77 protein-coding genes and 1 other RNA gene are annotated in these 85,140 nt (G+C 36.4%); 43 read left to right on the top strand and 35 right to left on the bottom strand.

Translation table 11 applies throughout. The annotated features are described in order from the left end of the window. Window positions 1–908: 908 nt before the first annotated feature. Window positions 909–1,910: a hypothetical protein gene (locus LDK52_RS07475; protein WP_277585324.1), complete on the bottom strand. Its 1,002-nt coding sequence runs from the start codon at window positions 1,908–1,910 to the stop codon at window positions 909–911. Window positions 1,911–2,023: 113 nt separating this feature from the next. Here LDK52_RS07475 and LDK52_RS07470 point away from each other — a divergent pair, with 113 nt between their 5' ends. Continuing rightward, window positions 2,024–2,677, top strand: a complete 654-nt coding sequence (locus tag LDK52_RS07470) for an SIMPL domain-containing protein (protein WP_277585323.1) — start codon at window positions 2,024–2,026, stop codon at window positions 2,675–2,677. A 62-nt stretch (window positions 2,678–2,739) separates the two neighbouring features. On the opposite strand, the gene LDK52_RS07465 is transcribed toward LDK52_RS07470, so the two are convergent. From LDK52_RS07465 to LDK52_RS07455, 3 genes are all read right to left on the bottom strand, one after another. Then, window positions 2,740–3,918, bottom strand: a complete 1,179-nt coding sequence (locus LDK52_RS07465; protein WP_277585322.1) for an iron-containing alcohol dehydrogenase — start codon at window positions 3,916–3,918, stop codon at window positions 2,740–2,742. Window positions 3,919–3,934: 16 nt separating this feature from the next. Then, window positions 3,935–5,356, bottom strand: a complete 1,422-nt coding sequence (locus LDK52_RS07460) for an aldehyde dehydrogenase family protein (protein ID WP_277585321.1) — start codon at window positions 5,354–5,356, stop codon at window positions 3,935–3,937. A 135-nt stretch (window positions 5,357–5,491) separates the two neighbouring features. Then, entirely contained in the window at window positions 5,492–6,484 is a 993-nt protein-coding gene (locus LDK52_RS07455) for a LacI family DNA-binding transcriptional regulator (RefSeq protein WP_277585320.1), read from the bottom strand. 289 nt (window positions 6,485–6,773) lie between these two features. On the opposite strand from LDK52_RS07455, the gene LDK52_RS07450 reads away from it, so the two are divergent. From LDK52_RS07450 to LDK52_RS07410, 9 genes are read left to right on the top strand one after another with little or no spacing between them, the layout of a single operon-like run. Beyond that, a complete protein-coding gene (locus LDK52_RS07450; protein ID WP_277585319.1) occupies window positions 6,774–7,550 on the top strand; it encodes an enoyl-CoA hydratase/isomerase family protein in 777 nt (258 codons plus the stop codon). Window positions 7,551–7,591: 41 nt separating this feature from the next. Continuing rightward, the gene (locus LDK52_RS07445) at window positions 7,592–8,890 is read left to right on the top strand and encodes a GntP family permease (protein WP_277585318.1); all 1,299 of its coding nucleotides are present in this window, start codon (window positions 7,592–7,594) and stop codon (window positions 8,888–8,890) included. Between the two features lie 37 nt (window positions 8,891–8,927). Further along, entirely contained in the window at window positions 8,928–10,103 is a 1,176-nt protein-coding gene (locus LDK52_RS07440) for an acetyl-CoA C-acetyltransferase (protein ID WP_277585317.1), read from the top strand. Between the two features lie 21 nt (window positions 10,104–10,124). Then, window positions 10,125–10,973, top strand: a complete 849-nt coding sequence (locus tag LDK52_RS07435) for a 3-hydroxyacyl-CoA dehydrogenase family protein (protein ID WP_277585316.1) — start codon at window positions 10,125–10,127, stop codon at window positions 10,971–10,973. After that, a complete protein-coding gene (locus tag LDK52_RS07430) occupies window positions 10,960–11,358 on the top strand; it encodes a hotdog family protein (protein ID WP_277585315.1) in 399 nt (132 codons plus the stop codon). The genes LDK52_RS07435 and LDK52_RS07430 overlap by 14 nt, the downstream gene beginning before the upstream one ends. Continuing rightward, window positions 11,355–11,735 carry a hotdog family protein gene (locus LDK52_RS07425; protein ID WP_277585314.1) on the top strand — a complete coding sequence of 127 codons (381 nt, stop codon included), beginning with the start codon at window positions 11,355–11,357 and terminating at the stop codon, window positions 11,733–11,735. The genes LDK52_RS07430 and LDK52_RS07425 overlap by 4 nt, the downstream gene beginning before the upstream one ends. A gap of 18 nt (window positions 11,736–11,753) precedes the next feature. Continuing rightward, on the top strand, window positions 11,754–12,164 hold the full coding sequence (locus LDK52_RS07420) for an acyl-CoA thioesterase (RefSeq protein WP_277585313.1): 411 nt from the start codon (window positions 11,754–11,756) through the stop codon (window positions 12,162–12,164). Further along, window positions 12,154–12,933, top strand: a complete 780-nt coding sequence (locus tag LDK52_RS07415) for an enoyl-CoA hydratase/isomerase family protein (RefSeq protein WP_277585312.1) — start codon at window positions 12,154–12,156, stop codon at window positions 12,931–12,933. The genes LDK52_RS07420 and LDK52_RS07415 overlap by 11 nt, the downstream gene beginning before the upstream one ends. A 10-nt stretch (window positions 12,934–12,943) precedes the next feature. After that, window positions 12,944–14,548 carry a class I adenylate-forming enzyme family protein gene (locus tag LDK52_RS07410; RefSeq protein WP_277585331.1) on the top strand — a complete coding sequence of 535 codons (1,605 nt, stop codon included), beginning with the start codon at window positions 12,944–12,946 and terminating at the stop codon, window positions 14,546–14,548. A 99-nt stretch (window positions 14,549–14,647) separates the two neighbouring features. Here LDK52_RS07410 and LDK52_RS07405 read toward each other — a convergent pair whose 3' ends face one another. The 4 genes from LDK52_RS07405 to LDK52_RS07390 form a co-directional block, all read right to left on the bottom strand. Continuing rightward, window positions 14,648–15,217 carry a PepSY domain-containing protein gene (locus LDK52_RS07405; protein ID WP_277585311.1) on the bottom strand — a complete coding sequence of 190 codons (570 nt, stop codon included), beginning with the start codon at window positions 15,215–15,217 and terminating at the stop codon, window positions 14,648–14,650. 356 nt (window positions 15,218–15,573) lie between these two features. Further along, window positions 15,574–16,290 (bottom strand): PepSY domain-containing protein, encoded by a 717-nt coding sequence (locus tag LDK52_RS07400; protein ID WP_277585310.1) that lies wholly within the window; start codon window positions 16,288–16,290, stop codon window positions 15,574–15,576. 74 nt (window positions 16,291–16,364) lie between these two features. Continuing rightward, entirely contained in the window at window positions 16,365–17,714 is a 1,350-nt protein-coding gene (locus tag LDK52_RS07395) for a sensor histidine kinase (protein ID WP_277585309.1), read from the bottom strand. Beyond that, complete coding sequence (locus tag LDK52_RS07390; protein WP_277585308.1) at window positions 17,711–18,418, bottom strand: response regulator transcription factor; 708 nt, start codon at window positions 18,416–18,418, stop codon at window positions 17,711–17,713. Before LDK52_RS07390 ends, LDK52_RS07395 begins: the two co-directional genes overlap by 4 nt. Before the next feature lie 280 nt (window positions 18,419–18,698). On the opposite strand from LDK52_RS07390, the gene LDK52_RS07385 reads away from it, so the two are divergent. Beyond that, a complete protein-coding gene (locus LDK52_RS07385; protein WP_277585307.1) occupies window positions 18,699–19,910 on the top strand; it encodes a NupC/NupG family nucleoside CNT transporter in 1,212 nt (403 codons plus the stop codon). 127 nt (window positions 19,911–20,037) lie between these two features. Here the strand turns inward: LDK52_RS07385 and LDK52_RS07380 are convergent, their stop codons facing one another. The 12 genes from LDK52_RS07380 to LDK52_RS07325 all read right to left on the bottom strand — a co-directional run bounded on the left by LDK52_RS07380 (window position 20,038) and on the right by LDK52_RS07325 (window position 31,678). Continuing rightward, window positions 20,038–20,616: a TerD family protein gene (locus LDK52_RS07380; protein ID WP_277585306.1), complete on the bottom strand. Its 579-nt coding sequence runs from the start codon at window positions 20,614–20,616 to the stop codon at window positions 20,038–20,040. A 28-nt stretch (window positions 20,617–20,644) separates the two neighbouring features. Beyond that, on the bottom strand, window positions 20,645–21,721 hold the full coding sequence (locus LDK52_RS07375) for a toxic anion resistance protein (RefSeq protein WP_277585305.1): 1,077 nt from the start codon (window positions 21,719–21,721) through the stop codon (window positions 20,645–20,647). A 17-nt stretch (window positions 21,722–21,738) separates the two neighbouring features. Continuing rightward, a complete protein-coding gene (locus LDK52_RS07370) occupies window positions 21,739–23,352 on the bottom strand; it encodes a YceG family protein (RefSeq protein WP_277585304.1) in 1,614 nt (537 codons plus the stop codon). Window positions 23,353–23,377: 25 nt separating this feature from the next. After that, complete coding sequence (locus LDK52_RS07365) at window positions 23,378–24,184, bottom strand: HAD family hydrolase (RefSeq protein WP_277585303.1); 807 nt, start codon at window positions 24,182–24,184, stop codon at window positions 23,378–23,380. Then, complete coding sequence (locus tag LDK52_RS07360) at window positions 24,181–25,296, bottom strand: cysteine protease StiP family protein (RefSeq protein WP_277585302.1); 1,116 nt, start codon at window positions 25,294–25,296, stop codon at window positions 24,181–24,183. The genes LDK52_RS07365 and LDK52_RS07360 overlap by 4 nt, the downstream gene beginning before the upstream one ends. Continuing rightward, window positions 25,286–26,647: a phosphoribosyltransferase domain-containing protein gene (locus tag LDK52_RS07355; RefSeq protein ID WP_277585301.1), complete on the bottom strand. Its 1,362-nt coding sequence runs from the start codon at window positions 26,645–26,647 to the stop codon at window positions 25,286–25,288. The genes LDK52_RS07360 and LDK52_RS07355 overlap by 11 nt, the downstream gene beginning before the upstream one ends. Further along, on the bottom strand, window positions 26,604–27,725 hold the full coding sequence (locus LDK52_RS07350; protein ID WP_277585300.1) for an HpcH/HpaI aldolase/citrate lyase family protein: 1,122 nt from the start codon (window positions 27,723–27,725) through the stop codon (window positions 26,604–26,606). Before LDK52_RS07350 ends, LDK52_RS07355 begins: the two co-directional genes overlap by 44 nt. Window positions 27,726–27,845: 120 nt before the next feature. Continuing rightward, window positions 27,846–28,421: a TerD family protein gene (locus LDK52_RS07345; protein WP_277585299.1), complete on the bottom strand. Its 576-nt coding sequence runs from the start codon at window positions 28,419–28,421 to the stop codon at window positions 27,846–27,848. A gap of 13 nt (window positions 28,422–28,434) precedes the next feature. Beyond that, a complete protein-coding gene (locus LDK52_RS07340) occupies window positions 28,435–29,061 on the bottom strand; it encodes a TerD family protein (protein WP_277585298.1) in 627 nt (208 codons plus the stop codon). Between the two features lie 227 nt (window positions 29,062–29,288). Further along, window positions 29,289–29,921 (bottom strand): alpha/beta hydrolase, encoded by a 633-nt coding sequence (locus tag LDK52_RS07335; protein WP_277585297.1) that lies wholly within the window; start codon window positions 29,919–29,921, stop codon window positions 29,289–29,291. 35 nt (window positions 29,922–29,956) lie between these two features. Beyond that, window positions 29,957–30,874 carry a DMT family transporter gene (locus tag LDK52_RS07330; RefSeq protein ID WP_277585296.1) on the bottom strand — a complete coding sequence of 306 codons (918 nt, stop codon included), beginning with the start codon at window positions 30,872–30,874 and terminating at the stop codon, window positions 29,957–29,959. Window positions 30,875–31,054: 180 nt separating this feature from the next. Continuing rightward, entirely contained in the window at window positions 31,055–31,678 is a 624-nt protein-coding gene (locus LDK52_RS07325) for a YesL family protein (protein ID WP_277585295.1), read from the bottom strand. 397 nt (window positions 31,679–32,075) lie between these two features. Here LDK52_RS07325 and LDK52_RS07320 point away from each other — a divergent pair, with 397 nt between their 5' ends. The 4 genes from LDK52_RS07320 (at window position 32,076) to LDK52_RS07305 (ending at window position 36,098) form a co-directional block, all read left to right on the top strand. Next, a complete protein-coding gene (locus LDK52_RS07320) occupies window positions 32,076–33,335 on the top strand; it encodes a sugar ABC transporter substrate-binding protein (protein WP_277585294.1) in 1,260 nt (419 codons plus the stop codon). Between the two features lie 70 nt (window positions 33,336–33,405). Beyond that, entirely contained in the window at window positions 33,406–34,341 is a 936-nt protein-coding gene (locus LDK52_RS07315; RefSeq protein ID WP_277585330.1) for a carbohydrate ABC transporter permease, read from the top strand. A 27-nt stretch (window positions 34,342–34,368) separates the two neighbouring features. Then, window positions 34,369–35,172, top strand: a complete 804-nt coding sequence (locus LDK52_RS07310; protein WP_277585293.1) for a carbohydrate ABC transporter permease — start codon at window positions 34,369–34,371, stop codon at window positions 35,170–35,172. A gap of 29 nt (window positions 35,173–35,201) precedes the next feature. Beyond that, on the top strand, window positions 35,202–36,098 hold the full coding sequence (locus tag LDK52_RS07305; protein ID WP_320415350.1) for a Gfo/Idh/MocA family protein: 897 nt from the start codon (window positions 35,202–35,204) through the stop codon (window positions 36,096–36,098). A 53-nt stretch (window positions 36,099–36,151) separates the two neighbouring features. On the opposite strand, the gene LDK52_RS07300 is transcribed toward LDK52_RS07305, so the two are convergent. Next, on the bottom strand, window positions 36,152–37,501 hold the full coding sequence (locus LDK52_RS07300; RefSeq protein ID WP_277585292.1) for a GTP cyclohydrolase IIa: 1,350 nt from the start codon (window positions 37,499–37,501) through the stop codon (window positions 36,152–36,154). Window positions 37,502–37,713: 212 nt separating this feature from the next. Between LDK52_RS07300 and LDK52_RS07295 the strand changes: the two genes are divergently transcribed. From LDK52_RS07295 to LDK52_RS07235, 13 genes are all read left to right on the top strand, one after another. After that, complete coding sequence (locus LDK52_RS07295) at window positions 37,714–38,730, top strand: NAD-dependent epimerase/dehydratase family protein (protein ID WP_277585291.1); 1,017 nt, start codon at window positions 37,714–37,716, stop codon at window positions 38,728–38,730. Next, on the top strand, window positions 38,730–39,785 hold the full coding sequence (locus LDK52_RS07290) for a dihydrodipicolinate synthase family protein (RefSeq protein ID WP_277585290.1): 1,056 nt from the start codon (window positions 38,730–38,732) through the stop codon (window positions 39,783–39,785). The genes LDK52_RS07295 and LDK52_RS07290 overlap by 1 nt, the downstream gene beginning before the upstream one ends. Window positions 39,786–39,797: 12 nt before the next feature. Beyond that, window positions 39,798–40,799, top strand: a complete 1,002-nt coding sequence (locus LDK52_RS07285; RefSeq protein ID WP_277585289.1) for a zinc-dependent alcohol dehydrogenase — start codon at window positions 39,798–39,800, stop codon at window positions 40,797–40,799. A gap of 19 nt (window positions 40,800–40,818) precedes the next feature. Further along, window positions 40,819–41,871, top strand: a complete 1,053-nt coding sequence (locus LDK52_RS07280; RefSeq protein ID WP_277585288.1) for a Gfo/Idh/MocA family protein — start codon at window positions 40,819–40,821, stop codon at window positions 41,869–41,871. Next, window positions 41,872–43,434, top strand: coding sequence for an FAD-dependent oxidoreductase (locus tag LDK52_RS07275; protein ID WP_277585287.1), 1,563 nt, complete (start codon window positions 41,872–41,874; stop codon window positions 43,432–43,434). A gap of 28 nt (window positions 43,435–43,462) precedes the next feature. Next, entirely contained in the window at window positions 43,463–44,443 is a 981-nt protein-coding gene (locus LDK52_RS07270; RefSeq protein ID WP_277585286.1) for an acetylxylan esterase, read from the top strand. 13 nt (window positions 44,444–44,456) lie between these two features. Beyond that, complete coding sequence (locus LDK52_RS07265; RefSeq protein WP_277585285.1) at window positions 44,457–45,320, top strand: sugar phosphate isomerase/epimerase family protein; 864 nt, start codon at window positions 44,457–44,459, stop codon at window positions 45,318–45,320. Further along, window positions 45,307–46,032: a hypothetical protein gene (locus LDK52_RS07260; protein WP_277585284.1), complete on the top strand. Its 726-nt coding sequence runs from the start codon at window positions 45,307–45,309 to the stop codon at window positions 46,030–46,032. Before LDK52_RS07265 ends, LDK52_RS07260 begins: the two co-directional genes overlap by 14 nt. Next, window positions 46,029–47,012 carry a Gfo/Idh/MocA family protein gene (locus tag LDK52_RS07255; protein WP_277585283.1) on the top strand — a complete coding sequence of 328 codons (984 nt, stop codon included), beginning with the start codon at window positions 46,029–46,031 and terminating at the stop codon, window positions 47,010–47,012. The genes LDK52_RS07260 and LDK52_RS07255 overlap by 4 nt, the downstream gene beginning before the upstream one ends. A 208-nt stretch (window positions 47,013–47,220) precedes the next feature. Continuing rightward, on the top strand, window positions 47,221–48,903 hold the full coding sequence (locus LDK52_RS07250; protein WP_277585282.1) for an alpha-glucuronidase family glycosyl hydrolase: 1,683 nt from the start codon (window positions 47,221–47,223) through the stop codon (window positions 48,901–48,903). Between the two features lie 33 nt (window positions 48,904–48,936). Continuing rightward, complete coding sequence (locus LDK52_RS07245) at window positions 48,937–50,532, top strand: FAD-dependent oxidoreductase (protein WP_277585281.1); 1,596 nt, start codon at window positions 48,937–48,939, stop codon at window positions 50,530–50,532. Between the two features lie 28 nt (window positions 50,533–50,560). Continuing rightward, window positions 50,561–51,508: a GNAT family N-acetyltransferase gene (locus tag LDK52_RS07240; RefSeq protein WP_277585280.1), complete on the top strand. Its 948-nt coding sequence runs from the start codon at window positions 50,561–50,563 to the stop codon at window positions 51,506–51,508. 206 nt (window positions 51,509–51,714) lie between these two features. Further along, a complete protein-coding gene (locus LDK52_RS07235) occupies window positions 51,715–55,704 on the top strand; it encodes a carbohydrate binding domain-containing protein (protein WP_277585279.1) in 3,990 nt (1,329 codons plus the stop codon). Between the two features lie 56 nt (window positions 55,705–55,760). Here LDK52_RS07235 and LDK52_RS07230 read toward each other — a convergent pair whose 3' ends face one another. Next, on the bottom strand, window positions 55,761–56,930 hold the full coding sequence (locus LDK52_RS07230; RefSeq protein ID WP_277585278.1) for a M20 family metallopeptidase: 1,170 nt from the start codon (window positions 56,928–56,930) through the stop codon (window positions 55,761–55,763). A 156-nt stretch (window positions 56,931–57,086) separates the two neighbouring features. On the opposite strand from LDK52_RS07230, the gene LDK52_RS07225 reads away from it, so the two are divergent. Then, window positions 57,087–57,629, top strand: coding sequence for a YhcN/YlaJ family sporulation lipoprotein (locus tag LDK52_RS07225; protein WP_277585277.1), 543 nt, complete (start codon window positions 57,087–57,089; stop codon window positions 57,627–57,629). 54 nt (window positions 57,630–57,683) lie between these two features. Here the strand turns inward: LDK52_RS07225 and LDK52_RS07220 are convergent, their stop codons facing one another. Both LDK52_RS07220 and LDK52_RS07215 read right to left on the bottom strand, forming a co-directional pair. Further along, a complete protein-coding gene (locus LDK52_RS07220; protein ID WP_277585276.1) occupies window positions 57,684–59,207 on the bottom strand; it encodes a solute symporter family protein in 1,524 nt (507 codons plus the stop codon). Continuing rightward, window positions 59,204–59,614, bottom strand: coding sequence for a DUF485 domain-containing protein (locus LDK52_RS07215; RefSeq protein WP_320415349.1), 411 nt, complete (start codon window positions 59,612–59,614; stop codon window positions 59,204–59,206). Before LDK52_RS07215 ends, LDK52_RS07220 begins: the two co-directional genes overlap by 4 nt. A gap of 259 nt (window positions 59,615–59,873) precedes the next feature. Here LDK52_RS07215 and LDK52_RS07210 point away from each other — a divergent pair, with 259 nt between their 5' ends. Both LDK52_RS07210 and LDK52_RS07205 read left to right on the top strand, forming a co-directional pair. Beyond that, window positions 59,874–63,692 (top strand): DEAD/DEAH box helicase, encoded by a 3,819-nt coding sequence (locus tag LDK52_RS07210; protein WP_277585275.1) that lies wholly within the window; start codon window positions 59,874–59,876, stop codon window positions 63,690–63,692. Between the two features lie 25 nt (window positions 63,693–63,717). Beyond that, entirely contained in the window at window positions 63,718–64,482 is a 765-nt protein-coding gene (locus LDK52_RS07205; protein ID WP_277585274.1) for a hypothetical protein, read from the top strand. A gap of 440 nt (window positions 64,483–64,922) precedes the next feature. Here the strand turns inward: LDK52_RS07205 and LDK52_RS07200 are convergent, their stop codons facing one another. Next, window positions 64,923–65,720, bottom strand: a complete 798-nt coding sequence (locus LDK52_RS07200; protein ID WP_320415348.1) for a S1C family serine protease — start codon at window positions 65,718–65,720, stop codon at window positions 64,923–64,925. A 103-nt stretch (window positions 65,721–65,823) separates the two neighbouring features. Between LDK52_RS07200 and ssrS the strand changes: the two genes are divergently transcribed. From ssrS to LDK52_RS07185, 3 genes are all read left to right on the top strand, one after another. Next, window positions 65,824–66,018: non-coding RNA, 6S RNA (gene ssrS, locus LDK52_RS07195), on the top strand. A gap of 358 nt (window positions 66,019–66,376) precedes the next feature. Beyond that, window positions 66,377–66,778: a MarR family winged helix-turn-helix transcriptional regulator gene (locus tag LDK52_RS07190; RefSeq protein ID WP_277585326.1), complete on the top strand. Its 402-nt coding sequence runs from the start codon at window positions 66,377–66,379 to the stop codon at window positions 66,776–66,778. 9 nt (window positions 66,779–66,787) lie between these two features. Further along, window positions 66,788–67,978 (top strand): MFS transporter, encoded by a 1,191-nt coding sequence (locus LDK52_RS07185; RefSeq protein ID WP_277585273.1) that lies wholly within the window; start codon window positions 66,788–66,790, stop codon window positions 67,976–67,978. A gap of 109 nt (window positions 67,979–68,087) precedes the next feature. Here the strand turns inward: LDK52_RS07185 and LDK52_RS07180 are convergent, their stop codons facing one another. Then, complete coding sequence (locus tag LDK52_RS07180) at window positions 68,088–68,462, bottom strand: SLAP domain-containing protein (RefSeq protein WP_277585272.1); 375 nt, start codon at window positions 68,460–68,462, stop codon at window positions 68,088–68,090. 207 nt (window positions 68,463–68,669) lie between these two features. On the opposite strand from LDK52_RS07180, the gene LDK52_RS07175 reads away from it, so the two are divergent. From LDK52_RS07175 to LDK52_RS07160, 4 genes are all read left to right on the top strand, one after another. Then, on the top strand, window positions 68,670–70,115 hold the full coding sequence (locus tag LDK52_RS07175) for a hypothetical protein (RefSeq protein ID WP_277585271.1): 1,446 nt from the start codon (window positions 68,670–68,672) through the stop codon (window positions 70,113–70,115). Between the two features lie 175 nt (window positions 70,116–70,290). Continuing rightward, window positions 70,291–70,584 (top strand): PadR family transcriptional regulator, encoded by a 294-nt coding sequence (locus LDK52_RS07170; RefSeq protein ID WP_277585325.1) that lies wholly within the window; start codon window positions 70,291–70,293, stop codon window positions 70,582–70,584. Beyond that, entirely contained in the window at window positions 70,581–71,684 is a 1,104-nt protein-coding gene (locus tag LDK52_RS07165; protein ID WP_277585270.1) for a DUF2812 domain-containing protein, read from the top strand. The genes LDK52_RS07170 and LDK52_RS07165 overlap by 4 nt, the downstream gene beginning before the upstream one ends. Before the next feature lie 112 nt (window positions 71,685–71,796). Beyond that, window positions 71,797–72,030: a hypothetical protein gene (locus LDK52_RS07160; RefSeq protein WP_277585269.1), complete on the top strand. Its 234-nt coding sequence runs from the start codon at window positions 71,797–71,799 to the stop codon at window positions 72,028–72,030. A gap of 371 nt (window positions 72,031–72,401) precedes the next feature. Here LDK52_RS07160 and qoxD read toward each other — a convergent pair whose 3' ends face one another. From qoxD to LDK52_RS07130, 6 genes are all read right to left on the bottom strand, one after another. Beyond that, window positions 72,402–72,683, bottom strand: coding sequence for a cytochrome aa3 quinol oxidase subunit IV (gene qoxD / locus LDK52_RS07155; protein WP_277585268.1), 282 nt, complete (start codon window positions 72,681–72,683; stop codon window positions 72,402–72,404). Window position 72,684: 1 nt separating this feature from the next. Next, window positions 72,685–73,281: a cytochrome aa3 quinol oxidase subunit III gene (gene qoxC, locus LDK52_RS07150; protein ID WP_277585267.1), complete on the bottom strand. Its 597-nt coding sequence runs from the start codon at window positions 73,279–73,281 to the stop codon at window positions 72,685–72,687. After that, window positions 73,268–75,226: a cytochrome aa3 quinol oxidase subunit I gene (qoxB, locus tag LDK52_RS07145; RefSeq protein ID WP_277585266.1), complete on the bottom strand. Its 1,959-nt coding sequence runs from the start codon at window positions 75,224–75,226 to the stop codon at window positions 73,268–73,270. Before qoxB ends, qoxC begins: the two co-directional genes overlap by 14 nt. Window positions 75,227–75,272: 46 nt before the next feature. Next, entirely contained in the window at window positions 75,273–76,190 is a 918-nt protein-coding gene (gene qoxA / locus LDK52_RS07140; RefSeq protein ID WP_277585265.1) for a cytochrome aa3 quinol oxidase subunit II, read from the bottom strand. Window positions 76,191–76,450: 260 nt separating this feature from the next. Next, window positions 76,451–76,753, bottom strand: a complete 303-nt coding sequence (locus tag LDK52_RS07135) for a YunC family protein (RefSeq protein WP_277585264.1) — start codon at window positions 76,751–76,753, stop codon at window positions 76,451–76,453. 127 nt (window positions 76,754–76,880) lie between these two features. After that, window positions 76,881–77,102, bottom strand: a complete 222-nt coding sequence (locus tag LDK52_RS07130; protein WP_277585263.1) for a small, acid-soluble spore protein tlp — start codon at window positions 77,100–77,102, stop codon at window positions 76,881–76,883. A 144-nt stretch (window positions 77,103–77,246) separates the two neighbouring features. On the opposite strand from LDK52_RS07130, the gene LDK52_RS07125 reads away from it, so the two are divergent. From LDK52_RS07125 to LDK52_RS07105, 5 genes are all read left to right on the top strand, one after another. Further along, a complete protein-coding gene (locus LDK52_RS07125) occupies window positions 77,247–77,570 on the top strand; it encodes a hypothetical protein (RefSeq protein ID WP_277585262.1) in 324 nt (107 codons plus the stop codon). An 833-nt stretch (window positions 77,571–78,403) separates the two neighbouring features. Then, the gene (locus tag LDK52_RS07120) at window positions 78,404–79,357 is read left to right on the top strand and encodes an MBL fold metallo-hydrolase (protein WP_277585261.1); all 954 of its coding nucleotides are present in this window, start codon (window positions 78,404–78,406) and stop codon (window positions 79,355–79,357) included. A gap of 85 nt (window positions 79,358–79,442) precedes the next feature. Beyond that, window positions 79,443–81,482 carry a Na+/H+ antiporter gene (locus LDK52_RS07115; RefSeq protein WP_277585260.1) on the top strand — a complete coding sequence of 680 codons (2,040 nt, stop codon included), beginning with the start codon at window positions 79,443–79,445 and terminating at the stop codon, window positions 81,480–81,482. A gap of 155 nt (window positions 81,483–81,637) precedes the next feature. Then, entirely contained in the window at window positions 81,638–82,432 is a 795-nt protein-coding gene (locus tag LDK52_RS07110; RefSeq protein ID WP_277585259.1) for a VLRF1 family aeRF1-type release factor, read from the top strand. 99 nt (window positions 82,433–82,531) lie between these two features. Further along, window positions 82,532–82,735 carry an alpha/beta-type small acid-soluble spore protein gene (locus LDK52_RS07105; protein ID WP_277585258.1) on the top strand — a complete coding sequence of 68 codons (204 nt, stop codon included), beginning with the start codon at window positions 82,532–82,534 and terminating at the stop codon, window positions 82,733–82,735. Window positions 82,736–82,813: 78 nt separating this feature from the next. Here the strand turns inward: LDK52_RS07105 and LDK52_RS07100 are convergent, their stop codons facing one another. From LDK52_RS07100 to LDK52_RS07090, 3 genes are all read right to left on the bottom strand, one after another. Beyond that, window positions 82,814–82,948: a sporulation histidine kinase inhibitor Sda gene (locus tag LDK52_RS07100; protein WP_277585257.1), complete on the bottom strand. Its 135-nt coding sequence runs from the start codon at window positions 82,946–82,948 to the stop codon at window positions 82,814–82,816. Window positions 82,949–84,619: 1,671 nt separating this feature from the next. Beyond that, entirely contained in the window at window positions 84,620–84,793 is a 174-nt protein-coding gene (locus LDK52_RS07095; protein ID WP_277585256.1) for a hypothetical protein, read from the bottom strand. A gap of 251 nt (window positions 84,794–85,044) precedes the next feature. Continuing rightward, complete coding sequence (locus LDK52_RS07090; RefSeq protein WP_407081798.1) at window positions 85,045–85,131, bottom strand: IS3 family transposase; 87 nt, start codon at window positions 85,129–85,131, stop codon at window positions 85,045–85,047. Window positions 85,132–85,140 lie beyond the last annotated feature (9 nt).

Here is an 85,140-nt window from a genome sequence, read left to right as displayed (position 1 = left end):
TCTACATTCGTTTGAGCGGCAACTTCTCGATAAGAATAGCGACCCGATAAATAGAGTAGAACGGCTTGATACTTTTCTTCCGCGCTAAATTGTTTTCTCATTTTATAACACCCCATTCATGTGTCTAGAAAATGGGGGTCAGTGCATGCATGTGGAGAACAAAGGCTAAGAGCGCCACGTCCTAAAAGGAGGGTAATCTAAGTTCGCCGCGTCCTGCGGCAAAGATTGCATAACCCACCTCCTGTGGGCCTCAACGCCTTTGTGACCAACATCCTGTTGGCCTCCGCGGGCAAGGCCGAGCATCCTCAGTCAGGCGCTACGGAAACATATGCTCCTGCGGTTACTCGTCGCAAAGACATTATCCAAACAAAGTTTGGGTAATGTCTTCCCTGTGGGGTCTCGACTTTCTCGCTTATCCCGCTGGAGTCGCCACATTTCACTACAATCAATTAAGTGAGTAGTACTCAACTTTAAGATAATGCATAGACTCTCGCTTAGATGATAAAAGTAGTCCAAGTTAATGTAGGGATAAATCCGTCCACTTAGTTAGGGATACTATTCTATTGGGAAAGAAGAAAGTGGATTTTCTTAGATAAGCGCCCCTTTCATCTTTACTTATTTTAGATAGAACAGGTAGACTTCTATGTGTTTATATTCAATTATCCAATTATCCAATTATATAAAGTGGATCTAATTGATTGGAGCGCAGAGCGGCGACTCCAGAGGGAATAGCGCGAGCTGAAGACCCTGGACTGAGCTTAAGCGAGGGAAGCGGCTGAAGCCGTGCCCTCGGAACGCGTCCGCTCGGAGTGAAATCAATGGCAAATATACATTTTGTTATTAAAGGACAAGGCGTTTTTAGCTGACTTTTCTAGGCGGAAAGTCTAGTATAACGACTGGTAATCCACTTATAGTCCTATATTTCCCTTTAGATATAAAGTCTTTTCTATTAATTCTTTGACTTCCTTTAAAGATTCTTTGTGTTGGTCATATTGTTTATTTATATTGTCTAGCATTTGCTCATTTAATTGAATTAATGAGTCTTGTTTATCTATGGATTTTTTATTCAATGCATGGTGACTCTCTAAATTCTTTGTTATTTTTTCAAGTTGCCGATTTTGATTATCGGAGAGCTGAAGGAGAAATCCTTGTTGTCTATTTAAAGTATCCTGTAAGTAATTGTATATATCATCCTGTTGAATTATTTGAAGTTGGATTTCCTCTAATATTAATTCGTCCATTTCCTCGGCTAGCTGTGATTTCTCGCTCGATTTTTTATGGAAGTGGTTCTTTTCTTCAGAATAGTCCGATACTATAGTAAAAATACGCTTTTGTTCTTCCAACACATTTTGTATACAGTCCTTTTGTATGTCTAATCGATTTTGCAGCTGTCCATTTACTTCTTCTTGGGAATCGAGTTGGTGTTTAATGTTTTCAAAAGAACTGTTTTGATTGATGGCAAAGTTATTAAGAAAATTCCTTTGTCTATTTAAACTTCCTTGTAAATGGTTTAGTACTTTATCGTGATCGGCAGCTCGTTTACTAGCTACTGCATTAAATTTTGATTGATGATCAAGTTGTTCGTTGATAACTTGGAGTGTATTTTCTTGTTTTAGTAAATGAGACCCGTAGCCTCTCGTAGTCTGTGCAAGATTGAACAATATCTTTTTTAAATTTACATAATCGTATTTATGATTATTGTTTAATTTGTTCAGTTCTTGGTTTTGGTTACGTAAATCACTTAAAATGGTTTTACAAGATTGGTCCAGTTGAGAAACGGTGTTCATTATACGGTGATTTACGGATTTTTGTTCTTCTAAAAATTCTAGAAAGTAATTGGAATGGAAATGATTTTTGTTGTAATTCTTCGCCAAGGCAGCAGAAACTAAATGGACCTTCGATTCTTTCACTACTTCATACTCCTTTACACGGAAGTTCACTATGCCTTAGTTTATGAACATTATTGATATTTGTGATGAATTAAATTGTTGATAAAATAAACATATAAAAAGGTGGTAGTCCCATGTTGTATTCAGGTATTCCAACACTTTCAATTCCTATGGTTCGAGTCATTACCGTAACTGGTAGTGGGGTAGTCGAAGTCTCGCCAAACTATGTTCAACTTCAAGTAGAAGTAAGTACAGAAGGGAAAGATGTACAACAAACTCAAGCAGAAAATGCGGAAACCATGAACCGTGTTATTGAATCCCTGTTGGCGTTAAATATTCCAAGAGAACATATTCAAACAGCAGCTTATAATGTCTTTCCTCAATATGATTATATAGAAGGAAAACAGGTATTTAGGGGATATTTGGTGACGAATGCCGTTAAGTTAAAAATAACCGATGTTGAAAAAGCTGGAATTGCGATTGATACTGCGGTGGCTAATGGGGCAAATGGTGTATCTTCTATTCAATTCGGGTTAGAAAATCCAGAGCTTGTTTATCAACAGGCACTAATGAAAGCTCTCCAAAATGCACAAACTAAAGCACAAACGATTGCCCAGACGATGAAGCTCGCCCTACATACACAACCAATTTCCATCGTGGAGGAGCAGCAACAAAATGGACCAGAACTTTATAGAAAGTTTTCGATGGCTAGTTCACAAGCCGGAACACCGATTGAGCAAGGGGAAATTACTATAACTGCAATCGTTACGGTTAAATACCAGTACTAAGACAACTGATGATTTGGGTTAACAAAAAAATCCCGAGTGCATATGATGCCCTCGGGATTATTTTAATTCTTTTCTATAATAACTCCATCAAAAGCAGCCTTATAGATAGTATAGATATCTTCTTTTAACAATGGCATCGGACTACGAGCGAGAATTCGTTTCTGATCAAGAGCATCCGTTGTCAAGCTATCCAGCGCATCCTCCGTTATGTTGAATCCTTTCAACGTCGAAGGGATATTTACGTCTTCCACCAAACGTTTCAGCTCAGCAACACATTTGTATGATGCCTCTTTTTGTGAAAGATTTGCAGAGCTAAAGCCCATCGCATCGTAAATATCTTTCATTCGTTTTTCACAGCTTGGGCGGATATATCCCATTACATACGGAAGTAATACTGCATTAGAATCACCATGAGCAATATGGAATTGACCTCCAATTGGATAAGCTAATGCATGAACTCCAGCAACCCCTGCGTTGAAGAATGCTAAACCAGCTAAATAGCTACCATAACTCATATCTGTACGAGCCTGTTTGTCTTCTCCATTGCTAACCGCTATCCGAATAGAATTACTGATTAATCGAATTGCCTGTAACGCCAATGCATCGGAAATGGGGCTAGCATTTTTAGAAATATATGATTCTATCGCATGAGTGAGAGCATCAACTCCAGTTGCAGCAGTAACTTTTGGTGGTAATGAAATGGTTAAAGCAGGATCTACGATTGCAACGTCTGCCAATAAATAATCATGTGTTATAACATCTTTAGAAGTTTCAAGTGAAAGTACTGAGATATTTGTCACTTCCGAACCAGTTCCAGAGGTTGTCGGGATTAAAATGGTGGGAATACCCTTTTTCGTTACTTTCTTCGTGCCGGTTAAATTTAGATAATCTGCCACTTTCCCTTCATGCGAAGCGATGACTCCAGCAAGTTTAGATAGGTCTAGTGCGCTACCGCCGCCTACACCAATAACTAAGTCGAATGCATGTTCACGGGTATAAGCTACTAATTTTTCACCGATTGCTAAAGGTGGTTCTGGAACAACATCCGTATAAATATCGATTGCATAACCTGCTTCTTCCAGTGGATCGACCACCTTATTGGTGATACCTATATCCACTAAAAATGGATCGGTAATCACTAGAATTTTCTTCGCGCTAAAGCGTTCAACTTCTTCTAATAAGTGGGAAAGAGAACCCCAACCTGTATAGCTAATTGGGGGTAATGTAATTTTTTCAGACAATATATGTCACTCCTTATTATTGCTGGTTCCAGACGACAAGCTTAGTCTCTGTCATTTCTTGAATCGCATATTTTAATCCTTCTTTTCCAGTGCCGCTATCTTTTACTCCACCGTAAGGCATTTGGTCAATGCGATAGGTAGGGATGTCGTTAATCATGACCCCACCAACCTCTAATTCTTTCGAAGCTTTAAATGCAGTTTGTATATCATTTGTGAAAATACCTGCTTGTAAACCGAAATCGGAGTTGTTGATGGCTTCAATACCTTCTTCAATCGAAGAGATGCGGTTGACTACAACTATAGGTGCAAAAACTTCCTGACAAGATACCTTAGAAGTAGCCGATACATTCGTTAAAATGGTAGGTAGGAAGACGCCATCTTTTATTGTTCCACCTGAAATAATTTCCGAACCTTGTTCTACTGCTTCTTGAACCCAACTTAATGCACGATCTTGTTCACCTGGATTTATCATTGCAGAAATATCTGTAGCCTCATCATTTGGGCTACCAATAACGAGCTGTTTGGTTAAAGTATAAAACTGCTCAAGGAATTCATCATATACTTCATCCATTACATAAGTGCGTTGCAATGAAATACAAACCTGTCCTTGGTTGGAGAATGCACCCATTACACATTTTGGTACAATTTGAGAAAGATCTACGTTTTTGTCGATGATTAATCCAGCGTTGGAGCCTAATTCTAATGCTACTTTTTTCAAGCCAGCCTTATCCCGAATACCTTTTCCGACAGATAGACTGCCAGTAAAGGTAATCATCTTCACTTTATCACTTTCAACAAGTGCATCTCCAACTGTTTTACCGCTACCAGTAACGACATTGAATACGCCTTTAGGCAAAGCAGTTTGGTCGATTAATTCTGCTAAAAATAGTGCGGAAAGGGGAGTCTGTGATGCCGGTTTTAAAACAATTGTGTTACCTGCAGCGATTGCAGGACCCACTTTATGCGCTACTAAGTTTTGTGGGAAATTAAACGGCGTAATGGCTCCGATAACGCCGATTGGTTGCTCGATTGTATATCCAAAACGATTGGCTCCATTTTTTGCAGCATCCATTGGAATCATTTCACCTGTTAGACGCTTCGCTTCTTCTGCCGCGAATTTATATGTTTCAATCGTTCGGTCTATTTCACCTAACGCATATTTAATCGGTTTTGCTGCCTCTAAAGAAATAATTTCAGCTGCCTTTTGACGGTTATCGATAAATAGCTGTGTAATCTGCTCTAAAATAGCAGCCCGCTCATAAGCAGTTAGTGCAGCCATCTGTTTTCTAGCCTCGTACGCAGCATCTATTGCTGCTTCTACTTCCTCATGAGATGCTTGTGGAATTTGTGCAATGACCTCTTTTGTATGAGGAGAAAGGAGCTCTGCATATTTACTTGCAGATTTCCATTCACCATTCACGTAATATTGTTTTTTCATCGAATCATCCTTTCGAATTATACTTACCCATATTAGATAAATCGCTAAGTGGAAACTGAAAAAGTATAACTAATCAAAAATGTATACGTATTCATTTCTTGTGAAATATAAACCCAAACCGTGTAAAGTTTGGGTTTAAAGATTTCGAGTTGTACTTCTATCGAATAGTCTAACAGGTTCTGTAATTTTTACGCAACTATTATTTTTGTTTTTAATCATATCAATTAATTTTTCAATTGCAAGATGGCCTAAATTTTTTCCGGAAATGCTTCCGATAGTAGTTAAGTTAATCATACTGTGTTGGCTAAGATTCACGTTATCAATGCCAATGATACTTAAATCTTCGGGTACTGATAAATTATTCGAAGCTGCATCGTCAATTAGATTAAATGCAAATGAATCAGATCCCGCACAAATGGCAGTTGGTCGTTGTTGTAAATGCATAAGCTTGTAAAAGGACTCTGAAATACTTTGTTTTGTTGTATCCGTGATAATTTTATACTCTTCTGGTAAGTAAATTTGAAAATCTTGAATTGCTTGCTTAAACCCAAGAAATCGATTGTTGAATGTACTTACGTTTAACGGACCACCGATCCAAGCGATTTGCTTATGACCTTGTTCAATCATATGTTTAGCAGATAAGTAACCAGCTTCATAATTATCTATTTCAACGAAGTATTCATTATTTTGGTGTTTTCTGTTATATGTAATAAATGGAATTTCCATTCTAGTTAGCTTTTCAAAAATCGGATCATCATTCAAAATACAAGATAAAATAATACCGTCTACTTTCTGTTCGAATGCGGTAGTATAGGCTTCACTTAATTTTTTGTCATTTACGAATTGTACCTGAATTCTGTAGTCCATTTCACTTGCATAGTTAACAATTGCTGAAGTTGTATCTACAAAAAATGGATTATGAAGCGGACCTGATAAAAGAGCAATAGTTCCAGTTTTATTTTGAACTAGTGATCGGGCATTGGCATTTGGAATATAATTTAAATCATTAATTGCTTTTATTACTTTTTCAAGAGTGTGTTTTTTTACTAGTTCAGGCGAATTTAATACACGAGAAACAGTTGCTTGAGAAACCCCCGCTTGTTTTGCTACGTCTTTTGATGATACCAAATTGAGCAACCTCCAAAATCTACTTATCTTTCTATATCTAGTATTATCGCACGTTTAAAGTATATATATTCGATTTTATCAATACAAGCAAATAAATTTCCAAAAAATAAGTATTCAGAAAACGTTGACAATACAAAGCGATTCAAAGTATATTAGTTTTTGAAAGCGTAACCTAAATATGTATACGTATACATTAGGTGATTAACATATAAAAAATCTTATTATCTTTTTATTAGCTAAAAGTAAGTGTGGCTTAAGGATACTCAATCTAAAGAAGAAGGTGTATGAAGTGAGTGAAGTAATTAAAGTTGAAGTAGAGGGAAGAGTGGCAATTATAACTATTCAGAATCCTCCTGTAAATGCCCTGAGTGGACAGGTAGTTCAAGGTTTAATGAATGCGTTTAAAAGAGTTGAAAAAGATCCGCTTGTTGGTGCAGTAATTTTAACTGGTGATGGGGAGAAAGTATTTATGGCAGGGGCAGATATTAAAGAATTTCCAACTTGGCTTGGTCGAGAGGATATGGTGCAGCATGTAGAGTTAAATCATCAACTCTTTAAATATATTGAAAGACTAAGAAAGCCCACTATAGCGATGTTGAATGGACTTACACTGGGGGGGGGATGTGAGTTAGCGCTTAGTTGCGATATACGTATTGCAGAAGAACACACGAAGATTGGATTACCTGAAATTAATCTTGGTATTTTTCCAGGAGGAGGAGGAACGCAAAGGTTACCAAAACTAGTTGGTATATCAAAGGCGAAAGAATTAATGTTTTTTGGGGAAAGTATCAATGCCACAGAAGCACTTTCAATCAGTTTAGTTAATAAAGTTACAAAAACTGGAGAAGGTTTATGTGTAGCTAAAGGATGGGCAACCAAGCTCTCTGAGAAGTCTTTGAATTCTATTATTAGCATAAAAGAAGCAATGGAATATAGATACGAGCATTCCTTCGATGAAGGTATAGTAAAAGAAACAGAACTATTTTGTAAAGCTTTTCAACATCAGGATGCATATGAGGGAATTAATGCCTTTATTGAGAAGAGAAAACCAGTATTTAATAAATGAAATGATTAGTTGTTAAAACAAATTTTTTAGGGGGATGAGAGATGAGTGTTTTTATGTTGTTAATTGGTTTGGCGATATTAATTTATATGACAGTTAAAGGAATAAATATTATTATCAGTGCAGTAGTAGCAAGTACATTTGTTGCGTTAACATCTGGACAGGACATTATTGAAGCAATGACGGGAACTTATATGCAAGGTTTTACTGGGTACTTCGCTACTTATTTCTTATTATTCTTGTTAGGAGCAATTTTCGGTAAGGTAATGGCTGAAACTGGAGCTGCTGAAGCAATTGCAGAATGGGTTATGAGAATTATTGGTCCAAAAGGAGCGGTAATGGCGGTTGTATTAGCATGTGCGATTATGACTTATGGGGGAGTATCATTATTCGTAGTAGGATTTGCAGTTTATCCACTTGCAGTATCTCTATTTAGAAATGCAAATCTTCCACGTCGCTTTATACCTGCTGCATTAGTTTTTGGATCTGTTACCTTTACAATGTTTCTACCAGGTTCTCCTGAAATTCAAAACATAATGCCGACAGAATTTTTTGGTACGACGACTTACTCAGGTTTTTGGATTGGTATGATCGCTTCTATTTTCAATTTTATACTAGGAACCTACTTCTTGCATTTAATAATTAGAAAAGCAGTCAATAGAGGAGAAAAATTCGAGAAATACGATTCAGATAAAGAGATAGATGAAGAAAATAAAAAGAAATTACCTAATATCTTTCTTGCGCTGCTACCAGTTATAGTCGTAGTTGCTGGAATGGTTACGTATTCACAATTATTTGCAGCAAATACCGCTGCAATTCTAGCTTTACTAGGGGCAATTGTTATAGCTTGTATAACAATGTTCAAATTCATCGATGGATTTTGGGATGTTCTTGGAAAGGGTTCCAATGACGCGATTGTTGCTATTTGTAATACTAGTGCTGTTATAGCTTTCGGTAAGGTAGCTGCCCTAACTACTGGTTTTACTCAAATTGTGGAAACAGTATTAGAAATTCCAGGACCACCATTATTAAGTATGGCAATTTGTATTAACTTAATTGCAGGTTTAACAGGATCTGCTTCAGGTGGATTAGGAATTTCGCTTCCGATATTGGCGCCAATTTATCTAAATATGGGTATAGATCCTGGTGCATTACACCGAGTATCTGTAATGTCTTCAGACGGTTTGGCATCTCTACCGCACAATGGTTATATCGTTACGACTATCCGTAATATCAGTCATGAAACATTTAAGAGGGCATATCCTGCAGTCGCCTTAATGGCCGTGGGGCTTACCATGTGTGCGACAGTCTTGGCAGTAATATTGTTCACAATATTTGGTTAATTACTAATTTAATAGAACAAGAGATAGAGGTGATCTTTTGGAAAAAGTATATATCGTATCAGCGTTAAGAACAGCAGTAGGTCGTTTCGGAGGAAGCTTGAAACAGTTTAATTCTTCTGATTTAGGTGCAGAAGTCATTAAAGCAACAGTTAATGGGTTGACAGTACCTCTGGAGAAAATAGATGAAGTAATTATCGGCAATGTTTATCAGGCAGGAGGGAGAGCAAACCCAGCTAGACAGGCGGCTTTAAAGGCTGGGTTGCCGACTTCTATTCCTGCAATGACGATAAACAAACAGTGTGCTTCTGGTATGCGTTCCGTTTCACTTGCTTATCAGCAAATAAAAGCTGGAGAAGCAAAGCTAATTTTAGCAGGTGGAACTGAGAGTATGAGTAATGTTCCTTACATTTCATTAGATAGTCGATGGGGTAAAAAGCTAGGTGCCATTCAACTAGAAGATAGTTTGCTTTATGATGGTTTAATTTGTTCGAAAGAGAATTATCATATGGGAATAACAGCGGAGAATATAGCAGAGCAATATAGTATTTCAAGAAAAGAACAAGATAAATTTGCTTTGCAAAGCCAGAGAAAAGCAGCAACTGCTATACAAAATGGTGTGTTTGAAAAAGAAATAGTCCCAATAGTAACAAAAAAACAAGTATTTCAAGTTGATGAGCATCCACGCACTACGACATTAGAAACGTTAGAAAAATTATTAACAGCTTTTAAAGATAATGGAACTGTTACTGCGGGCAGTTCTTCCGGATTAAATGATGGCGCATCAATTTTACTTATTGCTTCTGAAAGTATGGCTAAAGAATATAATTTAACTCCTCTAGCTGAAATTATTTCTGTTGCTTCAGCAGGAGTAGACCCAAGCGTAATGGGAATCGGTCCGGTGCCTGCAACAAAACTAGCTCTTAAAAAAGCAAATTTAACAATAGATGATATCGATTTAATTGAACTGAACGAAGCATTTGCAGCGCAGGCAATAGCAGTAATAAAAGATTTAAATCTAAATGAAGAAATTGTAAATGTTAACGGGGGTGCTATCGCTCTCGGTCATCCAGTGGGAAGCTCTGGGTCAAGAATAATTGTATCATTAGTGCACGAACTGATTAGAAGAGATAAAGAATATGGTCTTGCAACTTTATGTATTGGTGGAGGACAGGGAGCAACTGTAATAGTGAAAAATGTCCAACTTAAGAAATAACCTATAGATTGAGGCGATATGATGATGGAAAAGAAAGTAATGGTTGTTGGTGCAGGACTTATGGGCAGTGGAATTGCACAGATGTTTGCTCTAGCGGGAATACCTGTTGTTTTAAATGATCGTACCGAGGAAGATTTAACAAGAGGTAAAAACTTTATAGCTAAAAGTATTCAATCTATGTTAAAAAGAGAAAAGTATACAACAGAGGACGAGCAAAGAATCCATAGTTCTATTCAGTATTCAACGGATATCCAAGATGGGAAGGATGTTGATTTGGTAATTGAAGCCGTTCCCGAGAGAATTGAATTAAAACAAGAGGTTTTTAAAAAATTGGACCAAATAGTACAACCAAACGCTATATTAGCGAGTAATACATCCTCCCTTTCAATTGCGGCTATTGGCTCAGTGACTAATCGTCCAGAAAAAGTGATTGGTATGCATTTCTTTAGTCCGGTGCCAATTATGAAATTGTTGGAAATAATTACTTCTATTGAAACAGCAGGAGAAACATTGGAACGAGTTAAGGAATATGGAAAAGCAATTGGAAAAGAAACTGTCATTGCACAGGATTATCCGGGTTTTATCGTAAATCGTATTTTATTGCCAATGATGAATGAGGCAGCATTTTTAGTCATGGAAGGAACGGCTCCGGAAGAAGTTGACCGCGGTCTTAAACTTGGAGCAAATCACCCAATAGGGCCATTACGCTTAGCTGATGAATGTGGATTAGACACAACACTGTATGCACTAGAAAGCTTATATGAAGGATTTGGAGATTCTAAGTATCGTCCCTGTCCTCTACTAAAGCGAATGGTAGAAGCAGGGAAATTAGGAAGGAAATCTGGTAAAGGTTTCTATGACTATAACTAGGATGTTCAAAACAACAAGTACTTTACTGATTACAGAAAGCCATTTACTGCTGCCGATTATATGGGAAGGTGACTTAAACCTCCATTCTAATGAACCGCTGATGAGACAATCGCAGTTTCAAAATATTATCCTTCACGGAGACACAGTTTTTTCATTGGCAATCGCATTAGTCGAAAAGCAGGAAGTTGAATTCACTTTTATAAATGAGTTTGACACTATATATAAAAGAAGTGTCACATTAGGAGATAAAATTTTCGTTGAATATAATATGATTATCATAGATCGACATAGAAAATTAGAATTCTTGGCTTATAAAAATGACCGTGAACTTGTAATGGAGGGGACTTTGTTGACCACTTCAGAAAATGAGGTGTTTGAGAGATGAAATTTATCAAGCAACCAAATACGGTTATTAGTAGGACTTTATATGAAACAGATTTTGTTCTTTTTCGAACGCTATTAGATAGTGGAAATTTAGAAAAAACCCTGTTTGCAGATAATCGGCAACTTGTAATGCTAGCTATAGGTATCTTAAATAGGACACTTAACTTAGAAGAGTTTTTAGTCGCTGTAGTAGGTCAAAAGTGGAAATTCCATAGGAAAGTGGAGATTGGAGAGACTCTTTCGGTAGCTTATCAAATTCAGGAAAATAAAACCTTAGGTAATAAAAGGTACATATATGATATAAAGATAGAATTAATTGTCGAAGAACATGTAGTAGCAACAGGAATCTGGGGAGTTATGTTGAACAATAAAGTATAAAGGAAAGGAGAGAATATAATGTATCAAACAATTATCGAACCACGAGTTTCTGAAACAGATGGGGTAGGACATATAAATAATACAACGGTGCCTATTTGGTTAGAAGGTGGCAGAAATAAACTCTTCTCCTTATTCAATCCAGATCTCAGCTTTAAAGAGTGGAAAATGATTATTCTGAAAACTACTGTTGAATACAAGCAACAAATATATTTCGGAACGAATGTAGAAATTAAGTGCTGGATCAAGCGAATTGGCAACTCGAGTTTAGAACTATATGAGGAGATTTGGCAGCAAGATAGGTTGACCGTCCAAGCAAATACTATATACGTTAACTATAATGTGCATGAGAATAAAAGTGAGATAATACCAAATGAAATTCGAAAAGAATTAGAAAAGCATTTATATGAGGAGGGATTAAATGGACAATAAAGTAATTTATCAATTAGAAAATAATATAGCTAGAATTACATTAAATCGTCCTAATGCCCTGAATGCTTTAGATAATGATATGATTGCAGATTTGATTAATTTTCTAAAAGAAAGTAAAAGAGACGACAAAGTTCGAGTTGTAATAATAGAGGGTAACGGAAAGGCATTTTGTGCGGGGGATGATCTCGTAGACATGGGAACGGAAAGAAATCCCAATCCAACTGACAAATTGACAGAGTATACAGATGGATATCCTGCGGTTGTTCTAGAAATGGAAAACCTAGAAAAACCAATTATTGTAAAAGTGCATAAATATGCTCTTGGAGCAGGGCTCGAGATTGCCTTGGCAGCTGATTTTATTATTGCCTCTAAGGATACTAAATTTGGTCTTCCTTTTGTGTTAAGAGGAATTTCAGCAGGTACATATCTTTTACAAAAAAGAATTGGATATCATCGGGCAGCACGATATCTCTATTTAGGAGAAATGTTCGAAACAGAAGAGGCTTCTCAATGGGGCTTATTATATAAACAAGTAGAGATTGAATCATTAAATGAGGAAGTAGAAAAATTGGCAGAGCATTTATCAAAGAGTGCTACACGCGCCCTTGGCTTAATGAAAAAAGCGATGCATACTAGCGAAAATATGGCATTAGAGGCAGCCTTCCAGGTGCAGACCTATTCAACTTTAGCCTCATTCCATACGACAGATTATGCCGAGGGTAAGCAAGCTTTCGTTGAAAAAAGAGAGTCCAATTTTGAAGGGAAGTGAGGAATTGAAAGTGCAACTAACTCTACAAAATCAACCAATCCATTCTTATATTGAGCAACATGCAAAATTAGACTCGGAGAAAATAGCAATTAATTTTTATGGTCAAGAAATAACGTACGGAGAGTTGTGGAACTCAATTAATCGAATGGCTAACTTTCTTTCTAATCAAGGAGTGAAGAAGGGAGATACTGTAGCATTATATCTTCAAAATTGCCCTCAATATGTGATTGCCTTTTTTGCAACACAGAAAATAGGTGCGATCGCGGGCCCTTGTAATCCAATGTTCAAAGAATGGGAACTAAAATACCAATTAAACGACCTCGATGCTAAAGTACTTATTACTACTCCTGATCTATTTGAAGTTTATGGAAAAGTCCAGGAAGAAACGAGCGTTCAATGTAAGATACTTGCTAACTACCGTGATTACTTACCTGAAACTCCGTACCCAGATTTCCCGGAGAAGATGGTCGATGCACAATTTAAAGACACGATTGCATGGTCTTCTATATTAGAGGAAGAGAAATATGACTATGAGAGTAATGTAGAGATTAATATGACTGAAGATGTTAGCTTAATCATTTATACTTCAGGTACAACTGGCTCTCCAAAAGGGGCAATGCTCACGTATGCAAATTCGGAGTTTCAGGCAACCTGTGTTGCAAAGAACTTTGGTTTTACAAAAGATGATACGTACATTGCGGTCATGCCAGTCTTTCATATTGCTGGTAAAGTTGTAAGTTTACTTAGTGCAATGGTTGTTGGAGCTAAGATTGTTTTACTGACACGATTCGATTCAAAAGGTATGCTTCAAGCACTTGATCGATATAAAGCAACCGCTTTATATACAACTACTCCAATGAACATTCAAATGATGAGAGAAGATTTATTTCATCAGATAGATTTTAGTCATTTAAAGATTAATATAGTAACAAGCTTTGGTATACAAATAACTCAAGAAATTTCAAATGACTGGGAACAAATTACTGGGGAGCCTTTAATGGAGTTTGCTTATGGAATGAGTGAAACTCATACAGGGAATACTATGACTCCACCGAACGAAATAAAATATGGCAGTGTTGGTAAGCCTACTTTTGATACAGATATCAAAATAGTTCAATTTGATAATTATGATGAAGAAATGCCGGTCGGGGAGCAAGGAATGATTCTTGTAAAAGGACCAAGTGTATTTAAAGGTTACAAAGGAAAAGAAGAAGAGACGATGGAATCATTCTATGGTGATTATTTCATTACCGGCGATATAGGAAAGTATGATGAAGATGGTTTTTTATATTTCCTAGGCAGAGTTAAAGAAATGATCAAATGCTCGGGCTATAGCGTTTATCCAGAGGAAGTAGAAAAAATGCTGTCTAAGCATGAAAAAATTAACCAAGTAGCTGTAATAGGTGTTCCGGATCCGGTAAGAGGAGAATCAGTAAAAGCCTTTGTCGTATTAGAGGAGAAAATGGAAGCAACGGAAACGGAAATTATCGAGTGGGCGAGAGATAAAATGTCTGCTTATAAATATCCACGTGAAATTGAATTCATCCATGAACTTCCAAAAACAAGCTCAGGAAAAGTATTAAGACGCTTATTGAAAGAGGAAACAGTAATATAAACATTTTATAAATTATCTTTTTGCTGACTGAGTAAGTTACTATTTAAAAAATCGCTTAATGGAGACCCATCAAGCGATTTTTATTATTATTGCTATTTATTAATCGTCATAACGATCATTGTCATTATCATCATCAAGTTCATACTCAATGATTTCCCCTGTAGTTGCATCGATCGTAAACTCTGCCTCGCCTTTAGCTGTATTAAGCTCTAATTCATATTCATATCGACCGTCATCGGAATCTAATTCGATTTCTACTAATGTTCCTTTGATTTGTTTTTGAGCAATTTCAATTGCTTTAGCTTCTGTAATAAGTTTAGTGTTTGGAGCTACTTTATCTAGATCATTGTCATCATCATCGTCTTTATCTTCTTTTACATTCAATACTTTTGCATTATAGGCATCTACTCTTACTTCATACTCTATTGATTTTTCTCCATCTATATCAACTTCATAAAATGTTTTTCCATTATCTTTTTCAAGTTCTACACTTTCAATTATGCCTTTTGCTTCTTTCAGAGCCACTTCTTTAGCTTTTTCTATACCAATTAATTTTTCACTTTGCGTGTTACTCACGTTAACATTGTCATCGTTTGCCAAAGCATTTATACCAATTCCTCCACTAATCACAATTGCAGCTACTAATGAACCAATTACTAATTTTTTCATTTTTTCTCCTCCTAAGTTTTGTTTGCCTTACATGTATTACTATATACCGCTTAAAAGAAAGGACGGGGAGGGGGAGGTTAAAATTTGGATAGAAAATGAAAATATACTTGCGAATGAATTGGATGAAATTCCCTGTTCGCAAGTAATGATCGCATGAGAGTGAGTAAATGAGGCAAGAGCGCAAGTAAAATAAAATGAAAGCAAGTAACCGGTAGTCTTCCGCAAGTAAACAACCAATGACCGCAAGTAAACCACCGGATTACAACCACATGCTCTTGTCCTCAGCGGTATAATATAATTACCAAAAAAGGTTGGTAGCGACAGCAGCCGCGACCAACCTTTTTTCAGAGTACTTGTCAGTCCTCCCAAATTACTGATTTCACCGTACCAGTATATGCATCCACTTGGACAACAGCTTCACGATCTTCTTCTTCGTCATTTTCAATCTCCACATCGACTAAGTAATAGGGTGTTTGACCAGTAGGTTGATGAAGTTCTGCATCTTCATCAGCAATACCTTTTAAATGTTTTGCTGCAATAATTAGTGCCTCTTGCTCAGTAAGGAGGGTGCTTTCTGTAGTTACAGGAGCTTCTAAAGTAGCCTGAGTTGAGTCTATTATCGCACCAGTATACGGGTCAACTTTTAGCGTGAATTCTGCATTTCCCTTGAGAACAATTGCTTCATAGTAAGGGGTGTCTGCATCATTTATAAAATGAATAGATTGAAGCTCACCCTGTGTAGCAATTTCTTCTTTTATTTGCCCTTCCGTAAGTTTGTCAACAGAAGGGGATACTTCCTCAGTCGGCAATTGTTTTAGGGAAAGAATATCTCCGTTCTTGCTATCCATCCTAATAGTGTAAATTCCATTCTCCATTTGCATTTCAATCTCATAGTCGTTATTAGATTTAGCTGCTCGAATTATTTCACCTGGATATTTTGCAAGCGCAGTCGCCTTCAATTCTTCCTCGGTGAGCGTTTTAGTGGAAAAAGGAGAAAGCCATAGCACGCCAATTACTAACAAAATCACTAGTATAATGCCTCCGATTATCCAACCGGACTTATTTATCTTCATCGTATGTCACCTCAAGATTCAGTCTGATAGATATAGTATATAATGCGAAAGTAAGAATTTGGGGAGAAAGACTATTATTGTTTTTGCATGTAAAGCGTCACAATCGTTCCCTCATTTACCTTACTATCCAGTTCAATACGTATACCGAGTGCATCGGCAATATCTTTTGCCATAGTTAGACCGAGACCTGATCCACCTTGTTTTCGACTTCTTGCCTGATCGACTCGATAAAATCGATCAAACACTTTTGGTAAATCCTCTTTAGGTATGCCAATTCCTCTATCCTCGATTTGGATAGTTGTTTCTTTTTCCGACTGACCAACATAAACAGTAATTGGACCATCACTATACTTACGTGCATTATCTAAAAAGATATAAAGTAACTGCTTTAGCTTTTGAATATCCGTATAACCAATTATCTGGTAGTTCCCTTCGATATTAATATCTCGTTGATAAGTAGTTTGAAAAGTGGTTACTGTTTCTTGGACAAGCCGAGTAATATTAATCTGTTCTGATTGAATATTCAATTGCTCCTGCCGTGCAATAGACAATAGCTGCTCAGTCATTTCTCGCATTCGTATAGCTTCGGAGTGGATCGCATCAATGGATTCTTCAAATAAGTCCGGTCGCTCCAAACCTCGTCGTTTCATTAAATCTGCATAGTTTTCAATTATAGTTAAAGGAGTACGAAGCTCGTGTGATGCATTGGAGACAAATTGCTCCTGTTTTTCATAGTTAGTCTGTAATAAGTCCATCATATGATTAAACGTTTCACCAAGCTCAACAAGCTCTCCTTCGGTAGTATCCTCTAACTTCAATTGTTTAAATTGACCGCTTTTTTGAATATCCTTCATCGTATTAATCATTGTACGAATTGGCTGGATGATTAGATTGCTTAGTATTCGACTAGAAACAAAAGTGGGTATCATAGCAATCACAGTTACAAATATTAAAACGATCGCTAATAAATGAATCATTCTGTTTGTAGATTCAATACTAGTAGTCATCTGTAAATTTACAACAGTTCCATCACTCCACACAATAGGAGAGGATACGAATACATAAGGAGTTTCATCATGCGAAATCAATTCACTAAACTCACCAGCATAAAAACTACTCTTGCGTTCGCGTAGTGATTCTGCAGAAGGAGAGGTAGTTTTACCATTACTGGTAGTTAAATCCTCTTTCAAAATTTGTATCATGCCGTCCACGGGAACGTGAGCAAGTATTAGATAACTAGGGGCAATACGATCAACTGCTTTTCCTATTTCTGCGGCAACCTTTTCGACCTCTGCTTGTGCGCGCTCCACTTCATTTTCTTTCATAAGATAGCTGAATACAAAATAGATGGAGGCATTTATACAGATGAGCAACACGATAAATAATACCGACGTATATAGGTTTATTTTATTGCGAAGCTTCATGTTGCTTCCTTCAGGACATATCCTACGCCTCTCACAGTATGAATAAGTGCAGTATCAAAACCTACATCAATCTTTTTCCGCAGATATCGTATATATACATCGACAATTTTTGTGTCCCCGTGGTATTCATAACCCCAAACTGCTTCTAGAATTTGGCCACGATCCAACACTTGTCGTTTGTTTTTCACTAAATATAAAAGTAAATCATATTCCTTTGGAGTTAAACTGACATCTAAATTACTTCTAACGACTTCTCTTGTTTTGTCATTTACTCGTAAGTCACTGAACTGAAGCCACTCATCTTCTATAGGATTTGGAGGGACAGGGATAGTTGCTTGTCTCATCCTTAGCACTGCACGAATTCTAGCAAGCAATTCTTCCATTCTGAAAGGCTTAGTTATATAGTCACTGGCACCAAGGTCCAGACCAGAAACTTTGTCTTCAATAGAATCCTTGGCTGTTAATAAAATAATTGGAACCGTAGAATTTTTCCCTCGAATGCGTCGAAGTAATTCAATTCCACTCATACCTGGAAGCATTATATCTAATAAAATCAAATCCCATTTTTGTGAAAGAAACATGTCAAAAGCATCGATTCCATCCATTGCCTTGCCGGTTTCATAACCTTCGTATTCTAATTCAATTTCAAGTAGCCTAACAATTTTTTCTTCATCTTCTACGATTAAAATAGATTCCTTAGACAAATTAAGCACACCTTTCGAACCTATGCTCCATTATATCAATAATTAATGACCGCTGAGTAAGAGATGCATGGTTTTTTTTAGATAGTGAAAAAAACAATTTTATTTTAGATGAAATAGGGTAACCTACAATATTCATTTATGCTTGAAAAGTTAGAATAACCTTTCATTTTACAACAATTATTCTATTTGGTAACATGCGAAATAGTTGTCTGTCGTCTGACATCATTCAACGCAATATTAAAAGTAGTGATTTACTACTGTATAGAAAGAAGGAACGAAGATGAATGTGTTATGGGGAATCGGTGGTATCCTAGTCGTTTTAGGTATTGCTTTTCTTTTGTCTAGTGCAAAAAGATCAATTAAGCTAAGAACTATCCTAGCTGGATTGACGATACAAATAATATTTGCATTTATTGTGTTGAAGTGGGAAACAGGACGAGAAGGTCTACTTGCTTTTACAGACGGTGTTACAAATTTAATATCTTATGCTAATGAGGGGATATCGTTTTTATTTGGCCCATTAGCAGATGCAAAAGGATTTGGCTTTGTATTTGTATTTCAAGTATTGCCGATTATTATTTTCTTCTCCTCTCTAATATCGGTCTTATATTATTTGGGTATTATGCAGTTTGTTATAAAAATTATTGGAGGAGTGCTCTCCAAAATATTAGGAACGTCGAAAGCAGAATCAATTTCTGCAGCGGCTAATATTTTCGTTGGACAAACAGAAGCCCCATTAGTTATCCGACCTTTTATAGCCAAAATGACGAGATCTGAGCTTTTCGCTGTCATGACTGGGGGATTAGCGTCTGTTGCAGGTTCTGTTCTGGCAGGGTACGCATTATTAGGAGTTCCATTAGAGTACTTGATAGCCGCAAGTTTTATGGCTGCTCCAGCTGGTTTAATCATGGCCAAGATCATGATTCCAGAAACGGAAGAAGTAGATGAGTCAAATTTTGAAATGGAAAAAGATCCTTCCACTACAAATGTTATCGATGCTGCCGCAAAAGGTGCAAGTGATGGGATGTCATTAGCGTTGAATGTAGGTGCTATGCTTTTAGCTTTTATCGGTCTTATTGCATTGATAAATGGTTTGCTTGGTGGTTTAGGAGGATGGTTTGGTTATAATGATCTATCGTTAGAGGGGATTTTAGGTTTTATTTTCTCTCCACTGGCATTTGCCATAGGTGTTCCATGGGCAGAGGCAGTACAAGCAGGTTCTTATATTGGGCAAAAAATTGTTTTAAATGAATTTGTTGCCTATTCCTCTTTTGCACCAGAGATTTCAAATTTGTCACCTAAAACTGTTATCGTAGTAAGTTTTGCATTATGTGGCTTTGCCAATTTGAGTTCAATGGCTATCTTACTTGGTGGACTTGGCGCAATGGCACCAAGTCGTCGTTCAGATATAGCTCGTCTAGGACTTCGTGCAGTAGCAGCAGGAACGCTTGCTTCACTATTAAGTGCAGCTATCGCAGGAATGTTCTTATAAGGATAACAATTCAACTTGTAAAATATGGTGAACCTAGAAATTGCTTTTCACCAACATAAAATCCCGAGTGCATATGACGCACTCGGGATTGTTTTAATCTATAAATTTAATGAAACGCCTAATCAGCTTAGCTCAATCCAAATTCATTAATTAGTGATGCTAGGCCGCCTTGGAAACCGCTTCCGATTGCATTGAATTTCCACTCATTATTGTTGCGGTATATTTCTCCTACTACAAGTGCTGTTTCAATCGAAAAGTCTTCGCCTAGGTCATAGCGAACGATTTCTTCGTTTGTGTCTTCATTGACAATTCGTATAAAAGCATTTGAAACTTGACCGAAATTTTGTTTGCGTTGGTCTGCATCGTGAATGGTCACTGTAAAAACGACTTTTTGCACTACGCTTGGAACTATTGGCAACTTAACGAGCAGTTGCTCATCATCACCGTCACCATCTCCAGTACGGTTATCCCCAGTGTGGATAACTGAACCTTCCTCACTTTGGAGGTTATTATAAAAGATAAAGCTTTTTTCGTTGAAGGCTTTACCGTTTCCGTCTACGATAAAAGCGGAAGCATCTAAATCGAAAGCTTCACCGCCACTATATCTATTCGTATCCCAGCCGAGCCCTACTAAGACATTCGTTAAACCTGGATTCGTTTTTGTTAAATCAATTTTTTGGCCCTTTGATAGGTTAATAACTGACATTTTGTTTCCCCCTCATCCATTGATTAAATTACTTTCTTTGACCATTCTCATATTTCTTTTGTAATTCTTCTAAACGAAGACGACCTTCTTCTCTCATTTTGCGATTTTCTTCTTCAATCGCTTTTGTTTCGTTCATCCCGCGCATAATCGTATCCCATGTTTGCTCGATTGTTTCAATTTTAATACTAGGTTGCCCTGACATTCTGGCGATATCCACACTTTGCTTGGAGATATCATTAGCATTACGAAGTAACATTTCGTTCGTTCTACGATCTAGCTCGCTCATGGATTGTGCAACAAGATTTTGTCTTTTTGCGGAAATTGCATTAATAAGTCCTGTTTTAAAAATAGGAATAGTTGTTACGAATGCTGAATTTATCTTACCGATTAACTTTGTATTGCCTCGTTGAAGCATTCTAATTTGCGGTGCTGATTGATAAGAAACCTGTTTGGCCATTTCCAAATCGTAAATACGTTGATCTAGTAGTTCAATCGCATTTTGCAAAGAATTTAGTTCCATTAATACTAATTGATCGCCATTTTCAGCTTTTTGCTGTAGGTTCGGCACGAGTTGTCTCAACTGATTGACCTTTAACTCACCAGCTACAATATACTTTTCTAATTCCATGAAGTAGTTGAAGTTTTTGTCGTACAAGTTTTCTAACGTAACAGTAGATCTTTTCATTTCTGTTTCGTACTTCGTTATTTCTACAAAAACTTTATCGATTTCGCCACCCATTGTTTGATACTTATTGAATAGCTTTTCGATTATTTTCTCGCCTTGTTTAAAGATTTTACCGAAGAGAGAGGGCTTTTGGACAAAGTCTTTTTTATCGAATTTATCCATAATCTTACCCAGCTGTTTTAACAATTCACTGGATTCTTCCATACTACTAGACTTGATCGTACTTAGAATTTGTCCTGTAAATTTGGAAATTTCGTCTGCTGGTTCACGACCAAATTCTAATAGTCCAATCTGGTTTTTAGGGTCAATTTTTGCAACAAGCTGTAATACTTGTGGGTCACGCTTTAGCTTAGCTTTTAAATCATTACTTTCTTCCATCATTTGTTCTTGTTGTTCTATTTCTAACTTTTGTAATTCCATATTTTCTCCCCCTATGTCTATAGAAATTTCTTGAAAATTTTCTGAACTACACTTGGTTCTTTGAATGGGTCATTGAAACTTCTGTCGTCCATCCAGTGTATATCAAAGGTGCCTTCTTGTACCCATTTTTCTATATCCAGATGCCCCTTCGGATTCACGATTATAATATCTAACCCTAAATGATGCATCATACATAAAGCGTTGGCATCAGATCTGGATAGTTCAGGACCTTTTTCTTCATTATAAATAAATATAGTTGGAACAAATTGAGGATAATCAAATGTTTGTAAAAGACGAATAACAAAATCAGGTAAAACCATGGACTGTGCAAATGCGTATAATTGTAAGTCTTCTACAGATTCATTGGACTGTCTCATAAGTATTGGTTCGTTCACATGTTTGGCGATTGCCTCACCAATTACAGTTTGTGTTCCGAGCGGGAGCTTATCATACGTCCACCAATTTGCGGTCTTCATCTTTTCGGGATCCAACATACCATCTGCTTTTAAAGCATCTCGGTAATGGAATAGCTGATTCGTTTTTTGCTCCTTCGTGAAAGGAAACTGGCGAATAACATGCGTATCATCTCGTTCTGTTAACGAATGAACATTATTCCAAAAGCGTTTTCTGTTTTTGTCTATACCTGACAATTTTGCAAAAACCACTGGAATAGTTACCTGTTGGTTACTAACTTGGAAGTGAGGACGGATCATCGCCCTTTCTTTTGAAATTAGGAAAGCCTCGTCCTCAGTTGTTTTCAGTCGCAAAGAATTAATAGAGTATGATTTAAATTGGAATGGCTTATAAAGTCCAGAATCATCATGATGTAGAAGTTCATTAATTTCTTGTGTTGCTCTAAATGCAACAGTTCCTGCAATTTTGGGCATTTCGTCTGGCAATGGTTTAATATCTTGTGAAATCTTAGGAAAGCGATAGCTAAGGTCATCCTCAATTGTGAGTAGGGTTTTCGGCCAAGGCTCGTTAGTTGGGTTGAATATAACTACATGGAAACCAAAGTCGGCTAAATAAGTTAGAAACCATTTTTCGCTAGGGGTTGCCGTGCCGTACCAAAGAAAAGCAGGGATGCCCTGTACGAAATCTATTTCCTTCAGTGCCGGCTCCACATGATTGGATATCCATTTTACTAAATCTGTTGTTATACGCCGATATTCATGATGAAGAGTTCCTTCTGTGTAGCTTTTTTGTAACTTTTTTAATATGTCGATTAAAACTGTTTTAATTCGTCTATTTAAACTAGGATCTATTGAGTCTGGTAATAAGGAATAGCCATCAAGAAAGGCGACCATCCGACTAGGGGAGAGTCCTCTTTCTTTTTTGTGCAGGTCAAATAACTGATTGAGTGATTTTAACTTCTCGGCAGAAATTTGTTTGTTAAGTGCACCAGTCAGGATGCTTAACTTTCCTAAGGAATCATTGACTTGTGTATGTAGAATCGAGAAATATTCATCTTCATCTAAGGACATGCCAATATATTGGCAAACTAATTGAGGATACTTCAAGTTCTCTCCGTTCACTGTCACTTGTGAAGGATCTCCTAAAGAATCTTTCAACCATAATCCTATATTAGATGAATCCCACGACTTCATCCTTATGGGATTTAAATTCACCATGGGCTTTCCCTCCTATTCATACATATTATAACAAATAATTGCTTACCTTTTTTAATATTTCTTCTCCTGCTAAAACCCCCACTTGATTTGTAATGGAAACGTGAGGGGGGAGGTGTCCTCCCTTATGAATCGCTTCGCCATGGGAAGGAATAAAGCTATGATCAGCATTTATAACCATATCAAAATCGAGCATAGAATCTCCTGCAGCTATGACCGTTTTTGCAGCAATTCGTTCTTTCATAAATTGAAGAGCAGTCCATTTGTTTATGCAGGTTGGCATGATATACACTTTTCTGCCTTGATGAGAAAGAGTAAAACCTTGCTCGTAAAAGATTTGTGAAAGTTTTTCAAACTCTTCGACAGAAAAAGCTTGTTCATCAATGATTAAGTAGACAAACCATGATTCTGCTTGCATAACTTTTAGGACAAATTCGTTTTTTGTAAATGCTTCGAGTTGAGGTAGTACATGTTCTATAGAGGTGCGATTCTGTTGCATTTTTGCTATTACTTTATCAGACCATTCAGTAAGTGGCTTGCCGTCTTCTAAAATCACTGCACCGTTTGCTACAATTGCATATTTTGGTTTTTCTACAGAATGAAATAGTCCTGTAATTCGATTATATTGTTCAGCAGTTCTCGTTGTTACGGGTATAAAGGTAATAGAGGAGGTGATCTGTTGAAATAGCTGAAGACCTCTATTAGTCATAAATGCAGTTGGTTTTTCATCGATCCATTCTACAGCAGCAAAATCCTGAACGCTCACTTCTTGACCTCGTGAATTTTTACTATATATAAGTGTTCGATCTAAATCACTAGCAAATAGGATTGTCATAGTAGATCCTCCGATTCTATCAGACCGATGGCAAGGTAAAAGAGCCCAGGCACAATTTCGGTAGGAATATTTTTTTCCTTACATAAGAGGAGAATATGACGTAGGGATGGGTGTTTATCATCACTAAGTAATATTTTAAAAGGCTTCCTTCTTAAAAGCACTCTAGTCGTTTCTCCAACACTTGGCTTTACTTTACTAATATCAGCAGTTTTATAGAACTTACGGGCAATGGATTCCACTTCCTGCATGCCTCTCCAAGTTCGTTCGTTTGTAATAGGAAACTCTTCTATAAGTTCTTTTATAAATGGCTCCTGTTGTTGGAATCGATTGGATATATTTTCGATGAAATCGTTGGATACATCCACTTCTTCCAGATCAGCGTAATACTTAGCTCCGTGGTAATCATCTGCACCTTGAAAGGCATTATTTAGTACAGTTCGACTAACTAACCCGGAGACTGTTGAGTTTAAACAAGCATTTGGAATGAGGAAGTCTTCTCGCGTGGCAAATAATCTGGCACATTCGCCTGGATCGGTTAAAACAGCTAAATCATCATTTAAGTTAAGGTCGTAAGTGGCATTTAACTTTTCGATAGACTTAGTTAGCTCGTTTTGAATAGCACCTTTTCCTGTCCAACCATCAACAAATTGAATATGACTTTTTGGATATAGCTCTCTAATAGTACGGACAGCTTTCTCATCGATTCCTCTTCCTCTTAGTATAGATATACTAAAGTGTGGCCAATTAAGTTTCAAATATTTTTCCGCGTATCGTTTCAATAAAATCCCGACTGGACTTCCTGCTCGTGCAAGGGAAACGATTACGACGTCGTCTGTAGCGGCGAATCTTCTAATTCGTCTACATAATACTCCTACCAATTGTGCGATATGATCAGCCGATTCAAGCAAGGCTTGCTCATATAACTCCGTATACTCAGATGTTGGTCGATTTTCAATAGGCAAAGATTCGGAGTAGTGACTACCTGTTTGGAATAATCGTTCTCTCGATTCAACGGAAGACTCTATCTGAACATCAGATAAATCCTTCAGTAAAAAAGTAATATCTTCTGTGGGATAGCTAGATTTAACCAAACCTTCTGTATTAAAGTTCATTTTTTTCACCTCTAACTGGTTGAGTAAGAGACACCCATGAAACAGGTGCTAATGTTTCTAAATACGAAAGAAGTGGGAACCAGGTGGCAGGATTTTGAACTGACTCCGAAATAACGATGATTTGTTCGGCATCTATTTCTGATAGGTTGTATAAATATTGGTTAATCCCATTAGAATCTGGCAATATAAATCTACATTTATGTTGTATAGGATATAATTCTTCTGTTTTTGCTAAAATAGGACTTCTGGTAGTAGTTTGTACTTTTGTATTATTACCAAAGGCAAGCGCAAATCTATGCGGAAAATAGATGTTTTCTCCAATGCCTATAATGAGAGTGGGCTTATCCCTTTTTATGTTTGGGAGATTGTCTACAAATCTTGCTATCCAATCATCCATTTCTTCGTGAAGATTGCTTGTTAAACCGAATCTACCTGTGAAGTTGCAATAGGTCGCATGCTCACTCCGATGGTTCGAAGTAATTTCAAGAGATAATTTTTCGTTGGCAAACACGGAAAATGGTTGCATACTGTCTAAAAGTGGAGTTTCAATTTCCTCGATGGATGCTTCATTTTCTAGAGTAAATTGTCCACCCATGATGGTAATGATTTCGGCAGATATGTTATGTTTGCGCATTAGTTGGATAAAATCTTCTTGATGCGCTTTAGTTCTCCAGTCCAAAATAGATAAAATTTTATAGCGTTTGCCAGGATAAGAATCATTTAATGCAACGATTAAATTCGACAATGTAAGACCTGTTGTTATTTCATCATCTATTAACACAATCGTTTCTGTATCCTTTAATGTTTGTTCAGGTGCATAGACACTGTGAGAGGTTGCGTGGGAATGCTCTTCTTCAAAGTAAAAGGAAGGTTCCATATGTAGTATTTCTTCTCTCGTTGTATGAATGTAATGAGCGTTTTGAAAGTGATGAAATACCGCATGACCAAGACCGGTAGCTGTTTCGGCAAATCCGATGAATACGGTTTTTTTTGGTAAACTAGACTTAAAGGATAAAGAGTCCAAACTCAGTTTTCGATTTGGAATTTCTGAATTGACCATCTCAACGATTTCATTTACAAGTGGATGACTTTTTAAACCTTCATTCTCCATTAGCATAGAAGCTAAAATAGTACCCGTTCCAAGGGAAATGGCTGGATCCACTGCTAAATGCTTTCCAAGCAATGGACTTACGAATAAAAATTGTCGTTTTTTATTAATTCTCACGGCCATTTGGAAAAGTGACTTAGGTAAGAAATTATATGGATTATATTTAATGTCGATTGCTAGTTTTAAATCCCCATGTAAATTATAGGTTTTTGATGTATTGAAGGAAGTCGAGTGATGTAACATTTTCTTTAAACACCCCATAAATTTCTGCTTGAGCAATGATTTTCATAGCCCAGCTGTAGTGAGGTTTAACCTCATTCATTTTGTTCCTAGCAGAACTTCGCAAAACTCCATTTGTTTCCGCGTTATTTTCTACGATTAAACAGGCGTCTTCAAATAATTCCTTAGACACTACGTACACACTATTAACAATATCGACTTGGGATGGGTGAATACAGGTTTTCCCGTAGAATCCATTTAAAATGTCGAGCTGGACTTCATTCAAAAGAATAGACTCTATACTATTTGCATCTGTAAAAAGACGAAAAGAGTCTTGGGATTCAAAATACTCGTAAACTGGACCGGAAACGACAAAATTATCCTCTTTACGATTGAATTTGTTTAATATATCAGTTAAACAATTGGTGATTAGTAGCAGGTCGTAGATTGTTCTATTACCAGGACGTCTTTGACTGAATAGGCTGGTGAAATCTGTTGCGCCAACTCTAATAGTTAGTATAAGGTCTTCAAACTGCTTGAAAACAGTATATAGTTTGGAAAGTTCTTGCTCTCTAGTTTCTGTATAAATAATTTCTTTCGTTTCTAAAATAGGTAGCCCGTATAAATGAACAGAATACTGAACGTTTATATGTTCTAAACATAAAAAAAAGCTTTTTGCACTAGTAGAAGTGCACTTTGGAAAAACGAATCCAGTAATATATCGAATAGCACTTCCCAATAGAGAAGCCATTTTTTCTAAATGTTGAACGGTTCTAATTCGGATAAATAAGAGAGGAATCTCATTCGTATCTATTAAGCCATTTTGCTCGATTGATTTTAATTCCTTTACAACATTTAGTTCTGCCTCTATAAGATCTGAATCGGAAATAGCGTCTTCTAAACAAATGATCACACTTGTTAGATTCTTTAAACTCTTGTTTGAAAGTTTATAGGTGAAATTGGGCATTGAACCTGGTAAGTATAATGCTGCTCCCATAGCCATCCCTAATTTTTTTCTTTCCATATTTCTGGAAAAGTCGCTAGGTGGTATATGAAAGAATTGACGTATTTCTTTCTCACTAACCCCTCTGAATTGTCTCATGTTTTTCCACTCCTAAGAATGAAGAAGGGGAGTTATTAGGTATACCCAAATACCTCAGCATTCTTCTAGATACTAAAACAAAAAGCAAGGAAGCATGCCCTTGCTTTTTGAGAGAAGTTATTAATTCAAGCCGAAATCTGAAACTAATGCTCCAAGACCGCCTTGGTATCCACTTCCGATTGCATTGAATTTCCATTCGTTATTATGACGATATAGCTCGCCGACAACGACTGCAGTTTCAATGGAGAAGTCTTCACCAAGATCATAGCGAATTATTTCTTCTTGTGTATCTGCATTTAAAATTCGTACATATGAATTACTTACTTGGCCAAAGTTTTGGCCTCTAGCTTCGGCATCATGAATTGTTATACTAAATGCAATTTTCTCAACAGTTGATGGTACTGTCGATAAGTTAATGTTTACTTGCTCGTCATCGCCATCTCCATCACCTGTACGGTTATCTCCTGTATGAACAACAGAACCATTACCACCAGTTGCATTATTGTAGAAGATAAAGTCTGCTTCTGTAGCACATTTCCCATTATTACCAAGAAGGAATACCGATGAGTCTAAATCGAAGTCTTTTCCTCCGTCATACTTATTTGTATCCCAACCTAATCCAACTGTTACGTTCACTAAGCCTGGGTTTGACTTTGTTAAGTCTACCTTTTGTCCTTTTGATAAATTAATGCCCATTGTTTACCACTCCTTATAAGTATTTGTTTGCAATAGAACCGATATCTAGATCCAATGTACCTTCACCAATTGCAGAGAACTTCCAATCTGATCCATGACGATAAAGTTCACCAGGGAATAAAGAGGTTTTCCCAGCGTAATTTTCTGTTAAATTGTAATGTATTAATTCTTCTTTGCTTCCACTATCTACAAGACGGATGAAGGCGTTTTGAATAAGGCCAAAATCCTGTTTCTTTTGTTTCGCTTGATAAATATTAACTACAAACACCAACTTATGTACAGATGGTGAAATAGCACTTAAGTTCACATTTATTACTTCATCATCACCATCGCCATCCCCAGTACGATTATCGCCTGAATGGACAACGCTGCCATCTTTACTTGTTTTGTTTCCAAAATAGACTAAGTTTTCTTTCGATAGTAGTTTTCCTTTTTCATCTAAAAGTATTACGGAAGCGTCGCAATCTATATCAGCGCCAGCAGCACCGCCACCACCACCTAATAGTCCACCTAAAAATCCGCCGCTTTTTTTCTTTTCTTTTACTACTGGATCCCAACCTAATCCAACCATAACGCTTGATAAGGAAGATCTACCTTTTGTTAAGTCAATTTTTTGACCTTTAACTAAATTAATACCCATTTTTTTACCTCCAAATTTTAGTCATATTATATATACGACGAAATGCTGTAATAAGTTTCAAAAAAACCAAAGCTTTATTAGCAGAGGATAGTATAATTTTATCAGAATTATTCAGCTATTGCTATTAAGTTGAACGGCAAAAACCAATGGAATATTCCCAGGTAGTGCATAATAAAAAAAGAGCGAGAAAAATAGTATGGCCCATTTTTCTCGACTTCTTAAAATAATTAATTTTTATTTAAAAATGCTACTAAGTCCTGATGATTCTCTGGTGTAACCCCGTGACCATCGTTATAAGATTTAAAAGTGACTTTAGCTCCCGCAGCTTCGAAATATTCTTTACTGTCGAGCCCCCATTGTGATGGGATTACATAATCATAATCGCCATGAGAGATAAAGATGGATAGATGATGGATATCACGCTTGCAGTATTCTGCTTTAACAAACTCAGGGATATAGCCGCTTAATGCAACCACTTTACTAATTTCATTTCCCATTGTTAGCGCCAAAGTTTGCGCAAGGATGGCTCCTTGACTAAAACCTAATATCGTAATGTCATCAGGATTCAAGTTGTGCTCGGTAATTGCTTCGCGAATGAATGCTTGAATATGGGTTACGACTTTATCGAAAATATCCCTTATAGGCTTGCCAATTTCTTCAATTTCAAAAAATGAGTAGCCGGGGCTCCGAACGATCGGACCGCGTAAGCTAAAAATATGATGTGTACCCTCGAAATCCTTCACTAGTTGTGGTAAATCTGTTTCATTGCTCCCCATACCATGAAGTAAAAATAAGGCTGGTTGTTGTTTTTGTACCGCGGTGTTTGGTGCTGTATGGTTAAATGTAAAAGGAGATTTCATGTATCGTACTTCCCTTCAATTAGAGTATGTCTATCTTATCTATAAGTCGTGACGGGAGCTTGTTGTGAGAGCTTTAGTCGATGTTTCTTGCCATACATATTGACAAAAATGACACTAGTTATAGCTACGAATCCTCCGACAATCGAAAGGGGAGATGGAAGCTCTTGCAACCAAATCCATGTCACAACAATTGCAACGACTGGTTCTAAATATAATGTATTCGAAACGGAACTAGCTTCACTATAGGACAAAGCCATAGCCCAAGTTAAATATGCCACTGCAGTTGGGAATATTCCTATATAAACAGCAGATAAATTAGCCTCTAAAGTTGCATGCTGAATTCCTTCTAAAAGTCCAGGTGCAAAGAACAAAAAAGGAATCGTACCTGCCCAAGTGAAGTAAGCTGTCAACTCTATGGCACTATACTTTTTAAATAGAGGCTTCTGGCAAACAAAAAAGATGGCGGTTGAAAAGGCTGCAATAAGAACTAAAAGTACACCAGGTGAAATATCCAAAGAACCCCCGCCTGTCCCTAAAGCAATTAATAGAATGCCGACAAATCCAAATGCCAATCCAAACCAACCAATTCTTCCTAGGCGTTCCTTCAATACAATAATTGCAATAATCGTCGTGAAAATAGGAGCAGAACCAATCAGCATACCAGCCGTTCCAGCTGATATCGATAGTTGTCCAAAGGTTACACAAAGATGGTATATATTAATCCCAATAAAACCAAGAATGACTATCTTTAATATATCTTCCTTTTGGGGTAACTTAAACTTAACTCCTGGCCAAAGTGCGATAACAAGAAATATAATAGAGGCAATCAGAAACCGAACTAATATTAAATGTCCTGCCGAATAGCCCCCTTGTAAACTAGCGCTAATTGCCGCAAAAGAAGAACCCCAAATAGTAACTGTAAATAACGCAAGTATTAATGCTTTTGTATTCAATTTCTTCCACCAAACTTCCTAATCATTGTAGTTAAAAGTAAACAATTAATCTTACAATAAATTTTAGGTTCTTTCAAGTTGATGTAAAGTTAAATAAATTGATCTTAAAAAAACACCCATGTACAGCTATTATTTAGAGAGCAATAGCTGTACATGGGTGCATTTTTTGTTTGGATTAATTTATGTAATGGACTTCAGTGAGTGTATTTTTTTCTTGTTAATTTTATTAAAGGCTTTAAAACTTAGAATGGTAGAGATATATGCAAAAACACTACCGGAAAACAATGGAATAGCCCCAGGGAATATGGTCATTACAAAATAGATTACTAATGCTGAAGCTGCAATTGCAATTAATTCAATAGGTGAAGTGATTGCGATTAAGAAGGACTGTTTAATGTATTGGAAGAAACGTAACTTAAAGTGTGAATAAACAGGAAACAAAAATATTAATGTGACTATAAAAGATATTAATATGAATAGTAAAATTGGTATTAGAAATTGAAAGTTATTGCTTTGTTCTACAAACTTAAAGTCGAAATAAAGTAAATAAATAGTTATCAGAATAAATATACCAAAGCCGTTAGCTTTAAGGAAATCTTGTTTGAAATATTTCCAAAATGCAGGGAATATTTTGAAATCCTTTTCCCCAATAATTAACTTTCTTGTGATAGCAAACATTGCAGTAGTAGCTGGAAAGAGTCCAAAAACACCTAATCCGACAATGCTAAAAACGATCCATAAAATATTTATGTATGCCAAGTTTATTATTCTATACGCAATCGTATTAAAGTTCTCCCAATTCATTGGACCACCACCTTCTTGAACTCTACTATATGTAACAACGGACCAAAAGACAATATAAAAAAATTAAAAAAGTAATAAGGACTATTTTATGAAATGAGCTATTAAAGACACTTAAGAGACTTGTCTCTTTATAAAAAATAATATATGCTTTAAAAAAGTTTACCAACAATTTAGTAATTTCTGTATATTAAGTTAAATGTAAAGTGAATTTTAATTGATGAACTCGTTGACATAAGAGCGCCGTACCCGAAATGTTTTCGGCTCATTATTCATCATATGATTAATTGCAAGTGTAATAGTATGTCTATTACAAATTGAAGGGAGGCCTAAATAATATAGTAATAGTGTAACGGGCATTGGGGATATTGTATTAACTAATTTGAGAGGGGTCAAAGAGATGAAAAAATTTAGTTTAGTTCTATTACTATTGTTATTGGGTACTTTAATAGCTGCTTGTAGCGATGAAGGAGCAGAGGGAGACAAACCAAAAGGGGATACTAGCGAAGAGGGTATATCCGGAGAAATTACAGTATGGGCTCATCCATTTACAGGTGATCAGGAAACAGAAGGTGTTATGTGGGATGAAATAATTGCTGCTTATGAAGAAGAAACTGGAGTAAAGGTTAACTTTGAACAGATTCCTTGGGCAAATAGAGATCAAAAGGTTCTAACTGCTCTTGCTGCTAATAATGGACCAGACGTATTTTATGCTATTCCAGACCAGATGCCACAATATGCAGAAGCTGGAATGCTATTAGAATTAGACCCATATTTGGAAGATAACGAAATGGATGATTTTGTGGATTCGGCTTTAGTTTCAACTACTTGGAAAGATAAAGTATACGGACTTCCGATTCTTCAAGAAGCATATACTTACTTATATAATGTGGATATTGTGAAAGCAATCGGTGAGGATCCAGCTAACTTACCTACAACTTGGGACGAGTTTGAAGCATGGGCGATAAAAGCAAAAGAAAAAGGTTACTATGCAACAAGTTTCCAAGGTGGAGGATCTATGAATGGAACACTATATCCATTCTTATGGCAAGCTGGTGGGGATGTTTTGACAGAGGACGGTGAAGTATTGATCAATAACGAAGCTGGAGTAGAAGCATTTGCATTTATTAACAAAATGTACCAAGAAGAATGGACTCCAAAAGATTCCATTACAGCTATGGAACATAATGCATTATGGGATGGTGGAAAAATGCTTTCCGTACAAGGCTCAGGTATTTCTGTTAGCCGTATGTTAGATCTAGATACGTTTGAATTTGTTATTGCTCCACCTTTGAAAAACAAAGAGCAGGTTACTTATGGAACTACTGGAATGTTTGTAGCTCCGATTAATACAGATAATCCAGAAGCAGCGGCTGAATTTATTAAAATAATGACGAATTCAGAAAACCAACGCAAATTTAATACGGTTACACAGTATATTCCAACTAGAGAATCTGCAAAAGATATTTTTGGGGATCAAGAGTATATGGCGCAGCTTGCATCGTATACAGAATTTGCGCTACCAGGAGTTATTCATCCGGAAGGTCGTACAATTATGCCTTTAATCCAAGCGGAGTTGCAGACAATGATGGAAGGTAAGAAAACTCCTAAAGAAGCAGCAGATGCTGCGGCAGAGGCTATTAAAGCCAAAGTAAATTAATAACAGTTAATGGAGAGTTTGATCTAAGAGAGATCAAGCTCTCTCTTATTAACTTACATAGGAAAGGGTGATTACACTGAGTAATACACTGACTTCTAAAAAAGAAAAGTTACCACTTTTCGTAAGGTTGAAGAAAGAGTGGAAGAAAAATTCGATTGTTTATATTGTTTTAATCCCTATTTTAATTCACTTTGTAATTTTTCAAGTATATCCATTTTTATTGAGCTTCTATCTTACATTTATGGATTGGAAAGTAATTGGGGATGCAGAATTTGTAGGTTTAAAGCATTGGAAGTATTTATTTAGCGATACCCTGGCATGGAAGGCTATATGGAATACGGTCAAATTTTCTATCTATTATATAGTGCCAACGATGGCATTGGGCCTAATATTGGCACTGATTATAAACTCAGGTGTAAGAGGTGCTAAATTTTTTAAAGGGATATTTTTCCTTCCAGTTGTTACTTCATTTGTAATCATTGCAGGTATTTGGGGTTGGCTGTTTAGAGGAACAGAAGAAGGCATGATTAACTACATTATTGGATTTGTTGGTATTGAACCACAATTGTTTCTCTCTGATTCAAGTCAAGCTCTTGCTGTATTAGCAGGTTTAAGTGTATTTAAAGTAGCTGGTAGTACGATGATATATTACTTTGCTGGCTTACAGTCCATTGATCGGCAATTATATGAGGCCGCGAGAATTGATGGGGCATCACCATTTAAGATTTTTTGGAATGTCACTTTTCCATTATTAAAACCAATTCATTTTTATGTAGCAATTACTACTACGATTGGTTCCTTCCAGATTTTCGATTCTGCGTATTTGTTAACTGGTGGAGGACCTAATTATGCTACAACAACCATTGTGTATTACCTATACACTCAAGGATTTACAAGTCTTAACTTAAGCTATGCAGCAGTGTTGTCATATGTTTTATTCTTTATTATTTTAATAATTTCACTGATACAGAGAAGATATCTCGGTAAGGAATCAAATCATTATTGATTTTCTGGGAAAGGAGGATGAAAAATAGTGAAAAAAGTAATATCATATACAGCTTTATTTGTTTTAGGTTTTTGTTTTTTAATGCCTTTTATCATTATGATTTTAGGTTCTTTAAAAGAAGTTGAATATGCTCAATTAGATCCGCTATTTTGGATACCTGATGATCCTACATTAAAAAACTATAAATATATCTTGAATGATGGATTGTTCTTACGCTGGATATGGAACTCTGTTGTTATTACGGTAATCCCTGTATTTAGTCAAATGTTATTCTGTGCGATATTGGGTTATATCTTTGCTAAGAAGCAGTTTATAGGGAGAGAGTTTATATTTTGGGTATTCATGGGAGTTATTATGATCCCCCAACAACTATTAATCATCCCTAAGTACATTATGTTTTCCGATTTTGGTTGGATTAATACTTACTGGGCGCTAATTGTGCCCGAAATATGGGGGATTATGGGAGTATTTCTAGTAAGACAATTTTTACAAGGTATACCAAACGATCTAGAGGAAGCAGCCTATATAGACGGGGCTAATGATCTTCAAGTATTCGTTAAAATAATTTTACCGTTATCCGTACCTGTTGTTGCAACAGTCGGCACATTTTCGTTTATTTCTAACTGGAATGATCTATTCCAACCATTGATATATTTGACTCAAGAAACAATGTTCCCTGTGACACTAGGGTTGGCATCCATCTTAGGAAAAGAAGGTAACTTCGGAATTGAAATGGCTGGATCGGCAGTATCCTTTATACCGACATTTCTTATTTTCATGTTCTTCCAACGGTTCTTCACCGAAGGAATTCAAATGTCAGGCTTGAAGTAAATCCAAGCTAATAAAGGAGAGGAGTTACGATCATACAACTATCCATTGGTATTATCGGTTTAGATACTTCCCATGTCGTTGTTTTCACGAAGCTCTTAAATGATTCGAATAATCCTTATTATATTAAGGGTGGGAAAGTTGTTATTGCTTTTCGCGGTGGATCAGACGATTTTGAACTTAGTAAAACTAGAGCGGAAAAATTCACAAATGAATTAAGGGACAATTACGCTATTGAAATTGTTTTATCAATTAAAGATGTAGTAAAAAATAGTGATGCAATCCTACTGGAGTCAGTAGATGGCGCAGTTCATTATAGGCAGTTAAAAGAAATAATCGCATGGAAAAAACCGATTTTTGTTGATAAACCTTTTAGTTTAAATACGAAAGAGGCGAAAAAAATGGTAGAACTGGCTACGGATCACGGTACGCCTTTAATGAGTTCATCGGCACTCCGATTTTCAGAAAGCTTAACTCGTATACTGCAAAACTCAGAAAAAGGAGAAGTAATTGGAGCTGATTGTTTTGGACCGATGGAATTAAACCAAGCAGGTTACTTTTGGTATGGAATTCATACAGTGGAAATGCTATTTGTAATTTTAGGTCAAGGAGCAAAATCGGTAAAAACAGTTAAGACAGCTGACCATGACGTACTTACAGCTGTGTGGAATGATGGGCGGATAGGAACAGTAAGAGGGAATCGAAAGGGAAATAACCAGTTTGGTGCAGTGATTCATTTTGAAAAAGGCAGTGAATATGTGAATGTAGACTTGGATATAAAACCTTATTATGCAAGTTTGCTGGAGCAAATAATGAAGTTTTTCGCAGATGGAAAGACTAGAGTTCCTTTAGAAGAAACGATAGAAATTATTCGCTTTATAGAAGCGGCTACTGAAAGTAGTTGCAGTGGGAAAGAGGTAATTATTTAACGTTAAAAAGAAGGGGTAAGGAACACCCCAACATTGGAAGAAAGGTATTATCGTTATTCTTCATCAATAAAACTTAACCGATAAATGCGGCGAGGTCTTCCTTTGTGAGTTACTTTTTCTTCTCCGACAATATCGACTAATTCAGCATCAGTCCATTTCAACAGAATACGGTTTGCGCTTCGTATTGTGACATTAAGTGTGGAAGCTAACTCTTGAGCGGTATATTCAATTTTTTTATGCCTGGAGACACGAGCCATTAATTTTGTCATATAGGAGGCGGACATTCCAGCTTTTTCTGCTTTGTCTAGTAATTGTGGATCAGTAATCGCCAAATTATATCGTTCATATTGTTTGTAGGTGGTTATGTCTACTGGGCCCAAAACACTTTGGTCTTCTCGTACTATGTAACAGACATTTCCGCCTAAATCGAGTGATTGTCGAAGAGCTAATCTTGCGTGGTTTCCAGATTCAGCAGCTGTTCGGCCGAAACCTACGCCGAGACTTATCGTTACACCAAGCTCATTTTTCACGTCTTGTAAAAGGGGAATAAATTTGTAACCTCTTGTTTCACGCTCAAAAATACCACGAGTGGTGATAAAAGAATATTCATCGCCGCCTAGGTTGATGAGATGTCCATCTAGCATTTTAATATACTCTAGTAGCATTTGTTGCAACTTCAATTTTAATAATTGCACATCATGCTCGGAGGAATATTTCGCTGTGACATTTTTAAAGTTATCGATATTGATTAATCCAAATACAATTTGAGATTCTTTGTTTCTTCTAGTGTCTGTTGCTAGTAAAGCTCTTTCAAAAGATACGATCATATCTTGCTGTGTGGGTGTTACCCATTGATATGGAATTTTAAGATTGTCTAGTTGCATAGCTACATCTTTTATTCCTGTAAGTGCAATTGAATTATTAGTTCTGTAGTTATTAATGTGGAAGTTAACAATCCCATTAATTTCTAAACTAGTAGTATTGCTTTTGTGCACATATAAATCATAGTTTTCTTCTTCAAGTTCCAATAAAATTTGTTCAATATATTTTTTGTCAAAAGTATCAATAGATAAACTAGTTAAATGATTAGCAATTTTTATAAGAAATAACGATCTGTAAAGTCCGGTGCCCATAAGGGGCATATGATGTACCGGAATCTTGAAGTCGAAGAGTTGTTTAGCGATATTATAAGCATGAAATTCTGTAAACATTAAAACTTCTACATCATTTAATAATTCTTTCGTAATGTCATAAATTTGACTGTCCTGTTCAACAATTCGAAAAACAGGATTGAAGTTAGGGAAGGCCATTAAAGTTTCTTTTGTTTTAGTCACTAAATCTTTTGGTCCAATAATTCCTATTTTTATATCAGAAGTATCATTGAATGCATGTTTACTTATCATATGCTATTCCTCCTATTTTACAAACAGTTTTTAACTAAACGTGTCTCTAAATGTAATATTTAATCTATCTTAAGTTCTACATGTTAAATTGTCAAAAAGTATTATAAATACTAATGTTGAAGAAGTTATTGAAATTTGATTATTTAAAGACAACTTAAAGACTTAACCTTTAATAAATAAATAATAATAGATAAATTATCAGGAGTGATTAAATGAAGACGTTAACAGAATTAGAGGATTTTATGACGAAGCCAACTAGAGAACTAATTGAGGATATTAAATTACTAGATGGAGATATATTGATATTAGGAGTGGGTGGAAAAATGGGACCTACTTTAGCGAAAATGACAAAACGTGCAATTACGGAAGCTGGTATACAAAAAAAAGTAATTGGTGCATCTCGATTTTCGTCAGGAGACTTAAGGAAAGAACTTGAGGATTATGGAATTGAGACAATTGCGGTAGATTTACTTATTGATGAAGAGTTGCAATCACTCCCTGATGTAAAAAATGTTATTTTTATGGCAGGAAATAAGTTTGGTACTACAGGCAACGAACATTTTACGTGGGCAATGAACGCTTATTTACCAGGAAGAGTAGCTGATAAGTATAAAAATTCGAGAATCGTTGCATTCTCGTCTGGGAATATATACCCTTTAACAAATGTAGTTAATGGAAATTGTTCAGAGGAAGTATCACCAAATCCAATTGGTGAATACGCTCAATCTTGCTTAGGTCGTGAACGTGTATTATCTAGTTTTTCTCATAAAAACAATACTCCGATGCTCCTGTTTCGCTTAAATTACGCAATTGACTTAAGGTATGGGGTTTTATTGGAAATTGCTAAAAGTGTTTTAGAAGGTAAAGCGGTGGATCTAACAACAGGAAGTGTGAACGTTATTTGGCAAGGTGACGCAAATGAATATGCAGTTCGCTCTTTATTGCACTGTGACACTCCACCAAAGTTATTGAATATTACAGGTCCTGAAACACTATCTGTTCGTTGGTTAGCGGAGGAATTTGGGAAGCGCTTTAACGTTTCTCCTGTATTTGTAAATGAAGAACAGAATACCGCATTGCTGAATAATGCATCTAAAGCACATAAATTATTTGGCTATCCAAAAGTATCGCTTCAGCAAATGCTTGATATGACAGCTGATTGGTTAATAAATAAAGGAGAAACTTACAATAAGCCAACTCACTTCCAAGAGAGAAAAGGGGCGTTCTAATGTTGAAGCAAGAAGTAAAGAAAAGCTTGCTAAAAGGCGCGATGATTCCTGCCCATCCACTAGCTCTTACTGTGGATAGACAATTAGATGAAGCTAGTCAGAGAGCACTAACCCGATACTATATAGAAGCTGGAGTTGGAGGGGTTGCAGTTGGTGTCCATACAACTCAGTTTGAAATAAGAGACCCTCAATTTAATTTGTACGAAAAAGTATTAACTCTTGCGATGGAAGAAATAACCAAAGCAAAGGTCTCTGATTCCTTCATAAAAATTGGAGGTATTAGTGGACCAACAGAACAGGCGATAGAAGAAGCAACCTTTTTAAAAAGAATTGATTATGACCTTGGCTTACTAAGTATGGGTGGATTACAAGATGTCTCAGAGGACGAGTTAATCGCTCGCACTAAAAAGGTATCGGAAATTATTCCTGTAATCGGATTTTATTTGCAGCCAGCAGTTGGGGGAAAGGTTCTTTCATATGATTTTTGGAAAGAGATAGCAAATATATCGAATGTTCATGCTATAAAAATTGCACCCTTTAATAGATATCAAACGATAGATGTTATTCGTGCGGTATGTAACTCGGATCGAAATGAAGAAATAGCTATTTATACAGGCAATGATGACAATATAGTAAATGATCTATTAACAACTTATAAATTTAGAGTTGGAGATAAAAAAATAACGAAACAAATTGTTGGAGGACTACTTGGTCATTGGTCGGTTTGGACAAAAACAGCCGTAGAGATATTTGGAAAGATTTCTACATATAAATCAGCGGAGCAAATTCCTAGTGAATTGTTAACATTAGGCCAAGAAATAACAGATGCAAATGCTGCCTTTTTTGATCCAAACAATCAATTCAAAGGAAGTATTGCTGGGATTAATGAGGTTTTAAAGAGACAAGGACTACTTCAAGGGAATTGGTGTTTATTGGATAAAGAAAAACTAAGTCCAAACCAATTCGAAGAGATTGATCGGGTGTATGCAGAGTATCCACACTTAAATGACGATGCTTTTGTAAAAGATAATCTGAAAAAATGGTTCTCCAACTAAGGAGTGTGTCAAATGAAATCAATTATTGCAAGTAATGGTGCAGTTCAAATATTAGATAGAGAATATCCAACAATCAAACCTTCATTTTTATTGATAAAAACCCTATTTTCGGCGGTCTCTCCGGGAACAGAGATTGAACTTATCGGAGTAAGTGAAGGTAAGGAAATCTCTTTAGGATATAGTGCAGTGGGAGTCGTGGAAGAATGTGGAGAAGGTGTCTTAGACTATCAGATTGGAGATATAGTAGCTTGCTACGGGGCACCATTCGTAGGGCATGCGGAGTACCTTCTAGTGCCGACAACATTATGCGCTAAAGTACCTGAGGATATGGAGCCGAAACAAGCTGCTTTAGCTGGTATAGGAGCAATTGCAATTCACTCATTAAGAGTGGCTAAACTTGAATTTGGAGAAACTGTGGTTGTGGTCGGCTTAGGATTACTAGGACAAATGATTGCTAAAATAGCTAATGCAGCTGCTTTCAATGTTATTGCACTAGACATTTCAGAAGAGCGAGTAAGTATACTTCAGCATGACGGAATAAGCTCTTTTTCTTCGATGAGTAATATGGAAAATGAACTAATGAAAGCAACACATAATAAAGGTGCAGATGCAGTTTTATTATGTGCAGGTGGCAAGCGTTCACCCCTAACTCATGAAAGCTTAAAGTGGATTAGGAACCAAGGGAAAGTAGTAATTGTTGGGGATATAGAGCCAGATTTCCCTCGTGAACTTATGTTTGCTAAAGAAGCTCAAATCCTAATTTCTCGAGCTGGTGGGCCAGGGCGGTATGATAAGCAATATGAGTTACAAGCTATGGACTATCCATATGGGTATGTACGCTGGACGGAAGGTAGAAACGTGGCTGAGTATCTTCGCTTAGTTAATACAAAGCGGATAGACGTTCAACCATTTTTAACGGAAATAGTTGATCTTAATAGTGCCCCGGGAGCTTATAAGGATTTAATAGATAAAAAATCACAGGTATTAACGTCCATTATTGCTTATAACAGTTAGAAAAAGGAGGAAAGATACTATGTTAAAGGTTGGAGTAATCGGTGGTGGCTCTATATCAGAGTTTCATATTAATCCTTATATCGGGAACGAGAAAGCACAGCTGGTTGCACTATGTGATAGCAATGAACAACGTCTAGCTAATTCAGGTGAAAAATACGGAGTTACAAATCTTTATAACAACTATATTGAACTACTACAAAATAGTGAGATAGATGCCGTAAGTATTTGTACTTGGAATAATACACATGCAGAAATGGCGATTGCAGCCTTGGAAGCAGGTAAGCATGTGCTTGTGGAAAAACCACTTAGTTTAACAGTTGAAGAGGCATTGGCTGTGGAAGCCGCTGTAAAAAGAACCGGGAAGATATTACAGGTTGGATTTGTTAGAAGACATGGAAGTAATACAAAAATTCTTAAACAATTTATCGATCAGGGTGAGCTTGGAGAAATATATTATGCAAAAGCATCTTGTATAAGAAGATTGGGGAATCCTGGGGGTTGGTTCAGTGATAGCTCAAAATCTGGAGGGGGACCACTTTTAGATTTAGGTGTGCATATGATTGATATTTGTTGGTATTTGATGGGGAAACCGCGTCCGGTCTCGGTAAGTGGGAATGTATACGCTAAGTTAGGGAACAGAAGCAATATAGAAAATCTGTCATTTTACAAGGCTGCAGACTATGATTCTAGCTTAAATGATGTAGAGGATTTAGCGAACGCGCTTATTCGATTTGAAAATGGTGCATCTTTATATGTCGATGTTAGCTTTACGCTGCATGCAAAGGAAGATGAACTCTATGTTAAGTTGTTTGGAGAAAAAGGTGGAGCAGAAATAGAACCAGAGATAGCAATAGTAACGGAGAAAAATAATACTATATTAAACATTACTCCTCAAATCGATAATTTAAGTTTTGACTTTGTTGGTGCATTTACAAATGAAATAAATCATTTCGTAGAATGCTGTTTAGAGGGAAAAGAGACGTTGGCTCCAGTTGAAGATGGCGTTCAAATAATGAAAATGTTAAGTGCGGTATATGAATCATCTAACACTGGGAAAGAAATATATTTATAAATGAACAATACAATAGATTTGGTAATAGTCGGAGGAGGACTAGGTGGCTGTGCAGCAGCTGTAGCGGCATGTGCCAAAGGATTACGGGTAATCTTAATAGAGGAGACAGATTGGATCGGCGGGCAGTCTACTTCACAAGGAGTGCCTCCTGATGAACACCCATGGATTGAAGAATTCGGATCTACTAAAAGATATCGAACATATCGAGAAAAAATAAGAGATTTTTATACGAAAATGATGGATCCGAAAGAGAAAAATGATAAATTTAATCCTGGAAATGGTTTAGTGAGTAATTTGTGTCACGATCCACGAGTCAGTTTGCAAGTATTAAATGAAATGCTTTTACCCTATGTATTAAGAAACTTACTAACCATTGAGTTAAATTCTGTAGTGAGGTCCGTGAATAGAGCAGGCAGACGGCTATATGATGTTTCAGTTGAGAGCATTACAACAGGGAAAGAAGATACGTTTACTGCCTTATATTTTATAGATGCGACAGAATCAGGTGATTTACTTCCATTAGCGAATCTTCCATACATTACGGGAGCAGAAGGAAAGAGTGATTGGCATGAACCTAATGCTTTAGAAGAAGCAGATCCTATTGATATCCAAGCTTTTACTTATGTACTCGCGATGGAAAATCGAGAAGGAGAAAATCACGTTATCGAGAAGCCGGAAATGTATACATTTTGGAAAGATTTCCATCCAAATATATGGCCAGAAAAATATTTGAGTTTCTTTGCTCCTCATCCAATAACGAAAGAAAAGAGACGGTATACGTTGTTCAGAGAAGAAAATGGATTTCCATTATGGGAGTATCGTCGTATCTATGATGAAAATCAGTTTTGTTCTCTTGATGCCTCAAAAGATGTTAGTTTAATGAATTGGCCACAAAGTGATTACTTTTTAGGCAATATTTATGATGTATCAATAGAAGAAAAAGAAAAAAATATATATCAAGCAAAACAATTAAGTCTATCGCTCTTATATTGGTTACAAACGGAAGCTCCAAGACCTGATGGAGGCAAAGGATATCCTGGGTTAAAGCTATGTAAGGAAATATTTGGGACCGAAGATGGACTGGCAAAAGCTCCTTATATAAGAGAATCTAGACGTATAAAAGCTGAATATACGATTGTCGAACAAGATGTTTCTCCTCTATATAATGATGGAAAGACAGGGAAGCTATATGAGGATCGAATTGGCATAGGCTCATATAGTATTGATCTACATCCTAGTATGTCTGGACGCACATATCTCGATATTCAAGCTTTGCCGTATCATATTCCACTAGGAGCAATTATTCCGAAGGATGCAGATAATATATTGGCAGGTTGTAAAAATATTGGAACTACACATATAACGAATGGCTGTTATCGTTTGCACCCAACTGAATGGAATATAGGAGAAGCATGTGGAGCATTAGTGGCATTTTGTTTAGAAAATGACGTAATACCAAAAGAGGTTCGCGAAAACAAACAATTGTTAGTGGATTTCCAAGATCAACTTAGAAATGATGGTTTTGAGTTGGAGTGGCCCGAATCATTTTATCAAAAAATCTAGATAAATAAAAGGTAGTGTGGGATAAATTATGGGAAGACAGGTTGGAGATTTACCAATAGAAGCACTGAGAGAATACAAGCCAAAGCTTACTAATAAGCCCACTGATTTTAAACAATTTTGGGAGAATCAAAAGAATGGTTTAATATCAATTCTTCCAAATGTAGATCTGGTATGGAGAAATTATCCTGTACCAACAGTAGAGGTTGCAGACATTATATTTGAAAGTTGGGATAGCACTCCTTTAACAGGGCTCTTGATAAAGCCAAAGTCTGTAGATAAGTGTCCTGTTATTATAAACTTCCATGGTTATACAGGAAGTCATGGAATGCCGATTGACTTCTTGAAATGGACTTCTTTGGGTGTAGCTGTATATTCCTTTGACGTTCGTGGTCAAGGTGGGTCTCCTGATTTTGCGAAATATATAAGTGGCGGTAGATTTCCTGGATGGATGCTAAATGGGATTCAGGAACCAACAAATTATTACTATACAAATGTATATAAAGATCTTCTCATGCTACAGAGATGGATAAGATCTGCCGATGCCCCAGTAACTATGACTAAGTTAGGATTAATAGGTTCTTCACAGGGAGGTGGGTTAGCTCTTAGTTTAGCGGGACTCGTTGGAAATATTGATCTTGTGATTGCCGACTATCCATTTAACGCACATTTTGAGCGCGCATTAGAAGTTGCGAATTTAGGGCCGTACATGGAGATTGTAAACTACTTTAAGCTATCTGACCCTCAATATAAAACATACGATCACGTAATGCGTACTTTAGGTTATGTAGATTCCGTTCATTTTTGTGATGAAATTACTTGTCCAACACTAATGACAATAGGGCTTGAGGACGCAGTAACACCTCCTTCCACGGTCTTCGCTGCGTACAATCATTTGTCATCAACCGAAAAAAGGATCGAAGTATATCCGCAATTCACACATGAGAGTAATCCATTTCACGAAGAAAATAAATTATCATTTATCATGAAACATTTGGTAAATGCTATCTAAAGGTGGGATTATGATGAAGGTAAGTGTAAGTATGTACAGTTTAGCTACAACTGTACAGAAGGAAAATTGGTCTGTGCTTGATTTTATTGATTATGCAAAGAGAATTTCTTTAGATGGTGTAGAGTTACTAGACTTTTACTGGGAAAATCCTGGCGATATGGAGCAGGAGATTGAATCAGTAAAAAAAGCTTTAAAGAAAAACAATTTAAAGGTATCTGCTTATGATGTTTCCAATAATTTTGTAAAGGATTCTAAAGAAGAACAGGATAAAGAGGTACTCAAGGTTTTAGATGGTATTCAGGTTGCCAAAAAGCTAGGTACTAATATAGTCCGTGTGTTTTGTGGTGATCTGCATAAGAATTTATCTTTTGAAAATGGTGCTGAGTTAATAGTGAATGCCTTAAGAAGATGTGCTGAAGTAGCAGAAAAAGAAAAAGTCTATCTTGCTCTAGAAAACCATGGATTATTAGCGGGAAAAAGCACACAGGTAAATAATATAATCCGAGAAGTTAATAGTCCTTACGTCAAATCGACCTTTGATACGGGAAATTTTTTGCTTGTTCATGAGCCACCTGAGGAGGCATTTGAACAGATGAAGAGTGATATAGTCCATGTCCACTTTAAAGATTTCCGTGAAAAAGAAGAAAATGAGCAATTGAAGGGTTTTCATTCAACAGAAGGAATCGAACTAATCGGAGTGATTCCGGGAGATGGTAAAGTAAATCTTGAATATATTGTAAATGGATTAAAAGAAATTCAATACACTGGGTGGCTATCGATAGAGTATGAGGGGGTAGAAGATGCAAGGTTAGCAAATGAAGAAGCAGTTAATCGTTTAAGGAAGTTGCTAAGAATAGGGGGCGATGATCATCGCTAATATTATTTTACGTGATATAGAAAAAACAGAAAATTCCTTCACTGTAGAAAATGTAATTATTTTAAAATCACTAGATGAAATTGAAGACAATGGTAAAGAAGATACAAATTATTTAGTTGCTACGGATCAATATGTAAAAGCTTTAGCAAGAAAAAAAGAAAATATCTATTTACCATACAGCCTATTAATGGAGAAATACAGGAATGAGCAAATTTTCGTCTATTTCGAATTGGAAGCCCTTTCATTTTTCCAGAGTTTCGCACAGATTGTAAAGAATGATGCTAATCCTAAAGGAGTTTTCCGGTTCAGGCGTACTATTAATAGAGAAAATCTTCAGCCACTAATTGCTGGAGATTTATATGTATTTTCGTCATTATTTGGTGTCCCAAAAGATATCCATATAAAGAAGACTGATTCATCCAAAGCTCCCAGACATATCATTATCATGATCAATTTTGGGGGTGGAACAATGGCCCATATCGAATATACTGTCGGAGATCAAGAAAAAATTGAGGTTGAATGGAGTGGCATTAAAAATATTATTGAGTTTGATAGTGATCAAATGAAACCAGTAATTCCAAACGATAAGACGTTACTCCCATTAACTTATTCGGTAGATGCTATCCTATCTTCCGCTAAAGTAATAGATGACAAAATGATAATGCAAATAGACGACTTCCAAAAACTTTTAGATGGAGGTGCGCAAAAATGAAAATTGGAATAATGAGTTTTGCGCATATGCATGCTTATAGCTATGCGGACAGCTTAGAGAAAATCCCAAATGTAGAGATAGCAGCAATTTTTGACGAAGATATTAACAGAGGTAAAGAAGTATCTAAAAAATATAATGTTCCCCATTATTCTAGTCAGGCTGATTTTTTGAACGTTAGTATGGATGCAGTAATTATTTGTAGTGAAAATATTCGCCACAAAGAAATGGTACTAAATGCTGCTAAAGCAAAGAAACATGTTTTGTGTGAAAAGCCTATCGCAACTAATATTAAAGATGCAAAAGAGATGATTGAAGCATGCAAAGAGCATAATGTTACACTGCAAATTGCATATCCTGTACGATTTAGCTCTCCTATTCAAGAGCTTAAAAGAATGATTGATAAAGGTGAGTTAGGAGAAATACTAGCCTTTCGAACAACAAATCGTGGTCAAAATCCAGGAGGATGGTTTATTGATGTAGACCAGTCAGGTGGGGGGGCAGTATTAGATCATACAGTGCATATGGTAGATATAATGCGCTGGTACTTAAACGAGGAAGTTGTGGAAGTTAAATCCTATGTCGATTCATACTTCCACAATATCGACATCGATGACGTTGGCTTACTCACTTTAGAATTTGCAAATGGTGTAATTGCTTCTCATGATGCAAGCTGGTCTCGCTTTGCGGAATATCCAACTTGGGGAGATGTAACAATTGAAGTAATTGGTACAAAAAAGACGGTGAAGGTAGATGCTTTCAAAGAACATTTTAGGGTTTTTTCTAACGGAAAGAAATCACTAGAACATCATTTCTTTGGTAATAATATGGACTTCGGTTTGGTTTTGGATTTTGTGAATTGCATAAGAGAAGGAAAAGAACCTTCGATAACGGGATTCGATGGACTAAAGTCATTAGAAGTCGCATTAGCTGCATACGATTCGAGTGAGTTAAAAGAGGCAGTAATATTAAAGGATGTATAAAGGACTGCAAGTTGTTTTGAGGTAATAAAAGCAATTTTTCCCCTTATTTTCTGTAAAAACTCCAGCAGCACGATTGCTCCAGAATTTTAGAAAAGGAAAAAACTTTTCTTTAATTTTTCTAGTGCTTTCATATGGAGAAACTCATCGTGGAAGAATGTTGTCACTGAAGAGCATATCTGGCAATCTTCTTAGAAAGGTGTTAATAATTGTGCATAAAATTATTTATTGTCATAGTCACGAAACTATTCTATTTGCAGTTGGAGAGTTAAAAAGATTAGTAGAAAAAGCAGGTTACAAATGCTCCGTACATGATCAAACCTTTCTTGCAGAAACAAATGAAGCTGATAATCGAGTTATCTTAATTACTACTACTCAATATCGTAAATTGGTTTCAACAGAAAAGGTTCCAAATATTAGTGCTGAGGGATTTGCATTCATCCCCACCGGAAATGATTTATGGATTATTGGAAATGAGCCAAGAGCTCTTTTATACGGTGTATATATGTATTGTAAAAAGTTCTTAGGCTACCAGTGGGTTCACTTGGATAAAGAAGAGCTAGTAGAGCAAGAACATGGTATCGATAAGGGGTTATTTATTCATGAACCGATGTTTAGTAGGCGTGGAAATATTTTGGAGACGATTAACGATCCAGGGTATATAAATTCGCTCATTGATTGGGGGGTGAAAAATGGTCAAAATGAAATTTTCTTCACTTTCTTTCTATGGGATGAAATTAAATCCTATGTTACTTCAGGGTTAAAAAAACGAGGTGTGCAAGTTACGTTGGGTGGACATAGCCTAAAGTATTTACTTGGCATTGTTCAAAATGAAAAAGAGAATAACCATTTAGATAACTATGAAAACCTCCAATTTTTTGGGGAAAATATAGCTCTTCAAGATGAAGTGATTAATAAAATTGTATCAATTTGTCAAGATAATGAAGTAATAACGAGAATCTCGCTATGGCCAGAAGATGTAGGGATAGAAGAAAAAAATGCAGATGGATTTTTATCTAATTATATTCGATTTACAGAAAAAATAAAATATTCGTTAAAAGCTGCTAACTTAGCGGTCGAGGTAGAATATATAGTTTATAATGCTGGACTTTCCTGGGACATGCTCGAAAGAAAGCAAACGGAGGTATCTGGTGAAGTAGATGTGTTATATGCCTATTGGGGGAGGGATTACTCCAATTCACTGAATTCTAGTGAACCTAACCAAGTCAGAGCAATGCGTAATTTAGAGGACTGGAACACGCAAGCAGAAGTGAAGGGACGTTCGTTAACAGTCTTAGAATATTACAGTGATCATTTTATGTTAAGCGAACTATTCCCGCCACTTCTAACGAGAATTGCGAGTGATTTAGAGGATTACAAGCAATTACAAATAACAGGTGTTTTAAATCTTATCGTTCCAGTGCATCGAAAACAAAAAACTACTGAAGAAATTGTTAATTATCCATGGAAGTGGATTCATCATTTAAATAATTATGTATATTCCGGTGTATCGTGGGGTGAAAAATATGAGGTTGTGTTAGAAGAGTACTTCTCTGTCTTCCAGGAAGAGAAAGAAGTTTTTCAACAGATGCTATTAGATTTAGAGAAATTAATTTCTCCATATACTAAATGGAATGTCCCCCTATTTCCAGCGCGAGTTGTTGATCCAGAAAAAGTTCTGAAATCTGAGTCTTCGTTACAAATATTAACGGAACTTAAGGAAGCAGATAAGTATTTATCTACTTTTGAGTTATCTGAAATAGAATCATTACTGGCCCTTCAATCGAAGAATAACTATAGTTCTTTTTCTCCAAAAGAAATGACTCTATTTTATATTTACTATCTTCGGCTGATAAACAAAATTTATGCTGAAGAGTGGGGAAGTAAGGGATAGTGAAAAGAAAAGTAGTAAATGGAGGTTTCACAAATGGATTTTAGTAATTTACACTATTACGTGCCAACTGAAAAAAAGGAAAACCCGTCTGTTGTCGAAAAGGATCTAGTTATCTATGGAGGAACTCCTGCAGGTATAACCGCGGCTATTCAAGCAAGGAGAATGGGTTTGACAGTAGCTATTGCCGAATTCAGTGACAATATTGGTGGGATGACGACAAGTGGATTAGGAGCAACGGACCTAGGTGCGGAGGATGCAATAGGAGGACTTTCAAGAGAATTTTACGATGCAATCGCACAATATTATGAGGAAAAAAAGCAATGGAAATTTGAACCAAAAGCTGCGCGTCAAGTGTTTGATCAATGGATGGAAAAGTATGATATTCCCGTATATTATAGACAACACCTAAAAATTGTGAGGAAAACTCATGCTAAAATTTCTGAAATACAGATGGAGGATGGCACTTCGTATAAGGGAAAAATATTTCTAGACTGTACATACGAAGGCGATTTACTAGCGCTCGCTGGAGTTTCATATTTTGTAGGACGAGAATCAAATGCTACCTATAAAGAAATTTATAATGGTGTGCAATTTGGTGCTCCACATCATAAGTTTGAAAAGTGGATAGACCCGTATGTCGAGGAAGGTAAGCCAGAATCAGGACTTTTACAAGGTATTACAGAAACTCAACAGCATCTATTTGGCTTTCAGGGGCAGGGAGATCATAGAATCCAAGCTTATAATTTTCGTATTTGTTTAACGAACGATGAAACTAATCGTATTCCTTTTCCAAAACCACCTGTCTATGATCCGAATCGGTATCAATTACTTCTTCGCTACATAAAAGCAGGTGTTTGGGATGCGATGAAGCTGCACACTGCACTTCCGAATGGTAAGTCTGATTTAAACAATCACGGAGCAATTTCGACAGACAATATTGGATTGAATTATGAATGGCCGGAAGGTAGCTATGAAAAACGAGAACAAATATATCAAGACCATTTGAATTATGACCTAGGATTATTGTATTTTTTGTCGAATGAACCTGAAGTTCCACAGTCAATACGTGATGAAGTCTCTGGATGGGGGCTACCAAAGGATGAATTTGAGGGTACAGGACATTGGCCACATCAGTTATATATCCGAGAAGCTAGAAGAATGATATCGGATTATGTTATGACTGATCGTAATTGTTTAAAACAGGAATTTGTTAATGATTCTATTGGCTTGGCTTCCTTTCATATGGATTCTCATAATTGCCGTCGAGTTGTTATTGAAGGTAGATGTGTGAATGAAGGAGATGTGGAAGTACCGATTGCACCGTATGAGATTTCATATCGATCTATTCGTCCGAAATCGGAGGAATGTACAAATCTATTAATCCCAGTTTGTTTGTCCAGCTCGCATATTGCTTATGGGTCTATTCGAATGGAACCGGTGTTTATGATTTTAGGCCAGTCTGCAGCAATTGCAGCAGCACTTGCTATTAGAAATGAAACTTCGGTACAAAATGTTGAGTATGAAATATTGAAGAAAGAATTGCTAAATTGCCAGCAAGTAATCTATTGGAGTTCGGAGATGGAAGACGACCCAATTAAACGAATGGAAGAAACTTTTGGGGAAAAATAATAGAGTACTTTTAGAAAGGGAGACTGTTATGAAACTTATACCATGGAATAGAGATTGTGTAGATGAATTAGTATCACTTTGGAACAAGGAATTGAGTACTCATTTTCCAATGCGTAAGGAGCTATTTATTCAAAATAGCTTTGCAGACGTCAATATCTTAGAACAAGGATCACTTATAGCGGTAGATAGCAACGGTAAAGTTATAGGATTTGTAGTCTCTAAAATGTGGCGAGAAAATACACAGGTGGTAATGGATTCGAAAAGAGGATGGATTCAAGTTCTTTTAGTAGATAGTGAGCATCGCGGACATGGTATAGGCACTTCTTTGCTGGAACATGCTGAGGCAGCTTTGAAAGAGAATGGTGCAGAAGTATTACAGCTTGCTGGAGACCCTTTTCACTATTTTTCAGGTATTCCTGACGAGTATCTCGAAGTTCAACAATGGTTTGAGAAATTTGGGTATTTCAATAAGATAGATACATTTGACTTGATTAATAATATGTCTAAAAAATATCCTTTTCCCGATGATAGTTCAGCAACCTTTTCGATACTTTCCATAGAGGAGAAGGAAGAACTTTTATCATTTTTAGGAAGATGTTTTCCAGGAAGATGGGAGTACGAGACGATTAAGTACTTTGAGATGGGAGGAACGGGAAGAGAGTTTGTCGTGGCAAAAAAGAATGGAAACATTATTGGATTTTGTAGGATCAATGATGCATTATCTCCATCTATTGCACAAAATGTATATTGGAGTCCACTGTTTGAGCAGGAGGTTGGTGGAATTGGACCATTGGGAATTGATCCAAATGAGCGAAAGCAGGGGTATGGTCTAGAAGTTGTCGAGGCTGCCATGGCTTACTTGCAGGGAAGGGAAATAGAAACAATTATTATTGATTGGACAATTCTAGTAGAATTTTATGGAAAGCTTGATTTTACACCGTGGAAAAAGTATGGAATTTATTTGAAAGAATTGTAACAGTACCGGGGATAAGTGTTATTGCGAAGATTATAGTCTGAATACTCAGATTAATTTCTTTGGAAGACTAGAAAGATTTTTCTCGTTATCTTACTCTCTTTAGTGCCTAGCCCATTAATTCACTTCAGGATTTACAGCAAAAACAAAGCATAGGCTCTTGCGCATTTCATATTAGTTATACCAAAAATTGATAGGGGTGAATCGTTTTGAAAAAGAATTATCGATCAATTGGACATACGATTGTTTGCACAATGGTAGTGATAGGTTTACTACCTGCTGTACCTGCCACCACATTAGCTGAGGAAGTTAGTATTCCAGTTACGAACCATAATTTTGAAGAAAAGACTACTCTCCCCGGCTGGGATATTTTAAGTGGAAGTGGGTCCGTTACTGCGGATAAAAAGATTGCAGGAGATAAAAGCTTGTTATTAACTTCCCTTGATAACACTGTAGGGATAAAGAGTAAAAGATTTGAGGTGTCAGAAGGAAGTTATAGCCTTTCAGGAAAAACTTATTTAGAAGATTTTCAAGATGGAGAAATTAGCTATGCAATTACTTTTTATGATACTGAAGGAAATCAGATAGATTCTACGACAAAGCTATTTTCCTCTCAAAGTAATGAGGAATGGTTAGTACTGGAATCGGAGATAAATGTTCCAACGGGAACTACTTCTGCAGAAATTATTATAGAGGGGAGTTCTTCCTCAGACTTTTCATTAAACATAGACGAAGTTAAGTTTGTTGCTCAGGTTGGTGGTCAAGAAGCTACCATCATGAATAGTAGCTTCGAAGATTCAGAAGTTATACCAGGATGGACTACTGCAGGATCACTATTGACAGTAGTTCCTTATGAAAACTCTAAAAAGTTAAGACTCCATGATTATTCAGACCAAATTCAAACTCAAGTAAAGTCTGCTCGCATACCTATAACGCCCAATAATGAATTCAGAGCATCCGCTAAAATGAAAGTTATAGCGCAAAGCCATTCGGTAGAATTTGCCATTACTTTTTTAGATGCAAATAACAAGCAAGTCGGCTTCAAAAATGAATTGCATAGAGGGAAGGCTGGCCAAGGCTGGATTGACATTAGTTTAGTAGAAATTGCACCTACAGATGCAGTTACTATGCAAATTTCCTTTAATTCGGGGAAAATAAGTTTGACAGATGTATTCTTTGATGATGTGGTTTTAACGGAAAAGGTTACCTCTCCACCCGTTGAAGAAATACCAGAAAGTATTGTAAATAATAGTTTTGAAATGCCGTTAAGTGATAAGGGTGTTATTGCTGGTTGGACTCCGGATAGTGGGACACCAGGTGTTTCGGTAAGCACTGACACATTTAATAGTGGTACTCAAAGCTTAAAGTTTGAAGATGGATCCGATAAAACAGGGCTAAGAATTTTAAGTGACAAAGTTGCGGTCATCCCTGGTAAGTCCTATTTGGCGAAAGCAATGACCAATGTACAATCTCAAACTCATAATATTGTGTATGAAGTGCACTATTATGATAGCGCGGACAATGAACTAACAGACAAATTAAAGTTGGAGTTATTTGGTAATCTACCTAAAAATCAGTGGACCGAACTTAAAGTGTTTACTGATGTTCCCGAAAATGCTGCCTATGCCAGACTAGCTTTTTATTCTGGAGGAATAAGCTTAACTAAAGCATTTTTTGATGATGTTACATGGAAATTAGCATCAGAAGATGTACCTTTAGATCGAAACTATGAAACTCCTATAAATCATGGAGAAATGGTACAAGTTCAACTAGGTCAAGCTTCGGTCATTCAAGAAAATTCCTTAGGTGAAAATGAAGTATATTATCATTCTAATGGTCTGCCAGGGACATTTTCTGTATTAAATGCAGAAACTGGTGAACTTAAGTTTTCACAAGTAATTGCTGATTCGGAAGCATTATGGGCAATGACGGTAGGAAGTGATAAGAATGTCTACTTTGCTGGAACAGCAGATGGCAAGCTATATCGCTATTTACCTGAACAGAAGATAGTGGAGGAATTAGGCGTAAATCCTTCAGATGCATGGGTATGGGATATAGAAGCTTCAACAGATGGGAAGATTTACGGCTCGACGTATCCACATGCTGGTGTTTTTGAATATGATATCGCTACTGGTAAATTTAGAAATTATGGAAATGTAAAAGAAGGGCAGCAGTACGCAAGAGGTATAGCTGTAACGGATAAATATATTTATGTAGGAATCGGAACTACAAAGCATCTATTCAAGATAGATAGAATTTCTGGTGAGAAAGAAGAAATAATTATTGAAGGACATTCCGGTCAAGATGGAATGATTGAAAATATGTTTATCGTTAACGGGAAATTATTAGTTTCAGTTGGCTCGATAACCATGCTTGTTCTAGATATAGAAACAAATGAAATACTTAATACATTTAGTTACAGTAATATGATTTCGAAGCCTTCACCCCTCAATGAAAATATTATTTACTACAAATTTAAAAATGAATTATTCGAATATGATTTTAGTCTCAATGAATCGAAAGTAATTGAGGGAATTCCATTGTTACCCGATACGGTTCGTGTAAAAGACATGGAATGGATTAACTTAAGTAGCGGAAAAACTGTATTAGCTATGGTGACTCAATACGGAGAGTATATTCTATATGAACCTACTAGCAATACAGTTGAATTTATTGAGCTAGATATTTCTTCCCAAGCAGTGGCAATACAAGCTCTTCATAGTGGGGAAGATGGAAAGCTATATATGGGTGGCTACCAACGTGGATTGAGTATATATAATCCTTTTACAAATAAAATTGAAGTAAATATACCATCTTTTGCACAACCTGAAGGCATCGGATTTTTAAATGGGAAAGTATACTATGGAACTTACGTTGGAGCAATGATGTATAGCTACGATCCCTTAAAAGCAGTAGATTTAAATAGTAATCCTAATTTTGAGTATGATATTACAGATCAACAAGATCGACCGTTTACGATTACATCTGGGGATGACAAACTATTCGTTGGAACTGTGCCCGATTATGGAGTTTTAGGCGGTGTCTTAGCTATATATGATGAAAAGACGGACACTTGGTCACAATATCGTAATATTGTACAAGATCAAAGTATTATTGGATTGGCGTATAAAGACGGGAAGCTATACGGAAGTACTTCTGTATGGGGCGGTCTAGGTATTAATCCAAAAGCTACAGAAGCTAAAATATTTGTTTGGGATGTTGAAACAGGACAGAAAATAGAAGAGTTTACTCCAGAGATCCCTGGAATAGACGAAACACCAAGAATGATTGGAGAGCTATCATTTGGTCCTGATGGAAATCTATGGGGAGCAGTGGATGGAACGATTTTTGCGATGAACCCAGATACGAAAGAAATTGTTAAAAGTAAAGTAATTCGTCCGAGTCTATATAATAGTAGTAAATGGTTACCATACCGACTACAATGGGCTCCAGATGGGATGCTATATACAACATTATCCCGTAAACTGATAGCAATTGATCCAGAAACTTTGTCACATAAGGTACTCGTGGAAGACTTTATGAATAATATGACGGTGGGAGCAAACGGTAGTATTTACTATGCTCTTGGAAGTGAACTGCACGAAATTGCTATCCCTGAGACAGATGCTACATTAAAGTCTATTAAGGTTGATGGAAAATTATTGACTAATTTCACACCAGGATTGCAGGAATATACGGTTTCTGCAAAGGGGAAAGCAAGCTTAGAAGTAGAAACGAATCAGACTGGAGCTCTAGTTAATATTATAGAAAGTGATGAAATATCGACAATACTAGTTTCAGCAACTGATGGAAAGTCAGTGAAGGAATATAAAGTTCATTGGGTAAATGAACCAGAGTATACTATGGATATAACAGCTACATTTGTTGGTAAAAAGAATACTGTAGTTGAAAAAATATTACCTAATGAAAAGATTACTGCAAATATAGAAGTTATTAATAAACAGAATAAAAACCAAGATATCATCGTACTGATGGAACTATTAGATGAAGAAGGCAATGTTGTGGATGTTTCGCAATTATCCAGAACAATTCCTAAAAACAAAACAATGAAAATGTCTACAAAGCTTAACATGCCTGCAGATGTAGAAGGCTACACGTTGAAGCTTACGGTATGGGAAGGTAAGAAAATTAAAGAGAACATGGTGCCTCTATCAGATGAGTTTATAATAAAAAATTAAAAAAATAAAAACCGCACTAGAATAATAATTCTAGTGCGGTTTGTAAATTGAGCTTATTATTTATCTTGAAAGTTAATCGCTGCCATTCCCAACGTTTTCGCAGCAATGAGCATTGCTCGTTCATCGAAATCAAACATGGGGCTATGGTGTGGGAATACATCACCTTCAGGCATAGCGCCGGTAAAGAAAAATGTGCCAGGAATTTCTTCTAAATAGTAACCAAAATCCTCACCGACCATCAATAAATCGGATTCATTCACTTCTGTAACTCCAGGAACAGTTTGGGCGATATCTGCTAAATATTCTGTTTCTTCTTTATGGTTAATAACTGGGGGATAGCCTCTTTCATATAGGAAAGAATAAGAACAATCCGCTGTATAACATGTGCCTTCAATTACACGTTTTAATTCATTTTCCATTAAATCTCTAACATCTGGTTTAAATGTGCGAACGGTACCAGTCATTTTCACAGTGTCCGCAATAATATTAAATGCGTTGTCTGCAATGAAAGAACCGACAGAAAGCACTGCAGATTCAGTAGGGTTCACACGTCTAGCTACTAATTGCTGCAAGTTTACAACTAATTGAGAAGCTACTACGATAGAATCCTTTGTATCATGTGGATTTGCCCCATGTCCACCTCTCCCCTGGACAGTAATAGAAAATCGATCTGCTGCGGCCATAATGGGACCACTCTTATATTCAATAGTACCTAGAGGAGTTTGAGACCATAAATGTGTGCCGAAAATTACATCTACACCCTCTAGACAACCAGCATCAATCATTGGTTTCGCACCACCCGGAGCATATTCTTCTGCATGCTGATGGATAAATACATATTCACCTGCCAGTTGATCTTTAAATTCAAGTATCGTACGGGCAAGTATAAGAAGTGCAGCGGTATGGCCATCGTGACCACATGCATGCATGACGCCAGGAACAGTCGATTTATAGGTAACATTTTTTTCGTCTTGTATTGGGAGAGCATCAAAATCCGCCCGTAACGCAACGGTTTTACCTGGAAAAGCACCTTTGACTCGTGCAACTACTCCATTACCACCAACATTTGCTTGGAAAGGAATTTCTAAATCTGAATAGAATTTTTGTATATACTTTGCTGTTTCAGTTTCTTGAAACGATACTTCCGGATGCATATGTAAATAACGGCGAATACTGACCATTTCATCATATGATGCCTCGAGCTGCTTTATAATATCCATACTCATTTTAAATAATCTCCTTTTATTTTGATTTCATTAAAAATTTTGATTTCATTAAAATAAATTATATCAGACATTGACTCGAAATTTTTGAACTTACGCATATTTCACTTTAAATAGACCATGTTATTTGTATATCCAATAATAAGGAGGAAAGATAAAGTGAAACAACTACTGAAAATAATATTTGTAATGCTTCTCATCGGCTTGTTGACTGCTTGTGGAACGAATAACAAAGAAGATGTAGTAACAGACACTGGCACGGGAAAAGTAGTAGAAGAAAAGGGTACGATAAATGAAGACATTAGAAATGATACGACAACAGGTAATAATACAACAACAGGTAATGGAACAGTAACTGGTACGGAAGGAAGAAAAGTAGAGGTTGCGGATGATGTAGCTGCTAAAATTACACAAATTGAAGGAGTAAAAGCAGCGAGTGTCCTAGTTACGGACAATAACGCATATGTGGCGGTAGATCTTAAAGAAGGTGTAAATGAAACGGAAGAATTAAAAACCAAAATTTCAGACGCGGCTAAGGCTGAGAATGCTGCCTTCAACAATGTATATGTATCCTCAAACCCTGATTTTACCCTGCAGTTTAAAGAGTACGGAGAAAGAGTGCGGGCAGGTGAACCAGTAGAAGGATTCTTCGATGAATTTACAGATACAGTAAAAAGAGTATTTCCCGACCACGCTAAATAATTTGAATGAAAAAAACCGATTTCCAAAAGGAATCGGTTTCTTCATCGTAATATATTACTTCAGCCCAATATTTGCTTTTACATCTACTTCCGCATATTTTCGTTTATCTGCATTAGCTCCTACCATTGTTCCGATCCATCCACCTATAAATCCGGCTGGAACCGAGATAATCGCAGGATTAGTAAGTGGGAAAATTGCCTCACCTGTAAAGAACATTGAACCATCTACCGCCCACAAGTTAGGACTTAAAGCAACGAGTACTAATGCAGTAACAAGGCCTGTAATGATAGCACTTAAAGCGCCGGTAGTATTAAAGTTTTTCCAATAGATTGTATAAATAATTACTGGCAAGTTTGCACTTGCAGCAATACAGAAGGCAAGAGATACTAAGAATGCCACGTTCATAGACTGTGCGCCAAGCGCTAATACTATCGAGAAGACGGAAACGCCAACAGAAGCCATACGTGCAGCATTCATTTGTTGCTTTTCTGTAGCTTTCCCTTTTTTAAAGATTTGTCCATATAAGTCATGGGCAAATGCAGAAGCTCCTGACAAAACAAGTCCTGCGACTACTGCTAAAATTGTAGCAAACGCAACTGCCGAGATAAATGACATTAGAATATCGCCACCTAAAGCTTGTGCTAGTAAAGGAGCAGCCATATTTCCAGCTGGATTTGCAGCTATAATTGCATCGGAACCTACAAAAGCAGCAGCACCAAATCCTAAGAAAATAGTTAATATGTAGAAAATTCCTACAATCCAAGTAGCGTATACTACCGAGCTACGAGCGGTTTTTGCATCTTTTACCGTAAAGAAACGCATTAATATATGTGGTAAACCAGCCGTTCCAAGTACCAATGCAATCATCATGGATATTGTATCTAAACCATTTGTATATTTCACGCCAGGATGTAAGTAAGCTTCACCATTAGCCGTGACGGATTTCATTTCCGTGAACATTCCTAATATATTAAAGTCGAATTCCCACAGTACTAAGAAAGAAATAAGAACAGTCCCGACCATTAACAATACAGCTTTAATAATTTGCACCCAGCTGGTAGCAGCCATTCCTCCCCAAAGTACATAAATAGTCATCATAATGCCTACTAAAAGAACAGCAACCCAGTAGTCGATTCCTAATAGTAATTGAATAAGTGCACCTGCACCTACAAGCTGTGCAATCATGTAAAATAAAACAATCGTTAATGTACTAATTGCTGCTGCTGCACGGATTTTCTTTTGATCGAATCGGGCAGTAATCATATCAGCTAAAGTATATTTCCCTAAATTACGTAATGGCTCAGCAACAATATATAAAACAACCAAGTACGCAACTAAATAACCAATACTATAGAAGAAACCATCGAAACCAAAAAGTGAGATGGCCCCTGCAATACCTAGGAAAGAGGCAGCTGATAAGTAATCTCCAGCAATTGCAATTCCGTTTTGCCAACCAGTTAATCCTCCACCTGCTGTATAAAATTCACTCGCTGAGTTCGTACGCTTGGAGGCTATATATGTAACGAATAAAGTTAGTCCAACTATTCCTACAAAAAATGCCAATCCCATTACATTCATTCATAGTCACCAGCCTTTTCTTTTTCAAAAATAATCTCAGCTTCTTTATCAAAATCATTAGCTCTACGTACATAGATCATGCATAATGTCCAAGTCATTACGAAGAGAGCTAGTGCATAAATCCAAACCCAAGCGATATCTCCAAATGCATTGTTATTTAAAACCGTCGTATAAGAAGTCAAAATAGGTAACGAAATGTAGCTCAGTAAGAAAAATATGGTAATGGGTAAAATAAACTTGTTCTTTTTCCTTTTCAATGACTTAAATTCTGGACTTTCTGCGATTGCAGAATAGTTAGGGCTATCCGCTGCCTTATTGTATTTTGAATTTGGTCCTTTGTTTGACACTTTGTTCTTTTTTTCTAGGGGTTTCACCGTGTTTAAATCATTACCATTATTATTCGCCATGCATATTCCTCCTTAAATATATTCAATTTTTAGATTTTTCTATCCAGAAACTGTAAATCTATCATAATAAAGATTAATAGAGTAAGCAACAATTAATTCACATAATATTCACATTTATAACATAACTCCTATTGAAGTTAAATAAAATAGTGTGTGAAAAAGATAGATAAGTTGGATTATGCAATTTCTGAGGTAAAAATGATAACATAGATAAGTTGAACAAATTACGTACTCAATACGATAAAAAGGAGGTTTGTTCATGAGCCAATCAGCAACCTTAGTTAGTACAATGCGCTGCAATTTAATGATTACAAATAAGGCGCGTAAAGGAATTCAGGAATGGTCAACTGATGAACATGCCTTTTTTAACATACAGAGTTCTTTCGAGGTACATATTGAAAAGCGTCCGGTGAATAATCATGGGAATACATCCCTTTCCATCTATTTTGATAATGTAGTAAATAATAAGTTAGCTAAAAAAGTAGATAGAAGAGTAGTCGTAATGGAATGTATTCTGCAAAAAGATGGCCTACTTGCAACGGGTTTTCATGTCAGAGGTCCTAGGGTTCCTGTGAGTACTAACCGCCGTCTTCAGGTTGATCTGGCTTTTGTTACTGCTAAAAATAATGGAGCAGGAATGCCACTTGCCCTGCACACCAAAATTCAAGACCTTCCGATAGCAGAAGAGCGTTCGGAGTATGTGAAAAAACGAATTTCTAGCTGGGAAGGTTACTTGAAGATTCAAGAGCGTAATGCAGATATTGCAGATATAACAAGTCCGTATTCTAAACTTGTTTTCAATGCAGATTTTAGTCGTATGACCTTGCATGGTTGTACGATGAATGCGAATGAATGGAAAAACCTGAGAAATTTGAGTGTGACGTTAAAAGGATTCCAAAATGACGTAGGCGATATTTTAAAATCTGATCGCGTAAAACAAACAATAGAAATAGAAATTAAACCCAAATTTCGTGAAGTAGCAAGAAAAAACCAGTGGAATCCTAAATCGAAAGAGGCAGTATTTAGTAACTTCGCATCCCTTAGTCAAATTAGACGTCTTCGAAAGGGATTTGAAGATTTGCAAAATGGATTAGCTGCTAATCCAAACCTCGAGAAAATCTTATTTGAAGATCGACCGACCATTCGTATGAATGCAAAGCGTCGAGAATTAGAATTTCATAATCAGTTAAACGAATTCCAACAAGAAGCCGTTATTGGTGCGATGTCAGCAGAGGATTTGTATGTAATTCAAGGTCCACCTGGAACGGGGAAAACGACGGTAATTTCTGAAATATGTCAGCAAAATGCCAAAGCTGGCTTACGTACACTTGTAGCATCCCAGTCTAATTTAGCAGTAGACAATGCCCTTAGTAGATTACTTTCAAACAAAGAAATTCGTATTTTACGATTTGGTAGGACAGAAAGTATTGAAGAAGAAGGCAAGAAGTTTATTGAAGAAAATGTCGGGCTGTACTGGAAAGAACAAACGTTAACTGCTTTACAGCAAGAGTTGGACGAGCACTCTTTAAGAGAAGGGCAGCTTCTTGAACAAATAGTTGGCTGTGAGCATCAAATAGAGGAACTTAATAAGGAACAAATAGTACTAAAGAAAGCTATTGAACAAAAAGCAGAAGCAAAAGAGGAATATGCAGTAAGGATAGAAGATATTAAAAAGCTGAAAAAAACATTGGTTTTATTAAAAAAAGAACGTGAAGTACTAGAAAGTCGTCTTTACGAAGTACGAGTGAAGTCGAAAGCGTTAGCTCATGAAGTAGAAACAATGGAGCAATTCATTCAATCTAACCCGACAAGTCAAGAGCTCGCCATAGAAATGGAACAACTTCTGGTAAAAATGAAGGGAATTCAAAATCAGCTATTATATAAGGAAACTTCAGATTCCCTGCATCAAATAAGCATGAATGTGGAAACATCGAGAGAGAAATATCAAGCGGTCCAGACAAAGTTAAAACATTTAGAACTATTAATGACTGATATAGATTCGATCCGTAAGGTAGATCAACTGAAGAGCAAAATGACTGAGTATGGAATTGAGCCATCTTCACAGTTGCAACAACAAATGGCTGAATTAGATGAGCTAATAGAGAAAATTAAAGCATTCACTGATTGGCAAGATTTAAACACTCGCTTACACGCAGCGATAGATTATGTAGAAAAACTCCTTCGAAAGTATAAGTTTCCTGTTGAAAATGTTAAAAATAATATGGGTAGAAGTGGCATTTTATTTGATTCTGAATACACGGTGAAAGAAATTCATCAATTTATGAATCGTATGAAACATATTATGACGGGTGATGACGAACTAACAACAGAAAAGTTAGCTATTTTACTTGAGGGATTATATGTAAGAGAAAAATTTGTGATAAAGCAGAAATCGACAGTTCAGTTAACCAAAAATAGCTCCATAACTAAATTTCAAACGATTAAATCTCAAGTTCTCAATGATAGCAATAGAGAGATGCTGTCACTGCAACAACTCAAAAATGAATTAACCAATAAGGCAGTCAGCCAAAAGAATCAGCTAGAGCTTCTGCAGAATACAGTGAATCAGTTACAGGAAGAAATTGGTGTGCTCGATTCACTGCCAACCTTATCTGAATTAAAAGATAAAAAACTCGAGATGGAAGGCTCAATTGAAGAATTGAAGAAAACGGAAGCAACCGTCACAAGATATTTGGAACAACTAGAAATGAAAAAGAATCATCTTCAAAAGCAAACCGAGGAACTAGGGGAGACAGAAGCGATTCTCCAAGAAAATGAACTAAAAACTAAACAAGTGAATGCAGACGGTCTGGAGCAAGAGCGCATGCTAAAAGCTTTAGATGAAATTCTGCTTCAAAACCCAGAACATGCACTCGAAAAAACAGTTGAAGCGGTTGAAGGACTTAACGAGAAAATGGTGAAAATTCAACTAGAGAAGGACCATCTTCCAATTACCCAAGCAATTCAAAATGAGTGGTACTCCTTATTAAAAGAGGCAAATGACCACGATCTAGATGAAATTCGTAAGCTATATGTACGTCATGCCAATGTAATTGGAACAACCTGCGTTGCATCAGCTCGAAAAGAATTTATGGAAAATTACCCTGTTTTCGATGTAGTAATTATAGATGAGGTTTCAAAAGCAACACCACCTGAATTGCTTTTACCAATGTTAAAAGGCAAGAAAATTATTTTAGTAGGGGACCATCATCAGCTTCCTCCTCTTGTTGGGGAGGACACATTAGATGAAACCCTACAGGCAATATTAGAAGAAAGTGATAATCTCGAAGAAAAAGATGAATTAAAAAAACTGTTGAAGGAATCACTATTCGAGCGTTTATTCAAAAACTTACCTAAGACGGGCAAAACGATGTTAGCAATCCAATATAGAATGCATGAAAGTATAATGGAGACAATCACCCCGTTTTATGAGGAAGAAAATTATCAACTACAATGTGGGCTGGTCGATTCAGATACTGCCCGTGACCACCTACTTGAATCACGCTTTGTGAAGAGAAAAGACCATCTGCTATGGCTTGATATGCCAAACGAAAAACCGTATTTTGAAGAACGTATGAAAGACGGGAAAAGTCGATTCAACCAAGCGGAGTTAGATGCCATCCGGGATGTACTAATGGATTTGAATGAAGCTACAGCAATTGCTAAAAAAGAAGGAAGAATGGACCCGGATGAACGTAAAAGTATTGGGGTCATTAGTTTTTATGGAGAGCAGGTAAAACGAATTGACCGCCTGGTCCAGCAACAGGTTAACTTACCTCATTTGACCTTCCGAACTGGAACTGTAGATAAGTTTCAAGGGATGGAAATGGATGTCATTCTACTAAGTATGGTAAGAAACAATCAAGAAAAGAGCGGAGATATTGGATTTGCGAATGATTACCGCCGCTTAAATGTGGCATTATCAAGAGCGAGAGAGTTACTTGTTTTAGTCGGAAGCTCTGATATGTTCACCAAACGAGCGAAACAAAGAGCTTCCAGAGAAATGTATGGTCGCTTACTTCAAATTGTAAAAGATAAAAATGGACTAACCGACTCTCAAGGGAATAGGAAAAAATAGCATTTCGTTATAGGAGTATAATAAAATGATCGAACTAGAAAAACGGCTTAAAAAGGAATTACAGCAAAATATTCAAGCAAAAGTAGTTTCATCCACTGCATGGACAATTCCACTTCATACAATTGAAGTGGAATACAAGCCTGTAAAGCGCATAAAAATGGATGTATTAATGAAAATGATGTTGATAACTTGCCAAAAAGCGAAAGTGACAAGTGCTAAGCAAATCAGTGAATTACTGCTTGTGGAGCAGCTATTTATGGAAGACTTGATCAATATTATGAAGAGAACTCGTTTAATTGAAATAAGAGATCAGGTATTTACGTTAACAGAAAAAGGGTTCAAACAACTTGAGGATGGAATATTTGAAGAAGAACTGGATGCTCGAAGTCAGAATTTACTTTATAGCCCAAGTCATTCCACTTTTTTGCAAGGAGAAATAAAACCAGCATTAGCCGGCGAGGAAGAGTTGAAGCTTTATCGGTATGCTTCAGAGGAAAAGGTTAGGTTAAAGTGGGAATATATTGTACTAGTAGATGCACTCCAAGCAAACGGAATGGAAACAGTAGATGGCGACCTTCAAACGGTAGTTTCTGAAATTGTCTCTAACGCTGAACTATACGTGGATGATGTTCCTTGCTTTGAATTTATTTTATATAACAAATCCGAGGATCTCCTATACGCCCGAGTTTGGAATACATTCCTGGATCAATGGGATGAAACACTTGAAAACGAGTTGAATGAAAAAGAACGACTTGTATGGAGGGAGAAATACTTAAATCTGGATAAGTGATTATTATATGCGAGAAAATTTCGGTGGTATACGAGCGGGATTCGATCGCATACGAGAGAGCTTTGGTGCTATACGAGAGAGCTGCATCTATCTGAGAGGGATTCAATTCGCATGCGAGAGAGAAGTGGTGCTATACGAGAGGGATTCAATCGCATGCGAGAGAGCTTCGGTGCTATACGAGAGAGCCCGCATCTATACGAGCGGGATTCGATCGCATACGAGAGAGCCGTGGTGCTATACGAGAGAGCTGCATCTATCTGAGAGGGATTCAATCGCATGCGAGAGAGAAGTGGTGCTATACGAGAGAGCCCGCATCTATCCGAGAGGGATTCAATCGCATACGAGAGAGCTTTGGTGCTATACGAGAGAGATTCCAACTTATACTAGAGCAAAACGAAAAAACCCGTTCAGCGCACCAATGCTAAACGGGTTTTCTGTAATCATTTTTGAGTTTTATAATACTCCTCAATAGGTACAAATAGCCCGACTTTCCCGTGCTCGTCATGATCTAAGGTGGCGAATACGATGCCAATTACTTGCCCGTCTTCATTCAATACAGGACTTCCACTATTTCCTCTATACACAGGAGCTTCCATCATCATTACTGGTACATCCCAATCGCTTAATTGATGAAAATCAATTAGTGAACCTTCATTTGCAATGCCTGTAAATTTTAATGGATTGCCGATAAAAGTGATAGGATCGCCAAATTCATAAGATGGGTTTTCCGATAGCTCTAAAAAAGGCAAGTCCTCTTCATCCACCTGTAGCACTGCAAGGTCTATAGAAGGATAAGTTTGTATAACCTCTGCATTAAAACGCCCTGCTTCAGGAAAACCAACTATTACGCTATCATTATCCTCTACTACATGATAATTGGTGAGAATCTTTCCTTCACTTGAAATAGAGAATCCAGTTCCCTTGCTATCATCCGTTAAAACAACAACGACAGCTTCTTTATATCGAGCGATATCTTCCTGTGCTGATAACCTGGCGGAGGTTTTGATAAATTCAATGGCTGGAATGGAGTAAATTTGAAAAATCATCGCAAATGTATTGACGAATAGGACGATTGCCATTATCCAAAACATCCATTTTGGAAAAGGACGCTTAGGTTTTGACTTCGATTTTTCTAATGCTTGTTTTTCGAGTGCCTCTCGTTGTGCTTCCAGAACTAGTAATTGTAATTCCTCATCGCTAATTTCCTCGATCTCTCCGTCCATTGGTCTCTTTTCCACTTCATCACATCCTAATCCCTAGCATCTCTACTTTCTATTATACCTAATAAAAAGATGAAATCATTTCCATTGATAAAAAACGGAGAAGAGTATATTATATAAATATAAGCTGCATTGTACGTATGGATATTAAGTTTTAACCTTTAAGCTGTAACAGGGAGTTTTATATAGAGCTGGAATGACAAGCCTTATTCTCATTTGACAATAAGGACATGCAGGATAGTGTCTGCGAACACCCACTTTGACGAGTGGTGGTTTAAAACTTTCTTATTGTAAGTACGGCAAAGGCGGCTTACTTAAAAAGACTAATATAGCAACATTTATTGAGCACTCTTGCCAGGAATGGTAAGGGTGTTTTTTTGTGTGATTTTTAAAATAATCCAATATAAACGATGATGCTAGAAGTGGTATGGAACAGAAAAAGCAGTCCTATATAGACTGCTCTTAAAAAGTATAAACAATTTATTTTAGTATGGTTCGAGGTTTAAGTAGACTTGCTAACTTGTCTGCAGCTGCTTGGTCAGTAATACGTAATGTATGTCCTAATAGTTAAATGAATTCTTAAATACTTTACAAAATCAGTAAAATGCTTTTTAATTAATTAGGTTAACTAACTAATATCCTTAATATAAAAGGAGGATAAAAATTTGAATTCAATGTTTGCTAAATTTAAAATTCTTCATAGACCATATGCAAATGGTCTACAGCAAGTGTTAAGTCCTTATCAAATGTCAGAAGCCCAGTGGGGATTAATCCGATACCTTTCTGAAGTTGGTCCTGCTACAAATTCAGAGATTGCCCTATATTGGAGTGTGGAAAAGCCATCTGTCACTGCGCTTGCGCAAAAATTGATTGATCAACATTTAATATATGTGGTTTATGGAATGGATAGGCGGAAAAAAGTTATGCATCTAACGGAGGAAGGTGTGGCTAAATATCAGCAGTTAAAAAAAGCAGTGCATGCTTTTCAAACTTCGCTTTTAGATGGTATCACTGAAGAAGAATGTGAGTTAGTGGAAATGGTATTAGAAAAATTGCAACAAAATATTAGGAAGTAGTGGTAGTTTATGAACAAGGAAAAACTTTGGACAAAGGAATTTATAATAGTTTCAACTATAAATTTTTTAGCAACATTAGTATTCTTTTTATTATTGGTAACGATCGCGTCTTATGCAAAATCAGAATTCGAGGCTTCCACTAGTACGGCGGGCTTAGTATCGAGTATCTTTATCATTGGCTCATTATTGGGAAGACTTGGTGCTGGACGTTTCATCGGAATTAAAGGGCCAACTAAAATGTTGTGGATTGGTTTAACTTTCTTTACTATTACTTCAGTATTTTACTTTTTGGCGAATAGTATTCCGCTTCTATTAGTTAACCGATTAGCACAAGGGATTGCTGTTGGGATTATTGGTACAGCAACTGGTACCATTGTAGCTCATATATTGCCAAGAGCCCGTAAAGGAGAAGGAATTGGCTATTTTAGTTTAAGCGCTATACTAGCAACTGCTATTGGTCCATTTATTGGGATTATACTATTAAAAATGGAGAATGGATTCACAATCATGTTTACGATGAATCTAATTTTGTCGATTATCTGTATGGTATTCTTGGCAGCTGTGAAACTAAAATTAGAACCAATTAAACTACCAGAGAAAACAGAAGATAAAAGCTCCATTTTATCTCAATTTATCGAACCAAAAGCCCTTCCAATTTCTTTTATTGCATTAATTATAGGGTTTAGTTATTCCGGCGTTATGACATTTTTGTCGTTCTATGCAGAGTCCATTAATCTAGTTAGTGCAGCTAGTTATTTCTTTTTAGTGTATGCAATTGTTATTATCTTCTCTCGTCCATTCACGGGTAAATTAATGGATACAAAAGGTGCAAACATTATTGTTTATCCATGCATAATTCTATTTGCTATTGGGATGTTGTTGTTTAGCCAAGCTTCGGCAGGATGGATGTTGCTCCTTGCAGCAACATTTATAGGTTTTGGTTATGGTAACTTCAATTCTGTTGCACAAACAATCGCGGTTAAAGTAACAGAGCCCCATCGTTTCGGTTTAGCTACTGCAACTTATTTTATCTTATTTGATATGGAGTTAGGTATAGGACCTTATATTTTAGGCTTTATCGTGCCAGAGACTGGATACCGTCCAATCTTTTTAGCAATGGTTGTCGTAATTATTATTTGTATTCCTTTATACTATTTACTGCATGGTAGAAAAGATAAAGAATTAATGAAAACAGCTTAAGAACTCTGTGACATAGCAGAAAGTTAAGTATCTTAATTGGGAAACGCCTAGCGAAATATTCGTTAGGCGTTTTTCTATGTAAAAACGTTTCTATGGAGAGCTCCTTCGTTTACATTTCTAATTTTCCTTTCCCTTGGATTTCACTCCTTTGCAAACTTTCAATTGGAAAGATAAACGTCCAAGGCATACTAGTTTTTGGTTTAACAATTAGCTGAGGAATAGTAAAGGTATGTTCTGCAATAATTATGTCCTTTTCTAGATAGACAATTTTCCGATTTTGAATAGTCAGCTCTGTATTCGTAAAGTTTTGGACGAGGACAGTGATCAAAACCTCAGCTCTATAATTCATCGCTTCCCAAATGGGCTCCAATTGAATGCTCTGTCCATTTGTCCTATTACTTTTTTGAAAAATATCGGTTATTAACTCCCTATCCTTACTAGCAAGAGCCTTTTCCCAAGAAGGTTCAAATTGTAAATTTTGCATATGTAAAACTCCTCCATAATACGATCTTCTTTAACCATACCAATAACTTAACAGAATAAGTTTAAAAAAAGGATGCTAGAGTGGAATATATCCTCTTTGGCATCTTGTTGTTTGGAAAAAGATATTTTTCTCCCACTGATGGCAGTTTCACTTTATTTTTGCATATGATGGTTTAAAAGAGGTGTAAAACTGAATGATTATGTGAATGTGCTACTGAATTTTCTGCCTTCAACTGCATCCATCCTTGAATTGTCTGGACTTCCTAATAATCCCGCAGTATTATTGGCCGATATCGATGATGACCAAATCAATGAATTAATCGGAGCATACAAGTATAAAGATCAAAATTACCTAGTGATTTTAAAAAATGTCCATGAGCAGTGGCTACCTTTAATACATATAAAAGGGAGTGGATATGGAATTTCAAGCCTAATGGCAGCACCGATTACAACTAATTGGGTGAATACACTCATTGTTGGCTGGCAAATAGGTAATGAATGGTCCAAGTTGGAATTACTGCAGTTGGTAGATGGTGGAATTGTACGATTGCCTACTACCAATATAGCTTATAGTAAATTAGAGGTTGAAGATATGCCTGGTTTATACGGACCTGATGGTCAATATGAACTTGCGATATGGGTTCATGATACAGGAGAAGCCTACAAAGTAGATGTATACCGTTTCGAAAAAAATAAGCTAGTTTTAGCAAAGGATGTATACCCTTACTACTTTAAAAGAGTAGAGGATTATTACAAAAGTCTTCTACTTACTAATGATTTTTCCTATTACTGGTATTATTTAGCGGAAGCTCAACAGAAAGCAGGAGATTTCGAACAGTTCATAATTTCTATTGATAAGGCTCTGGCTTTCAATGAACCGTATCCTTCCCTTGAGTTTTTGTTAAATAAGAGGAAGCAAGTGTTACAGCATATACAAAATAATGGTCATAACAATGATGAAATCATAGTTTATTCTCGAGGAGATTTGACCGGGAATGGATTTTTGGACACCGTATACCTAACTGGAGTGAAGACGGAAGGAAGCGCTTTTTGGCAGAACATCACTTTGAACGTTTTGTATCAACATGAAAATACGTTAGAAAGGATTTATCTAAGCGAAAACGTTGGGTATAATCCCACCATCTTTCTTGGAGACTTTACTGGTGATCAAGTGGATGACATTTTAGTTGTTATTGATACTGGAGGAAGTGGAGGGACAATTTATGCATTTGTCTTTTCTTTTACGGATGGGAGTATGCAACAAGTATTTGACGTAGAAGATTTTAACGAAACCTTCAAGTTTCAAGTGCTTTATGAAAATTACTACAAAGTTAAAGTAATTAGCTCTAATCCAAACAAGCAATATGTATTAGATTTAGCATATAAAGGAGAAGAATATTTATCGGAAATCTATGATGAAAATGGAATTTTAAAGGAACCGATAAAAGGCTGGGTTGATCCTGTTAGTGGGTTGTATCCTATTGACTTTGCTAGGGACGGTACCTATGAACTGATGGCTTTTCAAGAAATTGCAGGGAGATATCATGCTGATGCAATTGGGTATGTTCAAACAGTACTTAAATGGGATGGACAAAAATTTGTATCTGATAGGCAGAATGTTTCCATCTTTGGAGGGGATATCTCATCGAATTAATAAAAAGAATTGCTACCAATTTATCCATTTGGTGCAATTCTTTTTTGTGGTTAGTTTATTAAACATATGTTAAATGTAAGAAAATTATTGCATAATTATGTCACGACGTGATATAGTCGTATCGTGACACAGTGGAGGTGGGAAGTTGGAAAAATTACTAAAAAAATATATACCGATGACTGAAACTGCCTTTTATATACTACTTTCTTTAACAGAGCCATCCCACGGATACGGCATTATTAAACGTGTAGAGGAACTAACAAACGGTAGATTAAAGCTAGGTTCAGGTACTATTTATGGGACTTTAACAAAAATGCAAAAAGATGAAATGATTAGTGTATTTTCAGATGAAAAGCGTAAAACTATTTACGAAATTACTAGGCTTGGCAAAAATGTGATGCAAGCAGAAATTGTTCGCTTAAAAGAATTACATACAAATGCCTTACGCTTGGAGGAGGAATTCAAATGAAAAAAATGAGGTGGCTTTGGAGTTATCGGATTGATTCGACCGAAATATGGCTCGAAGATTTGATGGCGAAAGGTTTTCACTTAAAAAGTCTAAACCGTTTTTCGAGAATTTTTACGTTTGAGCATGAGGATTCAATAGAGAAAAAAGTACGTATTCATTATGGTGAAAAAACACTTGCACCTAAGTTAGCTTCTGCTGGTTGGGAAAGTGCGGTAGTTTCCGGTAAGTGGCAAGTAATAACAAATGAAACTGCCGAGATTTCCATTTTTCCTAGTAAAGATCAGTTGTTCAAGCGTACTCGGTTGCATGCATACATGTATTTATTAGTCTCAACTTTCTACTTATCGTCTTATTTATCATTTCTATTTTTATTTGGAATTATTCTTAATATTTCTAGTGAAAATTTTCAAATTGGTCCACTATTAGTGCCTATAATTATTTATATGGGAATGATAGCCTTAACCATTTTCGTATTTAATGCTTATCGTAAATTTGAAAAGCAATTGCTCGGTACTAACGTCCTCAAAAAGTCTGGAACAAGGAAGATCCGTAGAATTCGTCCGGCTTGGATGTATGAACCTTTAAGAACGACAATTTGGCTTGAGGAAATGGTAGAGCGGGGTTATGAACTCGAATCCGTTTTTGCAACAATTTTTACATTTCGTCCAAAGGATAAAGATAATATTGCTTATGAGGTTGTATTTGAACCAAAAATTAATGCTAACTACTTTCAGCTTCACAAAGACTTTGGGTGGGAGTTAAAATATACCTCTAATATTACATGGTTGAACTACACGATTTGGGGGATGCCTTATGAACAGGGAGAAGAAAAGCCTGCATTTTCCTATGATGAGCGAGAGAGAAGAAAAGTCGCTAAAAAAGCTTTTTTTATGAACTGTGGAATGGCCATCTTCATATTATTAATTTGTGCACAGTCTATTTATATGAATACAATCGTAACTGACAGTTCATTTTTGGAGTGGTCCTATATGGGAGTTATTCGGGTAATGCTCATAGGAATGAGTATGTTATGGTTCTTTTTACTTGTCCGTATTGTTTTGGGCTATCGAAAAGAGTTGAAATTTATGGGTGAATGTTAATCTAGGTAATTTATTCCTTTAGGATTATCCATTTTCGTTCACAAACTCGACAAAAACAATTGACAACTTTGTGAACATGTTGGATAATATAAGTACAAAGGGGTGTTACAATATGGAAACTTACGTAAAAATGTTGCACGCTACTAAATTGGTTGGTGCTACTTTACTTACAATCGGAATTGCTATTTTTATATATGGATCATTAATGAGCGAATTTAGTACAATTATGGGCATTGGAATTGGCGTCGTTATGGGAGCAGTCTTTATCTTTTTAATCGGAATGATATTAGTCGCTTCAGAAGAAATGATTTTAAATTCTAGTAAATATAAAAAAGAGAGTGCTTAAATACACTAACGGGTTCCGTTACCAATCGCAAACATTTAAAGAATTTCGAAGAAATAAAGAGTAAACTTGAATTATAATTTTTCACTAACGTGGTGCTGTTAGTTCTATAAGCATTGAAAATTAATACAAGGTATAGCTCATTTCAATGAGCTGGGATTATTATTTTTTATACAAAAAGCACCACAATTGCTGTGCAATTAGATATATATTTTCATTTGCATGTTTGTGTATAAATTCTAGTTTTGCGATAGGCAACGAAACCCGTTATTAGATACACGCTCTCTTTTATTGTTATTTATGGTTGGATAAATGAAAAGGAGGATCATGACTTAGGTCATGATCCTCCTTTTTCTATATCTTTTCTGCTTTTCTTACATATCCCAAACCAATACAAGTAAGGTTCCGAAAATAGTAATTAAAGCAATGAGTAAAGCATAGTAGATATTAACATAGATTGAACGTTTATCCTTAGTCTCTCCAGCATGCATAAAGACAACTACCTGTAATCCCGCTTGAATGAAAGCAGTTATTAGAAGCACTGTCATTCCCATAGTGTAGGACATATCAGTAAAGTAAACCATCAATGCCACTACAGTTAGGACTAACGAAAATGCAAAGCCCATTACTTGTTTAAGAGGGAATAATTCTTTCATATTACATCATTCCTTTCAAGTAAATGAAGCTAAAGATAAAGATCCAGATAATATCTAGGAAATGCCAGTATAGAGAGAAAATAAATGATTTATTCGCTGTTTCTGGAGTTAAACCACGTTTTTTAATCTGTAGTAGTATAAATAATCCCCAGAATAATCCCAATGTTACATGCAGACCATGCGTCCCTAAAGTTGTTAAGAGAGCGGCGGTAAAAGCACTTGTTTGTAGTCCTGCGCCAACATGTACATAATGTGTGAACTCATAAATTTCTACTCCTAGGAAAGCTGTACCTAAGATCAATGTGATAGTAAAGAATCCCATCATCGCTTTTTTTCTATTTAAACGCATAGCATGAATAGCAAGTCCAATAGTAAAGCTACTTGTTAAAAGTAAAATAGTTTCGATTAATACTGGTGTAATTTCGAAAATCTCAGCACCAGTAGGTCCGTTGCCAGTACGATTTTCTAATGTGAAATATGCGGTGAAAAGTGTTGCAAAAAGCATAATTTCAGCACCAATGAAAATCCAAAATCCAAGAATTTTTAGGTTGTTTTCTTCCGTGCTATATTCAAGTGGAAGCGAGTTATCTACCTTCATTTTTAGCACCTCGCAATCTAGTTTCCGTTTCTTTAATTTCTTCTACAGAAATATATCTACCATGGTCTTGTTCAAATGAACGGTAAACTAAACAAGCTAAAATCCCGATTAATGAGACAATTACCACTGGCCATATACTAAATACCATAGCGAAACCAAATACAAAGAACATACAACTCATGATAAATGGTAACCCACTGTTATTTGGCATATGAATTTTTTCAATATCGCCTTTAAATAACTCATGTCCATTTTTCTTTGAATCCCAGAATGCTTGTGTAGAAGCAACCTGAGGTGTAATTGCAAAGTTATACTCTGGTACTGGGGTATGCGTTGACCATTCAAGCGAACGAGCATCCCAAGGATCACTACCGATATTTCTAGGTGAATAACGAATACTATAGTAAATGTTATAAACAAGCAGAGCAAAGGCAATTGCCATAATTGCAGCACCGATAAATGAAACCATATTCAATAGACTAAAACCAGTTGATTCAGAGTACGTATACATACGACGTGCCTGACCATCTAAACCAGTTATATACATTGGTATAAAGGCTAATACAAAGCCAACTGTTAATAACCAAGCAGTCCATTTACCAAGTTTCTCATTCAGCATAAAGCCAAAGATTTTCGGCCAATAGAATGTCATACCAGCAAGCATAGCGTAAACTACTCCAGGAATAATTACGTTATGGAAGTGGGCTACTAAGAACATCGTATTGTGATATTGATAGTCAGCTGCTGACATTGCAAGCATTACACCGGTAACTCCACCTAAAGTAAACAGTGGGATAAAGAGAATCGAATAGAGCATTGGTGTTGTAAACTGGATTTTCCCTTTCCATAAGGTAAATAGCCAGTTGAATATTTTAACTCCAGTTGGAATAGCGATAGCCATCGTTGTAATAGAGAATATACTGTTTGTTAGTGGACCTTGACCCATTGTAAAGAAATGGTGAGCCCAAACAACGAATGAAAGTATAGAAATAACTACCATTGATGCAACCATCGACTTATAACCATACAGATTTCGTCTTGCAAAAGTTGGAATGATTTCACTGTAAAGACCAAATGCAGGTAATATCAAGATATATACCTCAGGATGTCCCCAAACCCAGAATAGGTTAGCCCAAAGCATATCCATACCGCCGTTATCGGTAGTAAAGAAGTTTGTTCCAAATAGTCTATCCATCGTTCCCATTGCTAGTAATACTGTTAAGACAGGGAAAGCAAAAACAATAATTACATTGGCAATGAAAGCGGACCATGTGAACATTGGCATTTTCATAAGAGTCATGCCAGGAGCTCTCATTTTTAAAATAGTAGTAATAAAGTTAATACCTGTCATGAGTGTACCGATACCAGCTATTTGAATAGCAATCATGTAATAGTTAGTCCCAACAGACGTACTAAACTCATTACCTGCTAATGGGAAGTAAGATGTCCATCCTGCATCAGGTGACCCACCTATGATAAATGACAGATTGAATAATCCCATTCCCATAAAGAATAACCAAAAACTTAATGCATTTAAGCGTGGAAATGCAACATCTCTTGCTCCAATTTGTAATGGAACAAGAAAGTTAAAGAAAAATATAATAAATGGCATAGCCATAAATAGGATCATAACTACTCCATGAGTAGTGAAGACCTCATTATAATGTTGAGAATCTAAAAACGTATTTTCAGGCATAGCAAGCTGATAGCGCATCATGATAGCATCTACGCCACCTCGGAACAGCATAAGTAATGCGGTTAGTAAGTACATAATACCAATTCGTTTATGGTCAACAGTAGTTATCCATTCGCGCCAGAGATATCCCCATTTCTTGAAGTAGGTGATTCCTACAACAACTGCAAGCATAGTTAGTCCGATACCAACCATGGCTGCATATATTAAAAAGCTTGGATGTGGTACTGCAAAACGATCAAAGAAATCCATACTTTTTGTAACTCCTTTCAAAAAAATATTGTGTAGCTATTGTGCATTAATGATTTGAATGATCTTCTTCATCATGTGTTTCGTGATCTTCTATATCTGAATCCTCTTCAACGTTATTATCTGTTGAACCGTGGTCATGTTCTGGCGCAGGAGAAAATTCTAAGTGTGTACCTGTATAAGTAGATCGACCAAGATGTCCTGGCTCTAACAATTCCTCAAATTTTTCTGATGTCAGAGGTGAAGCAGTTTCATGTACTTCTTCTACCCATTCCTCAAATTCAACAGGAGTCATTGCAGTAACCTCAAAAGTATTTTCTGCAAAACCAGCTCCGCTGAAGTTTGCATTTCTACCCATGAATTCTCCAGGTTGATCTGCCGCTAAGTGTAAAGTGGTAACCATATCAGACATAGCGTACTTTTGACCGCCTAGCTGTGGAATCCAAAAGCTCGTGATTGGACCATATGAATATAGTTTAAATTCAATAGCGCGGTCCTCAGGAATATATAAATAGTTAACTGTTTCGATATTTTCTTCAGGATAACTAAAATGCCATTTCCAGTTAGATGAAGAAGCATAAATAATTAATGGCTCTTGATCTTCGTATCCTTCGGGAGTTGCTTCTACTTTATAGTTACTATCCACAGAAATAATTGAAAGAAAAATGACAATCAAAATAGGAATACCGATACAAATTGCTTCAACAATCGGACTTCCTTCAATATGTGGTGGCTCGTAATCTTTCGGTTGTTTAGAAGCGCGGTATTTTAATAGGACAAACACTAAAATAGCTAAGACGACAATAACTATGCCTAACATAAGCCAAATAGATAACATAATATCGTCAGCCTGTGTTTTTGCTTGCGGGCCTTTCGGATCTAAAACTAGTAACGGTTCACAAGCTGTTAACACCGTGGTAATAGTGATAACCATCGTTAAAAGAATCCATTTCATTTTTAATTTCATCGTTCTACCCCTTCCCAGCATATTTATATAAACGCATAGTAAACAGAAGTTGTCTCTGTATGCCTCTATCTTAGTACCTTGAATTGAAAAAACATAATGAAAAAACGCAATTTCACAAAACGTTCATGAAGATATGAACAAATTAAAAGAAATTGGTCACGTAATTGTGAAATGTATGAGAAAGTGGGAAAAAGAGGGCATAACAAAAGGCTACAGAACAATTATGAGTTGTCTGTAGCCTTAATAGCTGGTAGCTTAATTTAAATCATTTTTAATAGTGCTTCTCTTCCAATCATACCTTGAGTGATACCGAGTTCTTCCGCTTCGTAGGTAATGGATTCGAGTGGAGCATCCAGAAGCTGGGTAATTGTTTTTACTCCAACCGCTCTTCCAGCAACTACCTTCCTATCTTTCAATTTTTCATTTAGTAGTGCAACGTCTAAAGCGCCACACATTATATATCCTTTATCATTAGTGACAACGAGTAAGTTCGTTTTAGGCAATTCTACGGAAATCGATAAAAATGTATATCCCTCAATATTAATTGGTTCTAAGTTAATCATGACTAAACAGTCCTCCTTTTCCCATCTCTCCAATTTATGTAATGGATAGAAAAAGCGTGTTTTATTTTCGTATTAACACAAAAAAAGCCAGCCCCGATATATTTCATATCTGGCTAGCTAAAAAGTGTTATAAGTATCCTTTTAAACCATAATTCTCTGCTGCCTTTACTTCATTTTCCAATTCTTCTATGCTTTTTGCACGTTGTTCATTCTTCTTTTCAATTGCAGCAACGTCTTTTGCTGGTGCGTATTCCTTCGCTATTTCAGCTGCTTCCATATGTCGGATTGTTTTCTTAAGTCTTTCTTCACTACTAGAAAGATCATTGGGACCACGTCTGGTATTAGGCATAACTTTTCCTCCTTATAATTTGATGCTTCCAATAAATAGTGTTCCCTAAACTGATAAGAATATGAGTTATTAGTTAATCCACGAGTGAATAATTGTCGGTTAAAGTTGCCATAGTAAACCTAAGAAAGATGAGGAGGACTTGAAATGGATCATGTACAAAGTAGCTGGAAAGAAGATACCGTTCTTGGTCAATTGCACAATTCCGTGGATAATGTAACTTTTGCTGTGGGTGAAGCTTTAACAAATCCCACAGACCGAGCGATCCAAAATGTTGAGGATATGATTGAACGTGCCAATCGTTCGGTTAAAATGGCGTTAGAAAGCAGAGGAGAATTGGAGCCGATTAGTCAGCTCCAAGAGCAATTGCGGCAAAGTGTAGAGAAGTTTAATACGCTTCAGCAGTTAGCACGAATAAATACGACAACCCTACCGCAACTTTTTTATGGGGTAGGGTTTTTTGAAGACTAAGAAAGATATAAAAATGTAACGTGTTCACTTTGTTTTAAGGGTGAAAGAATGAATAAATATTACTATCGATTTCCATTACAGGTGGACGCGTTTTGCGTGGTGAGCGATGAGCTATCACCGTCGATAGCGCGTCGCTGTGATATCTCATCTGTCTCACTCATCCTGCAGAAGTCGCCACCCTTCACTTCAATAAATTAAGTGAGTAATACTTTATTGAAAGATTCAGCATAGCCTTTCGCTCAGACGATAATAATAATCAAAGTTAACATAGGGATAAAACCGTCTGGTGAATTAGAGATATTATGCTGTAATGAAGAGGAAAAAGGTAGATTATTTACACTAGTGGAAACAAAGAGAAATAGTTATTAGTTACTAAATAAAGTAGCGAAATAGCGAACGAAATTTCATCTTCAGGCCCACACGATGCGGGTCAGGCAGTCGTTGCGAAATGTTTTTTTATTTTGCGACGAAGTTTGCGCAGGAGCACCAGGATGTCGCGCACTTAGACTGTCATCATCTAGCCTCAAGGAATAGGAAAGTATCTTTTCTCTAGTTAGCCAAAAATGTACTAACCTGTTTCTAAGAGTTGTAGGAGAGCGACGGATAGACAACCGGCATCTCTAAAAATTCACTTCGTAATTATATAGCAAAACGTCTGTCTAAAGCACTTCGAAAACGACAGAAACAGGTTTTGAACTTAAAGGACCGGGCGTCTTTTTGCCCGGTTTTTCTTACTAGTTTTTGTACCTACTTAGTTATTTTCAAAATTAATGTTAAAATAATAGAAGGAGAGTTATTTGCAAAATATTCAATTAAATATAGGGGGTATCGAAATGACAAACAAGTATCCGAAAATGTTAAATGAAAGAATTTATTTAATCGATGGATTTGATATGGGGGAATCAGAACGTACAGGCACGTATGTCATAGATGAAGATGATCTTACAATAGTAGAAACTGGACCAAGCCCGTCGGTAAAGCATGTAAAAAATGGATTGAAATCATTAGGTTTCTCACTAGACCAAGTGAAATACATAATCGTTACACATATTCATTTGGATCATGCAGGAGGAGCAGGGCTTCTATTGAAGGAATGTCCAAATGCTCAAGTAGTTATTCATCCAAAAGGAGTAAGGCATATGGCAGAACCAGAAAGGCTAATAGCAGGAGCGAAAGCAGTTTATGGAGCTAAGTTTGAGGAATTATTCGATCCTATTATTCCAATTCCACATGAGCGAATGATAATAATGAACGATGAAGATATTTTAAAAATAGGGGAGACCTGCATATTAAAGTTTTATGATACTCCTGGTCATGCTAATCATCACTTTAGTATTTATGATCCAGTTAGTAATGGCATGTTTACTGGTGATACGGTCGGCGTTCGCTACGAACAATTAATAGCTGATGGAGTTAGTTTCTTTTTACCATCTACCTCACCAAACCATTTCAATCCAGCTGCAATGCAAAAGGCCATAGAGCTTTTCGTACAAATGAATCTTGAATGTATTTATTATGGACATTTCGGCGTGACGAATTCACCTGATGAAGCACTTTCTCAAGTTTCCATGTGGTTAAATATTTTTATGTCAGAAGCAGAAGATGTGTACGCAGAAGAAAAGGGATATGACGAGTTAGCAAATAGACTCGGTAAGCTAGTGAAAGATCATCTGAGTGACCAAGGTGTTTCTGAAAGTCATCGAGTATTTAGATTAATTCAGTTAGATTTAGAAGTAAGTGCAATGGGAATGATGGATTATTTAACAAAAAGGGATGAACAAATTTAAAGGCTAATAATAGTTGTAGATTTGTATTTACTATATATTCCCTATAGAATTAAATGAGGAGACTGGAATAAAAAGGGGAATTTTGGTGGAGTTTTTTTTAATTATCCTATTATTAATAAGCATTATTGGACTATCCAATTTTATAAATCATTTTTTACCATACATACCAGTACCACTTATTCAAATTGTGCTTGGTGTTTCGCTTGCAGCTTTGCCTGTCGGAATTCACGTAGAATTAGAGCCAGAACTGTTCTTTGTTCTTTTTATTGCTCCATTGTTATTTTATGATGGAAAAAATGTATCGAGGCATGAGCTTTGGAAACTGCGAAAACCTATTTTGATGCTAGCACTAGGGCTTGTATTTTTAACTGTGTTAGTGATTGGTTATTTAATACATTGGCTTATACCGTCAATTCCATTATCTGCGGCATTTGCTCTAGCAGCTATTTTATCCCCAACGGATGTTGTAGCAGTAGGAGCAATCTCCAGTCGTGTAAAGATTCCTAAGACAATTACGCATATTCTTGAAGGCGAAGGCCTGATGAACGATGCGTCCGGTTTAGTTGCGTTTAAGTTTGCAGTAGCAGCTACAGTTACAGGTGTATTTTCACTAGCAGAGGCGAGTGTAAGTTTTATATGGATTGCATTAGGTGGTTTTCTTGGTGGTGCGTTACTTGCCTATTTGATTATTCAATTGAAGGTTTATATCCGACGATTGGGTATGGAAGATGTAACGCTTCATATGCTTATTCAATTACTTACGCCTTTTGTGATTTTTTATGTAATTGAACATTTTCATCTATCAGGGATACTTTCAGTAGTAGCTGCTGGTATTGTACATGGCATTTTTAAAGATCGTGAACAGTCACCAGCCATACAACTACAAGTTGTGTCCAAAAGTACTTGGACAATGGTTATTTTCATTTTGAATGGACTTGTATTTGTATTGCTTGGTTTACAAATTCCAAGCGTTTCTAAAGAAATTTTCGAAAGTCCGCTATTTAATAATTACCAAGTAATCATTTATATTTTCATCATCACTGCAGCTTTGCTGATACTTCGTTGGCTTTGGATCTACTTAGCGTGGTGGATAGGCTGGTTTATGAAAGAGGAAAAATTGACTAAACCTTCTTTGCGATATGTGGCAATAACTACTATAGCAGGTGTACGAGGTGCAGTTACTTTAGCAGGAGCTTTTACAATTCCATACTTTTTAGCAAATGGCGATGTTTTTCCCCAACGAGCATTAATAATTTTTATAGCTGCAGGAGTCATTTTAGTGACGCTTGTTTTAGCTAGTATGGTCCTTCCACTATTAGCTAAAACAGATAAAGGAAAAACGGAGGAAGCTAAAGAAGACATGGAGAATTTAGCTAAACTGCGAAGTGCTGAGAGTGCAATAAATACGTTAAGGGAACTTACAACAGATGAAAATCGTAGTGCATCGGTCTCTATTATTGCAAATTATAATCAAATACGGAATCAGTTGTTATTTGTTAGTGATGAAGAGGCAGCGCGTTTAGATTTTATAGAAACGACCACTCGAATGAAAGTATTGGATGTTGAAAGTGCTGTAATAGAAAAACTCAAATTTAATAATGAAATTGATAGGGAATCCCTTTACCTAATAGAGGAGCATATCCATCGTATGCGAGTTGCTGTGACCAATCGTACTATATATAGAGGATTGCTAATATGGACAGTTCTTAAAAGAGGATATTACAACTTGTTGAGATTGATCATTCATCAAAAACATGATTCGATAAAAAAACGTATATTAAAAGGCAACAAAGTAGTGAAACTAAAGGTAGAAATGGCAAGAGCTGCGATAAAATATTTGAGACAAACGATGACTGCTGAAAATGAGATAGTTAATGTGAAACTCATTGGAGAGTATAATGATATGATCGTCAAATTTAAGCTTGCTAATAATTTAACCGACTCTCGTCATTATATGAGTGTACAAAGAGAATTACGAGATAAAGCTTTTCAAGCAGAGCGCGATGAAATTCAAAGATTGTATGAAAGTGGAGAAATAACCTTGGAAATAACAAGGGAAATGCGAAGGCATATTAATATTCGTGAGGCATATTGGATGGAGGAAACTAGTATCCATTCACATTAACAACAAAACGTATCGACTAAATACAGTCGGTGCGTTTTTTTCATTGATATAATCAATAATTATTTATTTTTAACAAAATTTAATCATTCTTTCCTCGGTGTAATCCTTTAATGAAAGGTGATACTAAGAAGAGTTAGACAAAGGAGGAAGGTAGAATGACGATAAATAAAGAAATTGAAGCGTTGAAAGCATACACGAGTATGGATCGAAGTATTCTAAGTATTTATTTAAATACAAATCCAGCAGATCCTGAACAGCTAAATGGGGCATGGGATATTCATTTGAAAAGTGGATTAAAACGCATAGGCGAATATTTAAAGGCATCGGATGATGAAAATGAAATAAAGGCATTTAATCAGGTGAAGGATAAAGTCATAAATGAAGTTGAAAAAAATTCGTTAAATTTACGCAAGGGCGTCGTTATTTTTGCCAGTGCAAATGATGATTTGTGGTCTGTTCATTATGTACAGGTACCAGTAAAAAATAACTTTTACTGGGAAAGCCATCCTGTAACAGAGCAACTGGAGTATATGTATAAAGCATATCCAGAAGCAGGTATAATCATGCCTAGCTTTGGGGAAGTCCGTATTCTAGACACAGCATTAGGATTTGTTCGAGATGATGTAACGTTCAAATATGATCCAGTTTCGGAAACATGGAATGAAAAAGTCAAACTAGATAGTCGAGGGAGACGAGCAGTTGCAGATAACAATACTGCAGTTTTGGATTCGCAATACAGAGTTAATGCAAGTACCTTTTACAAAGGAATGAGAACTACCGTTGAACAATTAAAGAAAAAAAGAGGTTGGCGTGAGTTTCACGTAGCAGGAGAAGCAGAAATGGCTAACGCATTTACAGAGACACTAAGGGATTTACCAGCAAGCTGTATTTACAAAAATTTAAACAATAGCAAAGCGAATGAAGTGATTAATCAAATTCTTGAAAAGTAATAAGCAACAACTGAATGCTATTTACAAAATTTACTGTTTTATTAAGTAGTATAAATGATGAAAAAAAACACAATATAAGCTTACAAGGAGGTGAACAACATGCCAAACAGTAATTCAAATCAACTTCTAGTACCAGGCGTAAAACAAGCCCTTGACCAGATGAAATATGAAATCGCACAAGAATTCGGTGTTCAACTTGGAGGAGAAGCTTCAGCGCGTGCTAACGGTTCCGTTGGCGGAGAAATAACAAAGCGTTTAGTAGCTCAAGCCCAATCGCAATTGAACGGAAATCAATATAGCTAAAAAATTATATCCGGTCGGTGGAAATTTTCCACCGGCTTTTTTGTAGCTTTAGAAAAAGCAAAGAAGATTTTGGCATTACTAACTAACATTTTGGATGGATAAGCAGCGGCGAGCCATTTCGGATTCTAATAGTTCAAGAAATTCTGGATTTAATTTTAGTTTTTTTGCTGTTAAATAAGATTCAATTAGAAAATCATCAGACATTTTACTCATACCTTGCACCTCCGTTTTCATTGGATAATATATATCTATATATGCTTCAACGTATGCTATTTAACTAAAATTTCACGACAGATGATTAATGATCTAATAAAGTAAAAAAGTTCTTTACCTTTCATAAGACTAATTTAACAAATCTTACACTTAAGAACAACTGTTCCTTTATCCACAGGTATAAGTGGATAAGGTGTTAATAAGCTGTTAATAGTAGCGGTGAACTTATATATACCAGTGTGGATTTTGTATATAAAGTTATCCACAATTATTAGAATGTCGAGTTTTGTCGAAACATTTCCCTGAAAAACCAAACTAATTAAGGTTCTAAATCATTTTTCTTTGAAAAAAAGAGAATTTTTTTATGTTTTGTCTAAATTTATCCGAGTTCTACATACTTTCAATATGAATTAGAGTTGTAAATGTTAACATCTAAATACTTATACACAACATCGTGTGGATAGAATGTGGACTACTTATATTTTATTCAATCTATTATTGGTTTAATGTCCTTTTGCTTGTGTATAACTTTATCCACAGTTATTATTTCCGTGCTGTGTCGAATATTAGGTGGAATAGGACAATCCGATACCAACATATTTTGAATAAATCATTAAAAGGAAGTGAGCAGGATATCCAATAAAAAGTGTAAGAAATGCAACAAAATAATTGGGAAAGGAACTTGTCTATGTAAATAAAAAAGTCATGGCCCTCACAAAAATAGTGGGGGTCATGACTTTGTTCAAAGATAAGCATATAAAAATCATCTTTAAAAAATCAAACGGTAATTATATAGCAATAAGTCTGTCCAAAGCCTTTCGAAAACAGTAGAAACAGGTTTAGTTCCTAAAGGACCGGGCGTTTTTTTTGTCCAGTTTTTCTTACAAGATAAGAAAGTATATAAAAATACAGCATGAACATTGGTTTTACAGAACTTTAAAGAATGAATAATACTACTGATTTCCGTTACATGTGGACGCTTTCCGTGGGCGCGGCTTCAATCTCCTCGGGCCAACAGGATGTTGGTCACGAAGGCGTTGCGATCACGATGTGGCGCTCTTAGCCTTTGTCCCTTTCAAACGTTCCTGCGGGGCTTTCAGCTCGCGCTGTTCCCACTGGAGTCGCCACATTTCACTCCAATCAATTAAGTGAGTAGTACTCCACGATAAGATTGATCATAGCCTCTCGCTTAGATGATAAGAGTAGTCCAAGTTAATGTAAGGATAAAATCGTCTTTTTAATGAGGGATACTATTTTGCAAGGAGGGAGGAAGAAAGAGGATTTCCTCTAATCTAGTGGAATTAAAGAGAAGTAGTAAGTGATCCCTAAATAAAGAAGCGAACGAGCGAACGAAATTGCATCTTCGTGAGCCTTCTCTATTGGTAGTATGGTATCTTTTCTCTAGTTAACCAAAAAGAACTAACTTGTTTCTAAAAGTTGTAGGAGGACGACGGACAGTTGAAAGCCATAAGAATACCGAGAAAAAAGAGGCTGGTCGTGACGTCAGTCACAACCAGCCTCTTTAAAAAATCAAACGGTAATCATATAGCAAGACGTCTGACCAAAGCCTTTTGAAAACGATAGAAACAGGTTTTGACTTTCAAGGACCGGTCGTTTTTTTGCCCGGTTTTTCTTAGTTAACCAAAATACTTTTCAATGTCAGGCCAAGGTTTACTCTCCGTCTTTATCTTCTTCTTCAAGGTCTTGCTCAACATCTTCTTCCATATTATCATCTACATCAGACTCGTTTTCTCCGTCACCACAACCTGCTAATAAACCTACAGATAAGAATGCTGCCGCACCAATCTTCCACCATTTTTGTCCTGCAATAGAATTTGTAATCATATAAAATCCCTCCATTTTCTGATTATTTGTGTACTAGTAATTACTTACCCCAGCAGTATTTGGTTATAAACATTTTTTTAGAAGACGACATAAGCTTGTTATATTATTAATATGTTTGTAACAAACTCAATAAAAAATCTACCATATCATTGCATCAAAAAACTACCTCTTCTAATTAGAAGAGGTAGCAATATCTTGAAATGAACTGAGCCCTATAAAGTAGACAACTTAATAAAAAGAGAGTTTGTAGTTTAGACTGCGATGAGATGGTTTCGGTATGCTTCCGGAGCCATCTTTTTTAAATCCCATTGCTTTCGTTCTGAGTTGTAATAATCTATATAATTTCC

Origin of the sequence: Psychrobacillus antarcticus, assembly GCF_029533155.1 — a bacterium.
Taxonomy (GTDB): Bacteria; Bacillota; Bacilli; order Bacillales_A; family Planococcaceae; genus Psychrobacillus; species Psychrobacillus antarcticus.
The sequence above is the reverse complement of the archived record's forward strand: the minus strand, read 5'-3'. Positions and strand labels throughout refer to the sequence as shown.

Excerpts from the sequence above, each read along its gene's own strand:
- LDK52_RS07470 (WP_277585323.1), top strand. The coding sequence starts at position 2,024 with ATGTTGTATTCAGGTATTCCAACACTTTCAATTCCTATGGTTCGAGTC.
- LDK52_RS07220 (WP_277585276.1), bottom strand. The coding sequence starts at position 59,207 with ATGAATGTAATGGGATTGGCATTTTTTGTAGGAATAGTTGGACTAACT.
- LDK52_RS07345 (WP_277585299.1), bottom strand. The coding sequence starts at position 28,421 with ATGGGCATTAATTTATCAAAAGGACAAAAGGTAGACTTAACAAAGTCA.
- LDK52_RS07385 (WP_277585307.1), top strand. The coding sequence starts at position 18,699 with ATGAATGTGTTATGGGGAATCGGTGGTATCCTAGTCGTTTTAGGTATT.
- LDK52_RS07370 (WP_277585304.1), bottom strand. The coding sequence starts at position 23,352 with ATGGTGAATTTAAATCCCATAAGGATGAAGTCGTGGGATTCATCTAAT.
- LDK52_RS07380 (WP_277585306.1), bottom strand. The coding sequence starts at position 20,616 with ATGTCAGTTATTAACCTATCAAAGGGCCAAAAAATTGATTTAACAAAA.
- LDK52_RS07405 (WP_277585311.1), bottom strand. The coding sequence starts at position 15,217 with ATGAAAAAATTAGTAATTGGTTCATTAGTAGCTGCAATTGTGATTAGT.
- LDK52_RS07445 (WP_277585318.1), top strand. The coding sequence starts at position 7,592 with ATGAGTGTTTTTATGTTGTTAATTGGTTTGGCGATATTAATTTATATG.
- LDK52_RS07335 (WP_277585297.1), bottom strand. The coding sequence starts at position 29,921 with ATGAAATCTCCTTTTACATTTAACCATACAGCACCAAACACCGCGGTA.
- LDK52_RS07255 (WP_277585283.1), top strand. The coding sequence starts at position 46,029 with ATGAAAATTGGAATAATGAGTTTTGCGCATATGCATGCTTATAGCTAT.
- LDK52_RS07185 (WP_277585273.1), top strand. The coding sequence starts at position 66,788 with ATGAACAAGGAAAAACTTTGGACAAAGGAATTTATAATAGTTTCAACT.
- LDK52_RS07245 (WP_277585281.1), top strand. The coding sequence starts at position 48,937 with ATGGATTTTAGTAATTTACACTATTACGTGCCAACTGAAAAAAAGGAA.
- LDK52_RS07365 (WP_277585303.1), bottom strand. The coding sequence starts at position 24,184 with ATGACAATCCTATTTGCTAGTGATTTAGATCGAACACTTATATATAGT.
- LDK52_RS07320 (WP_277585294.1), top strand. The coding sequence starts at position 32,076 with ATGAAAAAATTTAGTTTAGTTCTATTACTATTGTTATTGGGTACTTTA.
- LDK52_RS07415 (WP_277585312.1), top strand. The coding sequence starts at position 12,154 with ATGGACAATAAAGTAATTTATCAATTAGAAAATAATATAGCTAGAATT.
- qoxD (WP_277585268.1), bottom strand. The coding sequence starts at position 72,683 with ATGAAAGAATTATTCCCTCTTAAACAAGTAATGGGCTTTGCATTTTCG.
- LDK52_RS07160 (WP_277585269.1), top strand. The coding sequence starts at position 71,797 with ATGGAAACTTACGTAAAAATGTTGCACGCTACTAAATTGGTTGGTGCT.
- LDK52_RS07395 (WP_277585309.1), bottom strand. The coding sequence starts at position 17,714 with ATGAAGCTTCGCAATAAAATAAACCTATATACGTCGGTATTATTTATC.
- LDK52_RS07095 (WP_277585256.1), bottom strand. The coding sequence starts at position 84,793 with ATGATTACAAATTCTATTGCAGGACAAAAATGGTGGAAGATTGGTGCG.
- qoxA (WP_277585265.1), bottom strand. The coding sequence starts at position 76,190 with ATGAAATTAAAAATGAAATGGATTCTTTTAACGATGGTTATCACTATT.
- LDK52_RS07125 (WP_277585262.1), top strand. The coding sequence starts at position 77,247 with ATGGATCATGTACAAAGTAGCTGGAAAGAAGATACCGTTCTTGGTCAA.
- LDK52_RS07275 (WP_277585287.1), top strand. The coding sequence starts at position 41,872 with ATGAACAATACAATAGATTTGGTAATAGTCGGAGGAGGACTAGGTGGC.
- LDK52_RS07135 (WP_277585264.1), bottom strand. The coding sequence starts at position 76,753 with ATGATTAACTTAGAACCAATTAATATTGAGGGATATACATTTTTATCG.
- LDK52_RS07130 (WP_277585263.1), bottom strand. The coding sequence starts at position 77,102 with ATGCCTAATACCAGACGTGGTCCCAATGATCTTTCTAGTAGTGAAGAA.
- LDK52_RS07265 (WP_277585285.1), top strand. The coding sequence starts at position 44,457 with ATGAAGGTAAGTGTAAGTATGTACAGTTTAGCTACAACTGTACAGAAG.
- LDK52_RS07120 (WP_277585261.1), top strand. The coding sequence starts at position 78,404 with ATGACAAACAAGTATCCGAAAATGTTAAATGAAAGAATTTATTTAATC.
- LDK52_RS07360 (WP_277585302.1), bottom strand. The coding sequence starts at position 25,296 with ATGAACTTTAATACAGAAGGTTTGGTTAAATCTAGCTATCCCACAGAA.
- LDK52_RS07180 (WP_277585272.1), bottom strand. The coding sequence starts at position 68,462 with ATGCAAAATTTACAATTTGAACCTTCTTGGGAAAAGGCTCTTGCTAGT.
- LDK52_RS07435 (WP_277585316.1), top strand. The coding sequence starts at position 10,125 with ATGATGGAAAAGAAAGTAATGGTTGTTGGTGCAGGACTTATGGGCAGT.
- LDK52_RS07355 (WP_277585301.1), bottom strand. The coding sequence starts at position 26,647 with ATGTTACATCACTCGACTTCCTTCAATACATCAAAAACCTATAATTTA.
- LDK52_RS07420 (WP_277585313.1), top strand. The coding sequence starts at position 11,754 with ATGTATCAAACAATTATCGAACCACGAGTTTCTGAAACAGATGGGGTA.
- LDK52_RS07170 (WP_277585325.1), top strand. The coding sequence starts at position 70,291 with ATGACTGAAACTGCCTTTTATATACTACTTTCTTTAACAGAGCCATCC.
- LDK52_RS07230 (WP_277585278.1), bottom strand. The coding sequence starts at position 56,930 with ATGAGTATGGATATTATAAAGCAGCTCGAGGCATCATATGATGAAATG.
- LDK52_RS07340 (WP_277585298.1), bottom strand. The coding sequence starts at position 29,061 with ATGGGTATTAATTTAGTTAAAGGTCAAAAAATTGACTTAACAAAAGGT.
- LDK52_RS07430 (WP_277585315.1), top strand. The coding sequence starts at position 10,960 with ATGACTATAACTAGGATGTTCAAAACAACAAGTACTTTACTGATTACA.
- LDK52_RS07280 (WP_277585288.1), top strand. The coding sequence starts at position 40,819 with ATGTTAAAGGTTGGAGTAATCGGTGGTGGCTCTATATCAGAGTTTCAT.
- LDK52_RS07210 (WP_277585275.1), top strand. The coding sequence starts at position 59,874 with ATGAGCCAATCAGCAACCTTAGTTAGTACAATGCGCTGCAATTTAATG.
- LDK52_RS07285 (WP_277585289.1), top strand. The coding sequence starts at position 39,798 with ATGAAATCAATTATTGCAAGTAATGGTGCAGTTCAAATATTAGATAGA.
- qoxB (WP_277585266.1), bottom strand. The coding sequence starts at position 75,226 with ATGGATTTCTTTGATCGTTTTGCAGTACCACATCCAAGCTTTTTAATA.
- LDK52_RS07325 (WP_277585295.1), bottom strand. The coding sequence starts at position 31,678 with ATGAATTGGGAGAACTTTAATACGATTGCGTATAGAATAATAAACTTG.
- LDK52_RS07240 (WP_277585280.1), top strand. The coding sequence starts at position 50,561 with ATGAAACTTATACCATGGAATAGAGATTGTGTAGATGAATTAGTATCA.
- LDK52_RS07295 (WP_277585291.1), top strand. The coding sequence starts at position 37,714 with ATGAAGACGTTAACAGAATTAGAGGATTTTATGACGAAGCCAACTAGA.
- LDK52_RS07290 (WP_277585290.1), top strand. The coding sequence starts at position 38,730 with ATGTTGAAGCAAGAAGTAAAGAAAAGCTTGCTAAAAGGCGCGATGATT.
- LDK52_RS07300 (WP_277585292.1), bottom strand. The coding sequence starts at position 37,501 with ATGATAAGTAAACATGCATTCAATGATACTTCTGATATAAAAATAGGA.
- LDK52_RS07460 (WP_277585321.1), bottom strand. The coding sequence starts at position 5,356 with ATGAAAAAACAATATTACGTGAATGGTGAATGGAAATCTGCAAGTAAA.
- LDK52_RS07205 (WP_277585274.1), top strand. The coding sequence starts at position 63,718 with ATGATCGAACTAGAAAAACGGCTTAAAAAGGAATTACAGCAAAATATT.
- qoxC (WP_277585267.1), bottom strand. The coding sequence starts at position 73,281 with ATGAAGGTAGATAACTCGCTTCCACTTGAATATAGCACGGAAGAAAAC.
- LDK52_RS07100 (WP_277585257.1), bottom strand. The coding sequence starts at position 82,948 with ATGAGTAAAATGTCTGATGATTTTCTAATTGAATCTTATTTAACAGCA.
- LDK52_RS07350 (WP_277585300.1), bottom strand. The coding sequence starts at position 27,725 with ATGAGACAATTCAGAGGGGTTAGTGAGAAAGAAATACGTCAATTCTTT.
- LDK52_RS07190 (WP_277585326.1), top strand. The coding sequence starts at position 66,377 with ATGTTTGCTAAATTTAAAATTCTTCATAGACCATATGCAAATGGTCTA.
- LDK52_RS07215 (WP_320415349.1), bottom strand. The coding sequence starts at position 59,614 with ATGGCGAATAATAATGGTAATGATTTAAACACGGTGAAACCCCTAGAA.
- LDK52_RS07165 (WP_277585270.1), top strand. The coding sequence starts at position 70,581 with ATGAAAAAAATGAGGTGGCTTTGGAGTTATCGGATTGATTCGACCGAA.
- LDK52_RS07400 (WP_277585310.1), bottom strand. The coding sequence starts at position 16,290 with ATGAAGATAAATAAGTCCGGTTGGATAATCGGAGGCATTATACTAGTG.
- LDK52_RS07425 (WP_277585314.1), top strand. The coding sequence starts at position 11,355 with ATGAAATTTATCAAGCAACCAAATACGGTTATTAGTAGGACTTTATAT.
- LDK52_RS07375 (WP_277585305.1), bottom strand. The coding sequence starts at position 21,721 with ATGGAATTACAAAAGTTAGAAATAGAACAACAAGAACAAATGATGGAA.
- LDK52_RS07110 (WP_277585259.1), top strand. The coding sequence starts at position 81,638 with ATGACGATAAATAAAGAAATTGAAGCGTTGAAAGCATACACGAGTATG.
- LDK52_RS07260 (WP_277585284.1), top strand. The coding sequence starts at position 45,307 with ATGATCATCGCTAATATTATTTTACGTGATATAGAAAAAACAGAAAAT.
- LDK52_RS07270 (WP_277585286.1), top strand. The coding sequence starts at position 43,463 with ATGGGAAGACAGGTTGGAGATTTACCAATAGAAGCACTGAGAGAATAC.
- LDK52_RS07105 (WP_277585258.1), top strand. The coding sequence starts at position 82,532 with ATGCCAAACAGTAATTCAAATCAACTTCTAGTACCAGGCGTAAAACAA.